At 40.7% G+C, this 91,118-nt stretch carries 77 protein-coding genes and 2 pseudogenes; 68 read left to right on the top strand and 11 right to left on the bottom strand.

Annotated features, from left to right (window positions below; all coding sequences use genetic code 11):
* Positions 1-128 precede the first annotated feature (128 nt).
* The 9 genes from purC to purD are packed head-to-tail and all read left to right on the top strand — an operon-like array spanning position 129 to position 9,811.
* Positions 129-842 (top strand): phosphoribosylaminoimidazolesuccinocarboxamide synthase, encoded by a 714-nt coding sequence (gene purC / locus BSO02S_RS19705; protein WP_066071515.1) that lies wholly within the window; start codon positions 129-131, stop codon positions 840-842.
* Positions 835-1,089 carry a phosphoribosylformylglycinamidine synthase subunit PurS gene (gene purS, locus BSO02S_RS19700; protein ID WP_066071513.1) on the top strand — a complete coding sequence of 85 codons (255 nt, stop codon included), beginning with the start codon at positions 835-837 and terminating at the stop codon, positions 1,087-1,089. Before purC ends, purS begins: the two co-directional genes overlap by 8 nt.
* Positions 1,086-1,769, top strand: a complete 684-nt coding sequence (gene purQ / locus BSO02S_RS19695) for a phosphoribosylformylglycinamidine synthase subunit PurQ (protein WP_066071511.1) — start codon at positions 1,086-1,088, stop codon at positions 1,767-1,769. Before purS ends, purQ begins: the two co-directional genes overlap by 4 nt.
* The gene (purL, locus tag BSO02S_RS19690) at positions 1,753-3,969 is read left to right on the top strand and encodes a phosphoribosylformylglycinamidine synthase subunit PurL (protein ID WP_066071508.1); all 2,217 of its coding nucleotides are present in this window, start codon (positions 1,753-1,755) and stop codon (positions 3,967-3,969) included. The genes purQ and purL overlap by 17 nt, the downstream gene beginning before the upstream one ends.
* A complete protein-coding gene (gene purF, locus BSO02S_RS19685) occupies positions 3,954-5,369 on the top strand; it encodes an amidophosphoribosyltransferase (RefSeq protein WP_066071504.1) in 1,416 nt (471 codons plus the stop codon). Before purL ends, purF begins: the two co-directional genes overlap by 16 nt.
* Positions 5,370-5,374: 5 nt before the next feature.
* A complete protein-coding gene (purM, locus tag BSO02S_RS19680; RefSeq protein WP_066071501.1) occupies positions 5,375-6,409 on the top strand; it encodes a phosphoribosylformylglycinamidine cyclo-ligase in 1,035 nt (344 codons plus the stop codon).
* The gene (gene purN / locus BSO02S_RS19675) at positions 6,406-7,008 is read left to right on the top strand and encodes a phosphoribosylglycinamide formyltransferase (protein WP_066071498.1); all 603 of its coding nucleotides are present in this window, start codon (positions 6,406-6,408) and stop codon (positions 7,006-7,008) included. The genes purM and purN overlap by 4 nt, the downstream gene beginning before the upstream one ends.
* Positions 6,983-8,521: a bifunctional phosphoribosylaminoimidazolecarboxamide formyltransferase/IMP cyclohydrolase gene (purH, locus tag BSO02S_RS19670; RefSeq protein ID WP_066071495.1), complete on the top strand. Its 1,539-nt coding sequence runs from the start codon at positions 6,983-6,985 to the stop codon at positions 8,519-8,521. Before purN ends, purH begins: the two co-directional genes overlap by 26 nt.
* A 15-nt stretch (positions 8,522-8,536) precedes the next feature.
* Complete coding sequence (gene purD / locus BSO02S_RS19665; protein WP_066071491.1) at positions 8,537-9,811, top strand: phosphoribosylamine--glycine ligase; 1,275 nt, start codon at positions 8,537-8,539, stop codon at positions 9,809-9,811.
* A 416-nt stretch (positions 9,812-10,227) separates the two neighbouring features.
* Here purD and BSO02S_RS19660 read toward each other — a convergent pair whose 3' ends face one another.
* Entirely contained in the window at positions 10,228-10,527 is a 300-nt protein-coding gene (locus BSO02S_RS19660) for a YgaP family membrane protein (RefSeq protein ID WP_066071487.1), read from the bottom strand.
* A 168-nt stretch (positions 10,528-10,695) separates the two neighbouring features.
* Here BSO02S_RS19660 and BSO02S_RS19655 point away from each other — a divergent pair, with 168 nt between their 5' ends.
* The 17 genes from BSO02S_RS19655 to BSO02S_RS19575 all read left to right on the top strand — a co-directional run bounded on the left by BSO02S_RS19655 (position 10,696) and on the right by BSO02S_RS19575 (position 36,585).
* Positions 10,696-12,441, top strand: a complete 1,746-nt coding sequence (locus BSO02S_RS19655; protein WP_066071484.1) for an adenine deaminase C-terminal domain-containing protein — start codon at positions 10,696-10,698, stop codon at positions 12,439-12,441.
* 72 nt (positions 12,442-12,513) lie between these two features.
* Positions 12,514-13,566, top strand: coding sequence for a DUF3048 domain-containing protein (locus tag BSO02S_RS19650; RefSeq protein WP_066071483.1), 1,053 nt, complete (start codon positions 12,514-12,516; stop codon positions 13,564-13,566).
* A gap of 30 nt (positions 13,567-13,596) precedes the next feature.
* Positions 13,597-13,911, top strand: a complete 315-nt coding sequence (locus BSO02S_RS19645) for a YerC/YecD family TrpR-related protein (protein ID WP_066071480.1) — start codon at positions 13,597-13,599, stop codon at positions 13,909-13,911.
* A gap of 172 nt (positions 13,912-14,083) precedes the next feature.
* Positions 14,084-14,767 carry a heptaprenylglyceryl phosphate synthase gene (gene pcrB / locus BSO02S_RS19640; RefSeq protein ID WP_066071477.1) on the top strand — a complete coding sequence of 228 codons (684 nt, stop codon included), beginning with the start codon at positions 14,084-14,086 and terminating at the stop codon, positions 14,765-14,767.
* Between the two features lie 69 nt (positions 14,768-14,836).
* Positions 14,837-17,101 (top strand): DNA helicase PcrA, encoded by a 2,265-nt coding sequence (pcrA, locus tag BSO02S_RS19635; RefSeq protein WP_066071475.1) that lies wholly within the window; start codon positions 14,837-14,839, stop codon positions 17,099-17,101.
* Between the two features lie 36 nt (positions 17,102-17,137).
* Positions 17,138-19,144, top strand: a complete 2,007-nt coding sequence (gene ligA, locus BSO02S_RS19630; protein ID WP_066071472.1) for an NAD-dependent DNA ligase LigA — start codon at positions 17,138-17,140, stop codon at positions 19,142-19,144.
* Positions 19,145-19,161: 17 nt separating this feature from the next.
* Positions 19,162-20,319: a CamS family sex pheromone protein gene (locus BSO02S_RS19625; RefSeq protein WP_066071469.1), complete on the top strand. Its 1,158-nt coding sequence runs from the start codon at positions 19,162-19,164 to the stop codon at positions 20,317-20,319.
* A gap of 209 nt (positions 20,320-20,528) precedes the next feature.
* Positions 20,529-22,076 carry an L-glutamate gamma-semialdehyde dehydrogenase gene (gene pruA, locus BSO02S_RS19620; protein ID WP_066071466.1) on the top strand — a complete coding sequence of 516 codons (1,548 nt, stop codon included), beginning with the start codon at positions 20,529-20,531 and terminating at the stop codon, positions 22,074-22,076.
* 340 nt (positions 22,077-22,416) lie between these two features.
* Positions 22,417-23,505 (top strand): GntR family transcriptional regulator, encoded by a 1,089-nt coding sequence (locus BSO02S_RS19615; protein ID WP_066071465.1) that lies wholly within the window; start codon positions 22,417-22,419, stop codon positions 23,503-23,505.
* Between the two features lie 273 nt (positions 23,506-23,778).
* Entirely contained in the window at positions 23,779-25,536 is a 1,758-nt protein-coding gene (locus BSO02S_RS19610; protein WP_066071462.1) for a glycoside hydrolase family 2 protein, read from the top strand.
* A gap of 25 nt (positions 25,537-25,561) precedes the next feature.
* The gene (locus tag BSO02S_RS19605; protein WP_066071459.1) at positions 25,562-27,358 is read left to right on the top strand and encodes a glycoside hydrolase family 2 protein; all 1,797 of its coding nucleotides are present in this window, start codon (positions 25,562-25,564) and stop codon (positions 27,356-27,358) included.
* 204 nt (positions 27,359-27,562) lie between these two features.
* Positions 27,563-28,825, top strand: a complete 1,263-nt coding sequence (locus BSO02S_RS19600; protein ID WP_066071456.1) for an extracellular solute-binding protein — start codon at positions 27,563-27,565, stop codon at positions 28,823-28,825.
* 115 nt (positions 28,826-28,940) lie between these two features.
* Positions 28,941-29,873 (top strand): carbohydrate ABC transporter permease, encoded by a 933-nt coding sequence (locus BSO02S_RS19595; protein ID WP_084375109.1) that lies wholly within the window; start codon positions 28,941-28,943, stop codon positions 29,871-29,873.
* 3 nt (positions 29,874-29,876) lie between these two features.
* Positions 29,877-30,722 (top strand): carbohydrate ABC transporter permease, encoded by an 846-nt coding sequence (locus BSO02S_RS19590; protein ID WP_342352015.1) that lies wholly within the window; start codon positions 29,877-29,879, stop codon positions 30,720-30,722.
* A 36-nt stretch (positions 30,723-30,758) separates the two neighbouring features.
* The gene (locus BSO02S_RS19585) at positions 30,759-31,181 is read left to right on the top strand and encodes a hypothetical protein (RefSeq protein ID WP_066071449.1); all 423 of its coding nucleotides are present in this window, start codon (positions 30,759-30,761) and stop codon (positions 31,179-31,181) included.
* Positions 31,182-31,361: 180 nt separating this feature from the next.
* Positions 31,362-35,468 carry a carbohydrate-binding protein gene (locus BSO02S_RS19580; RefSeq protein WP_066071446.1) on the top strand — a complete coding sequence of 1,369 codons (4,107 nt, stop codon included), beginning with the start codon at positions 31,362-31,364 and terminating at the stop codon, positions 35,466-35,468.
* Between the two features lie 115 nt (positions 35,469-35,583).
* Positions 35,584-36,585: a glycoside hydrolase family 43 protein gene (locus BSO02S_RS19575; RefSeq protein WP_084375108.1), complete on the top strand. Its 1,002-nt coding sequence runs from the start codon at positions 35,584-35,586 to the stop codon at positions 36,583-36,585.
* A gap of 148 nt (positions 36,586-36,733) precedes the next feature.
* Here BSO02S_RS19575 and BSO02S_RS19570 read toward each other — a convergent pair whose 3' ends face one another.
* On the bottom strand, positions 36,734-37,468 hold the full coding sequence (locus BSO02S_RS19570; RefSeq protein WP_235846969.1) for a DUF8832 domain-containing protein: 735 nt from the start codon (positions 37,466-37,468) through the stop codon (positions 36,734-36,736).
* 428 nt (positions 37,469-37,896) lie between these two features.
* On the opposite strand from BSO02S_RS19570, the gene BSO02S_RS19565 reads away from it, so the two are divergent.
* A complete protein-coding gene (locus BSO02S_RS19565; RefSeq protein ID WP_066071442.1) occupies positions 37,897-38,124 on the top strand; it encodes a hypothetical protein in 228 nt (75 codons plus the stop codon).
* A 20-nt stretch (positions 38,125-38,144) separates the two neighbouring features.
* Positions 38,145-39,131 (top strand): hypothetical protein, encoded by a 987-nt coding sequence (locus tag BSO02S_RS19560; RefSeq protein WP_066071438.1) that lies wholly within the window; start codon positions 38,145-38,147, stop codon positions 39,129-39,131.
* A gap of 95 nt (positions 39,132-39,226) precedes the next feature.
* Here the strand turns inward: BSO02S_RS19560 and BSO02S_RS19555 are convergent, their stop codons facing one another.
* The gene (locus tag BSO02S_RS19555; protein WP_066071436.1) at positions 39,227-40,105 is read right to left on the bottom strand and encodes an alpha/beta fold hydrolase; all 879 of its coding nucleotides are present in this window, start codon (positions 40,103-40,105) and stop codon (positions 39,227-39,229) included.
* 201 nt (positions 40,106-40,306) lie between these two features.
* Here BSO02S_RS19555 and nirB point away from each other — a divergent pair, with 201 nt between their 5' ends.
* The 5 genes from nirB to BSO02S_RS19530 all read left to right on the top strand — a co-directional run bounded on the left by nirB (position 40,307) and on the right by BSO02S_RS19530 (position 46,018).
* On the top strand, positions 40,307-42,718 hold the full coding sequence (gene nirB, locus BSO02S_RS19550; RefSeq protein WP_066071433.1) for a nitrite reductase large subunit NirB: 2,412 nt from the start codon (positions 40,307-40,309) through the stop codon (positions 42,716-42,718).
* A gap of 5 nt (positions 42,719-42,723) precedes the next feature.
* Entirely contained in the window at positions 42,724-43,044 is a 321-nt protein-coding gene (gene nirD, locus BSO02S_RS19545; RefSeq protein ID WP_066071430.1) for a nitrite reductase small subunit NirD, read from the top strand.
* Between the two features lie 202 nt (positions 43,045-43,246).
* Positions 43,247-44,710 carry a uroporphyrinogen-III C-methyltransferase gene (gene cobA / locus BSO02S_RS19540; protein WP_066071427.1) on the top strand — a complete coding sequence of 488 codons (1,464 nt, stop codon included), beginning with the start codon at positions 43,247-43,249 and terminating at the stop codon, positions 44,708-44,710.
* The gene (locus BSO02S_RS19535) at positions 44,707-45,477 is read left to right on the top strand and encodes a sirohydrochlorin chelatase (RefSeq protein ID WP_066071424.1); all 771 of its coding nucleotides are present in this window, start codon (positions 44,707-44,709) and stop codon (positions 45,475-45,477) included. The genes cobA and BSO02S_RS19535 overlap by 4 nt, the downstream gene beginning before the upstream one ends.
* On the top strand, positions 45,401-46,018 hold the full coding sequence (locus BSO02S_RS19530; protein WP_066071421.1) for an NAD(P)-binding protein: 618 nt from the start codon (positions 45,401-45,403) through the stop codon (positions 46,016-46,018). The genes BSO02S_RS19535 and BSO02S_RS19530 overlap by 77 nt, the downstream gene beginning before the upstream one ends.
* A gap of 61 nt (positions 46,019-46,079) precedes the next feature.
* Here the strand turns inward: BSO02S_RS19530 and BSO02S_RS19525 are convergent, their stop codons facing one another.
* Positions 46,080-46,556 carry a GNAT family N-acetyltransferase gene (locus BSO02S_RS19525; RefSeq protein WP_066071420.1) on the bottom strand — a complete coding sequence of 159 codons (477 nt, stop codon included), beginning with the start codon at positions 46,554-46,556 and terminating at the stop codon, positions 46,080-46,082.
* Positions 46,557-46,777: 221 nt separating this feature from the next.
* Here BSO02S_RS19525 and aceB point away from each other — a divergent pair, with 221 nt between their 5' ends.
* The 4 genes from aceB (at position 46,778) to BSO02S_RS19505 (ending at position 51,484) form a co-directional block, all read left to right on the top strand.
* The gene (aceB, locus tag BSO02S_RS19520; protein WP_066071413.1) at positions 46,778-48,370 is read left to right on the top strand and encodes a malate synthase A; all 1,593 of its coding nucleotides are present in this window, start codon (positions 46,778-46,780) and stop codon (positions 48,368-48,370) included.
* A gap of 184 nt (positions 48,371-48,554) precedes the next feature.
* Positions 48,555-49,841 carry an isocitrate lyase gene (gene aceA, locus BSO02S_RS19515; RefSeq protein WP_066071410.1) on the top strand — a complete coding sequence of 429 codons (1,287 nt, stop codon included), beginning with the start codon at positions 48,555-48,557 and terminating at the stop codon, positions 49,839-49,841.
* 283 nt (positions 49,842-50,124) lie between these two features.
* The gene (locus BSO02S_RS19510) at positions 50,125-50,565 is read left to right on the top strand and encodes a YueI family protein (protein WP_066071527.1); all 441 of its coding nucleotides are present in this window, start codon (positions 50,125-50,127) and stop codon (positions 50,563-50,565) included.
* Positions 50,566-50,671: 106 nt separating this feature from the next.
* The gene (locus BSO02S_RS19505) at positions 50,672-51,484 is read left to right on the top strand and encodes a VanW family protein (protein WP_066071525.1); all 813 of its coding nucleotides are present in this window, start codon (positions 50,672-50,674) and stop codon (positions 51,482-51,484) included.
* 567 nt (positions 51,485-52,051) lie between these two features.
* Here BSO02S_RS19505 and BSO02S_RS19500 read toward each other — a convergent pair.
* Positions 52,052-52,504: an OsmC family protein gene (locus BSO02S_RS19500; protein WP_066071406.1), complete on the bottom strand. Its 453-nt coding sequence runs from the start codon at positions 52,502-52,504 to the stop codon at positions 52,052-52,054.
* A gap of 91 nt (positions 52,505-52,595) precedes the next feature.
* On the opposite strand from BSO02S_RS19500, the gene BSO02S_RS19495 reads away from it, so the two are divergent.
* On the top strand, positions 52,596-53,072 hold the full coding sequence (locus tag BSO02S_RS19495; RefSeq protein ID WP_066071401.1) for a VanZ family protein: 477 nt from the start codon (positions 52,596-52,598) through the stop codon (positions 53,070-53,072).
* Positions 53,073-53,160: 88 nt separating this feature from the next.
* Positions 53,161-53,421 carry a zinc ribbon domain-containing protein gene (locus BSO02S_RS19490; RefSeq protein ID WP_066071392.1) on the top strand — a complete coding sequence of 87 codons (261 nt, stop codon included), beginning with the start codon at positions 53,161-53,163 and terminating at the stop codon, positions 53,419-53,421.
* Positions 53,422-53,513: 92 nt separating this feature from the next.
* Here BSO02S_RS19490 and BSO02S_RS19485 read toward each other — a convergent pair whose 3' ends face one another.
* The gene (locus BSO02S_RS19485; RefSeq protein WP_066071389.1) at positions 53,514-54,170 is read right to left on the bottom strand and encodes a lysozyme family protein; all 657 of its coding nucleotides are present in this window, start codon (positions 54,168-54,170) and stop codon (positions 53,514-53,516) included.
* A gap of 205 nt (positions 54,171-54,375) precedes the next feature.
* Here BSO02S_RS19485 and gatC point away from each other — a divergent pair, with 205 nt between their 5' ends.
* From gatC to BSO02S_RS19465, 4 genes are all read left to right on the top strand, one after another.
* Complete coding sequence (gene gatC / locus BSO02S_RS19480; protein ID WP_066071386.1) at positions 54,376-54,669, top strand: Asp-tRNA(Asn)/Glu-tRNA(Gln) amidotransferase subunit GatC; 294 nt, start codon at positions 54,376-54,378, stop codon at positions 54,667-54,669.
* 12 nt (positions 54,670-54,681) lie between these two features.
* Positions 54,682-56,139 (top strand): Asp-tRNA(Asn)/Glu-tRNA(Gln) amidotransferase subunit GatA, encoded by a 1,458-nt coding sequence (gene gatA, locus BSO02S_RS19475; protein WP_066071383.1) that lies wholly within the window; start codon positions 54,682-54,684, stop codon positions 56,137-56,139.
* A 13-nt stretch (positions 56,140-56,152) separates the two neighbouring features.
* Entirely contained in the window at positions 56,153-57,580 is a 1,428-nt protein-coding gene (gene gatB, locus BSO02S_RS19470) for an Asp-tRNA(Asn)/Glu-tRNA(Gln) amidotransferase subunit GatB (RefSeq protein WP_066071380.1), read from the top strand.
* A 661-nt stretch (positions 57,581-58,241) separates the two neighbouring features.
* Positions 58,242-58,787 carry a GNAT family N-acetyltransferase gene (locus tag BSO02S_RS19465; RefSeq protein WP_066071377.1) on the top strand — a complete coding sequence of 182 codons (546 nt, stop codon included), beginning with the start codon at positions 58,242-58,244 and terminating at the stop codon, positions 58,785-58,787.
* A 661-nt stretch (positions 58,788-59,448) separates the two neighbouring features.
* Here BSO02S_RS19465 and BSO02S_RS19460 read toward each other — a convergent pair.
* A complete protein-coding gene (locus BSO02S_RS19460; protein WP_235846967.1) occupies positions 59,449-59,883 on the bottom strand; it encodes a VOC family protein in 435 nt (144 codons plus the stop codon).
* A gap of 298 nt (positions 59,884-60,181) precedes the next feature.
* Between BSO02S_RS19460 and BSO02S_RS19455 the strand changes: the two genes are divergently transcribed.
* Positions 60,182-60,724, top strand: a complete 543-nt coding sequence (locus BSO02S_RS19455; protein WP_066071374.1) for a DUF1697 domain-containing protein — start codon at positions 60,182-60,184, stop codon at positions 60,722-60,724.
* A gap of 45 nt (positions 60,725-60,769) precedes the next feature.
* Here the strand turns inward: BSO02S_RS19455 and putP are convergent, their stop codons facing one another.
* Entirely contained in the window at positions 60,770-62,263 is a 1,494-nt protein-coding gene (gene putP, locus BSO02S_RS19450; RefSeq protein ID WP_066071371.1) for a sodium/proline symporter PutP, read from the bottom strand.
* Positions 62,264-62,486: 223 nt separating this feature from the next.
* Between putP and BSO02S_RS19445 the strand changes: the two genes are divergently transcribed.
* Positions 62,487-63,044 (top strand): thioredoxin family protein, encoded by a 558-nt coding sequence (locus BSO02S_RS19445; RefSeq protein ID WP_342352014.1) that lies wholly within the window; start codon positions 62,487-62,489, stop codon positions 63,042-63,044.
* A 37-nt stretch (positions 63,045-63,081) separates the two neighbouring features.
* On the opposite strand, the gene plsY is transcribed toward BSO02S_RS19445, so the two are convergent.
* Positions 63,082-63,702 (bottom strand): glycerol-3-phosphate 1-O-acyltransferase PlsY, encoded by a 621-nt coding sequence (gene plsY, locus BSO02S_RS19440; RefSeq protein ID WP_066071367.1) that lies wholly within the window; start codon positions 63,700-63,702, stop codon positions 63,082-63,084.
* Between the two features lie 238 nt (positions 63,703-63,940).
* Here plsY and BSO02S_RS19435 point away from each other — a divergent pair, with 238 nt between their 5' ends.
* The 12 genes from BSO02S_RS19435 (at position 63,941) to BSO02S_RS19385 (ending at position 76,044) form a co-directional block, all read left to right on the top strand.
* Complete coding sequence (locus tag BSO02S_RS19435) at positions 63,941-64,579, top strand: pentapeptide repeat-containing protein (protein ID WP_066071364.1); 639 nt, start codon at positions 63,941-63,943, stop codon at positions 64,577-64,579.
* Between the two features lie 199 nt (positions 64,580-64,778).
* Complete coding sequence (locus tag BSO02S_RS19430) at positions 64,779-65,345, top strand: RNA polymerase sigma factor (protein WP_066071361.1); 567 nt, start codon at positions 64,779-64,781, stop codon at positions 65,343-65,345.
* Positions 65,342-65,869, top strand: a complete 528-nt coding sequence (locus BSO02S_RS19425) for an anti-sigma factor family protein (protein WP_066071360.1) — start codon at positions 65,342-65,344, stop codon at positions 65,867-65,869. Before BSO02S_RS19430 ends, BSO02S_RS19425 begins: the two co-directional genes overlap by 4 nt.
* Complete coding sequence (locus BSO02S_RS19420; RefSeq protein ID WP_066071357.1) at positions 65,866-66,951, top strand: hypothetical protein; 1,086 nt, start codon at positions 65,866-65,868, stop codon at positions 66,949-66,951. The genes BSO02S_RS19425 and BSO02S_RS19420 overlap by 4 nt, the downstream gene beginning before the upstream one ends.
* Complete coding sequence (locus tag BSO02S_RS27245; protein ID WP_142303766.1) at positions 66,944-67,039, top strand: LPXTG cell wall anchor domain-containing protein; 96 nt, start codon at positions 66,944-66,946, stop codon at positions 67,037-67,039. Before BSO02S_RS19420 ends, BSO02S_RS27245 begins: the two co-directional genes overlap by 8 nt.
* A complete protein-coding gene (locus tag BSO02S_RS19415) occupies positions 67,036-67,959 on the top strand; it encodes a hypothetical protein (protein ID WP_066071356.1) in 924 nt (307 codons plus the stop codon). Before BSO02S_RS27245 ends, BSO02S_RS19415 begins: the two co-directional genes overlap by 4 nt.
* A gap of 179 nt (positions 67,960-68,138) precedes the next feature.
* A complete protein-coding gene (locus tag BSO02S_RS19410) occupies positions 68,139-69,080 on the top strand; it encodes a diacylglycerol kinase (protein ID WP_066071354.1) in 942 nt (313 codons plus the stop codon).
* A 130-nt stretch (positions 69,081-69,210) separates the two neighbouring features.
* Positions 69,211-69,759 (top strand): cysteine hydrolase family protein, encoded by a 549-nt coding sequence (locus BSO02S_RS19405; protein ID WP_066071351.1) that lies wholly within the window; start codon positions 69,211-69,213, stop codon positions 69,757-69,759.
* Positions 69,760-69,820: 61 nt separating this feature from the next.
* Positions 69,821-71,284, top strand: coding sequence for a nicotinate phosphoribosyltransferase (locus tag BSO02S_RS19400; protein ID WP_066071348.1), 1,464 nt, complete (start codon positions 69,821-69,823; stop codon positions 71,282-71,284).
* 323 nt (positions 71,285-71,607) lie between these two features.
* Positions 71,608-73,392, top strand: coding sequence for a sensor histidine kinase (locus BSO02S_RS19395; RefSeq protein WP_066071345.1), 1,785 nt, complete (start codon positions 71,608-71,610; stop codon positions 73,390-73,392).
* Positions 73,367-74,104: a LytR/AlgR family response regulator transcription factor gene (locus BSO02S_RS19390; protein WP_066071342.1), complete on the top strand. Its 738-nt coding sequence runs from the start codon at positions 73,367-73,369 to the stop codon at positions 74,102-74,104. The genes BSO02S_RS19395 and BSO02S_RS19390 overlap by 26 nt, the downstream gene beginning before the upstream one ends.
* 134 nt (positions 74,105-74,238) lie before the next feature.
* Positions 74,239-76,044 carry a carbon starvation CstA family protein gene (locus tag BSO02S_RS19385; protein ID WP_066071339.1) on the top strand — a complete coding sequence of 602 codons (1,806 nt, stop codon included), beginning with the start codon at positions 74,239-74,241 and terminating at the stop codon, positions 76,042-76,044.
* 239 nt (positions 76,045-76,283) lie between these two features.
* On the opposite strand, the gene BSO02S_RS19380 is transcribed toward BSO02S_RS19385, so the two are convergent.
* Positions 76,284-76,559 carry a CC/Se motif family (seleno)protein gene (locus tag BSO02S_RS19380; RefSeq protein WP_066071336.1) on the bottom strand — a complete coding sequence of 92 codons (276 nt, stop codon included), beginning with the start codon at positions 76,557-76,559 and terminating at the stop codon, positions 76,284-76,286.
* A 168-nt stretch (positions 76,560-76,727) separates the two neighbouring features.
* Between BSO02S_RS19380 and rlmD the strand changes: the two genes are divergently transcribed.
* The 3 genes from rlmD to BSO02S_RS19365 all read left to right on the top strand — a co-directional run bounded on the left by rlmD (position 76,728) and on the right by BSO02S_RS19365 (position 79,571).
* Positions 76,728-78,107, top strand: a complete 1,380-nt coding sequence (gene rlmD / locus BSO02S_RS19375) for a 23S rRNA (uracil(1939)-C(5))-methyltransferase RlmD (protein ID WP_066071333.1) — start codon at positions 76,728-76,730, stop codon at positions 78,105-78,107.
* Positions 78,108-78,208: 101 nt separating this feature from the next.
* The gene (locus BSO02S_RS19370) at positions 78,209-78,916 is read left to right on the top strand and encodes an FAD-dependent oxidoreductase (protein WP_066071330.1); all 708 of its coding nucleotides are present in this window, start codon (positions 78,209-78,211) and stop codon (positions 78,914-78,916) included.
* Positions 78,917-79,058: 142 nt separating this feature from the next.
* Positions 79,059-79,571, top strand: coding sequence for a YdeI/OmpD-associated family protein (locus BSO02S_RS19365; protein WP_169802775.1), 513 nt, complete (start codon positions 79,059-79,061; stop codon positions 79,569-79,571).
* A gap of 318 nt (positions 79,572-79,889) precedes the next feature.
* Here BSO02S_RS19365 and BSO02S_RS19360 read toward each other — a convergent pair whose 3' ends face one another.
* A complete protein-coding gene (locus tag BSO02S_RS19360) occupies positions 79,890-81,443 on the bottom strand; it encodes an ABC-F family ATP-binding cassette domain-containing protein (RefSeq protein ID WP_066071327.1) in 1,554 nt (517 codons plus the stop codon).
* Positions 81,444-81,551: 108 nt separating this feature from the next.
* Here BSO02S_RS19360 and BSO02S_RS19355 point away from each other — a divergent pair.
* The 8 genes and pseudogenes from BSO02S_RS19355 to BSO02S_RS19320 all read left to right on the top strand — a co-directional run.
* Positions 81,552-81,797: pseudogene (locus BSO02S_RS19355) on the top strand (DUF779 domain-containing protein); the annotation flags it as partial.
* A gap of 233 nt (positions 81,798-82,030) precedes the next feature.
* Positions 82,031-84,295, top strand: coding sequence for an ATP-binding cassette domain-containing protein (locus BSO02S_RS19350; protein WP_066071324.1), 2,265 nt, complete (start codon positions 82,031-82,033; stop codon positions 84,293-84,295).
* A 416-nt stretch (positions 84,296-84,711) separates the two neighbouring features.
* Positions 84,712-85,038, top strand: a complete 327-nt coding sequence (locus BSO02S_RS19345) for a hypothetical protein (protein WP_066071321.1) — start codon at positions 84,712-84,714, stop codon at positions 85,036-85,038.
* 723 nt (positions 85,039-85,761) lie between these two features.
* Positions 85,762-86,429 (top strand): annotated as a pseudogene (locus BSO02S_RS19340) (Type 1 glutamine amidotransferase-like domain-containing protein).
* 624 nt (positions 86,430-87,053) lie between these two features.
* Positions 87,054-87,272 carry a YjcZ family sporulation protein gene (locus BSO02S_RS28390; protein WP_066071318.1) on the top strand — a complete coding sequence of 73 codons (219 nt, stop codon included), beginning with the start codon at positions 87,054-87,056 and terminating at the stop codon, positions 87,270-87,272.
* Between the two features lie 64 nt (positions 87,273-87,336).
* Positions 87,337-87,759, top strand: a complete 423-nt coding sequence (locus BSO02S_RS26555; RefSeq protein WP_084375105.1) for a transporter — start codon at positions 87,337-87,339, stop codon at positions 87,757-87,759.
* Between the two features lie 364 nt (positions 87,760-88,123).
* On the top strand, positions 88,124-88,645 hold the full coding sequence (locus tag BSO02S_RS19325; protein ID WP_066071311.1) for a sigma-70 family RNA polymerase sigma factor: 522 nt from the start codon (positions 88,124-88,126) through the stop codon (positions 88,643-88,645).
* 245 nt (positions 88,646-88,890) lie between these two features.
* Positions 88,891-90,570, top strand: a complete 1,680-nt coding sequence (locus tag BSO02S_RS19320; protein ID WP_235846966.1) for a M4 family metallopeptidase — start codon at positions 88,891-88,893, stop codon at positions 90,568-90,570.
* Positions 90,571-91,118: the final 548 nt, after the last annotated feature.

Genomic DNA, 91,118 nt, shown 5'->3' with positions numbered 1-91,118 from the left:
GGTAAAAAGGGGTTTCCGCGGTCAATGGAGAAGGGTTTCATTGACCGAAAATGGGGTGCATTAAATGATTTTTTGCCCTTTCTCTATTATGAAAATTCCTAATATTGCAAAATAAGGAGTGGTCCACAATGAAAGAACTACTTTATGAAGGAAAAGCAAAGCGAATTTACAAAACTGAAGAAGAGAACGTTGTTTTAGTCGAATACAAAGATTCTGCCACCGCTTTTAACGGACAAAAGAAGGCGGATATCACAGGCAAAGGCCGTTTAAATAACGAGATTACCAGTTTGTTATTTTTAAAGCTTAAAGAAAAGGGAATCGAATCACACTTTATCCAAAAAGTCTCTGAAACAGAACAGCTAGTAAAAAAGGTAACCATTATTCCGCTTGAAGTAGTCGTTCGCAATGTCGCCGCAGGCAGCCTTTCAACAAGATTAGGAATCGAAGAAGGCAGCAAGCTATCAACGCCGCTCGTAGAATTTTACCTAAAAAATGATGACCTGGGCGACCCACTCATCACCATTGACCACATCCTTGAACTAAAAGCAGCAACAGCAGAGGAGGCAGCCATTTTACGAGAAAAGGCACTCCAAATCAATACAGTTTTATCAAGCTTTTTTGAGGGGCTCGGCATTCGTCTCATCGATTTCAAGCTCGAGTTTGGTAAAGACCAAGAGGGTCTAATCCTGCTTGCAGACGAAATATCCCCTGACACATGCCGACTTTGGGACCAACAGACGAATGAAAAGCTCGATAAGGATGTATTCCGCCGTGATTTAGGAAGTTTAACAGATGCCTATGAAAATATTTTAGCGAGATTGGGAGGTCGTCAGCATGTATAAGGTAAAAGTGTTTGTAACATTAAGAGAAAGTGTATTGGACCCTCAAGGAAAAGCTGTAACAAATTCCTTGCATTCTTTGAACTATCGTGAAGTCTCAGATGTACGTATCGGTAAATATATGGAACTGACCATTGAAAAATCAGATCGTGAAATTAACGAAGTAGTAAACGAGATTTGCACCAATCTCTTGGCCAACCCGGTCATTGAAGATTACCGTTATGAAGTAGAGGAGTGTGTGGTGCTGTGAAGTTTGCGGTCATCGTCTTTCCAGGATCGAACTGTGATGTGGATATGTACCATGCTATCAAGGATGAACTTGGCGAGCAGGTTGAATACGTGTGGCATGATGCTGAAAGTTTAGAAGAGTACGATGCAATCCTCCTGCCAGGCGGTTTTTCATATGGAGATTACTTGCGTTCCGGGGCCATCGCTCGTTTTAGCAACGTCATGAAAGAAGTGGTGAAAGCGGCGGAAGCAGGCAAGCCTGTTCTTGGCATTTGTAATGGATTCCAAATCCTTCTCGAAGCGGGATTGTTACCGGGAGCTATGAGGCGGAATGAAAGTCTCTCATTTATTTGCAAACCGGTCGAACTAAAGGTCGAAAACAATCAGACGATGTTTTCAAGCGCACTCACAGAAGGGGAAACCATCATGATTCCTGTTGCTCACGGAGAAGGAAATTACTATTGCGATGAGGAAACACTCGCAAAGCTAAAAGCTACTAACCAAATCGTATTTACCTATGGGCAGAACCCGAACGGAAGTCTCGCCGATATCGCTGGAATTGTGAACGAGAAGGGGAACGTTCTAGGGATGATGCCTCACCCGGAAAGAGCGGTAGATGAGCTTTTAGGCGGTGCCGATGGACTGAAATTGTTTCAATCGATTGTAAAGACTTGGAGGGACGCACATGTTGTCAACGCTTGAACCAAATCCTAATCAGATCAAAGCAGAAAAAATTTATCAGCAAATGGGTTTGTCCGATGCGGAATTTGCAATGGTTGAAAACATTCTTGGACGGACACCGAATTATACCGAAACAGGGCTGTTTTCCGTTATGTGGTCCGAACATTGCAGCTACAAAAATTCCAAGCCGATTCTTAGAAAATTCCCGATCACAGGTGAACGAGTTCTTCAAGGACCTGGGGAAGGTGCGGGAATTGTTGACATCGGGGATGAGCAGGCGGTTGTTTTTAAAATCGAAAGTCATAATCACCCATCAGCTATTGAACCCTATCAAGGAGCGGCAACAGGTGTGGGCGGGATTATCCGCGATGTTTTTTCCATGGGGGCAAGACCCATCGCCATGTTGAACTCGCTTCGCTTTGGCGAATTAGACTCCGCTCGCGTACGCTACCTATTTAAAGAAGTCATCGCAGGAATCGCTGGTTATGGAAACTGTATTGGCATTCCAACGGTTGGCGGCGAAATCCAATTCGATCCTTGCTATGAAGGGAACCCGCTCGTTAATGCGATGTGTGTTGGATTAATTGACCATAAGGACATTAAAAAAGGGCAGGCACATGGGGAAGGTAATACCGTCATGTATGTCGGGGCTAAAACAGGCCGTGACGGTATTCATGGTGCCACATTTGCTTCCGAAGAATTAACCGAACAATCGAATGAAGATCGTCCCGCGGTTCAAGTAGGCGATCCATTTATGGAAAAATTACTACTTGAAGCTTGTCTAGAATTAATTCATTTTGATGCACTTGTTGGTATTCAGGACATGGGTGCGGCCGGATTGGTAAGCTCATCTGCTGAAATGGCGAGTAAAGCGGGAATGGGTATTGAGATGAATTTAGACCTTGTGCCCCAGCGCGAAACCGGCATGTCTGCCTATGAAATGATGCTGTCTGAATCCCAAGAACGAATGCTGATCGTTGTAAAAAAAGGAAGAGAACAAGAAATCGTTGAGCTTTTTGAAAAATATGGTTTGGAAGCAGTCGGAATAGGGACGGTTACCAACGATAAAAAGCTTCGCCTTATTCATCAAGGGGAAGTTGTCGCAGACGTTCCGGTTGATGCCTTAGCCGAAGATGCACCGGTTTACCATAAACCATCTGCAGAACCTAGCTATTTTGCCGAGTTCCAAGCAATGGAGAATGAAATTCCGCAGGTTGAAGATATGAAAGAAACGCTTTTAAGCATCTTACGTCAACCGACCGTTGCAAGTAAAGAATGGGTTTACGAGCAATACGACTACATGGTGCGGACAAGTACAGTCGTTTCACCGGGTTCGGATGCAGCGGTGGTTCGAATTCGCGGCACCCGTAAAGCACTGGCAATGACAACAGATTGTAATTCACGCTATGTTTTTCTTGATCCAGAAATGGGCGGGAAAATCGCGGTTGCGGAAGCAGCACGTAATATTGTTTGTTCTGGTGCGGAACCATTAGCGATTACAGACAACCTCAATTTCGGCAACCCGGAAAAGCCAGAGGTATTTTGGCAGATTGAAAAAGCTGCGGATGGCATGAGTGAGGCCTGCCGGGTGCTTGGGACGCCAGTGATTGGCGGTAACGTCTCATTATACAATGAAACAAGCGGGACAGCCATCTATCCAACACCAGTAGTTGGGATGGTTGGATTAGTCACAGATATTGATCATATTACCACCCAGTATTTTAAAAAGAACGGTGATCTCATCTATTTAGTCGGGGATACAAAGGCTGAGTTTGGCGGCAGTGAACTGCAAAAGCTATTGAACGGACGCGTTTTCGGAAAAGCACCTGAATTAAACGTACAAATTGAAAAAGAAAGACAAGGTCAAGTTCTAGCAGCTATTCGTGCGGGATTTGTACAATCTGCGCATGACCTTTCAGAAGGCGGCTTGGCTGTAGGTCTGGCGGAAAGTCTTTTTTCTGCAGAAAAACTGGGCGCGGAAGTGAAAATTACAGGTAATACCGTTTCTGCCTTATTTAGTGAAACCCAATCCCGATTCCTTTTATCGGTTAAAAAAGAAAACCAAGCGGAGTTTGAAAGTTTAGTAGACGCCACTCTAATCGGCGAAGTCAATGATTCTGCTGAAATGCGAGTTTTAAATGAAAATGGACCAGTACTTGAAGCTTCTGTTCAACAATTGAAAGATGCCTGGAAAGGGGCGATCCCATGCTTGCTGAATTAAAAGGATTAAATGAAGAGTGCGGCATCTTTGGTGTTTGGGGGCATGAGGATGCGGCGCAGCTCACCTATTACGGGCTGCATAGCCTGCAGCACCGCGGCCAGGAAGGGACCGGCATCGTTGTCTCCGATGGAACTAAGCTTAAAGGAGTAAAGGGCGAAGGACTAGTATCTGAGATTTTTACGGCCGATGCGATGAAGCAATTAAACGGCAATGCGGCGATTGGTCACGTTCGTTATGCAACAGCAGGGGGCGGCGGTTATGAAAACGTTCAGCCTCTCTTGTTCCATTCCCAAAGCGGCAGTCTTGCCCTTGCCCATAATGGCAATCTAGTGAATGTCAATGCATTAAAACATCAGCTCGAAGCCCAGGGTAGTATTTTTCAAACAAGCTCTGATACCGAGGTTTTGGCACATTTAATGAAAAGAAGCGGCTTTGCGGATTCGAAAGATCGGGCCAGGAATGCCCTCCCGATGTTAAAAGGAGCCTATGCGTACCTCATTATGACAGAAAACGAATTAATGGTCGCTCTTGACCCGCATGGTCTTAGACCCCTATCACTTGGATGCCTTGGGGATGCCTATGTGGTGGCATCGGAAACATGCGCCTTTGATGTGGTTGGAGCAGAGTATATTCGTGATATCCGCCCGGGCGAGCTATTAATTATCAACGATGATGGGATTACATCTGAGCAATTCGCGGTTAATACAACGAAAGCCATTTGTACCATGGAATATATTTATTTTTCAAGACCTGATAGTAATATTCAGGGAATCAACGTTCATACGGCCCGCAAAAACCTTGGGAAAAGATTGGCAGTAGAAGCACCGTTCGAAGCGGATGTAGTCACAGGTGTCCCGGATTCAAGCATTTCCGCGGCGATTGGCTATGCGGAAGCAACAGGAATCCCTTATGAAATGGGATTAATAAAAAACCGCTATGTCGGCCGAACCTTTATCCAGCCCTCGCAGTCGTTACGGGAACAAGGGGTAAAAATGAAGCTTTCACCAGTACGAGGGGTTGTCGAAGGAAAACGTGTGGTTATGGTTGACGACTCGATTGTACGGGGAACGACTAGCAGAAGAATTGTGACGATGCTAAAAGAGGCTGGAGCAACGGAGGTTCACGTTGTGATTAGTTCTCCGCCGATTAAAAATCCCTGCTTTTATGGAATTGATACATCGACAAAGGAAGAATTGATTGCCTCTGATAAATCGATTGAGGATATGAGGCAGCTCATTGGTGCTGACACGTTAACGTTTTTAAGCGTGGAAGGAATGGTCGAAGCGATTGGTAAAAAAGATGGGGACGGAACGAGCGGCTACTGTCTTGGATGTTTTACAGGAAATTACCCAACGGAAATTTATCCAGATACACTTCAATATTATTATCAAAAGGGGTGACAAACTTGTCTAATGCGTATAAACAAGCAGGCGTTAATATCGAAGCAGGCTATGAAGCAGTGGAACGCATGCAAAAGCATGTCCAAAAAACAGCCAGGACCGGCGTGCTTGGCAGCTTGGGCGGATTTGGCGGCATGTTTGATCTGTCTGCACTGAACTTAAAAGAACCTGTTTTGGTGTCAGGCACCGATGGGGTTGGCACGAAACTGATGATTGCCTTTTGGATGGATAAGCATGATACGATTGGGATTGATGCAGTGGCGATGTGTGTCAATGATATTGTGGTCCAGGGTGCAGAGCCGTTGTTCTTCCTTGATTATATTGCTTGCGGAAAAGCGGAACCTTCAAAAATAGAAGCCATCGTCAAGGGTATTGCGGACGGCTGCGAGCAGGCAGGCTGTGCATTAATTGGCGGAGAAACAGCGGAAATGCCTGGACTATACAGTGAAAACGAGTATGATCTTGCTGGATTTACGGTTGGGGCTTGTGAAAAATCGAAGGTTATTACAGGCGAAACAATCAAGGCTGGAGATGTTCTAATTGGTTTAGCTTCAAGCGGAATCCACAGCAATGGCTATTCTCTCGTTCGGAAGGTCTTCAACAACTGGCCCTTACTAGATTTTGTTGATGAACTCGGGTGTACATTAGGAGAAGAATTACTGAAGCCTACTAAGATTTATGTAAAACCGATTTTGTCCGCATTGAAAAAATTTGACCTTAAAGGGCTGGCGCATATCACTGGCGGTGGATTTATTGAAAATATCCCCCGCATGCTTCCTAATGGCCTTGGCGCGGAATTGAGAGAACGGAGCTGGGAAATACCAGCGATATTTAATCTGATATCTTCTGTTGGACAGATTGAGTACCAGGAGATGTATAATATTTTTAACATGGGAATTGGGATGGTTATTGCAGTTGACCAGGAAAACAAAGCGGACCTGCTAGAACATTTTAAACAATGTGGTGAGACCGCGTATGAAATAGGCGTGGTTTCTGAAACTGAAGGGGTTCACTTTATAAATCATGGTGGCAGGTTATGAAAAATGTCGCTGTGTTTGCCTCAGGAAACGGAAGCAATTTTCAAGCGATCATCGATGTTGTTCAAGCAGGGGAGCTTGATGCCGCCATTTCACTTCTCGTATGTGACAAACCTGGAGCGTATGCCATCGCACGTGCGAACGATGCTAATATTCCAAGCTTTGTTTTTAATCCAAAGGTATATAGCAGCAAAGAGGGTTATGAAAAGGAAATATTAGAGAATTTAAAGAGTCATGGCGTGGAATTTGTCGTGCTTGCCGGATATATGAGATTAATTGGCCCAACTTTATTAGGAGAATATAAAGGGAGAATCGTGAACGTCCATCCTTCACTCCTTCCTGCTTTTCCCGGTAAAGATGCAATCGGTCAGGCTTTGGCGGCAAAAGCGAACTGGAGTGGAGTCACCGTCCATTTTGTCGATGAAGGAATGGACACAGGGCCAATTATTATCCAAGAGCGGGTTCAACTTGAGGAAAATGATACAAGAGAAAGCCTGCAGCAGAAAATCCAGAGAATCGAACACAAGCTATATCCATCCATCCTGCAAATGTTATTGATACAAGGAGATGTTTTTTATGACAAAAAAACGCGCGCTTATTAGTGTTTCAGATAAAAATGGAATTACGGAATTTGCAAGAGAATTAGTCAGCCTTGGCTTTGAGCTTATTTCTACAGGGGGAACGAAAAAGGCCCTTCATGAACAAGGAATTCCTGTACTTGGAGTAAGTGATGTTACAGGTTTTCCAGAAATTTTAGAAGGTCGTGTTAAAACGTTAAATCCGTTTATACATGGCGGCTTACTCGCGAAACAGGATGATGTGCAGCATCAAAAGCAGCTAGAGGAACATGGGATTGAAGCAATCCAACTTGTTTGCGTCAATCTCTATCCGTTTCAGCAAACGATCGAAAAGCCGGAGGTCACCGTAGCGGATGCGATAGAAAATATAGATATCGGCGGCCCGACCATGCTGCGTGCCTCCGCGAAAAACCATCAATATGTGACGGTTGTGGTGGATCCAAGTGATTATGAAACGGTTATTGCAGAATTGAAAGCTGATGGTACTACGAAACTTGAGACAAGAAGAAAGCTCGCAGCGAAAGTATTCCGCCACACGGCTGCCTATGATGCATTGATTGCGGAATACATGACTGACTTAGCGGGGGAGGAAACTCCAGAAAAATTAACGGTTACCTATGAATGGAAGCAGACACTACGTTACGGGGAAAATCCGCATCAACAGGCAGCTTTTTATAAAAGGCCGCTTGGCTCCACGTTCTCCATTGCCAATGCAGTGCAGCTTCATGGGAAAGAACTTTCCTACAATAATATTAATGATGCCGATGCAGCGTTGCAAATTGTCAAGGAATTCACGGAACCTGCGGCGGTTGCCGTGAAACATATGAATCCGTGCGGTGTCGGTACCGGGGAAACGGGATATGAAGCGTTCACCAAGGCCTTTGCGGCCGATCCTGTATCTATATTTGGCGGAATCATTGCTTTTAACCGTGAAGTTGACGCGGAAACTGCCGGAAAACTTCATGAAATTTTCTTAGAAATCATCATTGCCCCATCTTACTCAGAAGAGGCATTAGCCATTTTAACAGCGAAAAAGAATCTCCGCCTGTTAACGATTCCATTTGATGATGCGAAAAAACCTGAACTGAAAATGACGACGATTGAAGGCGGCTTGCTGGTTCAAGAGCAGGACCGGTACACGCTTGAAGATGCTAAGGTCTCAGTTGCAACAAAGAGACAGCCAACGGATGCTGAATGGGAAGCCTTAAAGTTGGGCTGGAAGGTCGTGAAGCATGTGAAATCAAATGCCATCGTTGTAACAAATGAGGATATGACGATTGGAATTGGCGCCGGTCAGATGAACAGAGTCGGGGCCGCGGAAATTGCCTTGAAACAAGCGGGAGCTAAAGCTGAGGGTGCCGCACTTGCTTCTGATGCCTTTTTCCCGATGGACGATACCGTTGAAGCGGCGTCCAAAGCAGGAATTACCGCGATTATTCAACCTGGCGGCTCGATTCGTGATGAGGATTCAATCAAAAAGGCAGACGAATATGGAATCGCGATGGTGTTTACGGGAGTAAGACATTTTAAACATTAATTGGGGGTGTAATCGATGAAGGTCCTAATTATTGGCCGTGGCGGGAGAGAGCACGCGATTTGCCGAAAGGTATCCGAAAGCTCACTCGTTGAACAGGTATTTGCAGCTCCTGGGAACGATGGAATGAAAGATGTTGCAGAACTTGTTTCCATTGAGGAGTCGGAACACGAACAGCTCATTCAATTTGCAAAAAATACGGGGGTTGGCTTAGCGATTATTGGACCGGAAGTCCCCCTCCTTGAGGGGCTTGCTGATAAATTCGAGGCGGCCGGTTTAGCTGCGTTTGGACCGCGGAAGGCCGCTGCTGCGATTGAAGGCAGCAAGTCTTTTGCAAAAGAGCTAATGAAGAAATATCAAATCCCAACGGCAGATTATGCGGTTTTTACTTCTTATGAGGATGCCCGCAACTATATAGAAGAAAAAGGTGCACCGATTGTTATTAAAGCGGATGGGCTAGCAGCAGGGAAAGGTGTCACCGTGGCCCTGACGAAAGAGGAAGCACTTGAAAGCCTTGAAGAAATGCTTGTTGATGCGAAATTCGGCGCCGCATCTTCCCAGGTAGTCATTGAGGAGTTTTTAAGCGGTGAGGAATTTTCGTTAATGGCCTTTGTGAATGGCGAAGTGATCGTTCCACTTGAAATCGCTCAGGACCATAAGCGGGCCTATGATGGTGACCAAGGCCCAAATACCGGCGGAATGGGTGCTTACTCTCCGGTTCCTCATATTGGTGAGAATACCGTTCAAACAGCTATTGAAAAAATCCTTATACCTGCAGCCAAAGCAATGGTGCAAGAGGGAAAAAGCTTTTGCGGGATTTTATACGCAGGTGTGATCAAAACAGCTGCGGGTCCAAAGGTGATTGAGTTTAATGCTCGCTTTGGTGACCCGGAAACACAGGTGATTTTGCCAAGATTAAGATCGGATTTAGTTGAAGTAATTTTGGAACTATTAGATGGCGGTAAGCCGCAGCTTGAATGGGATGAACAAGCCATGATTGGGGTTGTAGTAGCCTCTCAAGGGTATCCGGAGGCTTATGAAAAGGGTGCTGTACTAACGGGGTTAGCAGATTTTGATGATAAAGAAGTAGTTACTTTTCATGCAGGCACAGTCAAAAATGAATGTGGTGAGTTTATCACTGCTGGTGGCAGGGTGCTGCTCGTCGGTGCGAAGGCTGAGAGCCTCAATGAGGCACAAGAAAACGTGTATCGAGAGCTGGAAAAACTAAAGTGTGATGGTGTTTTTTATCGCAAAGATATTGGGGCCAAAGCAATTCTGTCTGTCCGCCGCTAGAGAGGGCTCACAATACTATATTCATGAGGACAAAAAAGTGAATTAAACATGATTCCTGTCCTCATGAGCCCTTCATGAGGACAGGAAATGTGATTTAAAGATGATTTCCGTCCTCATGAGTCTTTCATGAGACCAATAAGTGTGAATTAAACATGATTCCTGTCCTCATGAGCCTTTCATGAGGACAAAAAAGGTGAATTAAACATGATTCCTGTCCTCATGAGCCCTTCATGAGGACAAAAAATGTGAATTAAACATGAATCCTGTCCTCATGAGCCCTTCATGAGGACAAAAAGTGTGATTTAAAGATGATTTCCGTCTTCTTGAGCCCTTCATAAGGACAATAAATGTGGTTTTAAGATGAACTCGGTCCTCAATTAAGTCTTCAAGAGACCACAGAGGGGGCTGTTTTAACATTATGACGGATTATAAGGTACCACCTGATCCCCGTCTAAGTTGGTCAACCCTTCCATTCCATCCATGGAGTCAGGGGAACCTTCCTCCATCATGCCCTGACACTTTTCAAATAAAGCCGTCACAGGACAATAGCGGACAATTCCCTCCGCCACCTTCATCGCCCCGCATAAGGCCACAAACAAAAGAGAATCCCTCCAAGGGTTTTTGACAAGCTTGGAAGTACTCCAGGCAAGAATTGTTAACCCCAAGGTAATGCGAATTAACGCGTTCAAAATACCAATATTCGGCTTAATATTCATTTTGTTCACTCCTTCACAAGACTTTTACAATATTTATCAATTCTTTACTGCTTTAAACAGTAAAATATGATAGTATAATAATTAAAGAAATTTTTGTAAGGGCTTTCTTTATTATTAAATCAGCTTTTCATTATATAGATAGTTCTTTTGAAAAGGGAGGGACATGGTATGCTGGAACAACGCTACCGCTGGAAAAACAAACACTTACGCATGCATGTATCCGTTTTGGATGGGAAAACATCTCCGACCATTTTATTGAAAAACGCTTTGTATTTAAATCAGACGTTTCGCCAATGGATGAGAGCAAATATTTGGATTTATGATGATCGGATTGTCTATGTTGGCGAGAACCTGCCAACACATATCGAAGACTGCGAAATCATTGATTGCACCAACGAAATTCTGGTTCCAGGCTACATCGAACCGCATGCCCATCCGTTTCAGTTATATAATCCCCAAACACTCGCTGCCTATGCATCACAGTTTGGGACAACAACATTGATTAACGACAACATCGCCCTGATGTTAAATTTGAAAACAAGGGAAGCATTCTCATTATTAAAGGACCTTCGTTCGATTCCGACAACGATGTTTTGGGGGGGACGATTTGATTCCCAAACGGAAATTTTGAATGAAGAGGAAATATTTTCGCATAGTAATATTAAATCGTGGCTTGAGCATGATGCGGTCCTTCAAGGCGGGGAACTGACAGCCTGGCCGAAACTGCTTGATGGCGATGATATGATGCTTCACTGGATTCAAGAGGCAAAGCGGATGCGCAAGAAAATCGAGGGTCATTTTCCGGGGGCTTCTGAGAAGACATTGGCAAAAATGATGCTGCTCGGTGCCGATTGTGATCATGAAGCGATGACGGGAGAAGAGGTTTATAAACGCCTCATGCAGGGTTATATGGTGTCTTTAAGATATTCATCGATTCGGCCCGATTTGCCGCAAATTTTAGATGATATGAAGCGACTGGGCATAGAGGCCTATGATAGATTAGTATTTAATACAGATGGCTCATCATCTACCTTTTATGAACAAGGAATGAACGATCAGATGATTCGGATTGCGATTGAAAAAGGTGTTCCCGCTATTGATGCCTACAATATGGCAACTGTGAATATTGCCCGCTATTACAACATTGACCATCTTTATGGTACTATTGCCACCGGCCGCGTTGCCAATATCAATTTCTTATCTAGCATTGAAAATCCGACACCTGTTTCCGTCCTTGCCAAGGGGAAATGGGTCAAACAGGATGGGGTTAAAGCGGCTGATGCCTATCCGCCAATTACGTGGGGCGAATATGGGCTAAAGCCGATGGAGCTGGATTGGGAAATATCAATGGATGATTTACAATTTTCCATGCCTTTCGGAATAAAAATGGAAAACTCAGTCATCACAAAACCATATTCAATTTCCATCGATGCATCGGGGGACGAACTTCCTGCAGACCATGATGAATGTTTCTTCACGTTAATTGACCGAAAAGGAAAGTGGCGGATTAATACACTATTAAAAGGCTTCGCCACAAAGCTGTCGGCTTTAGCCAGTTCTTTTTCGAATACAGGGGATATTATTTTAATAGGAAAAAACAAACAGGATATGATCCATGCTTTTAATAGAATGAAAGAATTAGGCGGGGGCATTGTCATGGTAGAGGATACCGAGATCATTTGCGAGCTGCCCTTATCACTAAATGGAATTATGTCGGATCTTCCTGTCGAAGAGTTAATGATCCAAGAAAAGGCTTTGTTTAAGCAGCTGGCAGAGCGCGGCTATGCCTTTTCAGATCCTATTTATAGCCTATTGTTCTTTTCGTCAACACATTTGCCATACATTCGAATTACCCAACAAGGAATGTATGACGTCATGAATAAAACAGTACTCTTTCCGTCAATAATGCGTTAAACTGTTAATAACTAACGAGGTAAAGCGTGAAAGTATTTGCGATATATAAACGGAATCGAGGTGTTGATCCATATGAAAAAATGGGCTGTTGCTGTGGCAGCTGTCTTATTATTTTTATCCGGCTGCAGTAATAAGGAAAAGGTAAAGGAACCAGTGAAGAAAGTAAAAGTCGTTGATAAAGAAGCGGACAAAGAAAAGGAAAAAACGGAGACATTCCCGTATTATTATCCTTTGACAGGTATAGGCTCTGATACTGTAACGGAGGGAAGAGCCGTTGCTGTAATGATTAATAATCATCCAAAAGCAAGGCCGCAATCGGGTTTGGACAAGGCTGATATTGTCTATGAAGTACTTGCGGAGGGTGATATTACCCGTTTTGTTGCCGTTTTTCAAAGTGAACACCCGACCAAAATCGGACCTGTTCGGAGTGCGCGCGACTATTATATTGATCTGGCCAAAGGACTTAATGCCCTATATATCGCGCACGGCTATAGTAAAGAAGCAAAGAAAATGCTGGAGTCGAATTATATTGATAATTTAAATGGAATGGTTTATGATGGGACCCTTTTTCGACGGTCTAGCACAAGGAAAGCACCGCACAACTCCTATATTACCTATCAAAATATTTTGAAGGGTGCTAAGCTGAAAAAGTATTCGATGGAGAAGACCCCGCCAAGCTTTAATTTTTTGACCGAGGAAGAAAGCAAAAATATAGCTGGCAAAGAGGCGACCTCCGTTAAAATTACTTATTCTAAGGGTGGAATATCTGATTCCATTTACGAATTTGACGATACACTTGGCAAATATAAGCGCTTTTCAGGCGGAGAGCAAACAGTCGATTTAGACACACAGGCCCCTGTTTTGCTGGATAATATTTTGATAATTGAAGCCGTCCATCAAATCGTCGATTCGGTTGGACGCCGCGACATTGATTTAGAGTCAGGCGGCAAGGGCTATTTGCTACAGAAGGGCAAGGTCATGGAAGTGGATTGGAAGAATAAGGACGGCCAAATTGTTCCAGTTAAGGATGGGGAAGAGGTTCCGTTAGTACAGGGAAGAACATGGGTAAACGTTGTTCCAACAAGCCCTGGGCTTCAAAAAATTGTTTCGTTTAATGTAAAGTAATCAGCTAATCTAACTAAGGGGTAAAAAAATATGCAAATAAATAAATTACGAGGAAAAGAGCTTGATCAATTATTCAATGCCGTTCTTTCATTAAAAGATTTGGAAGAATGCTATCGCTTTTTTGACGATTTGTGTACCATTAATGAAATTCAATCATTATCGCAACGCTTAGACGTGGCAAGAATGCTCCGCGAAAAAAATACCTATCAAAAGATTGAAACGGAAACTGGGGCAAGCACTGCCACCATTTCCCGTGTCAAACGTTGTTTGAACTATGGAAACGATACGTATGATATGGTTTTTGAACGCATCAATAAAGAAAATAGCACAACTGAACAAAAATAAAAATAGCGGAACTGCTTAGGCGCTGCAGTTAGATAGTAATAAAACCGAAGAGACAATCTTCGGTTTTTCCTTTTGGTTAACATTTCTAAAATATGAATGACTGTTTTCTTTTTTTATCGAATCAGCAAATGCTATAATGGTGGAATGGATAGACGAATGGGAGGACCCTTGGATGTATGATTTTCGCGAGTGGCGGCATGTGTTTAAACTCGACCCCAATAAAGAAATTACAGATGAACGATTGGAAAAAATCTGCGAGTCGGGAACGGATGCGGTTATCGTAGGTGGAACAGATGGTGTGACCCTTGAAAAAGTCCTTGAATTAATGGCTAAAATTCGCCGCTATACCGTACCATGTGTCCTTGAAGTTTCAAGTATCGACACCGTGACACCAGGATTTGACCTTTATTTTATTCCGACGGTCATGAATAGTCATGATCCAAACTGGATTACAGGACTTCACCATCAAGCCGTAAAGGAATTTGGAGAAATCATGGATTGGGAAGAAATCGCGATGGAGGGCTACTGCATCTTGAACGAGGAGTGCAAAGCTGCTAAGCTGACGAAAGCCAATGCGGCGGTAACGAACGAGGATGTTTTGGCCTATGCGATGATGGCTGAAAAGATGTTTAAGCTGCCAATCTTTTATTTAGAATATAGCGGTAAATATGGAAATGTCGACTTGGTTGCAGATGTGAAAAGGGTCCTTGAAAAAACAACCCTTTTTTACGGCGGCGGAATATCAACTCCCCTACAAGCAGCAGAAATGGCTCAGCATGCCGATGTAATTGTCGTCGGGAATGCTATTTATGAAAACTTTGAACAAGCCTTGGAAACGGTAAGAAGCGTTCGGTAGAATTTGCAAGCGAACGGGATTAACGTTAAAATAAAAGTAAGAACAAATGTTTGTAATGGTGGTGGGAAAATGCAATATTTAACAGATAAATTATTAAATGGGCTGAACCCAGAACAACAAAATGCGGTTAAAACGACAGACGGCCCGCTTTTATTAATGGCAGGTGCCGGAAGCGGCAAGACCAGGGTGCTAACACACCGAATTGGTTATTTAATCGTCGAAAAGCGTGTGAATCCCTATAATATTTTGGCAATCACATTTACCAATAAAGCGGCACGCGAGATGCGCGAACGGATTAAGAAAATGATGGGCGGGGCTGCGGAGGAAATTTGGATTTCCACGTTTCACTCGATGTGTGTAAGAATTTTACGCAGGGATATCGACCGGATTGGCTTTAATCGTAATTTTACGATTCTTGATTCAACCGACCAGCTCTCCGTGGTTAAAGGTATTCTTAAGGAAAAAAATATTGACCCAAAGAAGTTTGATCCACGGGCAATCCAAGGTTCGATCAGCTCGGCAAAAAATGAATTAATCGAACCAGAAGAATATAAGAAAACAGCGGGCGGGTATTTTGAATCGGTGGTAGCTGATGTGTTCGAGGAATACCAGAAGCGCTTACGCAAAAATCAGGCCTTAGATTTTGATGACCTGATTATGATGACGATTCAATTATTTAAACGTGTTCCGGAAGTGCTGGAATATTATCAGCGCAAGTTTCAATACATTCATGTTGATGAGTACCAGGATACGAACAAAGCGCAATATATGCTAGTGAAATTCCTTGCGGCTCGTTTCAAAAATCTATGCGTGGTCGGGGATTCTGACCAATCCATTTATCGATGGAGAGGCGCTGACATTGCCAATATCCTTTCGTTCGAAAAAGACTACCCGAATGCATCCGTTATTTTACTAGAGCAAAACTACCGATCGACAAAGAGAATTCTGCTGGCGGCAAATAAGGTCATTGAAAACAATATGAACCGGAAGGCGAAAAATCTTTGGACGGAAAATGCTGAAGGAAATAAACTCGTTTATTACCGTGCCGATAGTGAGCAGGGAGAAGCACAATTCGTTGCGGGAAAAATAAAAGAAGTAACCCGAGACGGCAGCCGCAAGCTTTCAGACATTGCGATTCTATATCGGACCAATGCCCAGTCCCGTGTCATGGAGGAAGTACTGCTTAAATCGAATATCGAATACTCGATTGTCGGCGGTACGAAGTTCTATGACAGGAAAGAAATTAAGGACATGCTTGCCTATTTACGCTTGATTTCAAATCCGGACGATGACATCAGCTTACAGCGTGTCATCAATGTCCCGAAACGCGGTATTGGATCAACCTCAGTCGATAAAATGGCTGATTTTGCCGGTATGCATGATTTATCCCTTTACCAGGCACTTGATTCTGTTGAATTAATTGGGTTAAGTCCGAAAATCACAAAATCAACGCGTGAATTCCGCGATTTAATCAGAAATTATACCAATATGCAAGAGTTTCTATCTGTAACAGAGCTAGTTGAAGAAGTACTTGAAAAGACAGGTTACCGTGAAATGCTTAAAGCAGAGAAGTCGCTTGAGGCACAAAGCCGTCTCGAAAACCTTGAGGAATTATTATCTGTGACAAAAAGCTTTGAAGAATCAAGCGAAGATAAGAGTCTTGTTGCCTTTTTAACGGACTTGGCATTGGTAGCTGACATTGATTCGCTCGATGATGATGGCGAAAAGGCCGACTCGATTACCCTGATGACCTTGCACTCAGCAAAAGGCCTGGAATTCCCGGTTGTCTTCTTGATTGGAATGGAAGAAGGCGTCTTCCCGCATAGTCGTTCCTTAATGGAAGAGGTTGAAATGGAAGAAGAACGGCGCCTTGCCTATGTAGGGATTACCAGGGCAGAGCAAAGCTTATTTTTAACCAATGCGCAAATGAGAACATTGTACGGAAGAACCAATATGAACCCGGCATCCCGTTTTATTAGTGAAATACCGGAAGACCTTATAGAGGGTGTTGAACCTGAGCAAAGAATGAATACGCCGTTTGGGTCAACGGGAAGATCATTTGGTTCCGCAGGGGGCTCGTTTGGATCCCCAAGATCGTCATTTGGCACACCGGCTACGGCAAGAAAACCAGTCATGCGCCCAGTTTCAGCAGCTTCCGGCGGCGAAGATGTCGGTTGGAAAGTCGGCGATAAAGCACAGCACGGAAAATGGGGAATTGGAACAGTCGTCAGCGTAAAGGGCCAAGGCGAAGGAATCGAGCTGGATATTGCTTTTCCAAGTCCTGTTGGGATCAAACGCCTGCTGGCAAAATTTGCACCGATTAAAAAAGCATAACTAAATGGAGATTTCCTTTGTGAAAGGGCTGGGTATATGGACCTTCAAAATGCTGAACAGAGAATCACTGAGATTAGAAGCATGTTAAATCATTATGGCTATGAATATTATGTTTTAGATAAACCATCCGTACCAGATGCCGAATATGACAAGTTAATGCAGGAGCTGTTGGAGCTTGAGGAGATGTTTCCAGCCTTAAAAACAGCGGATTCCCCTTCTGTAAGGGTAGGCGGTGCCGTCATTGATTTATTTGTAAAGGTTGAGCACCGGACACCGATGCTTAGTCTGGGCAATGCTTTTAACGAACAAGATTTAAGGGAGTTTGACCGCCGTATCCGTCAGGCAGTGGGTGAAGAATTTTCCTATGTATGCGAGTTGAAAATTGACGGCCTGGCTGTTTCGCTGCGCTATGAAGACGGTCTTTTCGTCCAAGGGGCTACACGAGGGGATGGAACGATTGGGGAAGATATTACCGCTAATTTAAAAACAATCAAATCGATCCCGCTTCGGTTACGTGAAAATGCAACGCTTGAGGTCCGCGGTGAGGCCTACATGCCAAAGCGTTCATTTGAAGCGTTGAATAAGAAGAGGGAAGAACGAGGCGAAGAGCTGTTTGCCAACCCTAGAAATGCGGCGGCTGGGTCACTAAGACAGCTGGATCCGAAAATTGCTGCTTCAAGAAGGCTTGATGTATTTTTATACGGGATTGGCAATACGGGCGAAAGTGGAGTCGCAGCTCACAGTGAAGGTCTCGATTATTTGGACCGGCTTGGCTTTAAAACCAATCAAGAGCGAAGAAAATGTGCCACGATAGAAGAAGCCATTGCCTTTGTCAATGGCTGGGTCGAAAGGCGTCCGCATCTTCCCTACGAGATTGATGGGATTGTTATCAAGCTGGATTCCCTTACGCAACAGGCTGAACTCGGAACCACGGCGAAAAGTCCACGCTGGGCAATTGCCTATAAGTTTCCGGCAGAAGAAGTGGTCACCACTCTCCTAGATATCGAATTAAGTGTCGGCAGAACAGGTGTGATCACTCCAACGGCGATTCTTGAACCCGTCAAAGTAGCGGGTTCAACCGTCCAGCGCGCTTCTTTGCATAACGAAGATTTAATCCGTGAAAAGGATATCAAGCTGGGAGACAAGGTCGTCGTCAAAAAAGCAGGCGATATTATTCCGGAAGTAGTCAATGTTTTGGCAGATCAACGGACAGGGAATGAAATGGATTTCCACATGCCAACTCATTGTCCTGAGTGCGAAAGTGAACTCGTCCGTCTGGAAGGGGAAGTAGCGTTACGCTGCATTAATCCGAAATGTCCCGCGCAGATTCGCGAAGGCTTGATTCATTTTGTATCAAGGGTTGCCATGAATATTGATGGTCTTGGGGAAAAGGTAATTAGTCAGCTTTTTGCAGAAAAGTTGATTGCTGATGTTGCGGATATTTATAAGCTGACAGGTGAACAGCTTTTAGCTCTGGAAAGAATGGGTGAGAAATCGGCGGCTAACCTTTTAAAGGCGATTGAGGTTTCGAAGGACAATTCCCTCGAAAAGCTTTTATTTGGTCTGGGGATTCGCCATGTTGGTGCGAAAGCTGCTAAAACGCTGGCACAGGAATTTGGAACAATGGCTAAACTGGCAACAGCTACAAACGATGACTTAATCGCGATTAATGAAATCGGTGCTAAAATGGCCGATTCCATCGTGGCCTTTTTTGAAAAGGATGAAGCGAAGGAGCTAATTAATGAATTGGCCGCTGCCGGGGTCAATATGGAATATAAAGGCGCAAAGCCAGTGTCCGTGGAAGATTCCGATTCAATTTTTGCTGGAAAAACGGTTGTTCTAACCGGGAAGTTAGAGCAGTTATCCAGAAATGAAGCGAAAGAAAAGATTGAGGCACTTGGCGGAAATGTGGCCGGCAGCGTTAGTAAGAAAACACATCTTGTCATTGCAGGCGTTGAAGCGGGTTCAAAGCTAGCCAAGGCACAAGAACTAGGGATTGAAGTATGGGACGAGGAGAAGCTCCTAGAAGAAATAAATAAATAAATAAGAGGTGTATCGACGTGAGAAAACTCTCATTGCTCGCTCTCTCCCTCGTCTTTTTGCTGAGTGCCTGCGCACCAAACTTTCAAAAGCAAAATGAAGTGGTTCAAACGAAGGAGAAAGTGAAAGGGAAGGCGATTATTCCCAAGTACAATATCTCGAATAGCTATTATCGGACGATTTTGCCATTTGAGCCGGGGGAAGCCCGCGGGTTAGTCGTCAATAATATCAATACAAGATATGATTTAAACGAGTTTGAAATGGGCTTAATGAGAATTGCTCAGAATTCCTTTGACACCGACAAATATTTGTTCCGTGAAGGGAAGGAAATCAAAGAAAAGACGGTAAGACAGTGGTTGAACCGCAAGTATACAAAAGAGCAGCTTAAAGAAAACAAATTAAATGAGTCCGATAATATTGGATTAAACCCAGTTGATACTGGAAAGGGCGGTGAACCAAGCACCCCGATTTATTTAGCCCATCTTTTGGAACACGATTATTTACTGAAAGATGATAAGGGCACTGTAAAACTCGGGGGTGTTACGATTGGCCTGGCCTTAAATTCTGTCTACTACTATAAATTACAAAAAGACGGGGATACCCTTGAGAAAAAAATTCCTTTTGCAGAAATCCAAAGGGAAGGGAAGAATATCGCGGCTGAAGTGGTTAAACGGATGCGGGCTATCAAAGACTTAAATGATATCCCGATTACCATTGCATTGTTTGAGCAGGAGAGTAAATCTTCCGTGGTTCCTGGCAACTTCATTGCTTACGCAACGGCTGACAAAGGCAGTTCTTCATTAAGTAATTGGGAAAAGACAGATGAAAAATACTTTCTATTCCCTTCAACGGATGCTAAGGATAAGCACCGAGCGGATGTTACCGATTTTTTAAACTTTAAGCAAGATGTCGAAGAGTATTTTCCCAACTTTAGTGGGGTAATTGGCAGGGCTTTTTATATTGGGGATCAGCTCCAGGATTTGAATATCACCATTCCAATCCAATTCTATGGCAAGACAGAAGGAATTGGTTTTACGCAATATGTGACAGGCTTGGTGATGGAGCGCTTTCCAAAGTTCCTTCCGGTTTCGGTAAGTGTTACCTCTGTTGATGGACCTGAAGCACTGATTGTCAAAAAGGCAAATGAAACTGAGCCTTTCGTTTATATTTATCAATAAGACCCGGCCGTAGTGTCTGGTCTTTTTTGCCGATTGGAAAGTATAACTTTCCAATCAGGCATAAGGGCAACTACGCCTCATGAACCCCCCTAACGGGCTCGCCAATCGGCGAGTTTTCTTTACAATTCTTAAATCATTGCGGCTCAGAAAAGAATCATGATAGAATGGACAGTGGATGTAAACGTTTTATTACATAGGAGGGTTAAAGAATGGTACAACCTTATAAGCACGAACCATTTACAGATTTTTCGATTGAAGAAAACCGCCAAGCCTATCTAAAGGCGTTAGAAACCGTTGAAGGCTATTTAGGTCAGGACTACGATCTAGTCATCGGCGGCGAAAAGATTACAACAGAAGATAAAATTGTTTCCTATAATCCAGCTAATACCGCACAAGTTATTGGCCGTGTTTCTAAAGCGAGTAAAGAACTTGCTGAAAAAGCAATGCAGGCAGCTGTCGAAGCATTTAAAACATGGAAAAAAACTAAGCCCGAAGTTCGCGCGGATGTGCTATTTAAAGCAGCAACGATGATTCGTCGCCGTAAAAGCGAGTTCTCTGCCCTTTTAACAAAAGAAGCAGGTAAATCATGGAGAGAAGCAGATGTGGAAGTGGCAGAAGGAATCGATTTCCTTGAATATTATGGCCGCCAAATGTTAAGTTTGAAAAATGGCGTACCCGTTAATAGCCGTCCAGACGAATATAACCGTTATGACTATATTCCACTTGGAGTAGGGATTATCATTTCACCATGGAACTTCCCGTTCGCTATCATGGCAGGTACAACGGTAGCAGCCATTGTTTCTGGTAATACAGTTCTACTAAAGCCAGCTTCAACCACACCGATTGTTGCGGCTAAATTTGTTGAAGTAATGGAAGCAGCAGGTCTGCCAAAAGGCGTATTAAACTTCGTACCAGGAAACGGCTCCGAAGTGGGCGACTATTTAGTTGACCACAAAGATACTCGTTTCGTTAGCTTCACAGGTTCACGTGAAGTCGGACTTCGCATTTTCGAACGTTCTTCTAAATTGAACGAAGGCCAAGTTTGGATGAAGCGTTTAATTGCTGAAATGGGCGGAAAAGATACCATCGTTGTTGACAGTGAAGCCGATCTTGAGCTTGCAGCACAATCCATCATGGCATCATCATTCGGATTCTCCGGACAAAAATGTTCTGCATGTTCCCGTGCGGTAATTGTGGAAGATGTTTATGATCAAGTATTGAACCGTGTTGTTGAATTAACGAATCAATTAGTGATTGGGGATCCAGTAGACAATTCCAATTACACGGGGCCAGTTATTGATAACAACGCCTTCAAAAAAATCATGGAATACATTGAAATTGGCAAGCAAGAAGGTAAGCTAATGGCTGGCGGAGAAGGCGATAACTCTAAAGGTTATTTCATCAAACCAACAATCATTGCAGATCTTGCTCCAAAAGCGCGTATTATGCAGGAAGAAATTTTTGGCCCAGTAGTCGGTTTTACAAAAGCGAAAAATTTTGATGAAGCTATCGAAATTGCTAACAATACCGAGTATGGTTTGACAGGTGCAGTTATCACCACAAATCGTGCCCACATGGAACAAGCACGTGAAGACTTCCATGTTGGTAACCTTTACTTCAACCGTGGCTGTACAGGCGCGATTGTTGGTTATCAGCCATTTGGCGGCTTCAACATGTCCGGAACCGACTCCAAAGCAGGCGGGCCTGACTACTTACTACTTCACATGCAAGCGAAGACAACTTCAGAGATGTATTAATTCAATCCTCAAACCCCCTTCTCGATCTTAGGGGGGTCTGAACTCTTTCTAGTAGTATAAAGCCTTCATTCCAAAAGGGATGAAGGCTTTATCTATCTTAACTATCTCCTTCTGTGGAAACCTGCCTCTTAAATCATCAATCCCTAACAAGTGTTAAAGGAACAAAATTTGCTAGGTGATAACTATAATTATTCATAAAAATGCTGAAGATAAAAGATTCAAGTCTCTAGATATTTCTTGACGGAATTAAACTTTAATTTGAATAAAAGGTAGAATTATATATTAGGCGTTAGTATACTTAATATAAGTTAGAATATTATTGAGTTAAGGGTGAGCTAAGATAAAAAATGAGCCTCTATACCAACAAATTAAAAATAAAATTAAAGAGCAAATTCAATCTGGTAAGCTTCGAGTAGGTGACCGTGTTCCCTCTGAAAAAGAGTTAACTGCAGAATTTCATGTTAGTCAGATTACGACTAAAAATGCACTTGCTGGTCTTGCCGAAGAAGGGATAGTTGAAAGGATTAAAGGGAAGGGAACTTTTGTTTGTGAGAGTAACCTAACAACTCCAATCAAACAACCGAATAAATCGAAAGGATTAATTGGATTTATTCTTCCAAGTATGAAAACGAAAATTGACCAAGAGTTTGTTAATTATATTGAAAAATATGTTTCAAAGAATGGACATAATCTTATAATTAAGATCACAAGAGAGTCTCAATTTGAAGAAGCAAATGCTATAGAGATGTTTCGAAAAATGAAAGTGAGCGGAATGATTATTTTTCCTACAGAAAAAGAAACGTATAATGATGCTGTGCTAAGACTTTCTTTGGATAAATTCCCATTTGTATTAATTGACAGGTATATGGAGAATATTTTAACTTATAGTGTGACCTCTGAGAATGAGCTTGGAACTTGCGAAGCTATCACACACTTATTAAATAAAGGACATAAAAATATTGGGCTTGTATCTCCAATCATGACAAATACAGTAACTGACGAGAGGTCTAAAGGATTTGAAAATGCCTTTTTAAAAAGGAAAACGACAATTAATAAGAATCTATGGCTGACATTGGGTTTTAATGAAATATCACCCAATAAAACACCAAAGCTAATTAAAGAATTTCTATTGAGTAAACCTGAAATAACAGCTGTATTTACAATGAATGCTGAATTAGCGCTTTATACTCATTTAGCCATTAGTTCTCTAAAGAAAGAAACATGCCGGGAGATTGAATTACTAACCTTTGATCCACCAGGTATACCAGGTGTTTCGTTTATAAAGCAAGACATTGCTGAATGCAGTAAAAAGACAGTTGATCTCCTCTTAGAACAAATTGAGGGAAAATATGAGCCGAAAAGAATGTATGTACCTGTTACGCTTAAATTGAGTGAAGAGGTGGAATTGGCAGAAACAATATTAACGTAGATTATGCGGCTCTTATGAAATTAATTTCGTTCAATGTAGGTATCCAGTTTCAAAATATGGGTAAAACCCAAACATAGACATGATCTCTGTCTTAGTTTGGGTTTTATTTTTTTATGTACATTTTAAATTAACTATTTGGTAAAGTATATTTTATACTAAATTTAGTATATGAATGTTATATAACTTAATATAAAATTTACTTGTAAGCACTTTCAAGTAACAAAACACTTTGATTATTTAATAATTAGTAGCTATTTAAAGGAGATATATTGAATGACAGTAGAAAATATACCAAGAAAAGAATATCCAAGGCCGCAATTTGAAAGGGCAGAATGGTTGAATTTAAATGGGGAGTGGAATTTTAAATTTGATAAAGAGAACAAAGGTGAACAGGAAAAATGGTACAAAGAAACAAAATTTGATAAAAAAATTATGGTGCCTTTTACATATGAAACAAAAGCTAGCGGTATTGGAGAGGAAGGATTTTGTCCTAATGTCTGGTATCAAAAAAGCATAACAATTCCTAGTGAATATGAAAATAGGGAGATTATACTCCACTTCCAAGCAGCTGATTATAAAACAAAGTTATGGGTGAACGGCGCATTTGTTGGTGAAAGAAAGGGTGGGCAAATAGCTCTTTCCTTTAATATAACTGATTATTTAGATGGGACAAATGTATTAAATATTGTAGTGAAAAACGAAGATAGTCAAAGCTGCTACCAGCCAAGAGGAAAACAGAGATGGTTAGATCAAAATTATGAATGCTGGTATGTTCAAACAACAGGGATTTGGCAAACTGTATGGCTTGAGTTTTTAAATAAAACACATGTTCAAGCGGTCAAAATAACACCAGATATAGATACTGAATCGGTTGAGTTTTCATATGAAATTTCAGGCGACCTTAATCAGACCCTTCTGTTAAAAACATCCATATTGTTTGAAGGTCAGCTGATTCAATCATTCGATCAAACCATAAGCCGTTCGAATCAAACAGTTACAACAAATATTGCAAGTGATTTTCATCATTGGAGAGTTGTTCGTTGGAGTCCACAATCCCCCAACTTGTATGATATAGAATTTACATTATTTAAGAATGGTGAAGTAGTAGATTATGTGAAGTCGTACTTTGGGATGAGGAAAATCTCAATAGAAAACGGGAATGTATTGCTTAATAATATTCCTCTCTACCAAAAACTTATTTTAGATCAGGGCTATTGGCAAGAGTCGCATTTAACACCACCTTCAGAAGAAGCGATTATTGAGGATATTGATCGAACATTAGAGATGGGCTTCAACGGAGTAAGAAAGCATATGAAAGTGGAAGATCAGCGATATCTTTATTGGGCAGATAAAAAAGGTCTACTCGTTTGGTCGGAAATGGCTGCTACCTATGAATTTTCAGATGAGGCGGTTCAAAATTTTACAGAGGAATGGATAGAGGTTGTTAAACAGCATTATAATCATCCATGCATCATTACATGGACACCGTTTAATGAGTCCTGGGGTGTGAAAAATATATATACAGATCATAAACAACAAAAGTTTACAGAGGGGATTTATCATCTTACAAAAGCGTTGGATAGTATGCGTCCAGTTATTGTAAACGATGGCTGGGAGCACACGATTTCAGACATTATTTCCTTACATGATTATGTAGAATATGGTGATGAATTTTTAAATCGATATATAGATAAAGAAAAAGTGGTGAATAACGATATAGCATTTAATAAATTTAAGCATGCTATGGCACAAGGCTATCAATATAAAGGACAGCCTATCATTATAAGTGAATATGGGGGTATTGCATTCAATTCTGATAAAGGCTGGGGCTATGGGAATCAGGTAAAGAGTGAAGATGACTTCTTACATCGTTATGAATCTATTACTCAAGCAATTAAAAATACTTCATATATTAGTGGATTTTGCTATACACAACTTAGCGATGTGCAGCAAGAGGTTAATGGTTTACTAAAAGAAGATAGGGAACCAAAAGTAGATGTTAACAAAATTAGAGCAATTAACAATAAATAAATATTCACAGTAAAAGGAGAAGGTTATGACATTACGACAGGAATACCCTCGCCCACAATTAAAAAGAAGTGACTGGTATAATTTAAATGGTGAATGGGATTTTGAATTTGATGATCAGAATATAGGATTAGAAGGAAAATGGTTTGAAAAAAAGAGGGAATTCAAACAAAGAATAAATGTCCCCTTTGCATATCAATCAAAGCTTAGCGGGATAAACGATTCTACCTTTCATGATTGGGTCTGGTATCGTCGCCAATTCGACATTCCTGATTCAATGGCTGGCAAGCAAATTATTATGCACTTTGGTGCAGTAGACTATCGGGCAATGGTCTTCATAAACGGAAATTTCGCAGGTACTCATGAAGGTGGACATACACCATTCTCATTTGATATAACTAATTATTTGAAAAATGGAACGCAATCAGTTGTTGTAAGAGCTGAAGACCCTTCTAGTGAGGAAACGATTCCTCGAGGAAAGCAATCTTGGATTGAAAAGTCGACCGGGATTTGGTATACACGGACTACTGGTATTTGGCAGACAGTATGGTTGGAGGCAGTAAACAAAACTCATATAAATAAGGTGAAATTCACGCCAGATATTGACAATGGTGATATTATCATTGATTTTGAACTATCAGGTGACTATGTGAATAAAATTCTTGAAATTGAGATTACCTTTAAAGGCGAACATGTAGCAAACGATACCGTAAAAATTCATGAAGGTTTTTTCAGAAGAGCTATTAATCTCTATAATAGGAAAATATTTCGAACTGGGTTCCATCATAATGGTTGGAACTGGACACCAGAAAGTCCAAATTTATTCGATGTAAAGATTCGTGTGGGAGAACAAAATCATATACTAGATGAAATTACATCTTACTTTGGAATGAGAAAAATTCATACTGAAAATGGGATGGTCTATCTAAACAATAAGCCGTATTATCAAAAACTAGTACTTGATCAGGGGTACTGGCCAGAAGGTTTATTAACTGCTCCAACAGAGGAAGATTTAAAGAAAGATATCGAATTATCAAAGGAAATGGGATTTAACGGATGTAGAAAACATCAAAAGGTTGAAGATCCACTATTTCTTTATTGGGCGGATCAATTAGGTTTCCTTGTTTGGGGAGAATGTGCTTCTTCTCCTTCGTATAGTGAAGAAGCGGTTGCACGTCTGACAAATGAATGGATAGAAATCATTAATCGTGACTACAATCATCCATGTATTGTAACTTGGGTTCCTTTGAATGAAAGCTGGGGAGTTCCTCTCATTTGTAATAATGAACAACAAAAGCACCACTCGGCAGCGATGTATCATTTAATCCATTCTCTTGACACAACAAGGCTAGTTATTTCTAATGATGGATGGGAATTAACAAAGACTGATATATGTGCTATTCATAATTATAACCATGGACGAAAAGATGAAGTTGAAAAATACAATGAGTTTCGAAATTCAGTATTAAATAAAGAAAACTTACTTAAATCTAGACCAGCAGGGCGAAGGATTTACACAAAAGGATTCGATCACTCCGATGAGCCCATTTTGCTAACAGAGTTTGGTGGAATCGGGTATAAAGTCGGAGATGAAAGTGGATGGGGTTATACTTCCGTTTCGAATGAGGAAGATTATATAGCCGATTATGAACGAGTCCTGAAAGCAATCTTTGATTCCCATTCATTACATGGATTTTGTTATACACAGTTAACAGATGTAGAGCAGGAAATTAACGGTATACTAACTTACGATCGAATCCCAAAATGTGATTTAAAAAGGATCCGGGAAATTAACGATATGTGGCATGTCGATGTTGTCAGTTAGCTTATTTTTTCTTCATTGATAATAGGTAAGTATGATCCAACTTGATTGAAAATTATAAATATTCAATCAAGTTGGTTTTATATAAAAATAATATCTATTTAAACGTGTTCTATCTATTAATTAACTCGGAAGGAAGAAGGGGGGGCAGGATACAAGCTGAAAGGATTTGTAGTTATATTATAAAAAAAATCAGGGGGAAATTAAATGAAGAGAAAAGCGGTATTAATGTTCTCTATACTTTTTGCGATTATGATGGCTTTATCAGGCTGTAGTTCATCTAGCTCAAGTTCTTCAGGTTCAGCTAAAAACGAAATTCTATATTGGAATCCGTTTACAGGACCTGATGGCGAAAATATGAAACAAATCGTTAATGAATATAATAAGACAAATCCAAAATTCAAAATAAAGAATGTTTCAATGGTTGCGGATGATATGTATAAAAAGATCCCAACAGTAGTGAACTCAGGAAAAGGTATTCCTGATCTAACAATTGTACATGCTGAGAGAATTAAACAGTTTGTTGGCAATGACTTATTAACAACTTATGATGATAAATTGGCTGATTATCCTGAAATTAAAGCAGAAAACTATGTACCAGCAGGATGGGATATAGGTGAAATTAATGGTAGTAGATATAGTGTTCCATTAGATGTACACAGTTTTGTTATGTATTACAATAAAGATTTACTAGAAAAATATGCACCAAATGCACTCGATGATAACGTTATAACATTTGATGAAATTAAAGAAGCTGGAGAAATGTCTAAAAAGGACAAAATCACAGGTGTTGGAATAACTTGGACCCGACCAATCTTTTTATCCATTTACAATCAACTTGGTGGAGATATTACTAGTGACGGTGAGACACCAACACTTAATACTCCAGAAGCTAAGGAAGCACTTGAATTATTAAAAGGTTTAATTGATAACAAGATTGCTAACAAGGATGGAGAAGACCCTGGTCAGTTATTCAAATCCGGTAAAGCAATCTTTTATCCAGAAGGTATATGGATGCAAAATAGCTTAAAAGATTCGAAAAAGTTAAATTGGGGATTAACAAACTTTCCTCAGATTTCACCTGATAAAATTGTAAACTGGACTTCCTCTCATCAATTCGTTATGTTTAAGGACGAAAATCGATCTAAAGAGAAGACAAAAGGAATAACGGATTTCCTTGATTTTGTCAGAGAGAACTCACTTCCATGGGCTAAAGCTGGCCAAAACCCTGCTTCATTAGTGACATTGGAAAATCCGGAGTACCAAGATTTACCACAATCATTTTTAGTCAAAGATCCTGAATTGCAAAAGTCTCTTAAAATATTTGATTACAAATATAATGGCTTTGTAGCCGAAGAAATTGATAAATTAGTCGGTGATGCCATTTATGGGAAATTAGATATTACCAAAGGACTAAAAGCGGCTCAAAAAGCAGTTGAGGATAAAATAGCATCAAATAATAAAAAATAAGATTGCTGAAAATTGGCTTGGTAAAATTGGTATTAGGGGAATTATAGAGAAATCCTTTTTAATCGATAAGGATTTCTCTCTCTATTCGATAACTAAAGAATAGGAGTTTAAAATTATGATAAATACTGGAGTGAACAAGGAATTAAATATGTCTGCAGTAATAGAGAAAAATTCGGGTAAAAAACGTTTTAACCTTTCTCCGTATCTTTACATCGGGCCACATCTAATTTTATTTGCTATTTTTTTTCTTTTTCCCACTTTATATGGTATTTATATTTCATTTACCAACTGGGATTTAATAGGAGATCCGGAGTTTGTAGGATTGGCTAATTATAAAGAAATTTTGTTTAATCATGAGTCTACATTCTACGATCAATTACACAATGGATTGGGGAATACATTTAAATTTGTGCTTTTTACAGTTCCAGCTTGTATTATTGTTCCTTTACTTTTAGCGGCAGGCCTAAATACTAGACCAAAGGGATTGAAGTTTTTTCAGGCATTATTTTACATGCCAACCTTGTTCTCAGTTTCTGCAGTAATGATTGTATTTTCTATGCTTTTTAGTGTTTCCTTTGGACCAATCAATCATTTTCTAAATGTTGAAACTAACTGGTTATCTACGCAGCCATACGCTTGGATTACATTAGTTGTAGTTACTATTTGGTGGTCAATCGGTGCAAATATGATTATTTATCAGGCTGCTCTTAACGGTATTTCAAGAGATTTATATGAAGCTGCCTCTATAGATGGAGCAAGTAGTATTCAAAAGTTTTTTAGAATCACTCTTCCTAGCATAAGAGCTCAAATTTTATATACAGTTGTTATTACGACAATCGCCCAATTTAATGTATATGGGCAGCCACTCATGTTAACAAAAGGTGGACCAACAAGCTCGACTTCAGTATTGTTAATGTACATTCAACAGAACGCCTTTGGTTCAGGCATTTCCATTGCAGGTATAGGGTCAGCCATGGCTGTTATCCTGGGTTTATGTATTATGGTCGTTTCTGCCATTCAATTCTTCTTTTTAAGACAACGCGATTAGGAGGTGTTTATCTTGGGTAAAAAAAGAGTTACAAAATTTGTTTCATTAATCTTTTTACTATTCATGGCAATTATATGGATTGTTCCTTTATTGTATACAGTGACTTCTTCATTCAAAAGTGAAGATGATATCCAATCAAGTGCTTTTACAATTCTGCCAATTCATTGGGTTATTGGAAATTATCAGGATGTGCTTTTTGAAAACACAAGTGCACCTGTGGCAAAATGGTTTATGAACTCGCTCATCATATCGGTATCACAAACGGTATTAGTTTTAGCAATTGTTTCATTAGCTGGTTTTGGTTACTCAAGAATGAAATTTAAGGGAAGAAACGCGATCTTTCTCTTTTTAATGGCAACAATGATGTTTCCAGCAGTTGTGAATCTGATTCCACTCTATAAAATTATTGATAGTTTAGGATGGGTAAATAATTATTTAGCAGCAATTGTTCCTGGAACAGCTGGAGTATTTAATATCTTTCTCGTAAGACAGTTTATGCAAGGGATTCCCAAGGATTTTGACGAATCTGCCAGGGTGGATGGTGCTTCTGATTTTCAAATATTCTCTAAGTTGATATTGCCACTAATAAGACCCGTCTTGACGGTTGTAGCGTTGTTCACATTTACTGCCTCATGGAATGACTTCTTATGGCCATCCATTGTATTTAATGATGTAGAAAAGATGCCAATTACCCCAGGATTACAATTACTTCAGGGGATGTATGCACTTGATGTTGCGCATGCTTTAACGGGAGCACTGGTAGCCATTGTTCCAACATTTATCCTTTATTTATTCACACAAAAATACTTTATGGAATCACTTTCCTTGTCATCTGGGGTTAAGGGATAATAAAAACAAATTCTTCCTGTTAAGGAGGTAGGATTAATGGTGAATAGAAAGTTAGAGAGAAGATTAGTTATGGTCGGTTCTATATGGCAAATTGTTTCAGGCCTTCTAACAATTTTTGTATATGCTTCTTATATAAAAAATAAAGGATTAAATTCTTCATATAACACTCTAGCAAAACTTGAGGCTGCACAATCCATTTTTGGTAGTTTGTATATGTTTTCAGTTTCCTTTGGAATGCTATTCGTTATTCTAGGAATCTTAAACTTAGTTTTAGCGAAAACATTGAGAGATCATAAAACTGAAGTTAAAAAACCTATCTGGTTTATTCTTTTAGGGTTCTCATCTTATTTAGTAATGGATATTTTAGGATCTTTAATGTTTCTATCTGCAGGAATTTTAGCCTTAGCTAAAAACAAATCAATATCAAAGATGGTAAACTATCAGTTGCAAAATCAATAATATATACCCAAAGGAAAGTTTTGCTGCCAACATTTCCTTTGGGTATAGGTGATTTATTTTATCTCAATTTTTCCGAATATTACGTTAGTTTATTGCGAATAAAAGTGGAGCATCTATTTTAAACAGCCATTAAGTGAGGAATAAAATAAGGAGGAGATTTTTCTGAAAAAGCTTATCTCTATGGTAATTGCGACCAGTTTGTTCATGTCCATCCCATTATCAGCATTAGCCTACAGTAACCCCTTTAAATTATCAGATTCTTGGAAATGGGATACAGGAGTGTTTTATGGAGAAGGAGATCCCTATATTTTAAAACACAATGGTATTTATTATCTTTATGTTAGTACGGTGGATGATAAAAGTGGAGTAAAAGCGTGGAAGTCAGAGGATTTAGTTAATTGGGAGTACGGTGGATTAGTAACGAAGGAACCAACAACCAAGGCTGCCTATGCACCTGAGGTTGTTTATTGGAATGGTGATTTTTATATGTACACATCACCTGGGGGACATGGGCATTATGTGTACAAAAGCTCAAATCCATTAGGTCCTTTTGTGAAGCAAACCGATAACCTTGGCATGGGAATTGATGGACACGTGTTCATTGATGATGATGGAAAATGGTATTTCTACAGTACAGGAGATAAAAGAATTGATGCGCGTCCAATGACAGATCCCTATACCTTTGGTCAGGTATCAAATACTGGTGCAGAAATGAATGGCTGGACGGAAGGACCAACCGTTTTGAAAAGAAATAATAAATATTATATGACCTATACAGGAAATCACGTTTGGAACAAGGCGTATCGTGTTGACTATGCAAGCAGTGATAGTCCAATTTCTGGCTTTTCTCAACTGCTTGCACAAAATCCAATTTTACTAAATTCAGAAGGACCGAATGTAGGACTAGGGCATAATTCTATTGTTCGAGGGCCAGACCTTGACTCTGAGTATATGGTGTACCACAGTCATGCAAATCCAGGAAGATATATGAATCTAGACCGAATCGCTTGGAATGGTGAAAAAATGCTCGTTCTTGGTCCAACTACTACAGAACAGCCTAACCCGGACTTACCTGATTTTAGTGAGCGGTTCACCCAATCATCGCTTGATAAGAATTGGGAAAATATAAATGGGGGAAGCTGGGGTATTGCTTCGGATATGTCAGGGTGGCTTCAACAAACGACAATCGATAATACCAATCCATTTAAACAATTGACAAAGGCATCCACTGCCTCAGACTACACTGCAGAATTCAATATGAAAGCTATTGAACAAGGATCGAAAGGTAATCCGCAATTAGGTGCTGTTTTCTCTTATAAGGATGAAAATAACTACGGCTTAGCGGTATTAAGTCCCAAGAAAAATCAATTAGAAACCTTTTTTATTGTAAATGGAGTAAAACAAGGCACAGAAGCAACGGATTTACCAGTAGGGTATGATTATTCGAAGCTTCACCAAATACGAGTAGAAAAGTCTTCTTCAGCCTTTAAGATTTTTGTAGATGGAATGCAAAAGCAAACTCGTGTAATTGCTGGGCTGAATGGAGGGAAAATTGGATATACAACATCTAATTTTCATGCTGCATTTGCCTACACTGCATTTAGCAATAAAGTAAACGGAAGCAATGTATTCAATGCTTACAAACCTTTACCAGGAAAGATCGAGGCCGTTCATTATAATACAGGCGGTGAAGGAGCAGGTTTTCATGATACAACTGTAGAGAATACCGGTGATCTATATAGAAGAGATACTGTTGATATTAAAGTGAATTCTGAAGGTGGAAATAACGTAAGCTTAAATAAACCGGGTGAATGGTTCAACTACAATGTCAATGTTGCAGAAGATGCTGCTTACAATGTAGACCTAAGAGTATCAGCATCAAGTGATGATGCACAAGTAAAGTTAGTGTTGGATGACTCGACTGATTTGACTGGTGTATTAAATATTCCGAAAACAGATGAGTGGAAAACATTTTCGATTGAGGGTATTGATTTACCAAAAGGCAAGCATACTTTAAAAATAGTCGTTGAGGATGGAACGTTTGATTTAGCTAATATGAATTTCCAAAAAAATAAAGAAGTAATTCAAATGTCCTCCAATTTCAATGATGGAAAAAGTGAAGGCTGGGAGGAAATAGAAGGATATTGGACGGTTAAAACAAATAAACCTAGCTCTTTTGATGCACACAAACCTATATCTGGTTCAATTGGTGCTGCCTACTATATAACTGGCGGTGAAGGGGTGGCCTATCATGAAACAACAGCTAAAAATATAGGCGGAGTATTAAGAGGAGATGCTGTCGATATCCGTAACAATCCAAAAGGCGGTACTGCTGTTGGATGGAATCAAACAGGAGAATGGTTTAAATACAATGTATCCATAAAAGAAAAAGGTCTTTATAATGTTCAACTAAATGCGGCAACAACATTTAAATCGGCAAAAGTTCGTTTATGGTTAGATGACGAGACCGATTTAACCGGTGTGTTGGATGTTCCTAACACAGGTGATTGGAATAATTGGCAGCCTGTTAGGAAAGAAGGAATAACATTGCCGGAGGGTGACCATACGATTAAGGTTGAGATAGTAGAAGGAGAATTTGATTTTACTAGTCTTGATTTTACGTCGTTTGATATTCATAAACCGGTTCCTGGAATCATTGAAGCCGCAGATTACAATCTTGGTGGTGAAGGTGCAGGTTACCACGATAATACTGCAGGGAATAGTGGCGGAAAATACCGAGACGATTCTGTAGATATCCGAGTGAATTCAGAAGGTGGTTACGCTGTTACTTCCAATCAACCAGATGAATGGCTGGCATATGACGTAAACATCGAGGAAGAAGGAGCATATGGTTTAGATATACTTACATCTGCAACCCAAGATGGCGGAAAAGTAAAGCTCCTTTTAGATGATAAAACTGATTTAACAGGAGAAATAGACATACCAAATACAGGTGATCGGGATAACTGGAAAAACACTTCTTTAAAGGACATTTCATTACCAGCTGGAAAACACACATTAAAGCTAGTAACCCTACAAGGAGAATTTGATATTTCTAGATTTACACTTCACAGGTTTGACAATCATAAGAAGCTGCCAGGAAAAATAATGGCGGCTGACTATATTACAGGTGGAGAAGGTATTGGTTATCATGATCAGTCTCCTGAAAATATTGGTGGTCAATATAGGAGAGATTCTGTAGATATTCGCTTAAATCCAGAGGGCGGTTATAATGTTGGCTGGAATCAAGCAGGAGAATGGTTAAAATACAATGTCGATATTGAAAAAGAGGATAAGTATCAAGTAGATATACGAGTTGCAACGGATTTAGAAGGAAGTCAAATTAGGCTTTGGCTTGATGATACTGTTGATTTAACAGGTATCATAGATGTGCAAAAAACAGGAGGCTGGGATAACTGGGAAAGTGTCATTAAAGAAAATGTCTCTTTACCCGCTGGCAAACATACGATTAAGGCGGAAATGGTAAAGGGTGAATTTGACTTTAGAAGTATTAATTTTACTTTAGATAAGGGGGAAGGACCACCGGCAACTGAAGGAGAATATTCTGCAGCACCAGGTACCTTTGCGAAATCTGTAATCGGAGATAGTAAATGGAAGGATTATACAGTTGAAGCTGATATTAATATTGGCGCCGGGACAGGTGACGGTGGTTTAATTTTTAGAGTAAATAATCCAGCCAATGGCATTGAACTCAATCAAAATAATCCCGATTTTATGCAAGGTTATCTAGCATATATCAATAAAGATGGTGTTCATTTAGGGAAATTTAATTATAATTGGTCGTACTTAAAAGGTGCAAAAATCAGTGCTCCCCTAAATACATGGCAGCATATGAAAGTTGTTGCAAAAGGAACCAATATAAAGATATTTGTTGGAGATATGGAAACGCCTAAAATAGATTTTACAGACAACAGCAGCACAGCATTTACACAGGGAAAAGTAGGACTCAGATCAAACTATAATTTTACGAGATTTGATAATTTTCATGTGAAACCAATAGAAACAAGTCACAAAACAATTATGAAATTGCTTGATAAATACAATGTTTCTGGAGAAATAAATCACAGTTTATATAAACAATTAAGCAATAAACTAGAACAGTCACAACATCATATGGAAAAAGGCCATATTGAACAATCCTTAAAACATCTAAATGATTTTCAAGAATTTCTTGATAAAGCAAATGGAGATCATGTATCTAAACGTGCAAAGGAAGAATTATTGTCAGATGTAGATAGATTACTAAGGGAATTAAAAAGATTATAAAATTTCAACAAAAAAGTAAATCGTCTACCTTTTTTAAAAAATGAGTAGCGTTTTGTCCTTAACGATAAAATCAAGTCAAAGATAGTCGTTATAATCCAATATGGTGGTGCTAATAATGGAAACACAAACCCACAACATCATTACGAGTCAAAATAATGAAATGTTTATGAATCCCCTGCTTGAAAGTGGTCCAGATCCTTATATTTATAAACATACAGACGGCTACTATTATTTAACCATTACTTTATCTAATCATATAGCAATTTGGAAGAGTCGGACCATAACGGGAATTTCGACAACAGAGAAAAAAATAATATGGTCACCTCCAGCAGAAGGTCCATATAGCCACAATATTTGGGCACCTGAAATACACTATATTAACGGAAAATGGTTCATTTATTTTACTGCCAATGATGGTGGTGGAGATGACACTCGGCATATCTTTGTCCTTGAAAATTCTTCACCCAATCCATTGCTGGGCAAGTGGCATTTCAGGGGTGTGGTGAATACCGAGCATCCTGGTTTAGATGGAACCGTTCTTCAGCATAAGAATGAATTATATTTTCTATACTCAGGATATGGATATTTTCCGGATTATGGATCAGCACTTTACATTGCAAAAATGGAAAACCCGTGGACACTAAATGGTGAAAACATATTAATATCGGCTCCGTCGGATGAATGGGAGAAACAAGGTGGAATGGCAATAAATGAAGGTCCTATAATTCTAAAACGGAACGGTAAAGTTTTTCTGGTTTTTTCTGCAAGTGCAACATGGTCTGATGACTATTGCTTAGGGATGCTTACAGCATGTGAAACGGCTAATCTTCTTGATCCTGATTCTTGGGCAAAGCATCCAGGACCAGTTTTCTCGAAAAGTGTAAAAAACCGAGTATTTTCCCCTGGGCATAATAGCTTTACTCAATCCCCAGACGGAACTGAGGACTGGATCGTCTACCATGCATTTTCGTTTTCGGAGACTGAAGGGGACCATGGTCTGGGAAGGCTTCGGAATCCAAGGGTTCAAAAAATCAATTGGAAACCAGATGGTACCCCTAATTTTGGTACTCCACTACCAGCCTATACACCGACGGTCAAACCTTCTGGAGAAGTGTAGACTTTATGTTTAAAAGCAGGAGGGGGTTCCCCTAACTGTCTAACCCACACGGACAAATATTCGCAAAGGGTGTCAGGCACCGACTTCAAGAAATGTATTAATTTATGCATTCAAAAACCCCTATTCAACTGTAGTAGGGGTTTTTTGCTTATTTATTCGGTACATCTATGACAAAGGGAACGGTCAATACCTTACCCTGGTGTTTAAACTGACCCCAAACTTTATAAATTCCGGGTTCAGGGAAGATGGTCATAAAGATAATATTCGGGCCATTCCCGGCGGTTTCCATCGGGTGGATGTGCAGGTATTTTTCGGCATCAGCACTCATGGCAACCGTATGGCCCATTGCCCCTAAATAGGGCTGCAGATTGTTGATGGGCTGATTCGTTTTTGCCTCTTTAATTGTAAATGTCATATGCAGGGTCTTATTTGCCGCAAGTTGACTAAACGAGAGGGAAACCTTTTTTCCATCCACCACTTTGGTCAATTCTTTATCAGGAACGAGAGGTTCTTCCTTAGCCGGCTCTCCCTCAATATGAACCCAGTGACTTTCTATACTGCTATCCCCACCGCCCTTTGGGGTCACATCAGCAATAATTTTATAATCCCCTCCGGCTGGGAAGGTAGTCGTAATGTCAAATTCCCCTTTTCCTTTATATGTTGGGTGAATATGTGAAAAATAAGCTAAATCCTTACTCACAATAAATAAGTGCATCTTTTTCTCATGAACCGTTTGAAATGATTCGATTGGTTTATCGGATTTATCCTTAATAAGAATGGAGATTGGCGTTTTTGCACCTGCTTGTGGATGCTCCGCCATTTTCCAAACTGATTTCGTCGGCACGACATCAGTCGGTGTCGCACTCATTTGATGATCCATCATCGATTTCGGGACTTTTATCGAATTACAGGCAGATAGTAGGACAGTGGAGAGAAGAAAAATTACAATGATTAATTGTTTCAGAAGTCATTCCCCTTTCAATCAAAAACAGTATTTCCGGTTTCCTTTTATGTTTTAGCTTGTTGGTTCCCTTAAATTTTATGCAATTTACAGAGGGTATGTAAAGAAGTAAGCCTTACATTGAATGAAAAGGATGGAAAAATGATGGAAGTAGTATTTTAAAAAAATTGTCACCTTTCTAGGTTCATTCGTTTATAATAGAGATTAGAGTTTTTTTGCCTATTAAATCCAGTTGGTGAAAATTATGTAATGGGTTTAATTTTAGGTCCTTCAAAGAATCATAATATAAAGGAAACCAAAAGTGAAACGTCTTAACATTAATAAAAAGCAATCCATGGAGGGATTGATCCTTGATACCGTTATATTTATTCCACGTTACAGCAGTAGCGCACAGTGAAAATTTACTTTGGACATTTTTAATTTGTAACGTTTTTGTTGTCACTTCTGGAATTATCTTTATGTACAAATTATTCACACAAAAAGATGCCCGTATTATGGGAATAGCATTTGGAATTGCGTTGGCCGTTAATTATATCCTAATCGCCATATTTGGCGATATATTTGATTTACTGGGATAGCTAGAGAGGGGATGATATCATTGAAATATTATCGTTTATGGGTACTTGCCTTTTTGTTAAAATTTATTGGGTCTGCCTGGGATGCTTCGTATCATTTTAAGTATTTGTTTGAGGAATATTCAATTCCCCATATTGTTAATACGCTTGGTTTTGCCCTAGGTGCGGTTTTGTTATTTCAAGAGTGGCGGCGTAAACAGTATATGGAACGATTTTCAAGAAATCTAATCACAATCGGTTATGTGCTATTCCTAATTGGAATTCCGTTAGACTTTACCTACCATATCGCCTATGGGATTGATTTAACAACCTGGAGTCCAACCCATTTTATTTACTATATTGCAACGGACATTATGATTTTTGGAGTCTGGCGCGGCTATTTCCTCTATACCCGGGAGACAAAGCCGACCTGGAAGTCGATGCATACATGGTTTGCAATGTTCCTGCTCGAATGCTTCATGTTCCCAAATATGCAACAGGAAAACGGAGCGATTTCCTATAATCAGTACATTCATGGGAAATCGATTGCCTCAAAAGAAATTTTGGACCTAATCTCAGATCCTGCCTCACAAATTTTTGGAGGCATTCCAGAATGGGTTTATCCAATCTATTCCGTGCTGTTTATCGGGTTACTAACGGTGCTAATCATTCGAATTTGCCGCGATGTTACGATTCCTGTCACGGCAACGCTTCTTTATATCCTGTTACGTTTTGTTGGTAAAGGCATTTTCTCAGCGGTCGGTTATCCAACGTCCTATGTTCCGATTACGCTTTTATTAATTCCACTAGCCTTTTTATTGTTTAGAAAAACTAAATGGCTGGCTGGGCTTGTGGGAAGCATGGCTTACTTCCTTGCCTTGTTTGCGATACACAAGTCCGGGATTCTGATCACACCGCCATTGGTAATGTGGGAGCTCGTGCCTGTAGCAATAGTTGGTGTTCTTGTCCCGGTGGTTAATGGACTGGTAAAGCCAATCACTCAACAAAATAAAGATAAACAGACTGCGTGACGAAAAGAGGGTGTCCAAATGACACCCTCTTCTAACATTTATTTGGGGCAATGTATTTTTAACAGGCATGTCTTTTACTGCCTTCTCCACCGGGATTAGTAATGCAATCTAAGAAAGTCCATAACTATTTGATTAATTTCCCCTAAAAAGTCTTCATCGGGAAAATGCCCCATATCGAAAACTTCATAGTTCGTTAGGTTGGGGATGATTTCCTTTGCCGCTTTGTAAATTCTTTTCTCTGGAAAAAAAACGTCCTTATGACCAGTGATAACCATCGTCGGCGAGGTGTAGTTTTCTAATTCCCTTTTTTTAGTTAATTTCGGCATTTTCTGTTCAAGTTTGACATATTTAAAAATACTAGCAAGGATTTCCTTATCTAGTTCTTTCATACTAGAATCAGACATTATATCTGCAATTTTATTAATTTGCTCCCTTGAATCATTGATTTTATAAATTAGTAAAGGAACAAGAATTTTCCTAATCATTTCTAATTTAGAACCAAGTTGAATTCCAGCAGGTGATATTAAAATGGAACAAGCAATTTTTTCTGGGGAAAAGGCCGCCAACCTTAGGATGATTCCAGCACCGTAAGAAGGTCCTACAAAGGCCGATTTATCAACATAGAAATGCTTCATTAATTCAGAAATCCAGCATGCAAAACTCTCATCCTTCGCAGAAATTCGATTCTCGTCACTAAACCCAGGATGTCCAATCGTGTCTGGTGCATATATTCGGTAGTTTTCAAAAAGGGGCTTGAACCACGATAATGTCATCGGATTAATACAATTTCCACCTTGAAAAATAAAGATTGGCTTTCCTTCCTTTGGTCCCATTACTAATACATGCGTCTTCCCGTAGGAAGTTTCCACAAAAGTTCTTTCAATAGTAACCTCTAGTTCTTCTAAATATTTTTCATAGAAACCAAGAATAGCCTGTTTTCCTTCTTCGTTTTTATAAATGGTATGTTTCGTCATTTAACACCTCAAACGTGTTAGATTATTCCAATTTATCTAATTATCTATGCTGTTACGCTTTATGACAATAATGTGAAATGATTCACAAATGCACAACAAGATGTGACGTACCTCACAAATTTATCTCATCAGGGAAATTACAATATAGCTATAGAGATAAACATAATAATTTATGATTAAACAAATAGGGAGCGACCTAAGATGAAAAAATTAGTGATGATTGGAAACGGAATGGCTGGAGTCAGAACGATTGAAGAAATTCTTAAAGTGTCCCCGGAGCCATTTGAGATGACTATTTTTGGACAAGAACCATATCCAAACTATAACCGGATTAAATTATCAAATATCCTCCAAGGCGAAACAAACTTTGATGATATCATTATTAACCCGCTAGATTGGTATCAAGAAAATCAGATTCAATTATTTACAGGCGAAGCAGTGGTTAAAATTGATGTGGACGCAAAACGTGTGATTAGTGATCAAGGCCGTGAAGTCGACTATGATGAATTGATCATTGCCACCGGCTCAAATTCCTTTATCCTGCCCATTCCAGGCGCAGACAAAATTGGTGTGACCGGATTTCGTGATATTAAGGATTGTGAAATGATGATCAAATCAGCGGAACACCATAAAAAGGCAGTGGTCATCGGCGGCGGGCTCCTTGGTCTTGAAGCGGCAAGAGGATTGCTGAACCTTGGGATGAAAGTAGATGTTGTTCACCTTATGCCTAACCTTATGGAACGGCAGTTGGATCCGATTGCTTCGTCGCTGTTAAAAGCTGAACTAGAATCACAGGGTATGAATTTTTTCATGGAAAAAGAAACCGTCGAAATCCTAGGAGACAATCGCGTCAGAGGACTTCGCTTTAAAGATGGCTCAGAAGTCGAGGCAGATCTTGTTGTGATGGCCATTGGGATTAAATCCAACATAGAAGTGGCTAAAGGCAGTGGAATTTATGTAAACCGCGGCATTGTTGTCAATGATTTTATGGAAACCAGTGTACCCCATGTTTATGCAGTGGGAGAATGTGCTGAGCATAGGGAAATAGTCTACGGTTTAGTTGCGCCATTATATGAACAAGGAAAAGTGCTTGCAAATCGTATTTGCGGTACGGTTGCAGAACCGTATCATGGCTCGGTTGCCGGAACGCAGCTTAAGGTAGCTGGCGTTGACCTGTTCTCAGCAGGAGAAATTTTCGAAGATGGTTCAACAAAAGCCATCATGGTTTACAACGAATATGACGGTATCTATAAAAGGGTTTTAACAAGAAATAACCTGATTGTTGGCATTGTGCTTTATGGCGATACAAAAGATAGCACGAAGCTGTACCGGATGCTGACGAAAAAGGAAGACATCAGCGGGAAAGCAATTTTTCAAACAGACTGTGGAACAGGGGACAGTAGCGATATTGCTCCGATGCCAAATGATGAACTTATTTGCGGCTGTAATGGTGTCACAAAAGGCACGATTGTCGAGGCAATCCAGACACAAGGTCTAACAACGCTGGACCAAGTAAGTCATTGCACAAATGCCGGACGTTCTTGCGGACGCTGTAAACCGATGGTTAGCAGTATTCTTGCTTACACACTTGGTGACCAATTTGATGCAGCAGCAGCCCAGAAAACAAGCCTTTGCGGTTGTACGACTTTAAGCCGTGACGAGGTGGTCGCTGAAATCAAGGCAAAAGGTTTAACAAGTGTGAAAGAGGTCATGAATGTCCTGGATTGGAACATGTCAGAAGGCTGCACGAAATGTCGTCCGGCGATTAACTACTATCTTGGTATGGTTCATATGGATCAATACAAGGATGATCGTGATTCCCGTCTCGTCAATGAAAAAATACATGCTAATATCCAGAAGGACGGAACATATTCGGTTGTGCCGAGGATGTACGGCGGGGTCACAACAGCGGCAGATTTGAAAAGGATTGCCGAAGTCGCCGAAAAGTATGATGTTCCATTGGTAAAATTAACTGGCGGCCAGCGGATTGGATTGTTCGGTGTGAAAAAGGAAGACCTGCCACGGATGTGGGAAGAGCTGGATATGCCATCAGGTTATGCTTACGGAAAAACGCTCCGCACGGTAAAAACTTGCGTCGGTGCCCAGTTCTGCCGCTATGGTACACAGGATTCAATGGCACTCGGAATTGAACTGGAGAAGAAATTTGAACGGCTTGATACCCCACATAAAGTAAAAATGGGTGTATCTGCTTGCCCAAGGAACTGCTCTGAAGCGGGAATTAAGGATATTGGCTTCGTTGGAATTGATGGCGGCTGGGAGATTTATGTGGCAGGTAACGGCGGTGTCGACCTTCGCCCTGGCGATTTATTGTGTACGGTGAAGTCACAGGAAGAGGTGATGGAAATGACCGGTGCTTACCTGCAATACTACCGTGAAACAGCGAATTACTTGGAGCGGACCTCTAAATGGGTGGATCGTGTTGGTTTGGACCATGTACGGGAAGTCCTTTCCAATGGGGAAACCCGCAAAGCTTTAAACGAGCGGATGGATCAAACATTGAAAAAGTATATTGAACCATGGAATGAAGCGATTCAAAGTGAAGAAATCCAAGATAAATATTATGCAAAACACACCATTAAGGTCGGGGAGTGATTCAAATGATTGAAACGCTAACACGCATACCAGTAGCACACTATTCGAATTTAAAGGCCAGAGCTGGCTATTCTATTAAAATTGATGACAAAGAAATAGCTCTTTTTAAAATATCAAACGGCGAGGTTTATGCGCTTGAAAATCGCAGCCCCCATCCAAAGGGTGGTGTCCTTTCCGAAGGACTTGTCAGCGGCGAATATGTTTATTGTCCTGTCTATGATTGGAAAATATCATTGGTAGATGGTAGGGTTCAGGCACCTGATGAGGGCCAAGTAAGGACATTTAAGGTAGATAGAGAAGAAGATATCATTTTTATCGTGCTATAAGGGTTGTTTTTTAGAATTTGTAGCCGCAAAGCGGCATTTTAAACCCAAAAAATATTTTATCGGGGTTTTACAAGTTTTATCAGCGAATTTGAATGAGTTATCAGCGAATATTTCGTTTTATCAGCGAATCTATCATGTTTATCAGCGAATCTAAAAAAATAACCATCTTTATAGCACAACAACAGGGAAGGAAGGCTGCAGGATGAAAACAGGTAAAGTATTTTTAGTCGGAGCGGGGCCGGGGGATGTTGGTTTAATCACCGTAAAAGGATTGGAAGCCATTAAGCAAGCGGAAGTCATTTTATATGATAGACTTGCCAATCCAAAACTATTGGAATTTGCCCCGGCAGATTGTGAGCTAATTTACTGTGGCAAATTGCCTGACCGCCATATTTTGCGTCAGGAGAACATCAATGATCTTTTAGTGGAAAAGGCACTTGGAGGCAAAAGGGTTATCCGTTTAAAAGGCGGCGATCCTGGCGTTTTCGGTCGTGTTGGTGAAGAGGCGGCAGCCCTGGCCCAATACCAAATCCCTTTTGAAATCGTTCCTGGCATTTCATCGGGGATTGCAGCCCCCCTTTATGCTGGTATCCCTGTTACCCATCGGGAATATGCAGAATCCTTTGCGGTCGTCACCGCCCATGATAAATCTGAAGAGGGCAAGCCAATGCTCGACTGGAAAGGCCTTGCCCGCGGCGTTGATACAATCGCTTTTTACATGGGGGTTGGCAATTTACCGTTTATTTGTGAAAATCTCATCAACCATGGTAAATCAGCGTCCACACCGGTTATTTTGATTCAATGGGGTACATTTGGCCGCCAAAAGACATTACAGGGTACGCTGGCCAATATTTCAGCGAAGGCCTTGGAGACGAAGTTCAGCAATCCCGCCATCATTCTTGTCGGAGAAGTCATCGCTCTTCGGGAAAAAATCAGCTGGTTCGAGAGTAAGCCGCTTTATGGCCGGCAAATTCTGCTTGCCCGTACCGGTGTCGGTCCAAGCGAATTAGCGAAGGAATTAATGGGCCAAGGTGCAGACGTGATTGAATTTCCAAAGTGGAAAAGTGTCCCTGTACCGGTTGAGCAAAATCAGCTGGATAATCTCTCAAGCTATAAAGACATTTTGTTCACATCACCTGAAAGTGCCGCTGAATTTTTTAAGCTTTTGAGGGAGATCCGCGTTGACATCCGGCAAATAACGGCGGATGTTTTCGGGGTTTCTATCAGAACCATTCATGCTTTACAAGAATACGGTTTTATTCCTAGATTGGTTGACGAAATGTCCAAGGAAGGAAAACGGCTGATTGTCGGCGATAATAGCATTTTGAAACATAACTACCCGCATGCTGATATTTTGATAACTAGTAAAAATGAGCTGGACCAGCAGTACCTGCCGATTTTTAAAGGAATGCTGGATGAAGCAGACGTCAATACGATGGTATTCCCATGCCGAGCTTCTGTTGAGCCATTTATTGAAGGGTTGAAGGAATGCGGCATTGAGGCGTTGGCGCTTTTAAAAGATTTGCAGGTCATTAGTATGGGAAGACAAACAAGAAATGCCTTGATTAGCGCTGGTCTTCCGTCAAATGGAATGCCGGAAAAGGCAACGAAACAAGCTTTGCTTGCTTACATGGCAGGGCGGCCGGTTGAGGAAGTCCAGACATGAAGGCGACTATTTATATTGGACATGGAAGCAGGCGGGCCGAGGCAAACGAGAAGTTTATTTCTTTTATTAAAAAAGTAATGCAGCCGTCTACAGCCGTGATTCAAGCCTTTGGATTCCTTGAACATGCCGAGCCATCCATCGCTCAGGCGGTCGAAACGTGTATCAAACAAGGGGCAAGTGAAATCACGGTTGTCCCTGTTTTTCTATTGCCTGGTATCCACGCAAATAAAGATATTCCTGCTCAATGCAAAAGCTATCCTGATATTGTATTCCGCTATGGGAAACCGCTCGGCGCCGATGAAATGATGGTAGAAATTCTTGGTGCCCGGTTAACTGCAGCTGGTTTTGAAAAACGGGAAAGTGAGGCGGTACTGCTTGTTGGGCACGGAAGCCGTGAGCCAGCAGCAGCAGTTGAATTTGAAAAACTAGCACAGCGGATGGCGGAGAAAATTGGTCAACAGGTTCATACTTCCTATGTCACTACACCGGTTTTCTATCATGATATGGCAGCAAAGTTCGTGGATAAGAAGGTTTATATTCTTCCTTACTTCTTGTTTTCTGGTGGGTATACCGTCAAAATGAAGAAAGAGTTAGATGGGGCGAGCGGAGATATTATCTTTTGTCACCAAGTTGGATTCGATGCAAGGTTGATACCGCTTATACAAAAAAGGGCAGGTGAGGCGCGAGAATATGAAGGGAAATTATCCGATTACGCTGCAGCTCGAAGGGAAAAAAGTAGTGGTCGTTGGCGGCGGCAAGGTTGCTGAGAGGAAGGTAAGCGGTATAATTGGTACTGGTGCCAGAGTCACCGTGATCAGCCCTGAAGCTACCGATGAAATGAAAAAGCTTGCGAGTAAGGGTGAAATTAACTGGCAGCAACGGTCGTTTTCGAAGGATGATTTGAAAGATGCGGTGTTGATTTTTGCGGCAACAAATGATAAACAATTAAACCAGCAAGTGAAAGATTCAGCGGGGCGCCACCAACTTGTAACGATGGCAGATAACCCGGAGGAATCGGACTTCCATGTCCCCGCCCATCTTAACCGAGGTCGTTTAAGCATTGCCATATCCACTTGTGGAGCGAGTCCGACTTTAGCCGGCAAAATTCGCGAGCAGCTGGAGCAGCAGTTTGATGTGGAATATGAGGATTATCTTGAATTCCTTTTTTCAAAACGGCAATGGATTCTTAAAGAAGTGACAGACGCCTCTTTAAAAAGAAAACTATTAACAGCGATTGTTAATCCGGATTTTTTACATTGTGAGAATCGGGAGGAAGAATTTCAGCATTTATACGAAAAGATGATATAAAGCGGATTCCCTAATTGCTGGTATCCGCTTTTTACTATGATTTTTTTCAAACGTTGAAGGTTTACCGAGGTTCTTTAACCATTGTCATAAACTCAAGATCCTCGATATTAAATTCCATTTTCTTTGTAAACCCAAGTTTTTCATAAAGGTGAATAGCCCGAGAATTAAACTTTGCTACGGTTAAGCGGAGAGAGATCCTGCCAGACATCTCTTCAATGTAACTAAGAATGAATGAAAAAAATGAAGAACCCAGACCTTTACCGGTAAGCTCCGGCTTCAGGCCAATTCCGATATCAATGTGAGTCTGTTCGTATGCACCAAAATAGGTGCCGATCGGTACTTGTGCAGACTTGCCAATGCAGAAAAATCCAATTAATTCTCCCCGATTATCGATGATCGCGAAATAAGGGTTATCAAGCAATTCCTCTAATGCCTCCATACTAAACTCATTGCTATAGAGATCATAGGGTTCCTCGTATTCCCAATTTAATATCTGCCGCGCAAAATGTTCATTCATTTCCATAACAGTTGAAATCATAAAATGCCTCCAATATCCCCATTATATAGGAAATTTTAACGACTGCACCAATCATTTTACAAGTATCTCCTTGAATAGTTTCAAAAGGATTTGGTATGGTATAGGGTAATTTTACCTATTTTTATAAAATTTTCAGAAAAGTAGTTCCATTTTTGAAAAGTGTGTTATATAATACAAAACGAAGACAGTTACTGTATTATAACAAAGAGGTGATTTAGTTCATGTCGACGCAAACGACAGGTATTGAAGTGGTTGGGGCTGTGAAAGCCCAGTATGATGAGATTTTAACCCCAGAGGCTTTAAATTTTATTGAAGAGTTAGAGCAAAATTTTGGTGCAAGAAGAGTGGAACTGTTACAGTACAGGCAAAAACGCCAACAGGAAATTGATAATGGAAAACTGCCAGATTTCCTTCCAGAAACGAAGCATATTCGTACTGGTGACTGGACAATTGCGCCACTGCCAAAAGACCTTGAGGATCGCCGGGTAGAGATTACCGGGCCGACAGACCGTAAAATGGTCATTAATGCGTTGAATTCTGGAGCAAAATTGTTTATGGCTGATTTTGAGGATGCTACCTCACCAACTTGGGAAAATGCCGTCGAAGGACAAATCAACTTAAGAGATGCAGTAAAACGGACTATTTTCTATGAAAACCCTAATGGAAAGAAATATGAATTAAAGGAAGAAACGGCGGTGCTGATCCCAAGGCCACGCGGACTACATTTGGAAGAAAAACATGTGCTATTAGATGGCAAGCCCATTTCAGGAAGCCTTTTCGATTTCGGAATGTACTTTTTCCATAATGTAAAAAATTTGCTTTTAATGGGTTCTGGCCCTTACTTTTACCTGCCAAAGCTCGAAAGTCATTTAGAAGCACGACTTTGGAATGATGTCTTTGTTTTTGCACAAGAAAAGCTAGGGGTCGCTCAAGGAACCATCAAAGCAACGGTATTAATCGAAACAATCATGGCGGCATTTGAAATGGATGAGATTCTTTATGAGTTAAAGGAGCACTCAGCCGGATTGAACTGTGGCCGATGGGATTATATTTTCAGTTTCATTAAAAAGCTTCGCAATCAAGAGGATGTTATTCTTCCAGATCGGTCTCAAGTAACGATGACTTCGCCGTTTATGCGCTCGTATTCGTTATTGACAATTCAAACATGCCACCGTCGCAGGGCACCGGCCATGGGCGGAATGGCCGCACAAATTCCGGTGAAAAATAATCCACAGGCAAATGATGAGGCCTTCGCAAAGGTTCGTGCTGATAAAGAGCGCGAGGCACGCGACGGTCACGATGGTACGTGGGTCGCGCACCCAGGACTTGTCCCGGTGGCAATGGACGCATTCAATCGCGAAATGCCGACGCCAAATCAGATTCACACAGAAAAACAACAAAAGGTTACGATTACAGCCCAAGATTTACTGGAAGTACCAGGCGGAACGATAACAGAAGAAGGTGTCCGCACGAATATCAATGTCGGCATTCAATATGTGGCTTCTTGGTTATCTGGAAAAGGGGCCGCGCCCATTTACAATTTAATGGAGGATGCGGCAACAGCCGAGATTTCACGGGCCCAGCTTTGGCAATGGATTCGCCATCCGAAAGGTGTTTTAAAGGACGGCAGGAAGGTAACTGTGGAAATGTATGAGCAGCTAAAGGTTGAGGAATTGGAAAGGATTAAGCAGGAAATCGGCCCTGATGCGTTTGAAGGCGGTCGATTTGATGAGGCGGTTGTGCTGTTTGATGGCCTTATTTTAAATGATGAGTTTGTTGACTTTTTAACTTTGCCTGGATATGAGCAATTGTAAGGTGAAACTTCAATCAGTGGGGAGGTTCCATCCCCCACAGATTGTTAGTTGAACCAATCGGGCTTTTACGGGCAGTTGATCCCCACTTATCCTTTTTGGACCTCAAAGTATTGAAGTAGGGTTCTTACTGCCCGTTAATGCGGGATAAAAAATACCTTAATAGATTGATAGGAGGAATTTGAAAATGACAGATGTAAGAGTAACGGAATTGCAGGAAGGCTGGGAATTAGATAAGCGTTGGAATGGGATTACTAGACCGTACACAGCCGAGGATGTAATTAAACTGCGCGGTTCGATTGATATTGAACATACTTTGGCTCGAAAAGGGTCAGAAAAGCTTTGGAAGCTGCTTAAAGAGGAGGATTATGTCAATGCCTTGGGTGCATTAACAGGGAATCAAGCCGTGCAGCAAGTAAAAGCGGGGCTAAAAGCCATTTACTTAAGCGGCTGGCAGGTTGCAGCCGATGCCAACCTTTCAGGACATATGTACCCTGACCAAAGCTTGTACCCTGCCAACAGTGTACCAAGTGTGGTAAAACGAATTAATCAGGCCCTTCAGCGTGCCGACCAAATCACCCATTCCGAGGGAGACGACTCGATTGATTGGTTCGCACCAATTGTCGCCGATGCGGAAGCCGGTTTTGGCGGTCAGTTAAACTGTTTCGAATTGATGAAGGGCATGATTGAAGCCGGCGCTGCAGGCGTCCACTTTGAAGATCAGCTTTCTTCTGAGAAAAAATGCGGTCACTTAGGCGGTAAAGTATTGCTGCCCACACAAACAGCGGTACGGAATTTAATTGCGGCTCGATTAGCTGCCGACGTAATGGGCGTTCCAACCGTGCTAGTTGCCCGGACGGATGCCAATGCCGCTGATTTGATCACAAGTGATATCGATATGAATGATGCTCCGTTTTTAACGGGCGAGCGGACTGGAGAGGGATTTTTCCGGGTTAACGCAGGGATTGAGCAGGCAATTGCCCGCGGGTTAGCCTATGCACCATATGCCGACCTGATTTGGTGTGAAACTTCCGAGCCAAATATTGACGAAGCAAGACAATTTGCTGAAGCGATTCATGAGCAATTTCCTGGCAAATTGTTGGCTTATAACTGCTCACCTTCCTTCAACTGGAAGAAGAAGCTTGACCAAGAAACGATTGCGAAATTCCAAGATGAACTTGGTAAAATGGGCTACAAGTTCCAATTCGTTACCTTAGCTGGTTTCCACGCATTAAATCACGGCATGTTCGAGCTTGCCCGCGGCTACAAAGAGCGCGGCATGGCCGCATACTCCGAATTGCAGCAAGCGGAGTTCGACAGCGAGCAATACGGCTATACAGCAACACGCCACCAGCGTGAGGTCGGTACAGGTTACTTTGACCAGGTATCGATGGTGATTACAGGTGGAACTTCTTCAACGACAGCGTTGAAGGGTTCGACTGAGGCCGAACAATTTACAAGTTCGCAAAAATAATGATTGTAGTGGTTGAATCCTTCTCTCCATTTGGAGGGGAGGGTTTTTTGGTTTTGAGTGGGGGTACTGGTAGATAGGGTGGAGCCAACTTGCGGATAGGGCGCTCTAACTTGGGTATGGAGTGAGTTAACTTGTGTATAAGAAGCTCTAACTTGCGGATAAAGCGCCCCAACTTGCGGATAAGCAATTTTACCTGTCAAAAACCCAATTCCCCAGCACTACTTTTGGAATGGAACGTTTATTAGGGTATTATCATAGATAATAATAGCCTTTTTAAATGGAGATGATTTGTTTGAAAAAGCCGACTGTTGATGAAATTCTCCAGCAGGGTATATATGGACCTTTGGAAACCAAACCAGATGAGCGGCGCAAATTTTTGGGAACCATAAGAGAACGAATTATAGTGGCCCTCAAGAAACGCCAGGTAGGAGAAACAGAAATCTATCCACAAGTTGAGCAGTATATGAAGGGAAAACCCCAAGCACATCTTTTTTTAAATGGAAACATGAACTATGGGGCATTATCGAAATATGTTAAGCTTGCCACTAAATATAAGCTTGAACATACCATTGTCACGAACAAAGAGCATGACACAGAAATTGGGTTGGTCTTAGCGATGGACCATGCAATCGATAAGGAAGAAATTTATATTACAAAAAAAGAAACCTTCCAACCGGAAGCCAAAAAGAGCAAAGGCTTTTTTGCAAAAATTTTTAAAAAGTAAAAACGATATGGAAAGTGTGTGGCTTCAATTGGGGCTGCACACTTTTTTATTATTGGGATTTGTCATAAAATTAAGAAAGTAAATGATAAGGGTGGGGAGTGACATGATGCCAATCCAGAAACCTATTAAGAGAAGCCAACTGAGGATTTATTTAGGAAAGAAATATTATCGGCTGAAAAGAAATTGGGAATGGTACACCGATGGGAAAAGGTACGCAAGGCAAAAAGAAACAGCAAAATTAAAACATGTAATTTTTACCCATAAGACCCCTTTGCTGCGCAAGTTGAAGGATGTGGACATGTGGCTGCAGCATAATAAGGTAAAGAACTTAACGATTGCTTCCAAAACATTAAATGGGCTTGTTTTAAAACCGGGGGAGACCTTTTCTTATTGGCGGTTACTAGGCAATACAAGTAAACGAAAGGGCTATGTTGACGGGATGATCCTCCACTACGGAAAGGTAACTACTGGAACGGGCGGGGGCCTGTGCCAACTATCAAATCTCATTTATTGGATGACCTTACATACACCGCTGACGGTAACGGAACGATATCGTCACAGCTACGATGTTTTCCCCGATTCGAAACGGAACCAGCCGTTCGGAAGCGGGGCCACCTGTGCCTACAATTATCTTGATTTGCAAATGAAGAATGAAACAAAGACCACCTATCAACTAGTAATCTATTTAACGGGCACCCATCTCGTGGGGGAATGGCGGTGCGATGCTCCTCAGATAAGAACATATGAGATATATGAAAAGGAACATCGGATCACTCAGGAATACTGGGGTGGCTATGTAAGACATAACAAGATTTTTCGAAAAGTATATAACTTAAATCAGGAACTACTGGATGATGAATACATTACTGAAAATAACGCGATTATGATGTACGCGCCACTTTTGACAGGTGGCAGCTGATTCAAAAATAGAAGGTGATTGTATGTCGTTAAAAGAATTAACCATTTGCTATTTTCCGTTTCTAATTTAAATTCAGACGAGTATCCATGAGGACAAAAATCGTAGAGAAAGGGTCCAACCTGTCCTCATCAGGTGTTCATGAGGACAAAAATCGTAGAGAAAGGTTCCAACCTGTCCACATCAGGTGTTCATGAGGACAAAAGTCGTTAAGCAAGGGTCCAACCTGTCCTCATGAGATGTTCATGAGGACAAAAATCGTTAAGCAAGAGCCTAACCTGTCCTCATGAGGCTTTCATGAGGACAAGAATCGTTAAGAAAGGGTGCAACCTGTCCTCATGGGGTGCTCATGAGGACAAAAATCATTAAGCAAAAGCCTAACCTGTCCTCATGAGGCGTTCATGAGGACAAAAATCGTTAAGCAAGGGCCTAACCTGTCCTCATGAGGCGTTCATGAGGACAAAAATCGTTAAGCAAGAGCCTAACCTGTCCTCATGAGGCGTTCATTAGGATAAAAATCGCCAAGAAAGAAACCAACCTGTCCTCATGAACCCTAAGCTCCTCTGTTTTTCACCCCGCCGCTATTTCCACATTTGCCTGCAGCTCAATTTCCACATTCCCCTGAATGGCACGACTAATCATGCAGGACGATTCTGCTTTTTTCGCAAGCCTCCCCGCCAATTCAATGTCTTTTACAGTAGCTTCTGCTTTTAAGACAACATGTGGACGGTGAATAATTTTTTTATAGGTGATAACTCCCCTAGTTACATCGACAATTCCTTCCGACTCCATCGTTAAGCCTTCCTTCTCAAGCCTGCTCCGTTCCATCATGGCCGCAAGGGTAATAATATAGCAGGTTGCTGCAGCCCCAAGCAGCATTTCATCGGGATTGGTGCCGACACCTGGGCCGTCCATTTCCGGCGGGATGGAGACTTTTGTTTTTAAATTCCCGGCCTCAATTTCTCCGACATCATTCCGTAATCCTGGCCAGTTTGCTTTTAAGTGAAAAACATGTTCTGCCATTCTAAATTCCTCCAATTTGAGAATTGTCCCCACATAATTTGGAAAATATGATATGGTTATTTTGAAACGTAAAAAATGGAGCAGTGAATGAATGAAAATTATTATAAAAATTATCCTGACACTTATTCTTTGTTTATATCTAGCTATTCTATCGAAATTAATATTATTTAAATATATCCCTTTATCGGAGATTATTCAGCATTTTAACTTTAACTATAATGAATACCACTGGCGCTCGAATAATTTTATTCCTTTCAAAACGATATACTTTTACTTATTCCTAGCAGATATCAATTTGAATATTCGGATAGAAAATCTAGTAGGGAATATTATCGGTTTTGCGCCTTTCGGCTTTATCTTACCATTGCTGGCGAAAAGGATTCAAAAACTAAGCACTGTCACCCTTGCCACCTTTTGTTTAAGCCTAATGTTTGAATTGTTGCAGCTGATATTCGAATTCGGCAGCTTTGATGTGGATGATTTGATATTAAATACCCTTGGGGGAATTTTGGGTTACATCCCTATTAAAATTATTTTATTTTTCATTTTCTCGAAAAGAAAGGTCTAAACAAAGGCTAGAGTTGCAGAGTTTATTGGTATTCCAGAATAAGAAAAAAATGCTCAATAAAGCTGAATAGTATCGGAGGGGAAGTTGGGTGGCAAAAGGATTCTTTAAACTATTTGCAAAAAATATCAAGAAGTCATTCGGGCCTGGGCAATATCAGGCAAATGGAATACAAGTTACCTGTATTCATTGTCAACATGATCGGTTTGAGCATGGTTATGCCCAGTTAAATACGGCATTGGCTACGCTTTTTAATTTTGATTTTGCCAATCGCTCTGCAACGATATTGACCTGTCACCGCTGCGGGTATGTTCATTGGTTTAATAAGAAAGTAAGTAGAATAGATATGTGATATAAATTAATCTACTAAAAATCCTCTTGTAACTTCTTCATCAAGGGCACCTTCGTCAAATTAAGGAATATTAAAAAACAACCGATGGAATCTTAAAAAGATCCCTCGGTTGTTTTTTCGCTATTAGTTACTGGAACGCTTTCGACTAATAATTGAATGTTTTTAGTTACCTTTGTACTGTAGGTAAAATCACCATAGCAATAGGGATAACGAAAATTATTCTTATTACCACCACAAGTATAAAGATCTGGCTTTTCTTTTACCCGAAGAAGAGAGAATTCCTTCGCCAATTCCTCACTATGTTTGCCGCCATGCTGTGCGACAAAACTAATATAACCGCTGCCCATATTATAAGCCTGTAGAATCGTTGGAAAATCCACCTTCTTCTGATTTCCATAGGTAAGCACCCGTTGAAAATGTTTGACCCCAACCTGAATGCTTTGTTTAGGGTCGGTAATCGTATTTCTTGCCCAACCTGCTGATTCGGAGGATTGCATCGGGTCCCCGCCTTTGCCGCGACTTTCCTGCTGCATTAAGGCTACGAGGACATCGGTGTGACTTTCAAGCTGATATTTCGCTAATTCATCGTGTATTAAGGGACTATATTTTTTTACATCAGCAAAGGGATCGTTTTTTACTATATGAGGGTTGCTTTGTTGTTGAAAATAATTTTGAAACATCGCCAAAGCGCAAAAAAGCATAAATAACACGAAAAAGGTTTTAAATTTCTTCCGTCTTCGTTTTTTCATTCAGTTACTCTCCTAAATTCATTTCCTTTTTGAACATTATATAGGAATTTATCATCAACTGTCAGGTAGCAAGTTTTTCTAAAAAGAATTCAATAATCTAAAACACTTCTCTTTTGTTAATACTGAAGAAGGAATCATTGCGGTAAAGCGGAAAAGTTTGGTATCATCAATATTAAAATAACGTTGGGATGGGAGGTCAAAATAGATGTCACAAATTTCGAATGAACAGGTGAAACATGTTGCCAATTTGGCACGATTGGCGATAACGGAAGAAGAGGCTGAAAAGTTTACAAAACAGCTTGATGCAATTATTACCTTTGCCGAACAGTTAAATGAATTAGATACTTCTAATGTAGAACCTACATACCATGTACTTGATATGAAAAACGTATTACGTGAGGACATTCCGCAAAAGGGATTGCCGCTTGAAGAGGTACTTAAAAATGCACCGGAGCATCAGGACGGGCAAATTAGAGTACCATCGATTTTGGGAGAGTAAGGAGGGAATACGTTGAGTTTATTTGATTATAAAGTTTCAGACCTACATGAGCTTTTACATAAAAAAGAATTAACAGTATCTGACCTTGTCGATGAATCGTATCAACGAATTGGCCAGGTTGAGGATAAGGTCCAGGCTTTTTTAACCTTGGATGAAGAACGCGCCCGCCAAACAGCGAAAACGCTTGATGAAAAGATTAACACTGACTCCCAAAGAGGACTATTATTTGGGATGCCAATTGGTGTTAAAGACAACATCGTCACAAAAGGCTTACGGACTACGTGTGCGAGTAAAATCCTTGAAAACTTTGACCCAATTTATGATGCCACTGTCGTTCAAAAGCTTCAGCAGGCTGAAACCGTGACGATTGGCAAGTTAAATATGGACGAGTTTGCGATGGGATCATCAAACGAAAACTCTAGTTTTCAAAAGACACGCAATCCATGGAATCTTGAAAGGGTTCCAGGAGGTTCTTCAGGCGGTTCAGCGGCATCGGTCGCAGCAGGAGAAGTACTATTTTCACTGGGAACTGATACAGGCGGCTCGATTCGCCAGCCAGCTTCTTTTTGTGGAGTAGTCGGAATGAAGCCGACCTATGGCCGTGTTTCCCGCTTCGGACTTGTTGCCTTTGCCTCATCGCTTGACCAAATTGGACCAATTACGAGAACCGTTGAAGACAATGCCTACCTTTTACAAGCAATCTCTGGTCTTGATCCTATGGACTCTACATCGGCAAACGTGGACGTACCGAACTTTGCTGGTTCCTTAACAGGTGATGTGAAGGGACTCAAAATTGCCGTTCCGAAGGAATATCTAGGCGAGGGAGTCAGCGAAACCGTTCGCCAATCCGTGCTGGAAGCATTAAAGGTCCTAGAGGGTCTTGGCGCGGTTTGGGAAGAAGTTTCACTGCCGCATTCCAAATATGCACTTGCAGCCTATTATTTGCTTTCTTCATCAGAAGCATCGGCAAACCTTGCTCGTTTTGATGGAGTACGCTATGGTTACCGGACTAAAGACGCAGAAAGTTTAATTGATTTATATAAAAAGTCAAGAGCAGAAGGTTTCGGCGATGAAGTGAAACGCCGGATCATGCTCGGAACGTTTGCGTTAAGCTCAGGCTACTACGATGCTTATTATAAAAAAGCACAGCAGGTTCGGACCTTAATTAAGAAAGATTTTGAAGATGTTTTAGCTAAATATGATGTTATCGTGGGGCCGACCACGCCAACGCCTGCTTTTAAAATTGGCGAAAATATCGAGGATCCATTAACGATGTATGCGAATGATATTTTAACGATTCCTTTGAACCTAGCAGGTTTACCGGGGATTTCAGTCCCGTGCGGCTTTGACGGCGGATTGCCATTAGGCTTACAAATTATCGGCAAGTATTTTGATGAAGCAACAGTTTATCGGACTGCGCATGCTTTTGAGCAAGCCACAGACTTTCATAAACAGAAGCCAGGATTGTAGGGAGGCGCGGACAATGGAATTTGAAACAGTGATAGGACTTGAGGTCCATGTAGAGTTAAAAACAGCATCAAAAATCTTTTCATCAAGCCCAAACCATTTTGGCGCCGAACCGAATACCAATACAAGTGTCATCGACCTTGGCTATCCCGGAGTATTGCCTGTTCTGAATAAAAAGGTAGTAGATTTCGGGATGAAGGCGGCAATGGCCATTAATTGCGAGGTTGCGACCCATACTAAGTTTGACCGGAAGAACTATTTTTACCCGGACAATCCGAAGGCCTACCAAATTTCGCAATTTGACAAGCCGATTGGCGAACATGGCTGGATTGAGATTGAGGTCAATGGTTATACGAAACGGATTGGCATCACAAGAATTCATATGGAAGAGGATGCCGGTAAGCTCAACCATGAAAAAGGGTATTCATTATGCGATTACAATCGCCAGGGGACTCCACTCGTTGAGATTGTATCAGAGCCGGATATTCGCACACCTGATGAAGCCTATGCTTATCTTGAAAAATTAAAGTCAATCATTCAATATACAGGCGTTTCTGATTGTAAAATGGAAGAGGGTTCACTTCGTTGTGACGCCAACATCTCCATTCGTCCGGTTGGGCAAGAGGAATTCGGAACGAAAACCGAATTGAAAAACCTGAATTCGTTCAATTTTGTCCGTAAAGGCCTGGAATATGAAGAAAAGCGTCAACGAGAAGTGATTTCAGCAGGCGGTGTCATTGAACAGGAAACTCGTCGATTTGATGAGGCTACTGGCGCAACACTGCTGATGAGGGTTAAAGAAGGTTCGGATGATTATCGTTACTTCCCTGAACCAGACTTATTGGATATATACATTGATGAGGATTGGATGGCGCGTATTCGTGCTGAAATCCCTGAGCTTCCTGATCAGCGTCAAAAGCGTTATGTCGAAGAACTCGGCTTACCTGTTTATGATGCAAAAGTGCTTACGGTAACGAAAGAAATGGCAGATTTCTTTGAAGGAACTGTTAATGGCGGTGCTGATGCAAAGCTTGCCTCGAACTGGATCATGGGTGATGTTTCCGCTTATTTGAATGCCGAGTCGAAGGAACTTGATCAAGTTGCGTTAACGCCAGCAGGCCTTGCTGGAATGATTAAGCTGATTGAAAATGGAACGATTTCTTCAAAAATCGCCAAGACCGTTTTTAAAGAGTTAATCGAAAACGGCGGTGATGCCGAGCAGATCGTCAAGGACAAAGGGCTTGTGCAAATTTCTGATGAAGGAACGCTTTTAAAGATTATTTCTGAAGTTCTTGATGCCAATCCGCAATCCATTGAAGATTTTAAAAATGGTAAAAATAAAGCAGTTGGCTTCCTTGTAGGTCAGCTGATGAAGGCAACAAAAGGACAGGCCAATCCACAAATGGTCAATCAATTATTACAGCAAGAATTACAAAAGCGCTAAACAAAGGCTGGCAGATGCGATTCTGCCAGCTATTTTTGTACAAAGAAGGTCGAAACAATCTTCGACATTCCTTTCGTCATTTCCCGGGAAAAAAGTCTTTTGTGAAAAGGGTATAGGAAGGATTTAATCAAACGTTTGGTTAATAAGGAAACATCGGATAACTTGTCGAAATGTGTAATATTAGATAGGAAGTGCCTTTTTTCACCATGGTTAGCGAGTAAAACGGAAAAATCGCTCCCAATATTCGACCCTTTTCTAGCTGATTGTAAGGGGTGAACCCTTTATTTACAGGTTCTAGTCCCATTTCAATCAAATGTTTGATTAGTTTATTTTTATCCACTCAAACGTTTGATTGAAAATGAAATTTCCCTTGATATCATGGGACTTTCCTATAAAATCAGTTAAGAAATTTGTTGAAAAATAGTTTTATAGAAAAAGACATCTTAGTTTCGATAATCTCTTTCTTAATTAGTGAAAAACTCCTTATTTTAAAAGTAGGCAAATCAATTAAATTAGTATGTTTGATTAGTTTAATTAGAGAGGGAAAGTAGTTGAATATTAGCTGGATTCCCTCCAATCCTTTTACGCAGAAAAATATCTTTAATTTTTGAAAAAATATGTTAATATACAAAATAAACCAATTGGAAAGTGGGGAAGAATTATGTTTATACATAAGATTGATGACGAGGTTTCTTTGAGGTTAATAGGATTACAGGATGCTGAAAGAATATTTGAGCTAACAGATCATAACAGAGGACACTTGAGGGCGTGGCTCCCATGGCTTGATACGACCACAACGGTTGAGGATACAAAAGGGTTTATTCAAATGTGTTTAAAAGGTTTTGCTGAAAATAAGAGTTTGAATACGGTTATTTTATTCAAAGGGGAGGTCGTCGGAGTTGCCGGCTTTAATGAAATCGACTGGTCGAACAAAATTGCCTATATTGGTTATTGGCTTGGAGCGGGGTATCAAGGAAATGGGATCATGATCAAGACTGCCAGGGCTTTGACGGATTATGCTATAAGTGAGTTAAAGTTAAATCGAGTTGATATAAGGGCCGCCGTGGAGAATAAAAAAAGCAGAGCCATACCCGAGAGATTGGGCTTTGTAAATGAAGGCCGGATTAGACAAGCGGAATGGTTGTATGACCATCACGTCGACCATATCGTTTACGGAATGCTAGCTAAGGATTGGAATGAAAGATAATAGATTTCCGTTAAAAGGATAGACCACTTTGTTACGAAAAGACATACCAAATTTCGATAAATTTTTTCTGCGTTAGTGAAGTTAAACCCTTTATTTAAAAGGGTTCACATCAAATTTCATCAAACGTTTGGTTGGTATCGAAAAAACCAAAAACTTGTGGAAAAAGGTAGATTTGCAGAAAGATACGCATCCTTCGTCCTAGTTAGAGGTTGTTTTTAAAAGGTGGATACAATAGACGACAAATTTTTTTAGAGGGCAAAGGTCTTTATTCAGAAGGGTTCTAGGTACTTTTAATCAAACGTTTGATTAGATTTTATTTAGATATGAACTTGTTTTCTTGAATATAATTCATTGCTAATGGCTAGAAAAATTCAATTCGCAAATAAAAGATACATATTCGCAAATAAAACTGATAAATTCGCAAATAAATCGCATTAATTCGCAAATAAACCGTAAAAATTCGCAAATAAAGCGGTAGAGAAGTCCTATTCCTTCGGTTTAATGGCTGGAAATTTATTAAAAGGCATGTTCTATACACCGTTTTTGAATAATTGTCTTCTTTTTAAAAGGTAAATATCATGTTTTTTGCAATAAAAATGCATTTTCCCCAGGAAGACAAAAAAGAGGGTATCCAAAAGTTCTTTGGATACCCTCAAAGTAATTAAAAAGATATCATTGCGCCGCGTCCATCAAAGACCGAGCTAGGATTCCAAGCCACTTCCCATAGGTTATTTTCGGGGTCGGCGAAATAGGCGGTGCGCCCTCCCCAAAAGGCGTCACTTGGTTCTCGTAGGATTTTTCCACCGGCTGCACGAATTTCCTCAATAGTTGAGTCAACGTGTTCAACATGCTCCACGTTAATGGCAAAGGTCACACGGGGAAAGGTTTCAGTGGATTGCGTTATTTCAATGCCGGCATCCTTCGCTAACTCAGCAATCGGAAATAATGAAAGCAGCACACCGGCCGTTTTAAAGACAGCATATTGGTCAGAGCTGAATTCTGTTTCTTCCCAGCCTAAAGATTTATAGAAAGCACGGAGAACGGGTAATTCGAATGCACCGATTGTTAATAAACTTACTCTTTGTGGAACCATCATTCTATTCCTCCATTCAAAGTTATTATTTCTTTCTTCTCCAAACCATTACTAATTCCCTTCTATATTAAAAAATCATGTTAAAATTCTTAATTCCCAATCTTGACAAGACTTTTGCGGGATTGTAGTGTCAAACCCTTTCAATGGTAGTGATTTCGCCTTTTTAACCAAACGTTTGATTAGTCTTGAAATACTGGGAAATATGTCGGAGATTTGAAGTTTATCAGTTAGCCTGTAGTTTAGTTTAACCAATTAGTGGTAAGATTTAGTGAAGATGATTGAAAAAAAGCGAGGTGCCTAAATGCCTATTTATATTGCCCTGTTACGGGGTATCAATGTTGGCGGTCACCATAAAATCAAAATGGCGGACTTGAGAAGTCTATTAGAAACGATAGGCTTAAGAAAGGTAAAAACATATATTCAAAGCGGGAATGTTTTATTTGAATCGGAGGAGGCCGCGAAACAACTGAGCATGCGAATGGAAGAGGAAATAGGTAAAACATTTGGTTTTCCGGTGCCAGTTATCTTAAGAACAGCAACAGAATTCGAACATATTATCCGGAATTGCCCCTTCGCGACAGATACTTTAAAGGAAGGCGAGAGTATTCACGCGGCCTTTTTGGCAGACGAACCCTCCGAGAAGGGCATCCAACATTTGAGCACCATTAAAAGCGAAATGGATGAATATAAGATTGAGGGGAAAGAGGTTTATTTCTATTTCCGCGAGAGTATCCTAAAATCCAAGATTGTAAGTCAACTTCCAAAGCTAGGCGTTCCGGCGACAGTCCGCAACTGGAAAACGGTTATTAAGTTAGCAGCGATTGCAAAGGAAATAGCGGAATGAAAAAAATGCTCGAATCCAATTATGAATTCGAGCGTTTTCTTATGGCTATTCCTCTTTTAATAAACGAACACTTTCATTAAATTCCTTTTCAATCTCCTCATTTTTCTTATAGGTGATTAAGCTGACAATAACAGCTACAATCAGGTTGAGGAGGAAGCCTGGAACGATTTCATAAAGAGATTGACCAAAAAGGACTTTACCAAGGTCAGCATTTTTCCAGACGATAACGGTAACAGCACCGACAATCATGCCGAACAAGGCGCCCCAATTCGTAATCTTTTTCCAGAATAAACTTAATAAAATGACCGGACCGAAGGATGCCCCAAAGCCTGCCCACGCATAGGCGACGAGGTCTAATATTGTGTTATCTTGCTTAAAAGCAAGAGCTGCAGCCACAACAGCAACGATGAGAACGGCCATTCTTCCTAAAAAGACCAGCTGTTTATCCTTCGCATTCTTGTTCATAACCATTTTGTATAAATCCTCCACAAGTGCACTTGATGTCACGATTAACTGTGAAGAGATTGTGCTCATGATCGCTGCTAGAATCGCCGCTAGGACAAAGCCGGCAAAGATAGGGTGAAATAAAATTTTACCCAGTTCGATGAATACGGCTTCAGGATTTCCTAATGTGAATTGTGGGTTTTGCTTGAAAAAGGCTATTCCGACAAGGGCGGTAAAGATAGTCCCTATCAAGGAGATAATCATCCAGCCCATCCCAATTCGGCGAGCACTTTTTGTTTCCTTGATTGTTTTGATGGCCATAAAGCGAACAATGATATGCGGCTGTCCAAAATAGCCAAGTCCCCATGCCAACGCCGAAATAATTCCGATAAAGGTTGTTCCCTTTAGAAAATCCAGTTTAGCAGGATCGATGGCTCGAATCGTATCAAAGGTTTCGGCAGGACCACCGGTATGGAAAATCCCAATAGCCGGAACAAGCATCAAGGCAATAAGCATCATTAAGCCTTGAATAAAGTCGGTATAGCTGACCGCCAGGAACCCGCCAAATAACGTGTAGGCAACGACAACGCCGCCAACGATATAAAGGCCTGTGTGATAGCTCGTCCCAAATGAACTCTTAAAGAATACCGCTCCCGAAACCATCCCCGAGGAAACATAGAAAGTAAAGAAAAGAAGAATGACAATACCTGAAACAATGCGGAGAAGTTTCGTCTTATCTTTAAAACGGTTCTCAAGATAGCTTGGAATCGTAATCGAATCATTGGCCACCTGAGTGTACGAGCGCAGGCGGGGTGCAACTAAGAGCCAGTTAAGATAAGCACCAATCGTTAATCCGACAGCAATCCAGGCGTCCGCTAAACCGCTTACGTAAATACCTCCAGGAAGTCCCATTAAAAGCCAGCCGCTCATGTCCGCAGCTCCAGCACTCAAAGCGGTTACAGCAGGTCCCAACGACCTTCCCCCAAGCATGTAATCCGTCAGATTGCTAGTCTTTCGATAGGAATACCAGCCGATGAATAACATCATCGCGATGTAGATTCCTATCGAAATCAGTTGTAGTGATTGATCGGACATATAATTCCCCTCCTTTGTTATTGTAGAAAACATTTTAAATAATATTCCCTTTATAAAAAATATTCTATCAACTTTATATAACTATTTCTAGTGTTAATATATTGCTTTTTTAAAATAGGAAAAAGTATTTGTGAAATAATGATGGATAGCGGATAAAAGCAGTTCTTTTGTAACATGTGCTGGAAAAGATTATCATATAGGAAAATGAAAGGGGTGCTTTTGGATGATGAATTTAAATGAGTGGTTTCAAAAAGGATTGACAGTGGATGAGTATATAAATGGGATGACTCGTAATAAAAACGAAATGCTTACCATTTATGAGCATTTTACCTTAACTTCTAAGGATAAAGAAAAACTTGCCACCTTAAGGTCTAAGGAATTGCGGGCCATTGTGCTATCAGAGGATTGGTGCGGAGATGCGCTGCTAAACAACCCCGTTTTAATGAGAGTAGCCGAAGCCGCGGGAGTAGAACTTCGTTTTGTCCTCCGCGACCAAAATCTCGAGCTAATGGATCAATATTTAACGAATGGCACGTCACGGGCGATTCCGATATTTATCTTTATCAATCAAGAAGGTAGTGAAGTGGGTGTATGGGGGCCGAGAGCACCTGAAATACAGACGCTTGTGATGGAGAGGCGTGCGGCTTTGCCGGATAAAGACGCCGCGGATTTCCAGGAGAAGCAAATGGAGGTATATAAGCGTCTTGGGGAAGAGTATCAAACAGATGCGAGGATTTGGCAAACGGTTGCAAATAGTATTATGACGACTTTAATTAAATAACAGAAATCCCCGGATGAGTGCTCTCCGGGGATTTCTGTTAGAATCCACTGTTCTTTGGCGGGATGCGGTCATTAATCAAATTTTTATCATTGATCTTCGGCTCAATGCCAAGAATGAAATTGCGGATGTTGGAGCGGTGCAGATAAATTAATAATAGCGAGAATATGATAAAGATAAGTTCTAATTCAAGTTTTGGAGAAACAATCGCATAGACGAGCATACTAAGGCCAACCGTGATGGACCCCAAAAATACAAACTTCGTTAAAAAAATCACTAAAAAGAAGCTAAGATAAGCGATGACTAATAAAGGAATGTTGGCAACCAGCAGGGCTCCCGCAGTTGTTGCAATCGCTTTTCCGCCTTTAAAACCTGCAAAGATTGGGAAACAATGCCCGACAACAGCGACTAGACCAAAGTAAAGCGGTTCCACATCAAGGTCAAAATAAATTGGCAGGTAGGCGGCCAGCGCGCCTTTGGCAAGGTCGATGAGAAGCACGAAGATGGCAGATTTTTTCCCAAGTACCCTTAAGGTGTTGGTTGCCCCCGGATTTTTGCTGCCGTGTTCACGGATATCGACCCCGAAGACCAGCTTGCCCACAATCAAAGCAGTGGGAATGCTTCCAATTAAGTAGGAAGCTAGAAGCAATATCCACAACATAAGCATCATTCCTTCTTATGTAAATTTTCTTATTCAAATAATATTCTATCATAATTAGATGGTGTTTTTTTGAAAAATAACCGCAATTAGGAAGTGGAGGGGGGCTTAACCGATTTATGGCCAAGTTGCTAATAGCTATGCTCACTGAAGAAAAGATATTCCGGAAAGAAGAGTAACCCATCGGCATGATAAGTAAAATAGTTTATAATAAACTCAACACGATATAACAACGTAAAGGATGAGCGATTTGCTTAAAATTCAACAGCCGAAAATACCATCTAGTTTAACCCCGCTAGACTTTAATAATAGAGAAGATTCGTATATTAGCATGGCGCTTATTAGTGACTGTTCGATTTCAAAAGAGGAGATTGAAAAGATCAACTTCGACCAGGTAGTTTTTAGAAATGTGACTTTTATCGACGGTTCGTTTCGATTCGTTGAATTAACAGATGTTATATTTGATCGATGTGATTTATCGAATGTGAATTTCACCGATGCCATTGTCCACCGCGTCGAGTTTCGAGATTCCAAACTATTGGGGTTAAACCTTGCGGATGCTGCTCTTCGTAATGTTTTATTTGAAAATAGCAACATGAAAATGGGTTCGTTTGGCTATGCCGATTTGAAGCAAGTGAAGTTTGACACCTGTTCGCTTCGTAATGCCGATTACTATGATGCCAAGTTCAACAAAGTTGAATTTAACAATTGTGATATTGACGAAGTGAATTTAACAGGAACAGAGCTGAACGGGATTGACCTCAGCAGCTGCAAATTTAACCGACTAAACTTGTCACTAGAAAGTTTAGCAGGATGTACGGTTTCCCCGGACCAAGCAATTGGATTTGCGAAACTATTAGGGTTGGAAATTAAAGAATAACCTTATATGGGAAAAGGGCCGAGCGCCCCAAAAGTGAATTAGTTTAAAAAGCCGTGCGACCACCATCGTACGGTTTTTATTTACGAGATTTTTTCAGTCGTTAAATACAGCATGTTATGATGAGAGAATGGAAAAAATCTTTTTTTTAAAAAAGTGTAGGGTTCCTTCGAAAAGTATTCGTCTATTTATGTGACAGACAATGAGAAAGGGGGAGAGACCGATTAGTGACACCGTATTAATTGAAAAAGTGTTGGACGGCAATGATCATGCCTTTCGCCTTTTGGTTGAGAAGTACCGCAATGATGTGTTCCGGACCGTCTTTGCTGTTCTTCGCGATCAAAAGGAAGCGGAAGATGCCGCTCAAGAAGTGTTTATGAAAATCTATACCTCTCTCCCCAACTATGAAAATCAAGGTTTTAAAACGTGGATAACGCGCATTGCCGTTAATCATGCAATAGATGTCAAAAGGAAACAGGCAAGAAGAAGTGAGGATGTTGTCGATGAGCTTCCGCAGCAGGCAATTGGAACACCGAAAGATAGTGTAGAGAAAGAGATTATCGAGACAGACCGGCGCAGGCTTGTCAGGAAAAAGCTTGATGAACTGCCCGAGAATTACCGCGAAGTGATCTATGGTTTTTATATCGCAGAAAAAAGCTATCAGCAAATGGCTGAGGAACAAAATGTTCAAATCAAGACGATTGAAACAAAACTGTACCGGGCACGCACTTGGATGAGAAAGAATTGGAAGGAGGACGATTTTTCATGAAGCATTACAGTTACGATGAATGGCTCCAATACGTTAAAAATGAAATCAATGAAAAGACCCGAGAGGAAATTGAAAGTCACCTATATACGTGTGACCAATGCCTTGAGGACTACTTACAAGCCGTATCAGCAAATGAATCCTCGCTTCCGACTCTTTCAAACGTAAGCAACTTCACGGATCTGGTAATGGCTGAGGTTACAAAGCAAAAAGATGTGGTTTCTAACACCATAAGTAATCTTAACACGGTGTCAAAGGTTCCCTCGGTGCCTGACACCAAACGTGATGAACGAAAGTCAAACCAGAAAAAGCCTTTTTATCAGCAGGCGGCTTTTCATTATTTGCTGGCGGCGGCGGCGACGATTCTGCTGATGTTTACGGGTGCCTTTCAGTCGCTTGCTACGTATGCGAACTCTGTTGAAAGTCAGCAAGTTCAGGAAAAAAAGCCTTCGGTGACGGAGGGTGTTATTAATAAAACCTTTGCATGGATGGATTCACTAGAAAAGAAGGAGGCAAATAAGAAATGAAAAGTTCAACAAAGGCATTAACATTATCGCTATTTCCAGGCCTTGGCCATATTTATTTCGGTAATATGGTTCGAGGGGTGCTCTATTTACTAACAGTATTTGGAGCAGCTTTCATTACGGTACTAGCTGTATTTGGCCATAATGGTGAGTTTGGAGTTTTGACCTTTTTTATAGGAATCTTTATCTACCTAGTTAGCTTTATCGATATGGGGGTACAGATTTCCAAACAGAAAAAAGTGCTAAAGGCCGCCAACTCGGCCGACCTAGGGGCAGGTTCACAGGCTGCACAAGATTCGGAACGCTTTTATACAATCGTCTTGTCGTTTATCCCAGGTCTCGGCCATTTCCAGCTTGGCTTGATGAACAGGGGGGTAACCTTATTAGCGACATTTCTTGGCCTTGGTATCATGGTTACCTTCGTGACGGCCCTTTCCGGCCGCGGTGAATTTCTCATCTTCATGGCTGGCCTGCCCATTATCTGGGTCTATGGATTTTTTGACGCCGTTCAGCAGGTAAATAAAAAGCAGCGCGGTGAGGAGCTAGTTGACAGAACGATTTATGAGGACCTTGAATTACGGAGGGAAGACGGCAAGAAAAGTAAGGCAATTGCCACCTTTCTCTCCATTTTCCCAGGGGCTGGCCATCTCTATCTTGGCTTACAGCGCCGTGGGATCCAGTTAATGGCGGCGTTTCTCTTTTCTATCTATATTTTAGATGTCTTACGGCTGGGAATCTTCTTGTTTTTAATCCCGATTATTTGGTTCTACAGCTTTTTTGACGGCATGCAAAAGGTGTCGAAATATGGGGATGAAACGGTAGAGGATGTGCCAATTATTGCGTACTTCCTTAACCATCAAAAGTGGGTAGGCATCGGGCTTATCTTAATGGGGCTTTATTACTTATCTACCAACGTCATTCTTCCAGCATTTTCACCAATGTTAAATAGACTGATTAATATCGATGTTATGTATTGGGTGCAAGGCTACTTCCAGACCGGTCTTGTTTGTGTCCTGTTGATTGGCGGAGGGCTTAAGCTTTTATCGGGAAGTAAACAAAAGAGGGAGGCAAAGAATCATGAGTAAGTGGGGAAAAGCAATAGCGGGACTGGCCTTAATTGGAGCCGGGCTTGGGTTCCTTTTTAGAAAGAGAAAGGGTGGAGAAGCGGTATGAGAACCTGGCGTGTTGGTACGTTTTCGATGGGGGCCTCGCTCGTTTTCCTTGGAGTCTTCCTTTTTTTCTCAAAGTTTCTCGGCCTAAATCTTGTCCAAGTAATGACGGCTTGGTGGCCGCTTTTATTAGTTGTTTTGGGGATTGAAATTTTGCTTTATTTAATTTTGTCACGGCAGGAAAAGCCGGTGTTAAAATATGACTTTTTAAGTATCCTTTTTGTAGGATTGCTCGGGACTGCTGGAATTGCGTTTGCGATTTTAAGCACAACAGGGATTATGGGGAAGGTAGAAGAGGTTATGGCGAGGGAAGAGCGCTCGTTTGACCTGCCTGCTTTTTCCTACCAAATGGATGACAGCATCAAACGGGTGGTTGTCAGGACGGTCGGCTACGACATGACGATTGAATCGACAAAAGAAAAAGAAGTCTCGATGTTTGGTACGTACCGGGTGCAAACGGCGAATAAAGCCAAGCTGCTTAAAAGTGCAGATGATATGATTGCGGCTAACAAAAAGGGTGATACGCTCTATTTAAACGTAAAGTCGCTTCCAAATGAAATGGGGCCATTTGATTCACGGGGAATTGTTGCGGCAACAATTCTTGTTCCGAACGATGTGTTGCTAGAGGTCCTTGGCAGTGATAATTCTCTTACCTTAAAGCCACGTACACTTGCGAACGACTGGAATGTTGAGAGTGTCTCATCGGTTGTGGTTAATGTTGCAGCAAATAGCAACTTGAAGGTGGCTGCGGCAGGCGCCCAGGATGTTCGCGGGAAAGAGGGCGAATGGAAATTTGCTAAGAAACCGAATGCTAATGATGGGGACGGATCCAGCGGAAAGAATGCTGTTTATCAATCAGGCGAAGGCAAATACCATATTAATATTGCCAATGGTTATAACGTTAGCCTTATTACAAATAAATAAATTTCAACCTTATTTTTGCAAAAAGATATTGAAGCGTTATGATAGTAGATGGCTGTTTGAAGGAAATAATAAATAATGGCTTTCAATATATTTGTAAGCTATGCTGATAATTGGTAGAATATAGAATTGAGCGGACATCTAATGCTAATTATTGATTTCAAAAATAGGATGATGAAATGATGAAAAGAGCAAGACTGATTTACAATCCCACCTCAGGACGCGAAGTGATTAAGCGTCATCTGCCGGAGATCCTTGCGAAATTAGAGGTAGCCGGATATGAAGCTTCTTGTCATGCGACAACTTGTGCAGGAGATGCGACGAATGCAGCACGAATTGCTGTTGAGCGAAAGTATGATATCGTAATTGCAGCGGGTGGGGATGGAACGATTCATGAAGTGGTTAACGGTCTCGCGGATCAGGAGTATCGACCAAAGTTGGGAATTATTCCGACTGGAACAACGAATGATTTCGCTCGGGCCCTGCACATACCACGGGATGTTGGAACCGCTGTTGAAATTATTACCAAAGGGGAATTAATTCCTGTTGATATTGGCCGCATCAATGATCGATACTTTATTAATATTGCGGGCGGCGGCAGAATTACCGAGCTTACATATGAGGTACCAAGCAAATTAAAAACAATGCTCGGCCAGCTGGCTTACTATTTAAAAGGGGTGGAAATGCTCCCTTCAATTAAACCCTCAGATGTCACGATTGAGTATGATGGCAAGCTTTTTGAAGGGGAAGCGATGCTGTTTCTTGTCGGGCTGACCAATTCGATTGGCGGCTTTGAAAAGCTTGCACCTGATGCGTCTATTAACGATGGTCTATTTTCATTGTTAATTTTGAAAAAGACGAACCTTGCTGAATTTATTCGGATTGCCACGTTAGCGGTTCGTGGAGAACACGTCAATGACCCCAATGTCATTTACACACAGGCAAATCGAATAAAGGTTAGTTCCAATGAAAAGGTGCAATTAAATTTAGATGGTGAATTCGGCGGATTACTGCCGGCCGAGTTTGAAAATCTGTACCGTCATTTAGAAGTATTCGTGCCGCTTGATGATATTCGCCCAAATGACCGCCCAACTGACTGGGAATCAGGCACGCGATATAGTTAAGAAAAGTTCGTTCCTTTAGTGGGGCGAACTTTTTTAATATCGTGGAAAAAAAGGAAAAAGCGTTCCAAGTCTAGAATAGTGTGTATAATGATTTTAAAGACAGTAGTCATGACAGTTAGGGGGATGATGGGTGATGAAGGCATTAATTAATATCGATTACACCTATGATTTTGTGGCAGATGCAGGGGCATTGACCTGTGGGGAACCGGGGCAGGCGATTGAGGGGAAAATCGTTGAATTGACAGAGGAATTTATTCGGAATGGCGATTATGTTGTATTTGCCATCGATGTTCACGATCAGGGGGACAAATACCATCCTGAAACGAAGCTGTTTCCACCCCATAATCTTCGTGGAACCTCGGGCAGGGACTTGTTTGGGGCGTTACAGGATGTTTATTCGGAGAGTCAACAGCGTGAAAATGTTGCCTACATGGACAAAACAAGATACTCTGCCTTTGCAGGAACCGATCTTGAAATCAAATTACGTGAGCGCGGTATTACCGAGGTGCACCTGGTCGGTGTTTGCACCGATATCTGCGTTCTCCATACCGCTGTAGATGCCTACAATAAAGGCTTTCAGATTGTGGTATATAGAGATGCTGTGGCATCCTTTAACCCGAAAGGTCATGAATGGGCGCTCGGGCATTTTGAACAATCGCTTGGTGCTGTGGTTAAATAGACTTAAATGATATTATTGGTTATAATGGTGAAAAGCTGAAATAGTAGTCGGAGGGGCGATTATGAAACATATTTATCATGATGATAGTTTTACTCTACATACGGATCTTTACCAGATTAATATGGCGGAGACATATTGGAGAGATGGTATACATAATAAACGTGCGGTCTTCGAACTATTTTTCCGCAAGCTTCCATTCGGGAACGGCTATGCTGTTTTCGCAGGTTTAGAAAAGGTGATTCAATTTATTCAAGGGTTCCACTTTAGTGAAGATGACCTTGACTATTTGAAAAATGAAGTAGGTTATAAGGCTGATTTTATAGAATATCTTAAAAACATACGGTTCACGGGGACGATTCACTCCATGAAAGAGGGCGAGCTTGTCTTTGCCAATGAGCCGATTTTACGCGTTGACGCCCCTTTGGCAGAAGCACAGCTGATTGAAACAGCCTTGCTCAATATTGTGAATTACCAAACATTAATTGCCACGAAAGCTTCACGAATCAAGCAGGTGATTGGCGATCAAGTGGCGATGGAATTTGGGACAAGACGGGCGCAGGAAATGGATGCGGCCATCTGGGGAACGCGTGCCGCTTACCTCGCAGGCTTTGAAGCAACAAGTAACGTAAGGGCAGGTAAATTATTCGGTATTCCTGTCGCTGGTACCCATGCACACTCGATGGTTCAAGCCTATAAAGATGAATATACAGCGTTCATTAAATACGCGGAAGCACATAAGGACTGTGTCTTTTTAGTAGACACATACGATACGCTCCGTCTCGGCGTGCCAAATGCCATTAAAGTGGCAAAAGAGATGGGCAACAAAATTAACTTTATTGGCATCCGCCTTGATAGCGGTGACCTCGCTTACCTTTCAAAGGAAGCACGAAAATTGCTTGATGATGCAGGCTTTAAGGATGCGATAATCTATGCATCGAGTGATTTGGATGAATATACGATTATCAACCTAAAATCCCAAGGCGCAAAGATTGACAGCTGGGGCGTGGGTACAAAGCTGATTACGGCGTACGACCAAGCTGCGCTAGGGGCCGTTTATAAAATTGTGACGATTGAAAACGAAAACGGACAAATGGAAGATACAATTAAAATCTCCTCCAATCCAGAAAAAGTAACGACTCCGGGGATGAAGAAGATATACCGGATTCTCAATAATACGAACCACCATGCGGAAGGGGATTATATTGCCTTAGAGGATGAGAAGCTTCCGGAAAAGAAGCTGCGCATGTTCCATCCAACCCATACGTACATTAATAAGGTGGTTACGAATTTTACCGCAAAAGAGCTTCATGAAGATATTTTTATCGATGGTAATCTTGTTTATGAAATGCCTTGCCTTGATGAGTCACGTGATTATTTGAAGCAGAATTTGGATGCCTTGTGGGATGAATACAAGCGCATCATGAATCCAGAAGATTACCCAGTCGACCTAAGTCAAAAATGCTGGAATAATAAGATGGAAAATATTAAAGAAGTGAAAGAGAAAGTTGCGGCAATGAAGGAATAAGTCATAAAAAAAGCAGACTCCAAAAGGATGTTTACCAACAGCCTTTTGGGTCTGCTTTTCTGTTTTACTTTTGCTTAAAAAAATTCATAAAGGCATGGGAAATTTCAATACTATGCCTCTTTATTACTTCGACAAATTCCTACAAACTTCGGGGCGTGCCTGGCACCATCTTTTTAGAATTCATATTTTCTGGAATTCTTTAACTCTATAATCCCCTTTCGTAAAAGCCTGTCATTTCTTATAATGAGTAAAGGGCACGAATGTTTTGACTAGATTCTAATGAAAGCGTTTGAGTATGGTCAGGTCAGTAAAGGAGGAGAAAAATGCTCAATTTAGCTCCATTGATGCTCGAGAAGGTTGGAATTATTGTCATTGTTGCTTTTTTGCTAGCGCAGATGCGCTCGTTTCGTCAAGTTATTCAAAATAAGCACAGCACAAATGAAAAAGTTATGCTTATTTTACTTTTTGGTACCTTTGGAATCATTAGTAATTATACGGGAATTGAAGTCCATCATCATACCATAGGAAGGGCTGAGTGGCTTTCTGAAATGAACCAGGAGAGTGCACTTGCCAATACTAGAGTAATGGGGATTGTGATTGGCGGTCTACTAGGGGGACCTGCCGTTGGCATTGGTGCTGGGCTCATTGCTGGCATCCATCGTTACACACTTGGCGGCTTCACTGCCCTTTCTTGTGCTCTTTCTACCATTCTAGCTGGTATTGTGGCTGGATACCTTGGAAAAAAACGAAAACAAAAAGGAAAACAAATTACCCCAGCGTTTGCTGTCATAATGGGAATGGTCTTGGAAACGGTTCAGATGTTAATTATTCTAGTTACCGCAAAACCCTATAGCCATGCCTGGGAACTCGTTCAGCTCATTGGTTTTCCGATGATTTTCGGCAATGGTTTAGGGACATTGCTGTTTATGCTTATTATTCAAATCATGAAACGGGACGAAGAACGCGCTCGCGCTAATCAAACAAACCAAGCCTTTCTGATTGCGGATCAAACCTTGCCATACTTCCGTCAAGGCCTAACCATCCACTCATGTAAGGAAATTTCTAAGATTATGCTAGAACTTACGAATGCTGACGCTGTTTCGATAACCGATGATCAACAAGTCTTAGCACATGTTGGCGCTGCCTCCGACCACCATGTCCCTAAGACCAGGCCTGAGACGGGCTTGACGAGAAAGGTACTCGATAGCGGGAAGATTTCAATTGCTAGAACGAAGCAGGAAATCTCCTGTATTCATAGTCAATGCCCGTTGGAAGCTGCTATTGTTTTGCCATTAAAAGTTAAAAAGAAAATTTATGGTACATTAAAAATGTACTATACAGAGCCTAATAAACTGGACAAGGTGCAGCAGGAATTGGCAGAAGGTCTAGCCAATCTTTTTTCAACACAGCTTGAGCTTGCGGAGGCAGAAAGACAGACAAAGCTATTAAAGGATGCAGAGATTAAAGCCTTACAGGCACAGATTCATCCACACTTTTTATTTAATAGTATTAATACCATTTCAGCACTCTGCCGGACAGATGCAGATAAAGCACGTAAACTACTATTGGAATTAAGCTCTTTTTTTCGGGGAAACCTTCAAGGGGCCAGGCAGATGCTGATTCCTCTGGAAAAAGAATTAGCAAATGTTAAGGCCTATTTATCATTAGAACAAACGCGTTTTCCTGACAAATATACCATTGATTTGCAAATAGAACCGGAGCTAGAAAAGGTACTGATTCCTCCTTTTATCTTGCAGCCTTTAGTTGAAAATGCCATCCATTATGGTTTTCCACGAAGTAAATCGCAAGGGCAAATTACCGTAACGATTTTTTCAAAAAAGAATCTGTTACAAATTATTGTAGCTGATAATGGAAAGGGAATACCTGAAGGTCAAATAGAAGTCCTCGGTAACCAGGTTGTCGATTCTAAAAAAGGAAATGGCACAGCGATTTTTAATATAAGTGAACGGCTAAAAGGAATATACAATGGTCAAGCCAGTTTAACATTAAAAAGCAAAGTCAATCGTGGAGCTACCATTACCATTTCCATTCCGCTCGACAGTAAAGGAGTGTTTGATCAAGATGTTGAAGGCCTATATATTGGATGATGAACCATTAGCGAGAGATGAATTAAAATACCTGCTGATTCGAAGTGAACAAGTGGAAATTTTAGGAGAAGCTGATTGTGTCGAGGATGCAGTCGCTGCCATCACAGAGCTAAAACCAGATCTTGTTTTCTTGGATATTGAATTAGCTGAAGAAAATGGGTTGAGTTTAGCGAGGCAATTAGAACCACTTGAGCAACCTCCAGCGATTGTTTTTGCAACAGCCTATGATGAGTACGCTTTAGAGGCATTTGAATTAAATGCAGTCGATTATATTTTAAAGCCATTTGATGAAGAACGGATTCAAAAAACCTTGGAAAAAATTAAGAAGATGCAAAATATCGGGAATAAGAATAACCTGATTCAATCGTCCGTGAAACAGACTAATAATGGGAAAATAGCGGTCCTTGTTGATGAACGGATTGTTTTACTAACCGTAACAGACATTCTTTATTTAGAATCCAGTGAAGGTAAGTGTAACATTGTCACCATCGAACAAGCGTACAAAGTGGCTGAAGCACTCGTTGTTTTGGAAAAAAAGGTGAATAACGCTAAATTTCTACGTGTTCATCGAAGTTTTATCGTGAACTTGGATCATATTGTCGAAATCGAACCATGGTTTAATTCTACTTATAATTTACATATGAAGGATGGCTCGCAGGTTCCTGTGAGTCGAACCTATGTAAAGTTATTAAAGCAGCAACTTGGTTTTTAGAAAATTTGCATTTCACTAATTAATTTTTGCAACTCACCCTTCTATTTCTGCGTTTTATCTTGAAAACAGAGTAAATGCGTTTTCATTTTGTAAAATGGATGATGTAGAAACAATAGTAAGGGGGATTGGTGAAAATGAATGCGATTACAATTGTTATTGCTTCCATATGTATCCTTTTAATTGTGTACCGTTTATATGGTACTTTCATGGCAGCAAAGGTTTTAAGGCTTAATGATTCAAAACCGACACCTGCTCAGAAGTTGGAAGATGGACGAGACTATGTCCCAACAAACAAGTGGGTCGTTTTTGGCCACCATTTTGCAGCGATTGCAGCAGCAGGTCCGTTAGTTGGGCCCATTTTAGCAGCACAATTTGGTTATTTGCCAGGCTTGATTTGGCTCCTAGTCGGTGCGGTTATTGGTGGAGCGGTTCACGATATGGTCGTTCTGTTTGCATCTATGCGGAGAGATGGAAAATCTTTATCAGAAGTAGCGAAAGAAGAACTTGGACCTGTCGCAGGGTTCTGTACAGGACTAGCCATGTTATTTATTATCACGATTACGATGGCTGGATTATCAATGGTAGTTCTTGGTGCACTTGAAAGGAACCCATGGGGGACATTTGCGGTAGGAATCACGATTCCGATTGCAATGGGGGTTGGCTTATATCATAAAAAGACCGGAAACTTAAAAATTGCCACGATTGTTGGCTTTGCTTTAATCATGATCGCGATTATTTTAGGACCAAACATTCAAGGAACATGGTTGGGCGATCTATTAACCCTTGAGAAAAGTACATTAGCACTTATTCTTCCAATCTATGCTTTTTTTGCGGCAGCATTACCGGTTTGGTTATTGCTGGCACCACGCGATTATTTAAGTACATTTATGAAAATTGGCGTATTCGCGGCCTTAATAATTGGAGTTTTCATTGTCAATCCAGATGTACAATTCCCAGCATTTACAGAATTTCTAAATGGCGGGGGTCCTGTTATAGCAGGTCCAGTTTGGCCATTTATCTCCATCACCATTGCATGTGGAGCGATTTCAGGTTTCCACGCATTCGTTGGCTCTGGTACAACACCGAAAATGATTAATCGATGGACCGATATAAAAGGTGTTGCTTTTGGTGCGATGCTTGTGGAATGTTTAGTAGCGATTATGGCATTAATTGCCGCTGTATCACTGCAACCCGGCGATTACTTTGCGATTAACTCATCACCAGAGAAATTTGCCACACTTGGAATGGAAACGGTTCATCTTGATGAACTTAGCAAAGAAGTCGGCATGGACCTGGAAGGAAGAACAGGCGGTGCCGTTACACTTGCGGTCGGGATGACCTACATCTTCGCTGCTGTTCCGATTTTTGAAAAATTAGCTTCCTATTTCTATCAATTTGTTATTCTATTTGAAGCTGTCTTTATCTTAACCGCGATTGACTCAGGAACACGGGTTGCTCGTTACCTTATTCAAGATTTCTTCGGAGACTTCATTAAACCGTTAAAACGGACAGATTCAATCGGCGCAAATGTCGTTGCCAGTGCATTAGCCTGTTTCGTCTGGGGATATCTTCTTTTCTCAGGGGACATTAGTTCCGTCTGGGCACTGTTCGGTGTATCCAACCAATTGATGGCATCAATCGGCCTCATTGTTGGAGCAACAGTTGTACTAAAGATTGCAGAAAAACGCTGGTACATGCTGACCTGTCTAATCCCGCTTGCTTACCTGTTTGTTACAGTAATGGTAGCCGGATATTGGATGGTGAAAAATGTCTACTGGAATGCAGCAAACCCTGGATATAATGTATTAAATGGTATCCTTTCGATTATCATGCTGACCCTCGGCATCGTCATCATGGTTACTTCCATTGCAAAATGGATTAAGCTATGGAAGATTCCACAAGATGTATTAGTAAAAAATTCTGAACAGGAAGTCGCATAACATGACAGCACCCATTCATGTAAGATTGAATGGGTGCTGTTTTTTCGTTTGGCTCTTACCTAAAAGATTGTTGTTTTTATTGATTCGCTAATAAAATTGTAGATTCGCTAATAAACATCCGAAATCCGCTAATATATCTGTTCTACTTATTAATAAGGTGTAATTTTACACTGATTTAAGGATTTTCGGAAGCATAATGAGGGTTAATAACAACATTCTTTACAAACAGCCTTTCGTTTTTATTGAAGCTTTGCAGAAATAGATTTTAAAAAGCTAAACCCCGATAATTTTAATATGAGTTTTTCCTTACTTCTAATATTTTTTTGTACATAGATGGAGAGATTATCGATTAAAATTTCATGATAATTGTTCAAAGTCTTTGGTTTTCCAGGCACAGCCACCAGTTCCTGCACCCCGGGGGCACAGCAGGCTTTTACTTCCAACGTTTTTACCGTTAACTGATTCCCTTTAGATTCTATCCACTCTTTTGATCCAGCATCTATTTCGATATTCAACCATCATCCACTCCTTGATTTTCCAATCTTCCAACTTAACATGATTTTACTATACTTCTCATTTGAACGGGGCTAAAAAGCTAAAAACATGAAAACGGGCATATTTCGTAATCTCTACTAGAATGTGTTACAATTTTTCTAGTTAATTCGAAGTAAAGGAAGAAATCGATGAATAGACCAATACCAGTAACTAAAAATGATTATATAGATGTAGTTTTTGAAGATTTAACCCATGACGGGGCCGGCGTGGCGAAGGTCGAGGGATATCCATTATTTGTCCCAAACGGGCTGCCAGGTGAAAAGGCAAAAATAAAAGTAATTAAGACGGGTAAAGGCTATGGTTTTGGGCGGATGATTGAGCTTTATGAAAAAAGCCCCTACCGAGTGGATATTGCTAGCAGCGAGCGGCACAAATATGGCGGCACCCAGCTCGAACATATTAGTTATGAAGGCCAGCTAAAATATAAGGAAAATCAAGTTCGCCAGGTTCTGACACGCATTGGAAAACTGGAAGATGTAATTGTTCATCCCATTTTAGGGATGGATCACCCCTGGCATTATCGGAACAAGGCCCAGGTACCAGTAGGGGAAAAGGACGGCAAACTGATTGCTGGTTTTTTCAAACCAAGAAGCCATGAAATTGTCGATACGAATGAGAGCTTGATTCAGCTGCCAGAAATAAATGAAGCCGTCCAAATAGTCAAAGAAATAGCCAGCAAGCTTGGCATTCCAGCCTATCAAGAGGAGTCCCATAAAGGGGTGCTCCGTCATATTATGGCCAGGTACGGGCAGCAAACAGGCGAGCTTATGGTGGTCATCATCACGAGAACAGCAGATCTTCCCCAAAAAGATAAGTTGGTGGAGGAAATAGTGGCGCGCCTCCCTAAGGTGAAATCGATTGTTCATAACGTGAATTCAAAGCGGACGAATGTTATCCTTGGTGAAAAAACGAAGGTCTTATGGGGAAATGAGGTCATTTACGATTACATAGGAGATGTGAAATTTGCCATTTCGGCTCTGTCCTTTTATCAAGTCAATCCTGTCCAAACCAAGGTGTTATATGAGAAGGCGCTAGAATATGCCGACCTTAGCGGCGAAGAAAAGGTGATTGATGCCTATTGTGGAATTGGGACGATTTCGTTATTTTTAGCCCAAAAAGCACAAAAGGTTTTCGGCGTTGAAGTAGTTCCAGAGGCCATTGAAGATGCGAAACGGAATGCCGCCTTGAACGGGATTGAGAATGCGGAATTTGCTGCCGGGGAGGCAGAGGTTGTGATTCCGAAATGGTACAAAGAAGGCAATGCTGCCGATGTGTTGGTCGTCGACCCACCGAGAAAGGGCTGTGATGAAGCATTTCTGGAAACCATTATAGAAATGAAGCCTAAAAAAGTGGTTTATGTATCCTGTAATCCGGCAACATTAGCACGGGATTTAAGGATTTTGGAAGACGGGGGATACAAGACCGTTGAAGTGCAGCCGGTGGATATGTTTCCTATGACGACACATGTGGAGTGCGTGTCGCAACTCATTTTTAAGAAAGGCAACTAACCCTTTGGGCGTTGCCTTCTTACGTTTCTTTTATACTGAGCCGTTGTTTTATTAGAACAAATATAAGTATAGATAGTTAGTTTAACAAAGGAGATTGGGGAATGAGTTTTTTTCAAGATACATTATCGATATTTAAAAAGAGAGATTTATTATTTTTAGAAAGCTACAAAGAATCAGAAGATGTTTATACCTTTCTATTTGAAAAAGAGAAAGATTTAACCTGGAAAGCAGGGCAACATGGATTGTTTAATATTACTCATAAGAAAATAAAAAAGCCAATACGACCATTCACTGTGGCATCTGCTCCCACAGAGAATGGTGTTAGACTAACTATGCGTATTGGAGATAACCCAAGTGATTTTAAGAAAGCGATGTTGGAATTAAAGCAGGGTATGAAGGTTAGAATAAGTGGGCCAGTAGGTAGTTTCTATTTAAAAGATAGCGGTCCTTCACTTCTGATTGCAGGCGGTATTGGAATAACACCATTTCGGTCGATATTAAAACAAATCGAGGCAGAAGGGAATAGAGGGGATAAAAAAATACATCTACTCTATATGGATAGTAAAAAGTCCTATATATATAAAGATGAACTTGATGGAATTGCAAACAATACTTCAATAAGTGTAACTTACCTTGATTCAAGGAATGGTTTACATCAGAAGATAGATAAGTTTACTAGCCTTTATAAGAACGATGGTAAGTACTTTATTGCAGGACCGAAGTCAATGGTAGATGATATTTCTGCTTATTTACAAAATAATAATATTTCAAAACGGAATATCAAAAAGGATGCCTTTTTTGGATATTAGTAGAAGAGAGGTGTTTTCTTAATGACAATTAATAGTATGAATCCAAAGGTTGATCAATATTTACTTGTGGGCTGTATGCGTTGCCCGCTAGGGGGGAACTCTCGACTGTAAGGTCCACAAATGGCCGGAAGAATTAGAGAGAATGAGAATGATTGTTCTTGACTGTGGGCTGAAAGAAGAATTGAAATGGGGAATTCCTTGCTACACATACAATAAAAGTAATGTCATTACAGTAGCTGCTTTTAATGAATACTGTTCTATCAGTTTTTTCAAAGGTGCCCTGTTAAAGGATACCCATCATATCTTAGAAAAGCCTGGGGAGAATACTCAGGCGGCACGTCTGGTTCGGTTCACCAATGTTCAGGAAATTGGTGCACTCGAAACCATCTTGAAAGACTATATTTATGAAACCATTGAAGTGGAAAAGGCCGGCTTGAAAGTGGGGTTTGCAAAGAATCCAGAACCAATCCCTGAAGAATTTCAACATAAATTAGATGAAATTCCTGCCTTGAAAACTGCTTTTGAAGCATTGACGCCAGGACGGCAAAGAGCATATATTCTTCACTTTTCAGCACCCAAACAATCCAAAACTAGGGGTTCAAGGGTTGAAAAATGTATGCAGAAAATTCTCGATGGAAAGGGATTAAATGATTAAGTCATTATCCAATTTTCGTTCATTCGAACTCCTTTTTGGAATGCAAGTATCACCCAATCAAATAATTTAACTTTGAAAAAGTGAATTTATTTGGATACGTTTAATCGGTTATCTTATGCTCCTACTCTTATAACGAAGAAAATACCTATTGGGATGTTGGAAGGATATTGGGTTAGGCTCGGACTTTATCAGGTTATGCTAATATGATTCAGTTTATCCAAGCATTCTCATGCATGGCTTGTATAACATTTTGAATTATTTGATTAAATAAAAAGGGGTACCCAGGTGAAGTTTCATTGGGTACCCCTTAATCTTCATTTAAAACACTTTCGTAGTCCAATCCTCACAATTCCAAATATCGGTCGCAATTTCACGATAGAAATCCGGTTCGTGGGATACCATCAAAATACTTCCGCGATATGCTTTTAAAGCACGCTTCAATTCATCTTTTGCATCCACATCCAAGTGATTGGTCGGTTCGTCTAGAATTAATAAATTCGTTTCTGTGTTTAATATTTTACATAATCGAACTTTGGCTTTTTCGCCACCAGAAAGGACTTCGACTTTACTTTCGATATGTTTCGTCGTTAATCCACATTTTGCAAGAGCAGCACGGACTTCAGCCTGATTCATACTTGGGAACTCGCTCCAAATCTCTTCAATACAAGTGTTGTAGTTGGCCTGTTTAACTTCCTGCTCGAAGTAACCAATGTATTGATACTCACCACGTTCAACTTTACCCGAAATTGGATTAATTAACCCAAGAATACTTTTTAAAAGAGTAGACTTCCCAATACCGTTTGCCCCAACGAATGCAATTTTTTGTCCGCGTTCCATTTTCAAATTCAGAGGGCGGGAAAGTGGTTCATTGTAACCAATAACAAGATCTTCAGCCGTGAAAATATAACGACTAGCAGCACGGGCCTCTTTGAAGTTAAACTCTGGTTTCGGCTTCTCTCTCCCCAATTCAATAACTTCCATTTTGTCGAGCTTCTTCTGACGAGACATCGCCATATTACGAGTCGCAACACTTGCCTTGTTACGAGCAACGAAATCTTTCAAATCAGCTATTTCTTGTTGTTGACGCTTGTAAGCGGACTCTAGCTGTTGCTTCTTCATTTCATATATGTTTAAGAAGTTATCGTAGTCACCAACATAGCGATTCAACTCTTGGTTTTCCATGTGATAGATCAAGTTAACAACATTGTTCAAGAATGGAATATCATGTGAAATCAAGATAAATGCATTCTCATAATCCTGTAAATAGCGCTTCAACCATTCGATATGCTGTTCATCCAAATAGTTCGTCGGCTCGTCTAGTAATAGGATTTCAGGTTTTTCTAACAAAAGCTTAGCTAGCAAAACTTTCGTACGTTGCCCACCGCTAAGATCATCTACATCTCGATCGAGTCCAACATCGTCTAGTCCTAGACCACGTGCAACTTCCTCAACTTTTGAATTAATTTGATAGAAATCATTACTATCTAAAGTTTCTTGTAGCTCTCCAACTTCTGCAAGCAGTGCATCGATATCAGCACCTTCATCACCCATTTTTGCATAAAGTTCATTGATCTCTGCTTCAGCATCAAATAGATATTGAAAAGCAGTACTCAAAGCGTCACGCATCGTACTACCTTTTTGAAGTACAGCATGCTGATCTAAATAACCAACACGAACTTTTCGCGACCACTCTACTTTCCCCTCGTCGGGCTGCAACTTCCCAGTAACAATATTCATGAAAGTAGACTTACCCTCACCATTTGCCCCAACTAGTCCAACGTGTTCGCCTTTTAAAAGTCGAAAAGACACATCATTAAAAATCGCACGATCACCGAAACCGTGACTTAAATTTTTTACATTTAATACGCTCATTTTTTTAACCCCTTATCTAATGTCACATGTGGATATCTTACTAGATTCTGGCTGCTTTTTCTATCTTGAAGTTATTCAGATAGTTCATTCATTTAGGATGGCTCCGTCCCCATGGATAAGGAAGGAGATTTCTTATTGGGCGATTCAGATATTAATCTGGGCTCAATCGGTGGAGTTCCTTTCTATATGCATAAAAGCCAATATAATTATTGGAAGCATACCCAATTAATTATTGATGCAGCGGAAGGTCCAGGAGCGACATTTTCGCTTGATAGTCTAGAAGAAAAGCATTTTATTACACGTTCCCGCGTTTTTACCAATCAGGAACTTGAGGAATTGAAAATCACCAACTAAAGATGCTGCGTGCAGTTTATAGGTCAGACAATCATGAAAGTTTCCAATTTCATGATTGTCTGACCCTTTTTTCCGTGTCAATTAAAATCCATACATGTTAAGACTATAGTAATGGTGAAGCGAATATGGGTAAACTATTAATTAATGTTTTTATTATCAAGTAATGGGTTTAGTTCTGATGGTATCGTTGAACGATTCATTGAAATGTATTAATGCATAGAAAGGATAGTAAAATGTCAGGAATAAAAGATGAAATCATTTTAAGAGGGCTTAAAGAAAATAATTTAAAAAATGTAGATTTAAACATACCAAAAGAAAAAATCATTGTATTTACAGGTCTTTCAGGCTCGGGAAAGAGTTCAGTCGTTTTTGATACATTAGCAACAGAGAGTAGAAGACAAATGACTTTGAACTATCCTCTCTATGTCAGAAATCAAATGCCAAGGTACGAACGACCCCACGCTGACCTTATGCAAAACTTAAGCCCGGTTGTAGTAGTAGAACAAAGACCTATAGGAGGCAATTCCCGTTCAACGGTGGGCACCTATATGGATATTGATCCATTAATTAGACTATTGTTCTCGAGAGTAGGAAATCCACCGATCGGTTCTGCCACTGATTTTTCAAGCCAAGGTTCTTTTGGCAGATGTCCTGAATGCGGCGGATATGGGGAAGTAATTGCACCAGACCTTGATAAGATGATCGATTACGATAAGTCACTTCGAGAATATGCAGTGAAATTTAAACCATTATCGCCTTCAGGCTGGCAAGGTCAATGGATGATGACCTGCGGATTATTCGATCCAGATAAACCGCTAAAAGACTACTCAGAAGAAGAACTCCACCTGTTTTTATATGGTCCCCGAGAAGGTGAAAGAGCTTATGCGCCGTTTCACACAAAAAATGGACCCCATAATGCAGAGTGGGATGGGTTATTACCTAGATTTACGCGTGTTTATATAAATCGAGACATCTCAAAACTAAAACAAGTATCGCAAGATGATGTCTTAGCAGTATCAACGCATTCATTATGCCCAACATGTAAAGGTACAGGCTTAAACCCCAAGGTATTAGAGTGTAAAATAAATGGCCTAAATATCGCAGAATACGACCAATTAGAGCTGCCAGAAATGCTAGAAGAACTAAAGAAAATAAAAGATCCTATGGGGAAATCGATAGCACAACAAGCAATCCCGTATGTAAAACAACTAGTCGACATGGGACTGGGATATTTGAGTCTGTCAAGAAAAATGGGCACCCTGTCCGGCGGTGAAGCTCAAAGGGCAAAAATTGCTCGTCATTTAGGAAGCAGTCTAAATAATATCACCTATATTTTCGACGAACCAAGTGCGGGACTCCATCCAGAAGAAGTGGATATGTTAATACAGATGCTAAAAAGGATAAAAGACCAACATAATACCGTAATCGTAATCGAACACGATCTATCAGTGATAAAAGCTGCGGATGAAATAATTGAGATGGGACCAGGAGCAGGTGTAAATGGAGGAAAAGTTGTCTATCAAGGAAAATTAGAAGGACTAAAAAACTCTCCCACCGCAACAGCCTTAAAGCACCAGCTAAAAATAAATAAAAACCCAAGGGATATAAAAAGTTATTTTACAATAAAAAGAGCAAGTAACAATAACTTAAAAAATATAAGCATCAATATTCCTAAAAGTGTCTTAGTCTCTGTATGTGGAGTATCTGGTTCAGGTAAAAGCTCCTTAATATTGGAGGCCTTCACGAAAAAGTATCCAGATTCCATAACGGTAGGACATGGCGGTATAGGAATCTCCAATCGTTCAACTATGGCTACATATATGGGAATAATGGATGATATTCGCGCGATATTTTCAAAAGCAACAGGACAACCGGCAGGATTGTTTAGCTTTAACTCCTTAGGAGCATGTCCTGTCTGCAAAGGAAAAGGAGTCCTAACGCCAGAAGTAGCATTTGCAGATCCAGTGACGATCCCTTGTGAGGCATGTGGCGGTAAGAGATACTCAGACGAAGCGCTTAGTTATCGCTATCAAGATAAGAATATAGTAGAGATTTTAGATTTAACAATAGACGAGGCCATTAATTATTTTAAAGCGCCAAAAATCATAAAAAGAGTCCATACGCTAAAAGATGTGGGATTAGGTTATTTGACCTTAGGGCAGACGACAAGTTCCCTAAGCGGAGGTGAAATTCAACGTCTAAAACTGGCAAGCCACTTACAAAAAGAGGGCCAAATCTATCTGTTAGACGAGCCATCCTCAGGACTGCACTCAGAAGATAATGAAAAACTCTTAGATGTATTTCAAAATCTTGTAAACAGAGGGAATTCCGTGATAATAATCGAACACAAACTAGACTTGATAGCAGCGAGCGACTGGGTAATAGAATTGGGTCCAGGAGGAGGAAAACAAGGTGGACAAATTATATTCGAAGGAACACCGGAAGAGATGTTAAATGCAGAAACATTGACAGCGAGATGGTTAAAGGATGGAGTTTGAAGACATTCAGGAGTGACCGTATAGTTGGCCAATATCTAAATCTTCAGAGGGTAATTCGAATAAAAGTAAAGTATCGTTAAAGTGGGGCTTTAACACATTAAGGATTTAAAAATAAAGAGCCAAAAATATGCAAGTTTTTTTGTACTACTTGCGTTTTTTTGGCTTTCTTATATTTATAAAAAATACTGCTAATAACAGCATTTTGTAGCAGTCAATAAAAAATCTAATTCTTATTAGAGAATTGCCCCGGACTTTAAAGGCGGTATTGAACCTACTTATTCACGACAATTTTTGCTTTATATACAAGAAATAATGTGGATGGCTCATCCAGGAAAAAGGGCTTCATAACCTAAATTTTCGATGAATACAATTAATATGATACTTCATTCATGATCATCGAAAGAGGGTACAAAGGGATGAAGAGCAAAATTTACCGCTGTAACTGCCGTAAAACTTGGTCCATTCAAAACCGAAAAACAAAAGTTTCTGCACAAACTATTTTGCTTCATGGAGAATGGATGGCCGAATTAAAGCCGGAACGAAAAAGTGACCCTAAGGGATTTGTTTCAACCAATCAAGCTATTATTATTAACCCAGAAGCTGGCATGTTGGATCAATATGAAAAAGTGGAAAAACTGATGTACGATAAAGAGAAGGTACATTTTAATCTAATGAGGGGAAAAGATTTATTTTTTGCTAAAGACGGTACCTGTTACATTATTAAAAAAATTAATAAAAATTGAATCAGGCTGCTTCGGTGAGCAGCCTGATTTTGTTTATCAATTAACCATAGTTTACCTAATTTTACATGCTTCAAGATTTTGGGGTCAGACCCATAACATTTTTTTCGACAACTCATTATTTCCAACAAGGGGTTAATAATAACACTAAACACAATTTTTAGGAGTGAGTTTATGATTGATAAAAAAAGTATTCTCTTTAGCTCAGTTAATCGTTCCGTAGCTAACTGTTCCTTTCAACCATCCAAGCCACGTTGAGACTGTTGTTAGGATAGAGAAAAAGTAGGTTATTATCAAAGAACTTGAAGGTTTTTAAGTGAATATTAATTTGTGTGTTATTTTCCCTCAAACTGATTGTTTGGGGGATTTTTGTTTAGTGGGTCTGTTTTTTTCTCAGAAATAAGGATATATACGTTAAGGTTTGGGTTTTGTGTATTTAGATAGAGGAAAACGACCAGCTAGTCTATACCATATTGGGACGTGCTATCTGCTATAAGAGGTAAACACTTCACCGATACTCGTTTTTAGGATTTCCGCATACAGAAGAAGGATTAACGTTGAGATAAGGGATATGAAAAATTAGGTTTAAATGCAGTTTGTAAGCCATTAGGTTCATTTTGAATTTAGCTACTACTGCATGCTATCGGGTATATGTTAGACTTTAAATAGTTTTACTTTTCGGATTATAATGCAAAATTATAAGTCTTTACGACAAGGAGTGGAGTTATGAAGCTTCTGTTTACATCTGCAGGCATCAATAACAAAAGCATACACGACGCGTTGGTTGACATGCTGGACAAGCCGATCGCCGACTCCAACGCCTGTGCATCCCCACCGCGATGTACGGACACCCCTGGGTTGGCCCCGGCGTCAAAGCTTGGGAGTTCATCAGCGGGAAAGAAGATAATCCTATGGTAGACCTAGGCTGGAAATCCGTCGGCATACTGGAGCTCACGGCGCTACCAAGTATTAGTGAAGACCGCTGGGTGCCGCTGGTACGGGAGACGGACGTCCTGCTGGTAGCGGGAGGCGACGCCCTCTACCTGGGTTACTGGATGAAGCAGTCCGGATTGGCGGACCTCTTGCCGTCGCTCGACGCAGTCTATGTGGGAATGAGCGCCGGTAGCATGGTGATGGCACCTAGAATTGGGGACTTCTTCGTTAGCTGGACTCCGCCGAGCGGTGGCGATGAAACGCTGAGTATGGTCGATTTTGCAATGTTCCCGCATCTGGATCACGAGATGCTGCCGTATAACACGATGGCTGCTGCAGAGAGATGGGCCGCCGGGATGCAGGGGCCGGCTTATGCAATTGATGATCAAACCGCCATCAAAGTGATTGAAGGAGAGGTCGAAGTTGTCACTGAAGGGAATTGGAAATTTTTTACGCCATGATCTTTCTATGCTGCTAGCTTCTTGGGTGCACCCCCAAATGCACCTAGTACTGTAGTTCAATGTTGAGGTATTCATCGGATTCCGTGCAAATACAATTGAGGAGAATAGAAGACTTCGGTTTTTGTTGATGCTTTGTACGGTGACAACATAGCAGTGATGTATTCGGAGATCATATTCGTAAAACATTTAAATACTCACCAGCACCTCATGTGTTGCCACATACACTCAACACATGTGGAGTGTGTATCGCAACTCATTTTAAAGAAAGGCAACTAACCCTCTGGGCGTTGCCTACTCAAGTAATAAACCCTTCAACCGGTTGGTATGAAGGGTTTAATTTTTTTTGATAGTTATTAAACCCCAAACAGGAAATGAAACTACCTTTTCTTTCTTTACTGAAGATGATAGTTATGTCCAAACAGAACATCTAGTGATTTCGTTTGGCTTTAACCTTCTTCTTTTGAAATCAATAGTCTGCCACTCTATGGTTTTTTCGTTATTAAAAGTGATCGTCACTGAGTCATGTCCATATTTAATATAGACGGGCTCCAATTTCCTCTCTGAGCGTAATATATAGTGTATTGGCATATTAGCTCTCCATACATTAGAAAGGAAGTGGAAATAATGAATAATGCCTTCCCGATTCCAAATGCATTTCCAATTCCAAATGCCTTACCGATGACTTCTGGCGTAAATTTTATTCCCCAATCTCCATTGACTTACTCCTATGCAGCTCCTGTTTATGCAGATTGTTTTCCTGCACGTGGGTGCGGTGATTTTATACTCATAGTAGTGTTGTTTATTTTATTAATCATTGTTGGTGCAGTTTGTTTCTGTGGTTAAAAGATGTGACTGTATCTATTAAATACTTTAGAGATTTATTTAAGATAAGGTGGTGATTTTTTAAATGTATAATCAGACAGTTTACTCCTATATAAATTATGATCAGCAATTGGAGCGGCAATTTCCAAGTTTACCAGTGCCCTCGTTTCCGGGACAATCAGGTTTACCTGGCTTACCAGGACCTGAGTTTGCGGGACCATCAGGTTTTCCAGGTCTACCAGGATCACAAATTCCACAAGCTCCAACTGCTCCTCCTCCACCATTTATTCCTCAACAAGCAGTTGCTTCACCATTTGCTGTTGATCCAGGAGCAATTAGGTTGTGCCTGTTTCGTAATACTTTTATATGGCTCAGCAATGGTGAGAGATTTTGGTTTTATCCCATTTTCGTAGGTCCAAGATCTGTTGCTGGTTTCAGATGGAATGGTATATCCTGGATGATTTTTGGTGTTGATACAAGGAGAATTATTTCGTTTACGTGTTATTAAAAACTATGAGAATAAGAAAAACGTTTAGCTCGTAGATCTGTTAATGGTGAAAGGCACGACGAATTTGTATAACTGGAAAATGTTTATTGGAAAAATAAATAATATCCATCAGATAGCATCTGCAGAAAAATGTAGGTGCTTTTGTTTGTTTAAACCTAGTTCATCTTATAGACCTAGTCATATTGGGAACCTCATCATTAGTTCAGGTGAAATGTGGAAATTCCTTCTTCAGATAACAACTATATTCCATACACACTTTTTTGCTGTTCTTAATAGCGACAAAACTTTATATTTAGCGCTTAATCCTATATAATTATTGGTAAATTATAGTCAATAGCCAAAGTGAAATGGGGAAAACACATTTATGATCCCAGCCAAAATAGATCCCATGTCAATCACTACAATAAGAGAGAAAGGCGTGGAATCCATCGTCGATTGGTTCAATCAGCATAACCAATCGTTCTATGTACTTGGTTGGTCCTATCTTAGTAATCAGCAGCAATTGGAAGAGCTTTTTTACCGGTCCATTATAAAAGTCCACAAGGAAATGCCTCGATTTAAGAGTGAAACACCATTCGAAACTTGGGTTACATCCATATTCATACATATCTGTAGGGAGCTTTCTAATGATGGAAGTTTACAAGCTTCAGAGGAAAGTGAACAACAAAAGGATTTATTTAAAGCACTTGATCAATTGAAAGAGGATGAGAAAGAAGGGGTGGTCCTTACATATGTAATTGGAAGGTGCCTGGCACTTTTTTTCTTGGGACTGACCCCAATTTCGCTAACTCTCCTAAAACCTGGCGCATGCCGTGCATCATGCCCGCAGAGCTTCCGTGTCAAACCGACTATCACTCTACCTATTATTATGCATATTCCAAATTAACTAGCTAGGATCCTACTTTTTATAATTAGTTTAAATTAACTACAACAAAAGTATAGAAAATCCAATAAATTTAGAAGTATTATTAATTTCATCGACATGTCAAGTGGTGAATTGTATCTACCATAATATAGGGATATGGGCTTTTATAACTATTTTCCATAAAATTTAAATAATTCCAACTATTCATGTAAATCAATATTTATTAATCTATAATGAAACTGACTGATAATAATAGGGGGTATCATATGTTGAAGAAAAAGTTTATTATTCCTGCAGTTCTGTCGTCGGCGATGTTGGTAGGTTCTATCCCAGCTAGTAATGTATTTGCGAAGCCGGTTGATTCGATGGTGGCTAATAGTGTACAAGTATCTAAGAAATGGAATGAGAAGGCAAGCGTTCCTTTATTTGTTAAAGAGCGATTGGCAGAGAAATTCTCTTCTAGCAATCCTTCCAATGCATTGAATTATTTGCAGAAAAACGAAGGTAAAACTGGAATTAAAAATCCGGGTAAAAATCTAAAAGTAATAGATACACAAACAGATGACCTCGGTATGACTCATGTCCGCTTTAATCAGTCAATCAATGGGGTTAACGTAGAAGGCTCTGAAGTTATTGTACATTTTAATAAGGAAAATGAAGTAGTATCCGTCAACGGAAGAGTCAATCAGACGATTGCCGATGATGCAGTGGACACGACTGCCACATTAAGCAGTGATGCTGCACTAAAGGCGGCATTATCATCTGTCAATGCTCCTGAAGAGCTGACATATGAGCCAACTTCTGAGCTTGTTGTCTATCCTTTTGAAGGAGAAAATCATACTGCTTATAAAGTGAATGTTAACTTTATGGGGGATGAACCTGGAAACTGGTTTGTGTTTGTGGATGCAAAAACGGGAGAAGTCGTCGATAAGTATAATGGCTTAATGCATGCGGATGAAATGAAAACACAAAAAGGTGCTGGAAAAGGGGTGCATGGCGCTCACAGGGAATTACATATTACTCCAGTGAAGGAGCCTAAATCTGGAACTAAGTTTGCGTTAGCTGATTACTCACATAATGGTCTTGATGCAATACTTACGTATGATGCTAAAAATGATAATAGTTCCGCAAATGATACTCTCTATGTTGGGAATTCTGCTGCATTTATCGGAGACTATGATCGGGCTCTTGTCGATGCACACTATAATTCGGAAAAGGTATATCATTATTACCTTGATGAGCATGGCCGCAATTCCCTTGACGGTAAAGGGATGGCCATCATCTCTAGGGTCCATTATGGAACCAATTATAACAATGCCTCCTGGAATGGGCGTTGGATGACCTATGGTGATGGTGACGGTGAGTTCATGATTTCTTTATCAGCTGGCCTTGACGTTGCTGCCCACGAAATGACTCATGGCGTCATCACTAATACAGCAAATTTAGTATACCAAAATCAATCTGGAGCACTAAACGAATCATTCGCTGATATCTTTGGTGCACTCGTTGACGATGATGATTGGGAAATGGGCGAGGATATTATGGCACCAGCTGAAAAAGCTAAGGGTAATACAGTATTGCGCAGTTTAAGAGATCCACACAGTGTTACTGTACAAAACGAGCAAAGAAGGGCATATAGCACAAATGGCGGCGTCTATCCGAAGCATATGGATGAATTTTATCATATGCCAACTTCAGTTGATGGCGGCGGTGTCCATGTTAACTCTTCGATTACAAACCATGCCGCATACTTGATTGCACAAGATATCGGCAGGGAAAAATTAGGGAAGGTTTTCTACCGTGCGTTATCTGTTTATTTAACGCCAAATTCCAATTTCAGCGACACGCGTAAGGCGGCTGTTCAGTCTGCAATCGATCTTTATGGTGCAGGCAGCTCGGAAGTGGCTGCAACTAATTCCGGATTTGATGCGGTGGGAATTTACTAAGCATCTAATTGAAACTGCCAGTCGGAATAAATGTTTTTAGCGGATTTTAGATGAATATGAAGTGCGTTTTACGTTCCCTCAGACTAAGCGTTTGGGGGACTTTTTTTATGGTCTCATCAGCATCTCATGTGTTGTCATATACACTCTGATTTTAAAATAGAAACGGGCTCTTTTTCTGCAAAAGAATTTTTTTCGACAAAATCTAGCAAACTTCGGGTCGTGACAGGTACTTCAATCTAGGCTGATGCCGCGACTTCATTCTTCTCGGGCAATCGAAAATATTGTGGACAGATCTTTTGACTGTAAAGCAAAAGGTACAACTAGAAATCTCACTAGTTGTACCTTTTTGCGTGGAAAACTTCCGATTGTCCTCTACTAAGAACCGTCCCCGTGCTCCGACTTCGTTAATGAAAGTCTTGAATGACTTTTTCTAGGAATTCACCCATTCGCTTAACGGCCGGCTCTGAAAAATCAAAACTGACTCCAGTTTCTTTATAAATAGCTGCGATAGATTGATTGTAGTCCGCACTTGCACCTTTTTTAAAGAA

This window comes from Neobacillus soli NBRC 102451, assembly GCF_001591665.1.
GTDB lineage: Bacteria > Bacillota > Bacilli > Bacillales > Cytobacillaceae > Neobacillus > Neobacillus soli.
This window is presented reverse-complemented; position numbering and strand designations above follow the sequence as displayed.

Excerpts from the sequence above, each read along its gene's own strand:
- purC (WP_066071515.1), top strand. The coding sequence starts at position 129 with ATGAAAGAACTACTTTATGAAGGAAAAGCAAAGCGAATTTACAAAACT.
- purS (WP_066071513.1), top strand. The coding sequence starts at position 835 with ATGTATAAGGTAAAAGTGTTTGTAACATTAAGAGAAAGTGTATTGGAC.
- purL (WP_066071508.1), top strand. The coding sequence starts at position 1,753 with ATGTTGTCAACGCTTGAACCAAATCCTAATCAGATCAAAGCAGAAAAA.
- purF (WP_066071504.1), top strand. The coding sequence starts at position 3,954 with ATGCTTGCTGAATTAAAAGGATTAAATGAAGAGTGCGGCATCTTTGGT.
- purN (WP_066071498.1), top strand. The coding sequence starts at position 6,406 with ATGAAAAATGTCGCTGTGTTTGCCTCAGGAAACGGAAGCAATTTTCAA.
- purH (WP_066071495.1), top strand. The coding sequence starts at position 6,983 with ATGACAAAAAAACGCGCGCTTATTAGTGTTTCAGATAAAAATGGAATT.
- purD (WP_066071491.1), top strand. The coding sequence starts at position 8,537 with ATGAAGGTCCTAATTATTGGCCGTGGCGGGAGAGAGCACGCGATTTGC.
- BSO02S_RS19660 (WP_066071487.1), bottom strand. The coding sequence starts at position 10,527 with ATGAATATTAAGCCGAATATTGGTATTTTGAACGCGTTAATTCGCATT.
- BSO02S_RS19655 (WP_066071484.1), top strand. The coding sequence starts at position 10,696 with ATGCTGGAACAACGCTACCGCTGGAAAAACAAACACTTACGCATGCAT.
- BSO02S_RS19650 (WP_066071483.1), top strand. The coding sequence starts at position 12,514 with ATGAAAAAATGGGCTGTTGCTGTGGCAGCTGTCTTATTATTTTTATCC.
- BSO02S_RS19645 (WP_066071480.1), top strand. The coding sequence starts at position 13,597 with ATGCAAATAAATAAATTACGAGGAAAAGAGCTTGATCAATTATTCAAT.
- pcrB (WP_066071477.1), top strand. The coding sequence starts at position 14,084 with ATGTATGATTTTCGCGAGTGGCGGCATGTGTTTAAACTCGACCCCAAT.
- pcrA (WP_066071475.1), top strand. The coding sequence starts at position 14,837 with ATGCAATATTTAACAGATAAATTATTAAATGGGCTGAACCCAGAACAA.
- ligA (WP_066071472.1), top strand. The coding sequence starts at position 17,138 with ATGGACCTTCAAAATGCTGAACAGAGAATCACTGAGATTAGAAGCATG.
- pruA (WP_066071466.1), top strand. The coding sequence starts at position 20,529 with ATGGTACAACCTTATAAGCACGAACCATTTACAGATTTTTCGATTGAA.
- BSO02S_RS19610 (WP_066071462.1), top strand. The coding sequence starts at position 23,779 with ATGACAGTAGAAAATATACCAAGAAAAGAATATCCAAGGCCGCAATTT.
- BSO02S_RS19605 (WP_066071459.1), top strand. The coding sequence starts at position 25,562 with ATGACATTACGACAGGAATACCCTCGCCCACAATTAAAAAGAAGTGAC.
- BSO02S_RS19600 (WP_066071456.1), top strand. The coding sequence starts at position 27,563 with ATGAAGAGAAAAGCGGTATTAATGTTCTCTATACTTTTTGCGATTATG.
- BSO02S_RS19595 (WP_084375109.1), top strand. The coding sequence starts at position 28,941 with ATGATAAATACTGGAGTGAACAAGGAATTAAATATGTCTGCAGTAATA.
- BSO02S_RS19585 (WP_066071449.1), top strand. The coding sequence starts at position 30,759 with ATGGTGAATAGAAAGTTAGAGAGAAGATTAGTTATGGTCGGTTCTATA.
- BSO02S_RS19580 (WP_066071446.1), top strand. The coding sequence starts at position 31,362 with ATGGTAATTGCGACCAGTTTGTTCATGTCCATCCCATTATCAGCATTA.
- BSO02S_RS19575 (WP_084375108.1), top strand. The coding sequence starts at position 35,584 with ATGGAAACACAAACCCACAACATCATTACGAGTCAAAATAATGAAATG.
- BSO02S_RS19570 (WP_235846969.1), bottom strand. The coding sequence starts at position 37,468 with ATGATGGATCATCAAATGAGTGCGACACCGACTGATGTCGTGCCGACG.
- BSO02S_RS19555 (WP_066071436.1), bottom strand. The coding sequence starts at position 40,105 with ATGACGAAACATACCATTTATAAAAACGAAGAAGGAAAACAGGCTATT.
- nirB (WP_066071433.1), top strand. The coding sequence starts at position 40,307 with ATGAAAAAATTAGTGATGATTGGAAACGGAATGGCTGGAGTCAGAACG.
- nirD (WP_066071430.1), top strand. The coding sequence starts at position 42,724 with ATGATTGAAACGCTAACACGCATACCAGTAGCACACTATTCGAATTTA.
- cobA (WP_066071427.1), top strand. The coding sequence starts at position 43,247 with ATGAAAACAGGTAAAGTATTTTTAGTCGGAGCGGGGCCGGGGGATGTT.
- BSO02S_RS19535 (WP_066071424.1), top strand. The coding sequence starts at position 44,707 with ATGAAGGCGACTATTTATATTGGACATGGAAGCAGGCGGGCCGAGGCA.
- BSO02S_RS19530 (WP_066071421.1), top strand. The coding sequence starts at position 45,401 with ATGAAGGGAAATTATCCGATTACGCTGCAGCTCGAAGGGAAAAAAGTA.
- BSO02S_RS19525 (WP_066071420.1), bottom strand. The coding sequence starts at position 46,556 with ATGATTTCAACTGTTATGGAAATGAATGAACATTTTGCGCGGCAGATA.
- aceB (WP_066071413.1), top strand. The coding sequence starts at position 46,778 with ATGTCGACGCAAACGACAGGTATTGAAGTGGTTGGGGCTGTGAAAGCC.
- aceA (WP_066071410.1), top strand. The coding sequence starts at position 48,555 with ATGACAGATGTAAGAGTAACGGAATTGCAGGAAGGCTGGGAATTAGAT.
- BSO02S_RS19510 (WP_066071527.1), top strand. The coding sequence starts at position 50,125 with ATGATTTGTTTGAAAAAGCCGACTGTTGATGAAATTCTCCAGCAGGGT.
- BSO02S_RS19505 (WP_066071525.1), top strand. The coding sequence starts at position 50,672 with ATGCCAATCCAGAAACCTATTAAGAGAAGCCAACTGAGGATTTATTTA.
- BSO02S_RS19500 (WP_066071406.1), bottom strand. The coding sequence starts at position 52,504 with ATGGCAGAACATGTTTTTCACTTAAAAGCAAACTGGCCAGGATTACGG.
- BSO02S_RS19495 (WP_066071401.1), top strand. The coding sequence starts at position 52,596 with ATGAAAATTATTATAAAAATTATCCTGACACTTATTCTTTGTTTATAT.
- BSO02S_RS19485 (WP_066071389.1), bottom strand. The coding sequence starts at position 54,170 with ATGAAAAAACGAAGACGGAAGAAATTTAAAACCTTTTTCGTGTTATTT.
- gatC (WP_066071386.1), top strand. The coding sequence starts at position 54,376 with ATGTCACAAATTTCGAATGAACAGGTGAAACATGTTGCCAATTTGGCA.
- gatB (WP_066071380.1), top strand. The coding sequence starts at position 56,153 with ATGGAATTTGAAACAGTGATAGGACTTGAGGTCCATGTAGAGTTAAAA.
- BSO02S_RS19465 (WP_066071377.1), top strand. The coding sequence starts at position 58,242 with ATGTTTATACATAAGATTGATGACGAGGTTTCTTTGAGGTTAATAGGA.
- BSO02S_RS19460 (WP_235846967.1), bottom strand. The coding sequence starts at position 59,883 with ATGATGGTTCCACAAAGAGTAAGTTTATTAACAATCGGTGCATTCGAA.
- BSO02S_RS19455 (WP_066071374.1), top strand. The coding sequence starts at position 60,182 with ATGCCTATTTATATTGCCCTGTTACGGGGTATCAATGTTGGCGGTCAC.
- putP (WP_066071371.1), bottom strand. The coding sequence starts at position 62,263 with ATGTCCGATCAATCACTACAACTGATTTCGATAGGAATCTACATCGCG.
- BSO02S_RS19445 (WP_342352014.1), top strand. The coding sequence starts at position 62,487 with ATGATGAATTTAAATGAGTGGTTTCAAAAAGGATTGACAGTGGATGAG.
- plsY (WP_066071367.1), bottom strand. The coding sequence starts at position 63,702 with ATGTTGTGGATATTGCTTCTAGCTTCCTACTTAATTGGAAGCATTCCC.
- BSO02S_RS19435 (WP_066071364.1), top strand. The coding sequence starts at position 63,941 with ATGAGCGATTTGCTTAAAATTCAACAGCCGAAAATACCATCTAGTTTA.
- BSO02S_RS19430 (WP_066071361.1), top strand. The coding sequence starts at position 64,779 with ATGAGAAAGGGGGAGAGACCGATTAGTGACACCGTATTAATTGAAAAA.
- BSO02S_RS19425 (WP_066071360.1), top strand. The coding sequence starts at position 65,342 with ATGAAGCATTACAGTTACGATGAATGGCTCCAATACGTTAAAAATGAA.
- BSO02S_RS19420 (WP_066071357.1), top strand. The coding sequence starts at position 65,866 with ATGAAAAGTTCAACAAAGGCATTAACATTATCGCTATTTCCAGGCCTT.
- BSO02S_RS27245 (WP_142303766.1), top strand. The coding sequence starts at position 66,944 with ATGAGTAAGTGGGGAAAAGCAATAGCGGGACTGGCCTTAATTGGAGCC.
- BSO02S_RS19415 (WP_066071356.1), top strand. The coding sequence starts at position 67,036 with ATGAGAACCTGGCGTGTTGGTACGTTTTCGATGGGGGCCTCGCTCGTT.
- BSO02S_RS19410 (WP_066071354.1), top strand. The coding sequence starts at position 68,139 with ATGAAAAGAGCAAGACTGATTTACAATCCCACCTCAGGACGCGAAGTG.
- BSO02S_RS19400 (WP_066071348.1), top strand. The coding sequence starts at position 69,821 with ATGAAACATATTTATCATGATGATAGTTTTACTCTACATACGGATCTT.
- BSO02S_RS19395 (WP_066071345.1), top strand. The coding sequence starts at position 71,608 with ATGCTCAATTTAGCTCCATTGATGCTCGAGAAGGTTGGAATTATTGTC.
- BSO02S_RS19390 (WP_066071342.1), top strand. The coding sequence starts at position 73,367 with ATGTTGAAGGCCTATATATTGGATGATGAACCATTAGCGAGAGATGAA.
- BSO02S_RS19385 (WP_066071339.1), top strand. The coding sequence starts at position 74,239 with ATGAATGCGATTACAATTGTTATTGCTTCCATATGTATCCTTTTAATT.
- rlmD (WP_066071333.1), top strand. The coding sequence starts at position 76,728 with ATGAATAGACCAATACCAGTAACTAAAAATGATTATATAGATGTAGTT.
- BSO02S_RS19370 (WP_066071330.1), top strand. The coding sequence starts at position 78,209 with ATGAGTTTTTTTCAAGATACATTATCGATATTTAAAAAGAGAGATTTA.
- BSO02S_RS19365 (WP_169802775.1), top strand. The coding sequence starts at position 79,059 with ATGAGAATGATTGTTCTTGACTGTGGGCTGAAAGAAGAATTGAAATGG.
- BSO02S_RS19360 (WP_066071327.1), bottom strand. The coding sequence starts at position 81,443 with ATGAGCGTATTAAATGTAAAAAATTTAAGTCACGGTTTCGGTGATCGT.
- BSO02S_RS19350 (WP_066071324.1), top strand. The coding sequence starts at position 82,031 with ATGTCAGGAATAAAAGATGAAATCATTTTAAGAGGGCTTAAAGAAAAT.
- BSO02S_RS19345 (WP_066071321.1), top strand. The coding sequence starts at position 84,712 with ATGAAGAGCAAAATTTACCGCTGTAACTGCCGTAAAACTTGGTCCATT.
- BSO02S_RS28390 (WP_066071318.1), top strand. The coding sequence starts at position 87,054 with ATGAATAATGCCTTCCCGATTCCAAATGCATTTCCAATTCCAAATGCC.
- BSO02S_RS26555 (WP_084375105.1), top strand. The coding sequence starts at position 87,337 with ATGTATAATCAGACAGTTTACTCCTATATAAATTATGATCAGCAATTG.
- BSO02S_RS19325 (WP_066071311.1), top strand. The coding sequence starts at position 88,124 with ATGATCCCAGCCAAAATAGATCCCATGTCAATCACTACAATAAGAGAG.
- BSO02S_RS19320 (WP_235846966.1), top strand. The coding sequence starts at position 88,891 with ATGTTGAAGAAAAAGTTTATTATTCCTGCAGTTCTGTCGTCGGCGATG.